The organism is Mycobacterium sp. pR1184 (assembly GCF_041287235.1).
Lineage (GTDB): Bacteria > Actinomycetota > Actinomycetes > Mycobacteriales > Mycobacteriaceae > Mycobacterium.
Map to the genome: position 1 here is coordinate 1 of NZ_JBGGKR010000016.1, position 114,550 is coordinate 114,550.

General features: G+C 67.2%; 97 protein-coding genes, 3 pseudogenes and 1 riboswitch (1 of these 101 cut by a window edge). Of the genes and pseudogenes, 44 read left to right on the forward strand and 56 right to left on the reverse strand.

Going from position 1 to position 114,550, the window contains the following annotated elements; translation table 11 throughout:
- On the forward strand, positions 1–112 hold a 112-nt coding region (locus ACAG21_RS23860), incomplete at its 5' end, for a hypothetical protein (protein WP_370498873.1).
- A 164-nt stretch (positions 113–276) separates the two neighbouring features.
- Complete coding sequence (locus ACAG21_RS23865) at positions 277–693, forward strand: pyridoxamine 5'-phosphate oxidase family protein (RefSeq protein ID WP_370498740.1); 417 nt, start codon at positions 277–279, stop codon at positions 691–693.
- Here ACAG21_RS23865 and ACAG21_RS23870 read toward each other — a convergent pair.
- The 3 genes from ACAG21_RS23870 to ACAG21_RS23880 all read right to left on the reverse strand — a co-directional run bounded on the left by ACAG21_RS23870 (position 665) and on the right by ACAG21_RS23880 (position 5,227).
- The gene (locus ACAG21_RS23870; RefSeq protein WP_370498741.1) at positions 665–2,020 is read right to left on the reverse strand and encodes an MFS transporter; all 1,356 of its coding nucleotides are present in this window, start codon (positions 2,018–2,020) and stop codon (positions 665–667) included. The two genes, ACAG21_RS23865 and ACAG21_RS23870, sit on opposite strands and share 29 nt — an antisense overlap.
- A 121-nt stretch (positions 2,021–2,141) precedes the next feature.
- Positions 2,142–3,452: a PPE domain-containing protein gene (locus ACAG21_RS23875; RefSeq protein WP_370498742.1), complete on the reverse strand. Its 1,311-nt coding sequence runs from the start codon at positions 3,450–3,452 to the stop codon at positions 2,142–2,144.
- The gene (locus ACAG21_RS23880; protein ID WP_370498743.1) at positions 3,452–5,227 is read right to left on the reverse strand and encodes an NAD-binding protein; all 1,776 of its coding nucleotides are present in this window, start codon (positions 5,225–5,227) and stop codon (positions 3,452–3,454) included. Before ACAG21_RS23880 ends, ACAG21_RS23875 begins: the two co-directional genes overlap by 1 nt.
- A gap of 475 nt (positions 5,228–5,702) precedes the next feature.
- Between ACAG21_RS23880 and ACAG21_RS23885 the strand changes: the two are divergent.
- A pseudogene (locus ACAG21_RS23885) lies at positions 5,703–7,619 on the forward strand (APC family permease); the annotation flags it as partial.
- Positions 7,620–7,630: 11 nt separating this feature from the next.
- Positions 7,631–9,544 (forward strand): annotated as a pseudogene (locus ACAG21_RS23890) (APC family permease); the annotation flags it as partial.
- A gap of 14 nt (positions 9,545–9,558) precedes the next feature.
- On the opposite strand, the gene ACAG21_RS23895 reads toward ACAG21_RS23890, so the two are convergent.
- Genes ACAG21_RS23895 through ACAG21_RS23905 form a run of 3 tightly spaced genes read right to left on the reverse strand, consistent with a single transcriptional unit; the run spans position 9,559 to position 12,770 of the window.
- Positions 9,559–10,293 carry a class I SAM-dependent methyltransferase gene (locus ACAG21_RS23895; RefSeq protein ID WP_370498744.1) on the reverse strand — a complete coding sequence of 245 codons (735 nt, stop codon included), beginning with the start codon at positions 10,291–10,293 and terminating at the stop codon, positions 9,559–9,561.
- Positions 10,290–11,429 carry a homoserine O-acetyltransferase gene (locus ACAG21_RS23900; protein WP_370498745.1) on the reverse strand — a complete coding sequence of 380 codons (1,140 nt, stop codon included), beginning with the start codon at positions 11,427–11,429 and terminating at the stop codon, positions 10,290–10,292. The genes ACAG21_RS23895 and ACAG21_RS23900 overlap by 4 nt, the downstream gene beginning before the upstream one ends.
- A 9-nt stretch (positions 11,430–11,438) precedes the next feature.
- Positions 11,439–12,770 carry a bifunctional o-acetylhomoserine/o-acetylserine sulfhydrylase gene (locus ACAG21_RS23905; RefSeq protein WP_370498746.1) on the reverse strand — a complete coding sequence of 444 codons (1,332 nt, stop codon included), beginning with the start codon at positions 12,768–12,770 and terminating at the stop codon, positions 11,439–11,441.
- Between the two features lie 174 nt (positions 12,771–12,944).
- Positions 12,945–13,066, reverse strand: a riboswitch (SAM riboswitch).
- 127 nt (positions 13,067–13,193) lie between these two features.
- Here ACAG21_RS23905 and ACAG21_RS23910 point away from each other — a divergent pair.
- Positions 13,194–15,431: an NADP-dependent isocitrate dehydrogenase gene (locus tag ACAG21_RS23910; protein WP_370498747.1), complete on the forward strand. Its 2,238-nt coding sequence runs from the start codon at positions 13,194–13,196 to the stop codon at positions 15,429–15,431.
- Positions 15,428–16,657: an NADP-dependent isocitrate dehydrogenase gene (locus ACAG21_RS23915; RefSeq protein ID WP_370498874.1), complete on the forward strand. Its 1,230-nt coding sequence runs from the start codon at positions 15,428–15,430 to the stop codon at positions 16,655–16,657. The genes ACAG21_RS23910 and ACAG21_RS23915 overlap by 4 nt, the downstream gene beginning before the upstream one ends.
- On the opposite strand, the gene ACAG21_RS23920 is transcribed toward ACAG21_RS23915, so the two are convergent.
- Complete coding sequence (locus ACAG21_RS23920; protein ID WP_370498748.1) at positions 16,658–17,500, reverse strand: alpha/beta fold hydrolase; 843 nt, start codon at positions 17,498–17,500, stop codon at positions 16,658–16,660. It lies immediately after the preceding gene.
- An 82-nt stretch (positions 17,501–17,582) separates the two neighbouring features.
- Here ACAG21_RS23920 and trpS point away from each other — a divergent pair, with 82 nt between their 5' ends.
- Both trpS and yhjD read left to right on the forward strand, forming a co-directional pair.
- Positions 17,583–18,614, forward strand: coding sequence for a tryptophan--tRNA ligase (gene trpS / locus ACAG21_RS23925; RefSeq protein ID WP_370498749.1), 1,032 nt, complete (start codon positions 17,583–17,585; stop codon positions 18,612–18,614).
- 10 nt (positions 18,615–18,624) lie between these two features.
- Positions 18,625–19,653, forward strand: a complete 1,029-nt coding sequence (gene yhjD / locus ACAG21_RS23930) for an inner membrane protein YhjD (protein ID WP_370498750.1) — start codon at positions 18,625–18,627, stop codon at positions 19,651–19,653.
- Here the strand turns inward: yhjD and nagA are convergent.
- The 3 genes from nagA to ACAG21_RS23945 are packed head-to-tail and all read right to left on the reverse strand — an operon-like array spanning position 19,650 to position 22,425.
- Complete coding sequence (gene nagA / locus ACAG21_RS23935; RefSeq protein WP_370498751.1) at positions 19,650–20,762, reverse strand: N-acetylglucosamine-6-phosphate deacetylase; 1,113 nt, start codon at positions 20,760–20,762, stop codon at positions 19,650–19,652. The two genes, yhjD and nagA, sit on opposite strands and share 4 nt — an antisense overlap.
- Positions 20,753–22,099: a sugar porter family MFS transporter gene (locus ACAG21_RS23940; protein ID WP_370498752.1), complete on the reverse strand. Its 1,347-nt coding sequence runs from the start codon at positions 22,097–22,099 to the stop codon at positions 20,753–20,755. The genes nagA and ACAG21_RS23940 overlap by 10 nt, the downstream gene beginning before the upstream one ends.
- On the reverse strand, positions 22,096–22,425 hold the full coding sequence (locus ACAG21_RS23945) for a hypothetical protein (protein WP_370498753.1): 330 nt from the start codon (positions 22,423–22,425) through the stop codon (positions 22,096–22,098). Before ACAG21_RS23945 ends, ACAG21_RS23940 begins: the two co-directional genes overlap by 4 nt.
- Positions 22,426–22,574: 149 nt before the next feature.
- Between ACAG21_RS23945 and ACAG21_RS23950 the strand changes: the two genes are divergently transcribed.
- Positions 22,575–23,870 carry an MFS transporter gene (locus ACAG21_RS23950; protein WP_370498754.1) on the forward strand — a complete coding sequence of 432 codons (1,296 nt, stop codon included), beginning with the start codon at positions 22,575–22,577 and terminating at the stop codon, positions 23,868–23,870.
- On the opposite strand, the gene ACAG21_RS23955 is transcribed toward ACAG21_RS23950, so the two are convergent.
- From ACAG21_RS23955 to ACAG21_RS23965, 3 genes are all read right to left on the reverse strand, one after another.
- A complete protein-coding gene (locus tag ACAG21_RS23955) occupies positions 23,867–26,737 on the reverse strand; it encodes an RND family transporter (RefSeq protein WP_370498755.1) in 2,871 nt (956 codons plus the stop codon). The two genes, ACAG21_RS23950 and ACAG21_RS23955, sit on opposite strands and share 4 nt — an antisense overlap.
- A complete protein-coding gene (locus ACAG21_RS23960; protein ID WP_342929678.1) occupies positions 26,734–27,171 on the reverse strand; it encodes an MmpS family transport accessory protein in 438 nt (145 codons plus the stop codon). Before ACAG21_RS23960 ends, ACAG21_RS23955 begins: the two co-directional genes overlap by 4 nt.
- A gap of 106 nt (positions 27,172–27,277) precedes the next feature.
- On the reverse strand, positions 27,278–28,522 hold the full coding sequence (locus ACAG21_RS23965) for a D-alanyl-D-alanine carboxypeptidase family protein (RefSeq protein ID WP_370498756.1): 1,245 nt from the start codon (positions 28,520–28,522) through the stop codon (positions 27,278–27,280).
- A gap of 168 nt (positions 28,523–28,690) precedes the next feature.
- Here ACAG21_RS23965 and ACAG21_RS23970 point away from each other — a divergent pair, with 168 nt between their 5' ends.
- A complete protein-coding gene (locus ACAG21_RS23970; RefSeq protein WP_370498757.1) occupies positions 28,691–28,984 on the forward strand; it encodes a hypothetical protein in 294 nt (97 codons plus the stop codon).
- A 24-nt stretch (positions 28,985–29,008) separates the two neighbouring features.
- On the opposite strand, the gene ACAG21_RS23975 is transcribed toward ACAG21_RS23970, so the two are convergent.
- A complete protein-coding gene (locus ACAG21_RS23975; protein WP_370498758.1) occupies positions 29,009–30,340 on the reverse strand; it encodes an aspartate aminotransferase family protein in 1,332 nt (443 codons plus the stop codon).
- A 32-nt stretch (positions 30,341–30,372) separates the two neighbouring features.
- Here ACAG21_RS23975 and ACAG21_RS23980 point away from each other — a divergent pair, with 32 nt between their 5' ends.
- Positions 30,373–31,305 carry a sigma-70 family RNA polymerase sigma factor gene (locus ACAG21_RS23980; RefSeq protein ID WP_370498759.1) on the forward strand — a complete coding sequence of 311 codons (933 nt, stop codon included), beginning with the start codon at positions 30,373–30,375 and terminating at the stop codon, positions 31,303–31,305.
- Here ACAG21_RS23980 and ACAG21_RS23985 read toward each other — a convergent pair.
- Positions 31,244–31,855: pseudogene (locus tag ACAG21_RS23985) on the reverse strand (carboxymuconolactone decarboxylase family protein); the annotation flags it as partial. The gene ACAG21_RS23980 and the pseudogene ACAG21_RS23985 overlap by 62 nt on opposite strands.
- 70 nt (positions 31,856–31,925) lie before the next feature.
- On the opposite strand from ACAG21_RS23985, the gene ACAG21_RS23990 reads away from it, so the two are divergent.
- Positions 31,926–32,372 carry a hypothetical protein gene (locus ACAG21_RS23990; RefSeq protein WP_370498875.1) on the forward strand — a complete coding sequence of 149 codons (447 nt, stop codon included), beginning with the start codon at positions 31,926–31,928 and terminating at the stop codon, positions 32,370–32,372.
- Here the strand turns inward: ACAG21_RS23990 and ACAG21_RS23995 are convergent.
- The 4 genes from ACAG21_RS23995 to sdhC are packed head-to-tail and all read right to left on the reverse strand — an operon-like array spanning position 32,344 to position 35,686.
- Positions 32,344–33,123: a succinate dehydrogenase iron-sulfur subunit gene (locus ACAG21_RS23995; protein WP_096285107.1), complete on the reverse strand. Its 780-nt coding sequence runs from the start codon at positions 33,121–33,123 to the stop codon at positions 32,344–32,346. The genes ACAG21_RS23990 and ACAG21_RS23995 overlap by 29 nt on opposite strands.
- Positions 33,123–34,877, reverse strand: a complete 1,755-nt coding sequence (sdhA, locus tag ACAG21_RS24000; RefSeq protein WP_370498760.1) for a succinate dehydrogenase flavoprotein subunit — start codon at positions 34,875–34,877, stop codon at positions 33,123–33,125. Before sdhA ends, ACAG21_RS23995 begins: the two co-directional genes overlap by 1 nt.
- 3 nt (positions 34,878–34,880) lie before the next feature.
- Complete coding sequence (locus ACAG21_RS24005; protein WP_096285111.1) at positions 34,881–35,351, reverse strand: succinate dehydrogenase hydrophobic membrane anchor subunit; 471 nt, start codon at positions 35,349–35,351, stop codon at positions 34,881–34,883.
- Positions 35,348–35,686 (reverse strand): succinate dehydrogenase, cytochrome b556 subunit, encoded by a 339-nt coding sequence (sdhC, locus tag ACAG21_RS24010; RefSeq protein ID WP_370498876.1) that lies wholly within the window; start codon positions 35,684–35,686, stop codon positions 35,348–35,350. The genes ACAG21_RS24005 and sdhC overlap by 4 nt, the downstream gene beginning before the upstream one ends.
- Positions 35,687–35,916: 230 nt before the next feature.
- Here sdhC and ACAG21_RS24015 point away from each other — a divergent pair, with 230 nt between their 5' ends.
- From ACAG21_RS24015 to ACAG21_RS24025, 3 genes are read left to right on the forward strand one after another with little or no spacing between them, the layout of a single operon-like run.
- Positions 35,917–36,318, forward strand: coding sequence for a cytidine deaminase (locus tag ACAG21_RS24015; RefSeq protein ID WP_370498761.1), 402 nt, complete (start codon positions 35,917–35,919; stop codon positions 36,316–36,318).
- Positions 36,315–37,613 carry a thymidine phosphorylase gene (locus ACAG21_RS24020; protein ID WP_370498762.1) on the forward strand — a complete coding sequence of 433 codons (1,299 nt, stop codon included), beginning with the start codon at positions 36,315–36,317 and terminating at the stop codon, positions 37,611–37,613. Before ACAG21_RS24015 ends, ACAG21_RS24020 begins: the two co-directional genes overlap by 4 nt.
- On the forward strand, positions 37,610–38,698 hold the full coding sequence (locus ACAG21_RS24025) for an adenosine deaminase (RefSeq protein WP_370498763.1): 1,089 nt from the start codon (positions 37,610–37,612) through the stop codon (positions 38,696–38,698). The genes ACAG21_RS24020 and ACAG21_RS24025 overlap by 4 nt, the downstream gene beginning before the upstream one ends.
- On the opposite strand, the gene ACAG21_RS24030 is transcribed toward ACAG21_RS24025, so the two are convergent.
- The 4 genes from ACAG21_RS24030 to ACAG21_RS24045 form a co-directional block, all read right to left on the reverse strand.
- The gene (locus ACAG21_RS24030) at positions 38,695–40,107 is read right to left on the reverse strand and encodes an HNH endonuclease signature motif containing protein (RefSeq protein ID WP_370498764.1); all 1,413 of its coding nucleotides are present in this window, start codon (positions 40,105–40,107) and stop codon (positions 38,695–38,697) included. The two genes, ACAG21_RS24025 and ACAG21_RS24030, sit on opposite strands and share 4 nt — an antisense overlap.
- Before the next feature lie 33 nt (positions 40,108–40,140).
- Entirely contained in the window at positions 40,141–40,404 is a 264-nt protein-coding gene (locus ACAG21_RS24035; protein ID WP_370498765.1) for a hypothetical protein, read from the reverse strand.
- A 15-nt stretch (positions 40,405–40,419) separates the two neighbouring features.
- Complete coding sequence (locus ACAG21_RS24040) at positions 40,420–41,676, reverse strand: PPE family protein (RefSeq protein WP_370498766.1); 1,257 nt, start codon at positions 41,674–41,676, stop codon at positions 40,420–40,422.
- Positions 41,677–41,831: 155 nt separating this feature from the next.
- Positions 41,832–42,488: a GntR family transcriptional regulator gene (locus ACAG21_RS24045; RefSeq protein WP_370498767.1), complete on the reverse strand. Its 657-nt coding sequence runs from the start codon at positions 42,486–42,488 to the stop codon at positions 41,832–41,834.
- A 127-nt stretch (positions 42,489–42,615) separates the two neighbouring features.
- Between ACAG21_RS24045 and ACAG21_RS24050 the strand changes: the two genes are divergently transcribed.
- Together ACAG21_RS24050 and ACAG21_RS24055 are read left to right on the forward strand one after the other, a co-directional pair.
- Positions 42,616–43,620 carry a cupin gene (locus tag ACAG21_RS24050; protein ID WP_370498768.1) on the forward strand — a complete coding sequence of 335 codons (1,005 nt, stop codon included), beginning with the start codon at positions 42,616–42,618 and terminating at the stop codon, positions 43,618–43,620.
- A 35-nt stretch (positions 43,621–43,655) separates the two neighbouring features.
- The gene (locus ACAG21_RS24055) at positions 43,656–44,663 is read left to right on the forward strand and encodes a VWA domain-containing protein (RefSeq protein WP_370498769.1); all 1,008 of its coding nucleotides are present in this window, start codon (positions 43,656–43,658) and stop codon (positions 44,661–44,663) included.
- Positions 44,664–44,667: 4 nt separating this feature from the next.
- On the opposite strand, the gene ACAG21_RS24060 is transcribed toward ACAG21_RS24055, so the two are convergent.
- Genes ACAG21_RS24060 through ACAG21_RS24070 form a run of 3 tightly spaced genes read right to left on the reverse strand, consistent with a single transcriptional unit; the run spans position 44,668 to position 47,844 of the window.
- On the reverse strand, positions 44,668–45,651 hold the full coding sequence (locus tag ACAG21_RS24060) for a VWA domain-containing protein (protein WP_370498877.1): 984 nt from the start codon (positions 45,649–45,651) through the stop codon (positions 44,668–44,670).
- A gap of 41 nt (positions 45,652–45,692) precedes the next feature.
- On the reverse strand, positions 45,693–47,000 hold the full coding sequence (locus ACAG21_RS24065) for a primosomal protein (RefSeq protein ID WP_370498770.1): 1,308 nt from the start codon (positions 46,998–47,000) through the stop codon (positions 45,693–45,695).
- A gap of 34 nt (positions 47,001–47,034) precedes the next feature.
- Positions 47,035–47,844 carry an alkaline phosphatase family protein gene (locus ACAG21_RS24070; protein ID WP_370498878.1) on the reverse strand — a complete coding sequence of 270 codons (810 nt, stop codon included), beginning with the start codon at positions 47,842–47,844 and terminating at the stop codon, positions 47,035–47,037.
- A 154-nt stretch (positions 47,845–47,998) separates the two neighbouring features.
- Here ACAG21_RS24070 and upp point away from each other — a divergent pair, with 154 nt between their 5' ends.
- Positions 47,999–48,733: a uracil phosphoribosyltransferase gene (upp, locus tag ACAG21_RS24075; RefSeq protein ID WP_370498771.1), complete on the forward strand. Its 735-nt coding sequence runs from the start codon at positions 47,999–48,001 to the stop codon at positions 48,731–48,733.
- On the opposite strand, the gene ACAG21_RS24080 is transcribed toward upp, so the two are convergent.
- The gene (locus tag ACAG21_RS24080) at positions 48,624–50,204 is read right to left on the reverse strand and encodes a phospho-sugar mutase (RefSeq protein WP_370498879.1); all 1,581 of its coding nucleotides are present in this window, start codon (positions 50,202–50,204) and stop codon (positions 48,624–48,626) included. The two genes, upp and ACAG21_RS24080, sit on opposite strands and share 110 nt — an antisense overlap.
- A gap of 13 nt (positions 50,205–50,217) precedes the next feature.
- Positions 50,218–51,024 carry a purine-nucleoside phosphorylase gene (locus tag ACAG21_RS24085; RefSeq protein WP_370498772.1) on the reverse strand — a complete coding sequence of 269 codons (807 nt, stop codon included), beginning with the start codon at positions 51,022–51,024 and terminating at the stop codon, positions 50,218–50,220.
- Between the two features lie 43 nt (positions 51,025–51,067).
- Here ACAG21_RS24085 and ACAG21_RS24090 point away from each other — a divergent pair, with 43 nt between their 5' ends.
- The 3 genes from ACAG21_RS24090 to ACAG21_RS24100 are packed head-to-tail and all read left to right on the forward strand — an operon-like array spanning position 51,068 to position 54,140.
- A complete protein-coding gene (locus ACAG21_RS24090) occupies positions 51,068–51,730 on the forward strand; it encodes a cutinase family protein (protein WP_370498773.1) in 663 nt (220 codons plus the stop codon).
- Between the two features lie 50 nt (positions 51,731–51,780).
- A complete protein-coding gene (locus ACAG21_RS24095; protein WP_370498774.1) occupies positions 51,781–52,965 on the forward strand; it encodes a M20 family metallopeptidase in 1,185 nt (394 codons plus the stop codon).
- On the forward strand, positions 52,962–54,140 hold the full coding sequence (locus ACAG21_RS24100; RefSeq protein WP_370498775.1) for an amidohydrolase: 1,179 nt from the start codon (positions 52,962–52,964) through the stop codon (positions 54,138–54,140). Before ACAG21_RS24095 ends, ACAG21_RS24100 begins: the two co-directional genes overlap by 4 nt.
- On the opposite strand, the gene ACAG21_RS24105 is transcribed toward ACAG21_RS24100, so the two are convergent.
- Both ACAG21_RS24105 and ACAG21_RS24110 read right to left on the reverse strand, forming a co-directional pair.
- Positions 54,137–54,703: a TetR/AcrR family transcriptional regulator gene (locus ACAG21_RS24105; protein WP_370498776.1), complete on the reverse strand. Its 567-nt coding sequence runs from the start codon at positions 54,701–54,703 to the stop codon at positions 54,137–54,139. The genes ACAG21_RS24100 and ACAG21_RS24105 overlap by 4 nt on opposite strands.
- The gene (locus tag ACAG21_RS24110; RefSeq protein WP_370498777.1) at positions 54,700–55,179 is read right to left on the reverse strand and encodes a gamma-glutamylcyclotransferase; all 480 of its coding nucleotides are present in this window, start codon (positions 55,177–55,179) and stop codon (positions 54,700–54,702) included. The genes ACAG21_RS24105 and ACAG21_RS24110 overlap by 4 nt, the downstream gene beginning before the upstream one ends.
- A 76-nt stretch (positions 55,180–55,255) precedes the next feature.
- Here ACAG21_RS24110 and ACAG21_RS24115 point away from each other — a divergent pair, with 76 nt between their 5' ends.
- From ACAG21_RS24115 to ACAG21_RS24125, 3 genes are read left to right on the forward strand one after another with little or no spacing between them, the layout of a single operon-like run.
- Entirely contained in the window at positions 55,256–56,671 is a 1,416-nt protein-coding gene (locus tag ACAG21_RS24115) for an NAD(P)H-quinone dehydrogenase (protein ID WP_370498778.1), read from the forward strand.
- Between the two features lie 26 nt (positions 56,672–56,697).
- Positions 56,698–58,422 carry a glycerol-3-phosphate dehydrogenase/oxidase gene (locus tag ACAG21_RS24120; RefSeq protein ID WP_370498779.1) on the forward strand — a complete coding sequence of 575 codons (1,725 nt, stop codon included), beginning with the start codon at positions 56,698–56,700 and terminating at the stop codon, positions 58,420–58,422.
- A gap of 7 nt (positions 58,423–58,429) precedes the next feature.
- Positions 58,430–59,290, forward strand: coding sequence for a pseudouridine synthase (locus tag ACAG21_RS24125; RefSeq protein ID WP_370498780.1), 861 nt, complete (start codon positions 58,430–58,432; stop codon positions 59,288–59,290).
- Here the strand turns inward: ACAG21_RS24125 and ACAG21_RS24130 are convergent.
- From ACAG21_RS24130 to ACAG21_RS24140, 3 genes are read right to left on the reverse strand one after another with little or no spacing between them, the layout of a single operon-like run.
- Positions 59,268–61,925 carry a cation-translocating P-type ATPase gene (locus ACAG21_RS24130; protein WP_370498781.1) on the reverse strand — a complete coding sequence of 886 codons (2,658 nt, stop codon included), beginning with the start codon at positions 61,923–61,925 and terminating at the stop codon, positions 59,268–59,270. The genes ACAG21_RS24125 and ACAG21_RS24130 overlap by 23 nt on opposite strands.
- A 3-nt stretch (positions 61,926–61,928) precedes the next feature.
- A complete protein-coding gene (locus ACAG21_RS24135) occupies positions 61,929–62,552 on the reverse strand; it encodes a DUF5994 family protein (protein WP_370498782.1) in 624 nt (207 codons plus the stop codon).
- Positions 62,539–66,936: an HAD-IC family P-type ATPase gene (locus tag ACAG21_RS24140; protein WP_370498880.1), complete on the reverse strand. Its 4,398-nt coding sequence runs from the start codon at positions 66,934–66,936 to the stop codon at positions 62,539–62,541. The genes ACAG21_RS24135 and ACAG21_RS24140 overlap by 14 nt, the downstream gene beginning before the upstream one ends.
- A gap of 212 nt (positions 66,937–67,148) precedes the next feature.
- Between ACAG21_RS24140 and phoU the strand changes: the two genes are divergently transcribed.
- Positions 67,149–67,814 carry a phosphate signaling complex protein PhoU gene (gene phoU / locus ACAG21_RS24145; protein ID WP_370498783.1) on the forward strand — a complete coding sequence of 222 codons (666 nt, stop codon included), beginning with the start codon at positions 67,149–67,151 and terminating at the stop codon, positions 67,812–67,814.
- Between the two features lie 26 nt (positions 67,815–67,840).
- The gene (locus ACAG21_RS24150) at positions 67,841–70,744 is read left to right on the forward strand and encodes an arylsulfatase (RefSeq protein WP_370498784.1); all 2,904 of its coding nucleotides are present in this window, start codon (positions 67,841–67,843) and stop codon (positions 70,742–70,744) included.
- Here ACAG21_RS24150 and ACAG21_RS24155 read toward each other — a convergent pair.
- Together ACAG21_RS24155 and ACAG21_RS24160 are read right to left on the reverse strand one after the other, a co-directional pair.
- Complete coding sequence (locus tag ACAG21_RS24155) at positions 70,741–70,947, reverse strand: hypothetical protein (RefSeq protein ID WP_370498785.1); 207 nt, start codon at positions 70,945–70,947, stop codon at positions 70,741–70,743. The two genes, ACAG21_RS24150 and ACAG21_RS24155, sit on opposite strands and share 4 nt — an antisense overlap.
- Positions 70,948–71,046: 99 nt before the next feature.
- Positions 71,047–71,430, reverse strand: a complete 384-nt coding sequence (locus ACAG21_RS24160; protein WP_370498786.1) for a DUF732 domain-containing protein — start codon at positions 71,428–71,430, stop codon at positions 71,047–71,049.
- Positions 71,431–71,573: 143 nt separating this feature from the next.
- Here ACAG21_RS24160 and ACAG21_RS24165 point away from each other — a divergent pair, with 143 nt between their 5' ends.
- A complete protein-coding gene (locus tag ACAG21_RS24165; protein ID WP_370498787.1) occupies positions 71,574–72,491 on the forward strand; it encodes a PHB depolymerase family esterase in 918 nt (305 codons plus the stop codon).
- A gap of 81 nt (positions 72,492–72,572) precedes the next feature.
- Here the strand turns inward: ACAG21_RS24165 and nei2 are convergent, their stop codons facing one another.
- The 5 genes from nei2 to ACAG21_RS24190 are packed head-to-tail and all read right to left on the reverse strand — an operon-like array spanning position 72,573 to position 81,430.
- Positions 72,573–73,328 carry an endonuclease VIII Nei2 gene (nei2, locus tag ACAG21_RS24170; protein ID WP_370498788.1) on the reverse strand — a complete coding sequence of 252 codons (756 nt, stop codon included), beginning with the start codon at positions 73,326–73,328 and terminating at the stop codon, positions 72,573–72,575.
- A gap of 6 nt (positions 73,329–73,334) precedes the next feature.
- A complete protein-coding gene (locus ACAG21_RS24175) occupies positions 73,335–77,912 on the reverse strand; it encodes an ATP-dependent helicase (protein WP_370498789.1) in 4,578 nt (1,525 codons plus the stop codon).
- A gap of 35 nt (positions 77,913–77,947) precedes the next feature.
- The gene (locus tag ACAG21_RS24180; protein WP_370498790.1) at positions 77,948–78,622 is read right to left on the reverse strand and encodes a TetR/AcrR family transcriptional regulator; all 675 of its coding nucleotides are present in this window, start codon (positions 78,620–78,622) and stop codon (positions 77,948–77,950) included.
- A 46-nt stretch (positions 78,623–78,668) separates the two neighbouring features.
- Positions 78,669–80,192 (reverse strand): aldehyde dehydrogenase family protein, encoded by a 1,524-nt coding sequence (locus ACAG21_RS24185; RefSeq protein ID WP_370498791.1) that lies wholly within the window; start codon positions 80,190–80,192, stop codon positions 78,669–78,671.
- A complete protein-coding gene (locus tag ACAG21_RS24190; RefSeq protein WP_370498792.1) occupies positions 80,189–81,430 on the reverse strand; it encodes a 2-oxoadipate dioxygenase/decarboxylase family protein in 1,242 nt (413 codons plus the stop codon). The genes ACAG21_RS24185 and ACAG21_RS24190 overlap by 4 nt, the downstream gene beginning before the upstream one ends.
- Before the next feature lie 15 nt (positions 81,431–81,445).
- Here ACAG21_RS24190 and ACAG21_RS24195 point away from each other — a divergent pair, with 15 nt between their 5' ends.
- The 6 genes from ACAG21_RS24195 (at position 81,446) to ACAG21_RS24220 (ending at position 85,467) form a co-directional block, all read left to right on the forward strand.
- On the forward strand, positions 81,446–81,898 hold the full coding sequence (locus ACAG21_RS24195; RefSeq protein ID WP_370498793.1) for an Lrp/AsnC family transcriptional regulator: 453 nt from the start codon (positions 81,446–81,448) through the stop codon (positions 81,896–81,898).
- A 44-nt stretch (positions 81,899–81,942) separates the two neighbouring features.
- Complete coding sequence (gene lat, locus ACAG21_RS24200) at positions 81,943–83,277, forward strand: L-lysine 6-transaminase (protein ID WP_370498794.1); 1,335 nt, start codon at positions 81,943–81,945, stop codon at positions 83,275–83,277.
- A gap of 57 nt (positions 83,278–83,334) precedes the next feature.
- A complete protein-coding gene (locus ACAG21_RS24205; RefSeq protein ID WP_370498795.1) occupies positions 83,335–83,721 on the forward strand; it encodes a hypothetical protein in 387 nt (128 codons plus the stop codon).
- A 26-nt stretch (positions 83,722–83,747) separates the two neighbouring features.
- A complete protein-coding gene (gene usfY / locus ACAG21_RS24210) occupies positions 83,748–84,059 on the forward strand; it encodes a protein UsfY (protein WP_096285189.1) in 312 nt (103 codons plus the stop codon).
- Positions 84,060–84,238: 179 nt separating this feature from the next.
- The gene (locus ACAG21_RS24215) at positions 84,239–84,676 is read left to right on the forward strand and encodes an ATP-binding protein (protein WP_370498796.1); all 438 of its coding nucleotides are present in this window, start codon (positions 84,239–84,241) and stop codon (positions 84,674–84,676) included.
- Positions 84,673–85,467, forward strand: a complete 795-nt coding sequence (locus tag ACAG21_RS24220) for an RNA polymerase sigma factor SigF (protein WP_342929720.1) — start codon at positions 84,673–84,675, stop codon at positions 85,465–85,467. Before ACAG21_RS24215 ends, ACAG21_RS24220 begins: the two co-directional genes overlap by 4 nt.
- On the opposite strand, the gene ACAG21_RS24225 is transcribed toward ACAG21_RS24220, so the two are convergent.
- From ACAG21_RS24225 to ACAG21_RS24255, 7 genes are all read right to left on the reverse strand, one after another.
- Complete coding sequence (locus ACAG21_RS24225; protein ID WP_370498797.1) at positions 85,438–85,860, reverse strand: STAS domain-containing protein; 423 nt, start codon at positions 85,858–85,860, stop codon at positions 85,438–85,440. The two genes, ACAG21_RS24220 and ACAG21_RS24225, sit on opposite strands and share 30 nt — an antisense overlap.
- A gap of 192 nt (positions 85,861–86,052) precedes the next feature.
- On the reverse strand, positions 86,053–87,855 hold the full coding sequence (locus tag ACAG21_RS24230) for a biotin carboxylase N-terminal domain-containing protein (RefSeq protein ID WP_370498798.1): 1,803 nt from the start codon (positions 87,853–87,855) through the stop codon (positions 86,053–86,055).
- Positions 87,856–87,986: 131 nt separating this feature from the next.
- The gene (locus tag ACAG21_RS24235) at positions 87,987–88,409 is read right to left on the reverse strand and encodes a SufE family protein (RefSeq protein WP_370498799.1); all 423 of its coding nucleotides are present in this window, start codon (positions 88,407–88,409) and stop codon (positions 87,987–87,989) included.
- Positions 88,409–89,311: a sulfurtransferase gene (locus ACAG21_RS24240; RefSeq protein ID WP_342929724.1), complete on the reverse strand. Its 903-nt coding sequence runs from the start codon at positions 89,309–89,311 to the stop codon at positions 88,409–88,411. Before ACAG21_RS24240 ends, ACAG21_RS24235 begins: the two co-directional genes overlap by 1 nt.
- A 14-nt stretch (positions 89,312–89,325) precedes the next feature.
- The gene (locus ACAG21_RS24245) at positions 89,326–89,973 is read right to left on the reverse strand and encodes a nucleoside triphosphate pyrophosphatase (RefSeq protein WP_370498800.1); all 648 of its coding nucleotides are present in this window, start codon (positions 89,971–89,973) and stop codon (positions 89,326–89,328) included.
- Complete coding sequence (locus ACAG21_RS24250; RefSeq protein WP_370498801.1) at positions 89,970–90,239, reverse strand: acyl-CoA carboxylase subunit epsilon; 270 nt, start codon at positions 90,237–90,239, stop codon at positions 89,970–89,972. Before ACAG21_RS24250 ends, ACAG21_RS24245 begins: the two co-directional genes overlap by 4 nt.
- Positions 90,236–91,876, reverse strand: coding sequence for an acyl-CoA carboxylase subunit beta (locus ACAG21_RS24255; RefSeq protein WP_370498802.1), 1,641 nt, complete (start codon positions 91,874–91,876; stop codon positions 90,236–90,238). Before ACAG21_RS24255 ends, ACAG21_RS24250 begins: the two co-directional genes overlap by 4 nt.
- Before the next feature lie 39 nt (positions 91,877–91,915).
- Here ACAG21_RS24255 and ACAG21_RS24260 point away from each other — a divergent pair, with 39 nt between their 5' ends.
- Genes ACAG21_RS24260 through ACAG21_RS24270 form a run of 3 tightly spaced genes read left to right on the forward strand, consistent with a single transcriptional unit; the run spans position 91,916 to position 94,830 of the window.
- Positions 91,916–93,484, forward strand: a complete 1,569-nt coding sequence (locus ACAG21_RS24260) for an FAD-binding protein (RefSeq protein ID WP_370498803.1) — start codon at positions 91,916–91,918, stop codon at positions 93,482–93,484.
- Between the two features lie 11 nt (positions 93,485–93,495).
- A complete protein-coding gene (locus tag ACAG21_RS24265) occupies positions 93,496–94,302 on the forward strand; it encodes a biotin--[acetyl-CoA-carboxylase] ligase (protein ID WP_370498804.1) in 807 nt (268 codons plus the stop codon).
- Between the two features lie 9 nt (positions 94,303–94,311).
- Positions 94,312–94,830 (forward strand): PH domain-containing protein, encoded by a 519-nt coding sequence (locus ACAG21_RS24270; RefSeq protein ID WP_096285211.1) that lies wholly within the window; start codon positions 94,312–94,314, stop codon positions 94,828–94,830.
- On the opposite strand, the gene ACAG21_RS24275 is transcribed toward ACAG21_RS24270, so the two are convergent.
- On the reverse strand, positions 94,785–95,444 hold the full coding sequence (locus ACAG21_RS24275) for a GtrA family protein (RefSeq protein WP_370498805.1): 660 nt from the start codon (positions 95,442–95,444) through the stop codon (positions 94,785–94,787). The two genes, ACAG21_RS24270 and ACAG21_RS24275, sit on opposite strands and share 46 nt — an antisense overlap.
- 98 nt (positions 95,445–95,542) lie before the next feature.
- Between ACAG21_RS24275 and ACAG21_RS24280 the strand changes: the two genes are divergently transcribed.
- From ACAG21_RS24280 to ACAG21_RS24305, 6 genes are all read left to right on the forward strand, one after another.
- On the forward strand, positions 95,543–96,757 hold the full coding sequence (locus ACAG21_RS24280) for a 5-(carboxyamino)imidazole ribonucleotide synthase (RefSeq protein ID WP_370498806.1): 1,215 nt from the start codon (positions 95,543–95,545) through the stop codon (positions 96,755–96,757).
- A complete protein-coding gene (gene purE / locus ACAG21_RS24285) occupies positions 96,750–97,265 on the forward strand; it encodes a 5-(carboxyamino)imidazole ribonucleotide mutase (RefSeq protein ID WP_370498807.1) in 516 nt (171 codons plus the stop codon). Before ACAG21_RS24280 ends, purE begins: the two co-directional genes overlap by 8 nt.
- Positions 97,266–97,280: 15 nt before the next feature.
- Positions 97,281–98,450 carry an acyl-CoA dehydrogenase gene (locus ACAG21_RS24290; RefSeq protein ID WP_370498808.1) on the forward strand — a complete coding sequence of 390 codons (1,170 nt, stop codon included), beginning with the start codon at positions 97,281–97,283 and terminating at the stop codon, positions 98,448–98,450.
- Between the two features lie 145 nt (positions 98,451–98,595).
- The gene (locus ACAG21_RS24295) at positions 98,596–99,780 is read left to right on the forward strand and encodes a PP2C family protein-serine/threonine phosphatase (protein ID WP_370498809.1); all 1,185 of its coding nucleotides are present in this window, start codon (positions 98,596–98,598) and stop codon (positions 99,778–99,780) included.
- The gene (locus tag ACAG21_RS24300) at positions 99,780–101,363 is read left to right on the forward strand and encodes a CHASE3 domain-containing protein (protein ID WP_370498810.1); all 1,584 of its coding nucleotides are present in this window, start codon (positions 99,780–99,782) and stop codon (positions 101,361–101,363) included. Before ACAG21_RS24295 ends, ACAG21_RS24300 begins: the two co-directional genes overlap by 1 nt.
- Positions 101,360–101,800 carry a response regulator gene (locus tag ACAG21_RS24305; RefSeq protein WP_370498811.1) on the forward strand — a complete coding sequence of 147 codons (441 nt, stop codon included), beginning with the start codon at positions 101,360–101,362 and terminating at the stop codon, positions 101,798–101,800. Before ACAG21_RS24300 ends, ACAG21_RS24305 begins: the two co-directional genes overlap by 4 nt.
- On the opposite strand, the gene ACAG21_RS24310 is transcribed toward ACAG21_RS24305, so the two are convergent.
- The 3 genes from ACAG21_RS24310 to ACAG21_RS24320 all read right to left on the reverse strand — a co-directional run bounded on the left by ACAG21_RS24310 (position 101,739) and on the right by ACAG21_RS24320 (position 106,452).
- Positions 101,739–104,027, reverse strand: a complete 2,289-nt coding sequence (locus ACAG21_RS24310; protein WP_370498812.1) for a SulP family inorganic anion transporter — start codon at positions 104,025–104,027, stop codon at positions 101,739–101,741. The two genes, ACAG21_RS24305 and ACAG21_RS24310, sit on opposite strands and share 62 nt — an antisense overlap.
- A gap of 313 nt (positions 104,028–104,340) precedes the next feature.
- Complete coding sequence (locus ACAG21_RS24315) at positions 104,341–105,522, reverse strand: CoA transferase (RefSeq protein WP_370498813.1); 1,182 nt, start codon at positions 105,520–105,522, stop codon at positions 104,341–104,343.
- A gap of 15 nt (positions 105,523–105,537) precedes the next feature.
- Positions 105,538–106,452, reverse strand: coding sequence for a class I SAM-dependent methyltransferase (locus ACAG21_RS24320; RefSeq protein ID WP_370498814.1), 915 nt, complete (start codon positions 106,450–106,452; stop codon positions 105,538–105,540).
- Between the two features lie 104 nt (positions 106,453–106,556).
- On the opposite strand from ACAG21_RS24320, the gene ACAG21_RS24325 reads away from it, so the two are divergent.
- Complete coding sequence (locus ACAG21_RS24325; protein WP_370498815.1) at positions 106,557–108,215, forward strand: AMP-binding protein; 1,659 nt, start codon at positions 106,557–106,559, stop codon at positions 108,213–108,215.
- Here ACAG21_RS24325 and ACAG21_RS24330 read toward each other — a convergent pair.
- The 5 genes from ACAG21_RS24330 to ACAG21_RS24350 form a co-directional block, all read right to left on the reverse strand.
- Positions 108,166–109,299 (reverse strand): PPE family protein, encoded by a 1,134-nt coding sequence (locus ACAG21_RS24330; protein WP_370498816.1) that lies wholly within the window; start codon positions 109,297–109,299, stop codon positions 108,166–108,168. The two genes, ACAG21_RS24325 and ACAG21_RS24330, sit on opposite strands and share 50 nt — an antisense overlap.
- Before the next feature lie 128 nt (positions 109,300–109,427).
- Positions 109,428–111,602 (reverse strand): manganese-exporting P-type ATPase CtpC, encoded by a 2,175-nt coding sequence (gene ctpC, locus ACAG21_RS24335; RefSeq protein WP_370498817.1) that lies wholly within the window; start codon positions 111,600–111,602, stop codon positions 109,428–109,430.
- Between the two features lie 11 nt (positions 111,603–111,613).
- Positions 111,614–111,895 (reverse strand): DUF1490 family protein, encoded by a 282-nt coding sequence (locus tag ACAG21_RS24340; protein WP_370498818.1) that lies wholly within the window; start codon positions 111,893–111,895, stop codon positions 111,614–111,616.
- Positions 111,896–112,045: 150 nt separating this feature from the next.
- A complete protein-coding gene (locus ACAG21_RS24345; RefSeq protein WP_370498819.1) occupies positions 112,046–112,762 on the reverse strand; it encodes a TIGR03089 family protein in 717 nt (238 codons plus the stop codon).
- A complete protein-coding gene (locus tag ACAG21_RS24350) occupies positions 112,750–114,216 on the reverse strand; it encodes an LCP family protein (protein WP_370498820.1) in 1,467 nt (488 codons plus the stop codon). Before ACAG21_RS24350 ends, ACAG21_RS24345 begins: the two co-directional genes overlap by 13 nt.
- Positions 114,217–114,300: 84 nt before the next feature.
- Here ACAG21_RS24350 and rfbD point away from each other — a divergent pair, with 84 nt between their 5' ends.
- Positions 114,301–114,550 carry the 5' portion of a dTDP-4-dehydrorhamnose reductase gene (gene rfbD / locus ACAG21_RS24355; RefSeq protein WP_370498821.1) on the forward strand. Its footprint extends 668 nt past the window's final position, so the window shows 250 of its 918 coding nt (coding positions 1–250); the start codon lies at positions 114,301–114,303; the stop codon falls past the right edge of the window.

Below are 114,550 nucleotides of genomic sequence, written 5' to 3' on the forward strand. Positions count from 1 at the left end.
CACCCAATGGATCCCCCCACCCCACCTCGACCGCGGCCAACCCCGCACCAACACCTACCACCACCCACAAAAACTCCTCCACGACGGAGGCGACGACGACGAGGCGGCGTAATCGCGACGAAAGCTTATGATTGCCAGGCATTTTGGGCGACGCGATTGTAGTCACCTTCGCGCCCGGTGTTGCAGGTATCGGGTCAACGGCGGCCGTGATGGAAAACCATTTTGGCAAACTTCAGTCAGCAACCGCGTCAAATCCCCATCGGGTTAGGCTGAGCCATGCCTGCAGACGATCCGGTAACCGTGCTCAGCGATGAAGAGAGCTGGGACTTGCTATCGAGCGCGGCATTAGGCCGTTTTGTCGTCGTCACAAACGGCCGAGCCGAAATCTTTCCGATCAACTACATCACCCAGCGCCGGACCTTGGTCTTTCGAACTGCTCCGGGTACCAAGCTCTACCACGCCGTGATGAGCGACCAGGTAGCTTTCGAGGCCGACGGATACACCGACGTCGAGGGGTGGAGCGTGATCATCCAGGGCAGGGCACACCTGCTGACGGCCGCTGACGAGATCCTCGACGCCGAAGAAGCGCCGTTGTTGGCGTGGCCGGCAACGGTGAAGCCCTACTTCGTTCGGCTGCTCCCACTGGAGATCTCCGGGCGCCGGTTCAGGTTCGGCACCGCGCCGGTTCGGTAGTAGCCGTCAGCACCTCGGAAGCCATCGCCGTCGCGACATCGCGCGGGTAGGTCCGCCGAGCCACCACGAGCAATAGCCCCGCGGCGACGATCGGCATGACCAGCATGATCAGAAAGGTGTCGCCCAACGCGCCGGGGGTGCCGCCCAGCGCCGTGGACACCGCACCGAACACCACCGGCGCCAGCCCCGTTGATACCGACACCAGGGTGCTTCGCACCGCCTCCGCCGTGCCCCACAGCCGGGAATGCACGATGTCTAGCCTCGCCGCATTCAGCGGCGGGTTCACCCCACCCATCGCGGTACCCGCTAAGAACGCGAATACCAGCGCCACCACCAGGCTGTCCGCGAGCAGTGTCGGAAGGATGAACACGGCCGCGGCGAGAAAAGCCGCCCCGCCCAACATGATTCGTGCGCTGATGTGCCCCCGATGGGTCAGCCAGTCCGCCATGCGTCCAGTGGTGAGCACGCCGGTCAGCGCACCGACCCCGAGGACGGCGATCAGCATGGTCGCCACCGACTGGCCGATCTCAAACCGGCCGCACAGCAGGGCGACACCGAACGTGCTCAACCCGGTCGAGAAGAAGTAGCCGAACGACGATGCCGCGATCAGAGCGACATTGGTGCGTACGGAGAGCACCCAGCGCAGTTCCCGCCAGACCGAGCCGCGCGGCGCATCCGTCACCCGGTCGCCGAGGCGGCTGCCACGCGCCGGTTCGCGCAGCAGCGTCCCCACCGCGACGCTGAGTATGAAGCCCACCGCGGCCAGCCAGCCGAAACCGAGCCGCCAGCTGAAGGCCCCGAGTTCGCCCGCGACCAGCAAGCCGATCGCCGTACACGTGCCCTCACCCGCGAGGACGAGCCCGTACACGCGACCGCGCTCGGCCGGCTTGAAGTAGTCACCGACCAGCGAGGCGACCACCGGCCCGGACACCGCGATCCCGGCCCCGAGGGCCACCCGGCAGGCCAGCAGCCAGCCGTAGTTGGGGCTGGCCGCGCTGAGCGCCATCGCCGCCGAGCACAGCAGCAGCGCCATCCACAGCAGGCGCACCCGCACGGTGCGGTCGGCGAGCGGCCCGGCCACCAGCGTCGCGACGGCACCGACGCCGGTCGACACGGTGACCAGCAGGCCAACCTGAATGTTGTTGATGTGCAATGACTGCGTGAGTGGGACAACCAGTGCCCCCACGGTCCCGGCATCGGCGCTTTGCAGCCCAACGACCATAGCGAGCAGCACGATTGGCTTCCATCGCGGGGCACGCTGGGAATCGGCAACTTTCGGGGCCGGATAATCCTGTACCGCGGAGGCGTACTCTGCGGCCCTCGGCACGAGCTCAAGATACCCTGCGCGACAACATGTTTAGCTCCAACTATGACGCGGTTCGAGGCCTGCGCTCAACTTTAAGGTGGAGTTCCACTGTTGGACGTCGTCGGTCAGTGGTGAATTCACGTCAGCGGCCCAGCAGTCTATTCCGCTGCTCGGTGTATTCCTGGTCGGAGATCAGCCCCTCGTCGCGCAGCCTGGCGAATTCGCGTATCTCGGCTGCGATTCCCGTCACCACGGTGCGCGGCTCGTCCCCGACGGCAGTTTCGTCATCGCCGATCCTCGGGGCCGCGGCACTGACTGCCTGGAGCCCGACCCGATCCTTGACGCGCGCACCGAAACCATCGCGGATGGCACGCCCGGCCGTGCCGGCCAGGGCCATCTCGCCGAGCGAGCTACCCAAACCGGGTGTCGCCGCCTGCGGTGCGAACGCGGCGGGCGTTGCCGGCAAAGCGAGCGCAGTGGGTTGCACGGCCGGCGTCGCGGCAGCCCAGGTGGGTGGCACCGAGAGCCCTCCGACCGTATCGGCCTCGCCCAGGCCTGCCGACGTCGTGGTGGAAACCACATTCGGCATCGATACGGAGGGCGTCACGCTCTTCACCACAGCCTCCGGTGCGGTTCCCGCGGCGTCCCACCCACTGACGATGTCGTCGGTGTGTATACCGGTCTGGGCACCGACCAGGTCGATCGGAAGCGATATCGCCCCGAGTGGCGCCAGTGGCGCGTCGACGCCGTAGGCAATGGCGTCGGCACCCAGGTCGATCGCGTCCCTCGGCGTCGACAAGCCGAGCGCAGACGTCGTGGCGGTCACCACGTCGGATCCCGTCGCACTGCTCACCACGCTCTGTGCCGAGCCGGCGGGTACCTCACCGGCCTGGGTCACCGCATCCACCTGGCTTGCCGTCCCGCTTGTGTTGGTGTTCTGGCGCGGCGCGGTGAACGGCGTCAGCTGTGTGGCCGCTGCCGTCGAACCGGCGTAGCCATACATCGCCGCCGCATCCTGGGCCCACATCTCGCCGTACTGGGCTTCGGTGGCCGCGATGGCGGGTGTGTTCTGCCCCAACAGGTTTGTCGCGATCAACGACATCAGCAGGCTGCGGTTGGCGGCCACCTCCGGCGGGGGAACCGTTGCGGCGAAAGCGGACTCATACGCGGCCACGGCCGCCATGGCCTGACCGGCCGTCTGGTCGGCTTGCGCGGCGGTTCGGCTCATCCATGCCACGTACGACGCGGCGGCCGCCGCCATCGTCACCGACGAAGGACCCAGCCACGGTCCCGCGGCAAGCTCCGAGACCACCGACTGATAAGCGTTCGCCGACGAGTATAGTTGTGCGGCAAGGTCTTCCCACGCCTGGGCAGCGGCCAGCATTGGGCCGGACCCGGGCCCGCTGTACATCAGACCGGAGGTGACTTCCGGCGGGAGTGTCGCGAAATCCATTACCCGCCGGTACCGTTCGAGCGCGCGATGGAGTAAACCTCGCCCGGGCACGGGTGAGCGGCAGCATCGGCAGATGGCTGCCCCTTGCGCAAGGTGGCCAGCAGTTCCCGGTAGGGGCCGACGAGGTAGACGGTGTCCCCGGCGCTGAGCCGGGCGTCGCGGCGCGGGTGCAACTGCACCGGGGCGTCGTCGCGGGTAATCGCGATCACCCGGGTTTGGGTGGACACCTCGAACATCTGCAGCCCGTCGAGTTCGCTGCCGGCCTGCACGTGCATGCCACCGACCAAGAAGGACCGGTTGCCGACGGAGAAGGTTCCCAGCACTTGCAGGCCCATCGCGGCGCCGATGAACCACGGTGCCGCCAATTCGACTGTGGAGCGCACATTTTCGAACCCGAATCGATGCGCGACCGCCGAGCCGAGGTCGTGGTCGTATACCCGCAGCACCACCGGGACCTCCGCCCACCGATTGCTGCCCGCGGGGGTCACCTGAGAGCCCAACATCTCCCGCAGCACGATGCCGGTCTCAATGTTGACCATGTCGTCACGTGTCAGCACGGCGACCGCACGGGCGGTTTCGACGCGGGCGGCCTCCAGCGTCTGTCGCAAGGTCGCGTCCCCGAAGATCACCGGCACGTCGAGTTCGGCCATCGTGGACAGAAACGGGTTGCCCTGGTCGCGTTCGATGACCGCGACGTCATAGCCTTCCGCGATCAGATCCGTAACGACCCGGATGCCTAGCGCGCTGAGACCGACCACGATGACGTGATTGCGCAGGTGCCGTGCCCGCGGGCGTCCGGAGGACCAGACGAATCGGCGGGAGAGCATCACGTCGGCGACGAAGGAGACCAGCAGCGCCGTGGTGGTCACGCCACCCAACATCAGCATCGCGGCGTAGAACCGCAGCCAGGTCGGCTGTCTGGCGAAGCTGAAGTCACCGTAGCCCGTGGTGGTGATCGTCTCGTTGGTGAAGTAGAAAGCGTCGACCCACGACATCCCCGGGTGGGTGTAGGAGAAATGCAGCAACGTCGTGGAGCCGATCACCAAAACGCCCAGCGCGGCGATCACCGGGTAGAAGGCGGGGTTGACGTCGTTGGACAGGGTCCGCGCAGCGTAAATCATGCGGCGCAGCCGCGGCTGCCGGGTACGCGTTCTGTTTTGACGCGGTGCCTTGATCCCGCAGGCGGCCACCTCCTCGGTGGTGCCGATCATGGCCGTCCAGTCGCCCGCGTTGACGCGCATGTCTCGCCCCGGGCAGACCACGACTTCACCCGGGCTGAAGGTCTTCTCGCCGTTGACAATTGCTACGGGAGCCAGGTCGCCGTAGATCTCACGCAAGGCCGCGTCGTAGGGCGCTTCGGCGCCGAAGACAACGAATTGCATTCCGGCGGCTTCGAAAGGGTGGGTAGTGCGTGCCAAGCACGCTTCGACGACTGCAGGCGCCGCGAGGTCCGCGACACCGAGGATCGCGCTGGGCCCGTCGTCGGCGGCGACGGCCTCGCGCAACACGTCGTTGGCCAGTCGTGCCACGACGCGAATGTCGGGATTGGCCTTGCGGGCCAGCAGGGCGATCTCGAGATTCGTGGCATCGTCGACGCCGGCGCAGATGACCGCCGACGCGTGCGCGACGCCGGCCTTGGCGAGTTCGGTCTTGACGCGGGCGCCGGCGAGGTCGGAATCGAGGAGCCTGGCGACGCTTGCGCCCGCACGTTCCAGCTCGTCGATGATCGTCGTCGCCAGCGCGTCATCACCGCTGACGATGACGCACTGGTGCATGAGATTCCTTTCCAGATGATTTCGGCGAGCCTAACAGCTGATGAATCACTGTGAGCCTCAGCATAATTCGCTGAGTATCCGCCGACCAACGGCGCATTGATCTCCAATTATGTTGCGTGGCAATTTAATTCAGGGCAAGGCTGGAGCCGGCGTGCCGCCCGTTGCCGTTGCCGCCGCCGTGTGCGCCATGAGTGTTTGCTGGGAGTTCCCTGATTTCAACCGTGATCTCGGTGAGAACCAGTTGTTGCCGAATGTGTACGGAAACCAGGTTTTTAGTGAGCCGCGAGACCCGTTGTGTTACAACCAGATGACCAACTTCGAATGTCCTGCCAATATCCCTGGCAACTGCTGTGTCTTTGCCGACTCTTCTGCTCTTCGTTGTCAGGCGGGCAAGCGACACCTCTGCGCACAGGCGCTACGCTTTCGGCGGATTCCATCGGATGGGGGATAAGGAAAATGGCCTGTGGCAACAACTTTGGATGACCAACACAAAGCGTGGTCGTCGTTCTCCGACGTGTGCAAGCGCGGCCTGCTCGGAAAACCGTTGATCACCGACGAGCTCCAGCATGAAAGATTGTCGAATCCCGTTGCGCTGGGCGTGTTGTCGCCGGATGCGATTTCGTCGACGGCCTATGGGTCTGAACAGATTATGATCGAGCTGCTGCCGGCAGCGGGAATGGCCGCCTTTGCATTGCTGCTTCCGATTACCGGCGTGATCCTGTTGATTCTGGTGCTGGTGTCCGCGTCGTATCGCCAGGTTGTCATGGTCTACACCCGGTCGGGCGGCTCATATGTGGTCGCGCGCGAGAACTTCGGCCCCCGGGTGGCCCAGGTGGCCGCGGCCGCGCTGTTGATCGACTACGTCGTCACCGTCGCGGTGCAGTGTGCCGCCGGCACGGTCGCGGTGGTGTCCGCGATACCGGCCTTGGGGCCGTTCAGCCTGGAGATCACGGTCGGGGTGGTGCTGGTGATGTGCTTTGCAAACCTGCGCGGGTTGCGGGAAGCAGGGGTTCGCTTCGCGGTGCCGACCTACGCGTTCGTGGCCATGGTGTCGCTGATGATCGTGGCCGGGATCGTCCGTGAATTCCTGGGCAGTCTGCCAACATACGATCCGCAACACATGGCGGGAGTCGTCCCGGTGCATCAGGGTGGTGGACTGATCATGGGCGCGACGGTGCTGATCGTGTTGCGCGCGTTCGCCAATGGCGGCTCGTCGCTGACCGGTGTGGAAGCGATCTCCAATACGGTCAACACTCTGCGCAAGCCCGAAGGTGTCAATGCCCGGCGGGTGATGACGGTCATGGCCTGCATACTCGGCTTTCTGCTGGCGGGGGTGGCGTGGTTGGTGCACGTGACGCACGCCGCGCCCTATGTCGACGGCTATCCGTCGATGTTGTCCGAAATCGCCCGGGCCGTCTTCGGCGACGGCGCGATCGGTCATGTCCTGTACTTTTTGTTGCAGGCATCGACCGCGGCGATCCTGTACACCGGTGGGAATACCAGCTTCAACGGATTCCCCGCGCTGGCCAGTTTTGTCGCCGAAGACCGCTTCATGCCCCGGCCGCTGATGAAGCGCGGACACCGATTGGTGTTCTCCAACGGTATTCTCACCCTCACCGCACTGGCGGTGGCGTTGCTGGTCATCACCGGCGGCTCCGTCGACGCGCTGGTTCCGTTCTATGCGATCGGTGTGTTCACCGGATTTTCGATGGCCGGCTACGGCATGACCAAGCACTACCTGACTCAACGCGGAGCCCGGTGGCGCTACAAGATCGCCGTGAATCTGTCGGCCGGGATCTTGTCGACGATCGTCGTGTGCATCTTCGCAGTGGCCAAGTTCACCGAGGGTGCATGGCTCATCGTCGTCGTCTTTCCGCTGTTGGTGTTCGCGCTGATGCGACTCAACCAGAAGTACCGCGCCGAGGCTTCGGTGCTGGAGATGTCCCATTCCGAAAGCCCTATGCTGCAACGCTACTCGAGACATCGAGTCCTGGTCTTGGTGGATGCCGTCGATCTCGCCGAGATCGAGGCGCTGCGCTACGGCAACGGATTGCATGCCGACGAGCTGACAGCGGTGCACTTCATGCTGGACGCGCTGAGTGCCGAGCGGTTACGGCAGCGCTGGGAGCGCTTCGAGCACCACACCCCGCTGCGGATGGTCGACTGCCCAGACCGTCACTTAGCAAGGGCCGCACATGAATTGGTTTTGCGAGTGCTCGACGACCATCCGGATACCATGGTGACGGTATTGCTACCGCGCCGAACGTATTCGCCGCTGGTAGGCCGGCTTCTGCACGACCGCACCGCGGACAAGATCGCCCGCGCGGTCAGCCGCATTTCCGGTGCGACGGCACAGATCGTGCCCTACGACATCGAATCCCGTATCGCGGAGGTGGCTCGGGCATGACGACTCCGAACCCCGGAATACCGCTGTCATTTTCCGACAGGTGCAAGCGGACCTTCCTCGGAAAGCCACTGACCACCGACCAGCTGGAATCGGAACGACTGTCGAATCCTGTTGCACTCGGCGCGCTTTCACCGGACGCTATCTCGTCGACCGCGTACGGTCCCGAGCAGATCATGCTCGAGCTGTTGCCGGCGGCCGGAATGGCGGCGTTCGCGTTGTTACTTCCGATCACCGGAGTCATCCTCGTCATTCTGGCGCTGGTCTCGGCGTCCTACCGGCAGGTCGTGATGACCTACGCGCGCTCCGGCGGCTCCTACACCGTTGCCCGGGAGAACTTCGGTCCGCGGGTGGCGCAGGTCGCGGCGGCGGCGTTGCTGATCGACTATGTGGTTACCGTGGCGGTGCAACCCGCGGCCGCGACAGTGGCGGTCGTTTCGGCGATTCCGGCCTTGCGTCCCTATCATCTGGAAATCACGCTGGCCGCGGTGGTGCTGATCTGCCTGGTCAACCTGCGTGGGGTGCGACGGTCGGGCCGGGCGTTCGCAATGACCACCTATGCCTTCGTCGCCATGATCACCGTGACCATCCTGACCGGCTTCGTTCGTGAAACAATTTGGGGTTTACCAAAATACGACCCGCAGCACATCGCCGGTGCGGTACCGGTGCATCAGGGTGGTGGACTGGTGATGGGTGCGACGGTGTTGATCGTGTTGCGCGCGTTCGCCAACGGCGGTGCCTCGTTGACCGGTATCGAGGCGGTTTCCAACAGTGTCGACGTTTTCCAGAAGCCCGAGGGCGTCAACGCCCGTCGCGTCATCACGGTGATGGCGTGCATCCTCGGCTTCCTGCTGGCCGGGGTGGCCTGGCTCGCACACGTCACCCATGCCGTGCCGTATCTCGACGAATACCCGTCGATGTTGTCCGAGATCGCCCACGCCGTCTTCGGTAACGGCGTGCTGGGCCATGTGTTGTACTTCCTGGTGCAGGCGTCGACCGCGGCGATCCTGTTCACCGGCTGCAACACCAGCTTCAACGGTTTTCCCGCGTTGGCCAGTTTCGTGGCCGAGGACCGCTTTCTGCCCCGCCCGCTGACCAAGCGCGGTCATCGGCTGGTGTTCTCCAACGGCATCCTGCTGCTCGCCGGTCTGGCGCTGACGCTGCTGGTGATCACCGAGGCGAAGGTGAGTGCGCTAGTGCCGTTCTTCGCGATCGGTGTGTTCACCGGATTTTCGATGGCCGGTTACGGCATGGCCAAACACCATCTGACGCAACGCGGGCTCCGGTGGCGGAGCAAGTTCGTCGTCAATGTGTCGGCGGGGATCTCCTCGACGATTGTGGTGGCAATCTTTGCGGTGGCCAAGTTCACCGAAGGCGCGTGGCTCGTCGTGGTCGTATTCCCGGTGCTGGTGTTCACCCTGATACGGCTGAACAAGAAGTACCGTGCCGAGGCTTCCGTCCTGGAGATGTCGCACGGAGCGGACATCGACCTGGACCGGCATCCGCAACTGCAGGTGCTGGTGTTCGTCGACTCGGTCGACCTCGCCGAGGTGGAGGCATTGCGGCTCGGGTACGGGCTGCACGCCGACGAGCTCACCGCGGTGCATTTCGTGATCGATGTCGATCATGCGATGCGGCTGCGGGAGCGCTGGGACCGCTTCGAACACGACACCCCGCTGTGGTTGATCAACTGCCCGGATCGGCATTTGAACCGGGCGGCACACGAATTGGTCTGGCGGGTGCTCAGTGATCATCCCGGCAGCAAGGTGACGGTGCTGTTGCCGCGCCGGACCTTTTCGCCGCTGCTGGGCCGGCTGCTGCACGATCGCACCGCGGACAAGATGGCTCGCGCCGTGAGCCGCATCCGTGGGGCGACCGCGATCATCGTGCCCTACGACATCGAGTCGAGGATCACCGCGCAGGACCGTCAGCCGGCCAGCGTCGCCCGGATGCAGACGGTGACGTAAGGCATCGCCAGCCCGGTGGAATTCGCCAGCGCCGGGTGGGTGGCCAGCAGCTGCCGCACCTGGTCGAGCGTCTGGGTGCGAACCTCGGCCGGCGAGGTGATGCAGTAGCTGCGCGAGGCAACCAAGTCGATCAACGCTTGCGGCGTCAGGTAATTCGTCCACTCGACCTGATGACGCTGACGCTCGGCAAACGGTGGGGGCAGCGTGACGTCGAAGCGGCGTCCGTCGCCGTCGCTTCCGATGATCTGACCGAGCTCGCGCACCCAGCCAAGCCGCTCGTCGCGGGTGTTCCACACCAGACCCAGCCGTCCGCCGGGACGCAGCACGCGGGCCACTTCGGGAATCGCTCGTTCCGGGTCCACCCAGTGCCATGCCTGGGCGACCAGCACGGCGTCAACGCTGTTGTCCTCCAACGGAATCTCTTCGGCGGTGCCCAGCACCGCACGAGTTTCCGGCAGCGAGGCGCTGAGCACTTCGAGCATGTCCGGAATCGGGTCCACCGCCACCACGTCGAGGCCGCGTTCCACCAGCCTGGTGGTCAGCTTGCCGGTGCCCGCGCCCAGGTCGAGCACCTGACGCGCACCCCGCGGCAACAGCCAGTCGATCGCCTCGGGTGGATAGGACGGGCGTCCGCGCTCGTAAGCCGCGGCCGCCGAACCGAACGACAGCGAAGGATGGTGCGTCGGCCGCGTCACCGCGCACACGCACCTTCGTTCGCGGCCAAATCCAGTGTTTCGCGGATCAATTCGCCCACCGCCTCGGTTTCCACGAGAAATCCGTCGTGTCCGCAGATCGAGTCGACGACCTGGAGCCCGCGACAGCCCGGCAGCAGGTCGGCCATCTCCTGCTGCAACCGCAACGGATACAGCCGGTCGGAGGTGATGCCGCCGACCACGGCCGGCACCGGGCACCCGCGCAACGCCTTGCTCACTCCGCCGCGGCCGCGACCGACGTCGTGGCTGTTCAGCGTCTCGGTCAGGATCACGTAGCTGCCGGCGTCGAAACGGGCCAGGATCTTGTCGCCCTGGTGTTCCAGGTAGCTCTGCACCGCGTAGCGCCCGCCGTCGGACGGGTCCTCGTCGCTCTGGCTGTCGTTGCCGAACCTGTTGTCGAGTTCGACCTCGCCGCGGTAGGTCAGATGAGCGAAGCGCCGGGCGATCGACAGTCCGGCATCCGGGGCACGGCCGGTGTCGTGGTAGTCGCCGCCTTGCCAGTTCGGGTCGGTCTTGATCGCCGCGATCTGGGTGGTCTGGGTCCCGATCTGGTCGGCGGTGGCACGCGCCCCGACGGCCAGCAGCAGTCCGGCCCGGACCCGCTCGGGGTGGCCGACCATCCATTCCAAAGCCCTTGCGCCGCCCATGGATCCGCCAACGACAGCGGCGACCTGGTTTATTCCCAGCGCGTCGAGCGCGGCGATGTCCGCCTCGACCTGGTCGCGCACCGTGATCAGTGGGAACCGCGAACCCCATGGTTTGCCGTCTCGGGCAAGCGAACTCGGCCCGGTGGAGCCACGGCACCCACCCAGCACATTGGTCGCGACCGCGCACCAGCGGTTGGTGTCGATCGGTGCGCCCGGCCCCGCGATTCCGTCCCACCAACCGGGTGTGGGATGCCCCGGCCCGGCCGGGCCGGTGATGTGCGAATCGCCGGTGAGAGCGTGCAAAACCACCACGACGTTGTCGCGGGTCGGGGACAGCTCGCCCCATCGCTGCACGGCGATACAGACGTTGTCGATGACCGCGCCGCTTTCGGTGGTCAGCGAGCCGATGTCGACCAGGCCGACCTCGCCTTCGGCGGGCAGCGTTTGGGTGGGGACGTCGGAGATCGTCATGTCAGGTCCCTAGAAAGCCGCCACGGACTGCGGGTCAGAACTGTTCGGGACGGCAGCGAATCCGAGCTCCAGGTCGGCCAGGATGTCGTCGATGTTCTCGATGCCGACGGCTAGGCGCACCAGTCCCGGCGTGACGCCGGTGCTCAGCTGCTCGGCGGGGCTCAACTGGGCGTGGGTGGTCGACGCCGGGTGGATCACCAGCGAGCGCACGTCGCCGATGTTGGCGACGTGGCTGTGCAGTTGCAGCGCGTTCACGAACGCCTTGCCGGCCTCGACACCGCCGGCCAGCTCGAACGCCAGCACCGCACCGGTTCCCTTGGGCGCCAGCTTCTTTGCCCGCTCATGCCACGGCGAGCTGGCCAGCCCGGCGTAGTTGACCGACACCACGCCGTCGTGACCCTCGAGGAATTCCGCGACCCGCTGGGCGTTCGCGACGTGGCGCTCGATGCGCAGGCTCAGCGTCTCCAGGCCCTGGGCCACCAGGAACGCGTTGAACGGCGACGCCGCGGACCCCAGGTCGCGCAGCAATTGCACGCGCGCCTTCAGGGCGAACGCCGGCGGTCCGAGCTCGGCGAACACCACGCCGTGGTAGCTCGGGTCGGGTGTGGTGAACCCGGGGAAGCGGCCCTGCGTCCAGTCGAAGGTGCCGCCGTCGACGATGACCCCGGCAATCGCGGAGCCGTGCCCGCCCAGGTACTTGGTCGCGGAGTGCACCACGATGTCGGCGCCGTGGGCGAACGGCTGGATCAGGTACGGCGTGGCGATCGTGTTGTCGACGATCAGCGGTACGCCGTTGGCGTGGGCCACCCCGGCGACACCGGGGATGTCCAGGATGTCGATCTGCGGGTTGGAAATCGTCTCGGCGAAGAAGGCCTTGGTGTTGGGCCGCACCGCCGCCTGCCATGAATCCAGGTCGTCGGGATCCGCGACGAAGGTGACCTCGATGCCAAGCTTGAGCAGCGAGTAGTGGAACAGGTTGTAGGTGCCGCCGTAGAGGCGCGGGCTGGACACGATGTGATCACCGGCACATGCGAGGTTCAATATGGCGAATGTCTCAGCGGCCTGTCCGGAGGACAGGAACAGCGCGGCGACGCCCCCCTCCAGCGCGGCGATCCGCTGCTCGACGACATCGGTGGTCGGGTTGCCGATTCGGGTGTAGATGTTGCCGGGAACCTCCAGCCCGAACAGGGCGGCGGCGTGGCTGGTGTCGTCGAAGACGTACGAGGTGGTCTGGTAGATCGGCAGGGCGCGTGCGTTGGTGGCCGGGTCCGGGCGCTGGCCGGCGTGCACCTGCTTGGTTTCGAACGACCAGTGCGCGGTCGGATCGGTGTCGGCGCTCATGAGCGGGGCTTTCTGCTGGAAGGGGACGTATCGAGGTGCTGGTAGCCGCCCGGAACGCCTGCATCGAAGACGTCTGCCGGGGGCCGGTGGTTCAGCACTGACACACGGTGAGACGCGGATGAGGTGGGTGACTGCACATCACGTTCCCTGTCTACTCAGGGGCCCGTCATGGCGGACCCGCGCTTGCCGGATAGCCGGTTCTGTGGCTACTCAACCTGGTCATCACCCGGGGCACCCCACCGCGGTTGGAGGGTTGCCGGCCAGCAAGCCGGGGCTTGATGCTGGCGCTCATGACCAATACGAAGACTATCTTACTGAGCCGACCGGATGCCAATGGCAGGTCGACACCTGCTCAAACGCCCTTGATAACGTGGCAAGGACAACGCTGAGCCCCCCAAAATCTGATCGGGAGAGGGACCGTCCGTGAGCGCCGATAAGCCGACCGTCATCTACACGCTGACCGACGAGGCGCCGTTGCTGGCGACCTACGCGTTCCTGCCGATCGTGCGGGCTTTCGCCGAGCCGGCCGGCATCCAGATCAAGACCAGCGACATCTCGGTGGCCGCCCGGATCCTCGCCGAGTTCCCCGAGCACCTGACCGAAGAGCAGCGGGTGCCGGACAACCTGGCCGAACTGGGCCGGCTGACCAAGCTGGCCGACACCAACATCATCAAGCTGCCGAACATCAGCGCGTCGGTGCCTCAGCTGGTTGCCGCGATCAAGGAGCTGCAAGCCAAGGGCTACAAGATCCCCGACTTCCCGCAGAGCCCGAAGACCGACGAAGACTCCGAAATTCGCGAGCGCTATTCCAAATGCCTTGGCAGCGCGGTCAACCCGGTGCTGCGTCAAGGGAACTCGGACCGTCGCGCGCCGAACGCGGTCAAGGAGTACGCGCGCAAGCACCCGCACAGCATGGGTGAGTGGTCCCAGGCATCGCGCACCCACGTCGCGACGATGAAGCACGGTGACTTCTATCACGGCGAGAAGTCGATGACGCTGGACCGCGGGCGCAGCGTGAAGATGGAGCTGGAGACCAAGGGCGGCAAGAAGATCGTGCTCAAGCCCACCGTGTCACTACGCGACGGCGACATCATCGACAGCATGTTCATGAGCAAGAAAGCGCTCTGCGAGTTCTACGAGGAGCAGATGGAGGACGCGCGCAAGACCGGCGTGATGTTCTCGCTGCACGTGAAGGCGACGATGATGAAGGTATCCCACCCCATCGTCTTCGGGCACGCCGTCAAGGTCTTCTACAAGGACGCATTCGCCAAACACCAGGCGCTGTTCGACGAACTCGGCGTCAACGTCAACAACGGATTGGTCGACCTGTACGACAAGATCGAGTCGCTGCCGGCGTCGCAGCACGACGAGATCATCCGTGACCTGCACGCCTGCCACGAGCACCGTCCCGAACTGGCCATGGTCGATTCGGCCAAGGGCATCAGCAACTTTCACTCGCCCAGCGACGTGATCGTGGATGCGTCGATGCCGGCGATGATCCGCGCCGGGGGCAAGATGTATGGCGCCGACGGGCGGCAGAAGGACACCAAGGCCGTCAACCCGGAGTCGACGTTCGCCCGCATCTACCAGGAGATCATCAACTTCTGTAAGACCCACGGCCAGTTCGACCCGACCACGATGGGCACCGTCCCCAACGTCGGACTGATGGCCCAGCAGGCCGAAGAGTACGGCTCGCATGACAAGACGTTCGAAATCCCCGAGGACGGTGTGGCCAACATCGTCGACCTCGACACCGGGGACGTGCTGCTGACGCAGAACGTGGAAGCCGGCGACATCTGGCGCATGCCGATCGTTCGCGACGAGCCGATCCGCGACTGGGTCAAGCTGGCCGTCAACCGGGCGCGCAATTCGGGTATGCCGGTGGTGTTCTGGCTGGACCAGGAGCGACCGCACGAGAACGAACTACGCAAGAAGGTCAACACGTACCTGGCCGAGCTGGACACCGAGGGCCTCGACATCCAGATCATGTCGCAGGAACGCGCCATGCGGCACACCATCGAACGCGCCATGCGCGGACAGGACACCATCGCCGCGACCGGAAACATCCTGCGCGACTACCTGACCGACCTGTTCCCGATCCTGGAGCTGGGCACCAGCGCCAAGATGCTGTCCATCGTGCCGTTGATGGCCGGGGGCGGGATGTACGAAACGGGAGCCGGCGGTTCGGCGCCCAAGCACGTGCACCAGCTTGTCGAGGAGAACCATCTGCGCTGGGATTCCCTCGGCGAATTCCTGGCTCTCGGAGCGTGTTTCGAAGACATCGGGATCAAGACCGACAACGCACGCGCCAAGATTCTGGCCAAGACGCTGGACGCCGCCATCGGCAAGTTGTTGGACAACAACAAGAGTCCGTCACGCAAGACCGGTGAACTCGACAACCGGGGCAGCCAGTTCTATCTGGCGATGTACTGGGCTTGCGAACTCGCCGCGCAAACCGACGACGAAGAACTGCGTGAGCACTTCGCCCCGCTGGCCGACTCGCTGAGCAAGAACGAGGAAGCCATCGTGTCCGAAATGGCAAAGGTCCAAGGCGAACCGGTCGACATCGGCGGTTACTACCAGCCCGACAGCGAGAAGACGACCGCCGTGATGCGGCCGAGCAAGACGTTCAATGAAGCGATAGCGGCTTCGCAGGGCTGACCGTGCCCAAGATCAAAGTCAAGGGCCCCGTCGTCGAGCTCGACGGTGACGAGATGACCCGCGTCATCTGGAAGATGATCAAGGACATGTTGATCCTTCCGCACCTTGACATCAACTTGGAGTACTACGACCTGGGCATCGAGCACCGAGACCGCACCGACGACCAGGTGACGATCGACGCGGCGTATGCCATCAAGAAGCACGGCGTGGGTGTCAAGTGCGCCACCATCACCCCCGACGAGGCGCGCGTCCGGGAGTTCAACCTCAAGAAGATGTGGCTTTCGCCGAATGGGACGATTCGAAACATTTTGGGCGGTACCATCTTCCGCGAACCGATCGTGATCTCGAATGTGCCTCGTCTGGTGCCGGGCTGGACCAAGCCGATCGTCATCGGCCGTCACGCATTCGGCGACCAGTACCGGTCGACAAATTTCAAGGTCGACAAACCCGGCACTGTCGCAATAACTTTCACACCCGCCGACGGTGGCGAGCCGGTCGTGCACGAAATGGTGGACATCCCCGAGCACGGTGGCGTCGTGATGGGGATGTACAACTTCCGCGACTCCATCCGCGACTTTGCCCGGGCGTCATTCGCGTACGGGCTCAACGCCAAATGGCCGGTGTACCTGTCGACGAAGAACACCATCCTCAAGGCCTACGACGGCATGTTCAAAGACGAGTTCCAGCGCATTTACGACGAGGAGTTCAAGGAGCAGTTCGAAGCCGAGGGCCTGACCTACGAGCACCGGCTGATCGACGACATGGTGGCCGCCTGCCTGAAGTGGGACGGGGGGTATGTCTGGGCCTGCAAGAACTATGACGGTGACGTCCAGTCCGACACCGTCGCACAGGGTTACGGCTCGCTGGGGCTGATGACCTCGGTGCTGATGACGGCCGACGGCAAGACCGTCGAGGCCGAGGCCGCGCACGGCACCGTCACCCGGCACTACCGGCAATATCAGGCCGGCAAACCGACGTCGACCAACCCGATCGCCTCGATCTTCGCCTGGACGCGGGGACTGCAGCACCGCGGCAAGCTGGACAACACTCCGGCGGTTATCGATTTCGCCCAGAAGCTGGAATCCGTCGTCATCGCCACCGTGGAGAGCGGCAAGATGACCAAGGACCTCGCCATCCTGATCGGACCCGATCAGAAGTGGCAGCAGAGCGAGGAGTTCCTCGCCTCGATCGCCGAGAACCTGGACAAGGCGCTGGCGCAGACCTGACTAGCCGGTGGTTTGCTGGGGGCGCCAGTCCGCCCGGATGCACTCGTCGAGGAACCCGGTGATCACCTGGGTGACGCGTTCGGGCGCCTCGAACATCGGGACATGCCCGACTCCGTCCAGCTTGGTGACCCGGTGGCCGTCCGGCAGGTGCCTCGTGAAATGCCGGCTGAACCTGGGTGCCGGGATGACCCGATCCTTTTCGCAGACCACCAGGTGGGCCGGTACGGCGTTGAGCGCGAGCTCCCGCAAGCCGTGCAGCAGCAACGCCTTGACCAGCAGCTGTAGGTAGGCCGGGCAGTGCGCGACATCGTCGATGATGCCGCTGAGCTTGTGCTCGCTGACCCCGTCCGGCGAGGCGCTGAGCGCATAGGTGGACAGCTGGCGGCTGAACGGCAACGCCAGCACCCGCGTCCCGAACAGCCAGGCCGCCACCAGCAGCGGGATACCCAGCACGAACTTCCCGATCACCTCGAATTTTGCCGGGCTCCAGCGCGTCCAGCCACCGGCCGGCGCAATGCCGGTGACGCTGCGGGCCCGACCGCGCCGCTCGAGCTCGAACGCGACCCAGCCGCCCAGCGAGTTGCCCACGATGTGCGCGGTTTCCCAGCCCAGCTCATCCATTTGCCGCTCAACGTGGTCGGCGAGCACCCCGGAGCTCAGAAACCAGGTCCCGGCCGACGGTCCACCGTTGTGACCTGCCATGGTCGGGGCGAATACCTGGTAGCGGCCGGTGTCCGCCAGCTGCTGCGCCACGTCCTCCCAGACCATCTGGGAGAGCAGGAACGGGTGCAGCAGCAGGACCGGCTCCCCAGAACCCAGGTGGATCGGCTCGCGCGTCGTCATATAGCCGACATTAAATGCGGTACCGCCGGTACCGCAAGCGAGGGCGCGGCGACCACAGCGCGCGTGAAAAGATCGGGACATCATGAGCACCACTACCGGACCCAGCCGGATCCTCTCCGGCGTGCAGCCCACGTCTGATTCGCTTCACCTCGGCAACGCGCTGGGCGCGATCACCCAGTGGGTTGCGTTGCAGGACGACCACCCCGACGAATATGAAGCCTTCTTCTGCGTGGTCGACCTGCACGCGATCACCGTCGCGCAAGACCCCGAGGCGCTGCGCCGCCGAACCCTGGTCACCGCCGCCCAGTACCTCGCGCTGGGGATCGACCCCGCCCGCAGCACCGTCTTCGTGCAAAGCCACGTCCCGGCCCACACCCAGCTGGCCTGGGTGCTGGGTTGCTTCACCGGCTTCGGACAGGCATCGCGGATGACGCAGTTCAAGGACAAGTCGCAGCGCCAAGGCGCCGATTCGACGACCGTGGGGCTGTTCACCTATCCGGTGCTGCAGGCCGCCGACGTGCTGGCCTACGACACCGATCTGGTCCCCGTGGGTGAGGACCAGCGCCAGCACCTCGAGTTGGCGCGAGACATCGCGGAGCGGTTCAACAGCCGCTTCCCGGACACATTCGTCGTTCCGGACATGCTCATTCCCAAGGCCACCGCCAAGATCTACGACCTGACCGACCCGACGTCGAAGATGAGCAAGTCGGCCGCCACCGATGCCGGCTTGATCAACCTGCTCGACGATCCGGCATTGTCCGCCAAGAAGATTCGCTCGGCCGTGACCGACAGCGAACGCGAGATCCGGTTCGACGTCGAGGTCAAGCCGGGCGTATCGAATCTGCTGACCATCCAATCGGCGGTCACCGGAGTCGATATCGACAAGCTCGTCGACGGCTACTCCGGGCGCGGCTACGGCGATTTGAAAAAGGAGACCGCCGACGCCGTCGTCGAATTCGTCACCCCGATCAAGGCCCGCGTCGACGAATTGACAGCGGACTTGGCCGAATTGGAGGCGGTGTTGGCGGCCGGTGCAGAGCGCGCCGACGAAGTGGCCGGAAAAACGGTGCAGCGGGTCTACGATCGGCTGGGGTTTCTTCCGCAACGGAGGTAGTGCGCTCACCATGACCGAGCCGGCCAAGCCCGGAATCCTTGACCGGTTGCGGGCCCGGTTCGGTTGGCTCGACCATGTGCTGCGCGCCTACAAACATTTCGACGAGCGCAACGGCGGTTTCTTGGCGGCCGGGCTCACCTACTACACGATCTTCGCGCTATTTCCTTTGCTGATGGTCAGTTTCGCGGTCGTCGGTTTCATGCTGGCCCGAGATCCGCAGCTGCTCGCCAGCATCGACAACCACATCCGCGACGCTGTCTCGGGCGCACTCGGACAGCAGTTGGTGGATTTGATGAATTCGGCGATCAACGCCCGCGCGTCGGTCGGTGTGATCGGTCTGGTCACCGCGGCGTGGGCCGGCCTGGGCTGGATGTCGCACACGCGTGAAGCGGTGACCGAGATGTGGTGGGACGAACCGATCCAGTCGCCGGGCTTCGTGCGCGGCAAGCTGTCCGATCTGGTCGCGATGGTGGGGACGTTCGTTGTCATCCTCGCGACCGTGGCGCTCACCGCGCTAGGGCACGCCGCACCGATGCGTGCGATATTGAAATGGCTTGGCATACCGGATTTCTCGATATTCGGCGTGATCTTCCGCGTCCTTTCGATACTGGTGTCGCTGCTGGTGTCGTGGATGCTGTTCACCTGGATGATCGGCCGACTGCCGCGGCACAAGGTCAGCCTGCCCGACTCGGCGCGCGCCGGCCTGCTCGCGGCGATCGGCTTCGAGCTGTTCAAACAGGTGGCCTCGATCTACTTGAGCGTCGTGCTGCGCAGTCCCGCGGGTGCGACGTTCGGGCCGGTGCTGGGTTTGATGGTGTTCTCCTACATCACCGGGTATCTCGTGCTGTTCGCCACGGCCTGGGCGGCCACGCTTTCCAACGACCCGCGCAGCAAGTACGCTCCACCGCCGGCGCCCGCGATCATCGCGCCACGCGTCATGCTCGACGAGGGAATCAGCACCCGGCAAACGCTGACCGCGATGGCGATGGGAGCCGTTGGTGCGCTGGCCTTTTCCCGGCTGACCCGCTGGCTGCGTTAACGCCAGTGGCCCCGTCTCATGACGGCGGTGACCCGCAGATCGCGATCCAGCACAACAAGATTGGCATCGTAGCCCGCCCGCAGCTCGCCCACATGCTGTAGGCCCAGGGCCCGCGCCGGTGTCGCCGAGGTCATCCGCACCGCGGGCTCGAGTCCCGCTTGGGCGGCCGCGGTGCGGACGAGCTGATCCATCGTCACGGTGCTCCCGGCGATGGTATTCGTCCCGTGCACCCGGGCCACCCCGGATTCGACCTCGATCGCTACCCCGCCGAGCTGATAGCTGCCGTCGGCGCATCCGGCCGCGGCGATCGCGTCGGTGATCAGCGCCACCCGGTCGGCCCCGGCGGCGCGCATGGCCGCAAGCGCCATCGCTGGATGCATATGCACGCCATCGGCGATCAACTCGACGGTGACGTCCGGGTGCTCCAGCAGTGCCAGCGCCGCTCCGGGCTCGCGGTGATTCAGCGGCGGCATCGCGTTGAACAGATGTGTGCCCACGGTGGCGCCCAGCGCGATCGCCTGCCGAGTGAGCTCATAGGTCGCATCGGTATGCCCGACGGCGACAACAACTCCCGCTTCTCGAAGGCGCCGGATCGCCTCGCCGCTGCCGGGTCGCTCCGGCGCCAGGGTGACCATCCGGATCGCGCCGTCTGCGGCGGCCAGCAGTTCGTCGATCTCGACGGGATCGGGGTCACGCATTTGGGCGGGGTCGTGTGCGCCGCAGCGTGCGGTGGACAGCCACGGTCCCTCCAGATGGATGCCCGCCAGCGTGCCGTCTCGGGTCGCCTCGGCCAGCGCTCGCACACTCGCGAGCAGCCTGTCGGGCGACGTGGTGACCAGACTGGCCATCGTTGTGGTGGTGCCGTGGCCCAGGTGAAAGTCCGCTGCCGCGGCGATGTTTTCGGCGTCCACGTACGACGCCCCGCCGCCGCCGTGCACATGCATGTCGATAAACCCAGGCACCACAATGCAATCCGGGAAATCCTGGTCGGGTGGCCTGGGCGGGTTGCCGGACCCGCAGGTGAAAATCTGCCACCCGGCGATCTGCACCCATCCCGGTCGGCAGAGCTTGCCATCGAGAACGACGGCGTCCGCACGGATCAGGTGCACGGGTCGTCCCAGCGGCCGCCGTTTTCCCAGAAGCGCCGGATTTCCTCGAGCTGCCGCCCCTTGGTCTCCGGCGCAAATTTGTAGACGAACCCGAACGCGATCACGGCCAACACCCCGAATGCCGCGAAAGTGCCAGCGCCGCCCAAGGAATGCAACATGGTCAGGAAAACGGCCGCGACGATCGCGTTGGCGATCAAGTTCGAGGTCAGCATCGTGCTCGACCCGATCGACCGCAGCCGGGTGGGGAAGCTCTCGCTGGCGTACACCCAGCCCAGCGAGCCGAAACCCAGCGTGTAGCCGATGATGAACAGCAGAATGCCGGCAAACCCGAGCGCCGCGCCGCCGAAGCCCCCGGCGAACACGACCGTCAGCAGGATGTCCGCGGCGATCATCATGGCGATGCCGCACAACAGGATTGGTCGCCTGCCCACCCGGTCCACGAGCGTCAACGCGGCGCCCACCGCGGCCAAACCGGCGACCTGGACCAGTGCCGGCAGGCCCAGCAGTGCGAAATTGCCGGTGAATCCCATGGTTTCGAATATTCGGGGGCTGTAGTAGATGATCGCGTTGATGCCGGTGATCTGGAGCAGGAAGCCGAGCGTGATCACGAACAGGGTGGCCCGCAGATACGGCGGTCGCAACATCTCGGCGACGCCGCTGAAACCGGGGGCGCCTTCGCTCAACGCGCGGCCGACCTCGGCAAGTTCCTCGTCGGCGTTGGCGGCGGGCTCGACCAGCAGCAGCGCGCGCCTGGCGTCGTCGACCCGCCCTTTGAGCAGGTACCACCGGGCGGTGTCGGGTAGCCGAATCACCAACGGCAGCAACAGGATCACCGGCACCGCGGCCAGCCCCAGCATCCAGCGCCAGCTGTGGCCGCCGGCCAACAAGTAACCGGCGAGGTAGCCGACGATCAGGCCGCTGACGATCGCCAGTTGATAGGTAGTCAGCAACGCGCCGCGTACCGCTGCCGGAGCCGACTCCGCGATGAACACCGGGACCACGACCACCATCACGCCGATCGTCGCGCCCAGCAGCAGCCGTGCCGCCAGCAGCATCGGCAACGATGTCGAGAACGCACCCAGCAGCGCGAAGGTCGCGTAGGCGACCAGGATCAGCACGATCGATTTTTTGCGGCCGATCGCATTGGCGAGTACACCGGCACCGAGCGCCCCGGCGATCTGCCCGATCACCACCATTGTCGTCAGCAGTTCTTGTTGGGATGTGGTGAGTGCGAAATCTTCGGTGATGAACAGCTGCGCGCCGGCGATGATGGACAGGTCGTATCCGTAGATGAGCCCGACACTGGCGCCGGTCAGCCCGATGCGCGGACCTCTCAAGTGATCGGCGCCCGCTCGCGCAGCAATTCGATGACACGGTCGGGGTCGTCGGGGGTGATGCAGGGCCGCACGTGCCGGCCGAGCTCGAGCACGATCAGGGTCCGCTTGCCGGCCCGGCGGATATCGAGGGGGAACCAGTAGCGCGGATCGCCCGCGCCCCAGACGCGGCCCTTGCCGGAATTCCAGGTCATCTCTTCGGTCTTGATGCCGCGGATCTCGCTGTAGGGGATCCGCTTGGCCCCGGCCAACGGAAAGTAGTAACGGCGGATGGTAATTCCGTCCTCGTCGAGCCGGAGGCCGGAATCCTCGTACCAGGCTTCACTCATCCGCACGACGGTGCCACAGCAAACATTGGCGGTCAACGGTGGCGCGTCTTGAGCTTGGGTTGTCCGCCGATCGGGGGATAGACAATTCCACTCACGGCATCCGATCGGAGGATGTTATTGATTCTTGACCAACCTTAGATTCTGTTGTTATGCCGGTCACCCTGGTTCCCGCCCCCGCGGCACAGCCGCGCGTGTTCGGGCGCCTGCTTTCCCAGGGCACCTTCTACACCGCGGGCATGCAACTCAGCAACGGCACCGTGATACTGCCGTTGATCTGCGCACACCAAGGTCTGACCTGGGTGGCAGCGCTGCTCTTTCCGGCCTTCAGCTTCGGCGACATCGTCGGAAACTCGGTGTCTCCACTGGTACTGGCGCGAGTCGGCCAGATGCGCCACCGGCTGTTGGCCGTGATCGCGGCCAGCGTGGCCGCGCTGACCCTGTGCGACGCGCTGATTCCCTGGCGCGGCGCCACCACCGCGGTGGTGTTTCTGCTGACCTGCGTGCTCGCGGGAGTGCTGCTCGGAATCGCCGGCGTCGCCTACCCCGACATGGTCTCCAGCAAGCTGTCCGGCGCGCGGCGCGGCGAGCTTTTCCTGTTCCAGAGCGCCATCGGGTCGGTGCTGGCCACCGTCGTCACGCTTTTCGTCGTCCCACTGCTGGCCCACGGCAACGAGATGGCGTATCGCCGCGATCTGTTGTGGCTGGGCGCAGTCGCGCTGGCCGGTTCGGCCATCGCGGCGCTGTTCGTCGGCCCGGCGCGGTCCACGTCTACCACCACCCGGATGTCGATGCGAGAGACCTACCGGGAGGGCTTCGCGGTCGCGCGGTCCCAGCCGTGGTTTGGCCGGTACATGGTCGCCTGCCTGTTGTTCGGCCCGGTCACCCTGGGCACCACCTTCTATGCCCTGCGTACCGCCCACCACAGCCGCAGCCTGCATGTGCTGGTGATCCTGTCCAGCGTCGGACTGGTTTTCGGGTCGCCGCTGTGGCGCAAGGTTTACCGCCGCTTCGGAGTGCGCGGGATGATGCTGGGCAGCGCGCTGCTCAGCATCGCCGCCGCCACGCTGACCCTGGCGGCCGAAGTCTGCGGCCAATGGACCCACATTTGGGCGTACGGCACGGTGTTCCTGATGGCGACGGTGGCCGCGCAGGCCGTCTTCGCCGCGGCGATCTCGTGGATCAGCGTGGTCGCCGAGGAGTCGCACCGCGGGACCCTGATCGCGTTCAGCTCGACACTGGTCGCCGTCGAAACCATGGCACTGGCGGCGGTGCTCGGGAACCTCGCGCAGAACCACGCCACCATGTGGCCCGACGTCGTGGTGCTGATCCTGGCCATCGGCGCCGCACTGGCTTCGCTGGGCGCGCCGCCGTCGGAAACCCGGCGGCCGGTCGCTGCCATCCGCGTCCCGGTCGCGGCACCCGCGCCGGTGCTGCAGGCGGCCTAGGGTCGCGCTATCTCCGATGACTTTTCCGCGGGCGGCAGCAACAGGGCACGTACCAAGCGGCGGGGTCCGGACGATCTGAGCAGGTGACTGGCCGGGCGGGGGCGTACTCGTTGTGGCCACCAGAACCAGCGTCCGAGCAGCGCGGCGATCGACGGCGTCATGAACGAGCGCACGATCAGGGTGTCGAACAGCAGGCCCAGGCCGATGGTGGTGCCGATCTGGCCGATGACGCGTAGATCGCTGAATACAAATAGCGACATGGTGACGGCGAACACCATGCCGGCGGCGGTGACGACGCCGCCGGTGCCCGCCATCGCGCGGATGATTCCGGTGTTCAGGCCGGCGCCGATTTCCTCTTTGAGTCGTGAGATCAGCAGCAGGTTGTAGTCGGATCCGACGGCCAGCAACAGGATCACCGACATCGCCAGCACCAGCCAGTACAAGTCGATGCCGAGAATGTCCTGCCAGAGCAGGACCGACAGGCCGAACGAGGAGCCCAGGGAAACCAGCACGGTGCCGACGATGACGGCAGCCGCGATCAGGCTGCGGGTCACGATCATCATGATGATCAAGATGAGACTGATCGCGGCGACTCCGGCGATCAGCAGGTCGTAGAAGGAGCCCTCTTGGATGTCCCGGTACGTCGAAGCCGTGCCGCCCATCGAGATCGCCGCTCCCTGTAGCGGGGTTCCCTTGATGGCTTCTTTGGCGGCCTGCTGGATCGGCTCGACGCGGGCGATGCCCTCGGGCGTCGAGGGATCTCCGTCCAGCGCAATGATGAAGCGCGCCGCCTTGCCGTCCGGCGACAAGAACATCTTGAGGCCCCGCTTGAAATCCGGATTCTCAAAGGCCGACTGCGGCAGATAAAACGAATCGTCGACCTGGGCGGCGTCGAAGACCCGGCCCATGGCACCCGGGTCTTTGGTGTTCATCTCCTGCTCCTTGTAGAAGGACATCAGGGTGCCGTGCCAGACGACCAGCATGTCGCGCATGATCGTCATCGTCGAAATCATTGGCAGCATCTGCGCGCGCATCTCCGGTAGGAGCCGGATCAGAACATCCATATCCTTGACGAGAGACTCCAATTTCTCGCTCAGCTGATCGATGTTGTCGAACGTTTCGAATATCGACCTGACCGCCCAGCAGGCCGGAATATCGAAACAGTGCTTCTCCCAGTAGAAATAGCTGCCAATCGGCCGCAGGAAGTCCGACAAGTCCGCAAGGTGATCTCTTATCGTGTCGGTGGTGTTCGACATATCGTGCGTGAGGTGATCCATATCGACCGTGTTGTCCACGATTTCGCCCATGAGCTGATACATGTGCTTCATCGTGTCGATGGATACCGTCATCGCCTGCGCCTGGACCACCATGTCGTCCAAGCGGTCCTTCATGAATTGCATGTTTTCGGCCTGTGAGACGCCCTGCATGCTCATGATGAAGGGAATCGACGTGTGTTTGAGAGACGTTCCCAGCGGCCGGGTTATCGACTTCACCTGTGAGATTCCGGGGCTGTGAAAAATGGTTTTCGCGACCTTGTCCAGAATGAGCATGTCCACCGGATCGCGCATATCATGATCGGACTCCATCAACAGCACATCGGGATTCAGCCAGGATTGGGAAAAGTGCCGGCCCGCGGCCGCATCCCCGACGACGGCCGGCATGCTGGCCGGCACGAATCTGCGCAGATCGTAGGTTGTCCGGTAATTCGGCAAGGCCAACAGCCCGACGAATGCCACCGCGCAGGTCGCCGCAAGCACCGGGCCGGGCCACCGAACGATCGCGGTTCCCACCCGACGCCACCTGCGCGTGGCCATCCTGCGCTTGGGTTCGAAGAACTTGAAGAAGCTGGCGACGGTCAGCACCGCCGGCCCGAGCGTGAGTGCGGCGAGGACCGCGACCAACATGCCGACCGCGCACGGTGGCCCGAGCGACTTGAAGTACGGCAACCGGGCAAAGCTGAGGCAACACATGGCGCCCGCGATGGTCAACCCGGAGCCCAGGATCACGTGGGCGGTTCCGTGAAACATGGCGAAGTATGCGGCTTCTCGGTCTTTACCCGCGTAGCGGGCCTCGTGGTAGCGGCCGAGTAGGAATATCGCGTAGTCCGTGCTGGCCGCAATGGCCAGCAGCGTGAGCAAGTTGACCGCGAAGGTCGAAAGGCCGAAAACGCCGTGATAAACCAGAAAACTGACCACGCCGCGAATGGCCCCGAGTTCGATCCCGACCATGGCCACGACGAGGATCATCGTGACGAAGGACCGGTAGATGAAGAGCAGCATCACCGCGATCACCACCCCGGTGATCAGGGTGACCCTGGCGATACTTTTGTCGCCGGCCTCGGATTGATCGGCGATCAGCCCCATCGAGCCGGTCACATACGCCTTGAGCCCGCGTGGCGCCGGCGTGGTGTCCACGATGTGACGTACGGCGTGAACCGAGTTGTATGCCGCCGTTTCGCTCTTGCCGGCCAGGTAGACCACCACATACGCGGCTTTATCGTCGGCACTTTGCGATCCGCCCGCCGTCAACGGGTCACTCCAGAAGTCCTGGATGTGCGCGACGTGCTGGGTATCCGCGGAAAGCCGCCGCAACAGCTCGCTATAAAAGCGATGCGCCTCGTCGCCCAGCGGCTTGTCGCTTTCCAGCACTATCGTGGCCGCGCTGTCGGTACCGGATTCTCCGAATACCTGTCCCACCCGCTTGAGCGCCTGAATCGAAGCGCCGCCCTTGGGGCTCATCGAAACGGAGTGCGCTTTGCCGACCGCTTCCAGCTGCGGCACGGCGAGGTTGAGCACGGCCGTCAGCCCGAGCCAGATCAGGACGATCGGCACCGCAAATCGGCGGATGATCTTTGGTGCCCGGCTCATCCGGCATTCACCTGGCAGAAGGTCAACGCTTTCGGCCCGGTTTCGGATCGCTCGTCCTTGGTCGTGCCATTCACCTTGATTCGGCAGCCGATGACGCCGCCGCTGCTTTGCGCCAAAAGGTTGACGGTGACCGACGTCAGCGTCGTCGACACCGTTTGCGACCACGGCAGCGGAATATTTTCCAGACGTTGCACGCGTGCGTCGGGGTCCAAATACGCGATCTTTGCCGTCGGGGCGGGGCCGAAGACTTCATAGGTGACTTGTTTCGGGTCGAACACCGGGTCGTCGAGATCAGCCTTGACCCTGACAACGGGATGTCCGTGAACGCCGAACATGCTATGGAGGCGATAGATTCCGAGCGCCGCGACGCTGGCAATCGCAATTATGGCCAGCAGCAACCACATTCGTTTCACGACTCGGGTAACCGAAACCATCTTTACCCCCGTGCTTTGTCACCGGGTCGCGAAACGATTTGCGTTAGCGACTTACGCTACCGTCAACGCGGTAAAGCATCGAGCCTTTTTGCTGATCGAGTGATCGTTATATGGCGCGGCGGTTCATCGAGCGCGCGACCATGATCAACGAGAACACGACGATCGCTCCGATAACGCCCACGCCCACCCGCACCGGCAACGCGTCGGCCGAGGGCAGCAGCCCCGCCGCCTGGGACCCGGCCCCGGGCCGGTCAGCCGCGGAGTCTTGCTTGGGCGCCAGCGACGGGTCGGGTGCGATCAGGGCGCCGACTTGGGTGCCCTGCGCGGTCGCGAAGCCGTAGTCGAGCAGATGCGCCGCCTGTTCCCAGGGCGCGATCGGCTGCCGGGTGCCGTGCATCAATATCGCCACCAGCCGCCGGCCGTCGTGGTTTGCCGCGCCGACAAACGTCTGGCCGGCATCGTCGGTGTAACCGGTCTTGCCGCCGAGCGCGCCCGGATATTTGTAGAGCAGCTGGTTGTCGTTTTCCAGCTCGTAGCCCGGGTGGTCGCCGTGACCGGGGAAGTCGAAGGTCTTCGTCGCGACGATGTCGGCGAAAGTCGGGTTCTGCCAGGCGTATCGGTAGAACAGGCCGATGTCGTAGGCCGAGGTGCTCATGCCCGGTCCGTCCAGTCCCGACGGTGTCGCCACCCGGGTGTCCTGACCGCCGAGCTTGGCGGCCAGCACGTTGATCTTCTCCACCGCCTGCTGCATTCCGCCCAGCTGCATGGCCAGCGCGTGTGCCGCGTCGTTGCCGGAGTGCATCAGCAGCCCGTGCAGCAGCTGGTTGACGGTGTAGACGCCGCCGTCGTCCACGCCGACCTTGGTGCCCTCGGCAGCGGCGTCGTCGGCCGTTCCGGTCACCGACTTGTTGAGCGGCAGCGCGTTCAGCGAGGCCATCGCGACCAGCACCTTGATGATGCTGGCCGGGCGGTGGCGGCCATGCGGGTCCTTGGCCGCGATCACCGCGCCGCTGTCCAGATCCGCGACCAGCCAGGCGTCGGCCGAGACGTCGGTTGGCAGCGCCGGGGTGTCGGGGGCGGTGACGATGCCGCAGCTGGACAGGGCCTCGCCGCCGACCGGCTTGGCGGGCACCGCCAGCGGAATCGGCGGATCGCCGGCCTGCGGCACCTCCGAGGAGTCCACCGCCGGTGGAGTGTTCACCTTAAACGGGCAGGTGGGTGCCCCGGCGTTGGCCCCTGGGCTCGGCTCCGCGAGCGCGGTGGGCATGCCCAAAGCGGCCGGGGCGGCGGTCATGAAAACCGCCGCAGCCAGGCAGGATGCAGAACGTAGGCGAGCTCTTGAGCGGGGCATTGGTGTGCAGACTAGGCGATGGGGCGCCCGATTGCCGGGAGCCGCGCTGTGACTGCTGAGGCTGATGTGACAACTTCATCCGTGCGGCGCAGGCTCCCGCAACCCACTACGCTGACAGGAGCCAACAGCCGTCGACGTCGAAAAGGGTGCGCCATTCCAAGCGAGCGATTGTGGTCGAAGTGGCGGCGCCGGGAGGGCACCAACGGATCCGGGCACCCGCCGCGATCGCTGGAGCAGTTGCTCAAGCAGGTGGAGAAGTCGACCCAGGTGCGGCGGACCGGACTTGACCAGGTGTTGGCCGAGTTGGAGATGCATCGCGACGCCACCGACGATCCCGAGGCGCGGTCGGCGCTGGCCTGGCTGTGCAATTCGCTGTCGCGGTTCGTGAACAACCCGAGTGCGGCGCACGCCCGCCAGCTGGTGATGGCCACCGGCACCGCTAGAGCCGCGCTGAATCGTTGAGGTCGCGGCCGCTGCGCCCGGGGTCTAGAACCGCTGCCACGCCTCGCTGAGCACGCCGCGCAGGATCGATTCGATCGTGTCGAATTCGGCCTGGCCGCTGATCAGCGGCGGCGCCAACTGGACGACCGAATCGCCGCGATCGTCGGTGCGGCAATACAATCCGGCCTCGAACAGCGCCGAGGACACCTGGCCCAGCAGGGCCCGGCGTTCGGTGTCGGTGAAGGTCTGTTTGGTCGCCTTGTCCTTGACCAGCTCGACGCCGTAGAAGAAACCCTCGCCACGTACGTCGCCGACGATCGGCAGGTCGTACAGCTTCTCCAGGGTGGCGCGGAATGCGGGGGCGTGGGACTTGACGTGGTCGAGGATGCCCTCGCGCTCGAAGATGTCCAGGTTGGCCAAGCCGACGGCGGCCGAAACCGGGTGGCCGCCAAAGGTATACCCGTGCGGGAACATCGTCTCGCCGTCGTTGAACGGCTCGAACAACCGCTCGCTGGCGATCATCGCGCCGATCGGCGAGTAGCCCGACGTCATGCCCTTGGCGCAGGTGATCATGTCGGGTACATAGCCGACGTCGTCACAGGCGAACATCGAGCCGATCCGGCCGAACGCGCAGATCACCTCGTCGGAGACCAGCAGCACGTCGTATTCGTCGCAGATCTCCCGGACCCGCTCGAAATAGCCTGGGGGAGCGGGGATGCTGCCGCCGGCGTTCTGCACCGGTTCGAGGAACACCGCGGCCACGGTGTCGGGCCCCTCGAACTCGATTGCCTCGGCGACCCGGTCGGCGGCCCACCGCCCGAACGCTTTTGCGTCGGCGCGAAAGGGCTCGGGCGCTCGGTAGAAGTTGGTGTTGGGCACCCGGAAGCCGCCCGGGGTGACCGGTTCGAACGGTGCCTTGAACCGCGGCAGCCCGGTGATCGCCAGCGCTCCCTGAGTGGTGCCGTGATAGGCGATCGCGCGCGAAATCACCTTGTGCTTCCCGGGTTTGCCGGTCAGCTTGAAATACTGCTTGGCGACTTTCCACGCGGTCTCGACGGCCTCGGTGCCACCGGTGGTGAAGAACACCCGGTTCAGATCGCCGGGGGCATGGTGGGCCAGGCGCTCGGACAGCTCGATCGCGGGCGGGGTGGCGTACCCCCACAACGGAAAGAACGCCAGCGTGCTCGCCTGCCGGGCCGCGACCTCGGCCAGTTCGGTGCGGCCGTGACCGACCTGCACGGTGAACAGCCCGGACAGCCCGTCCAGGTAGCTTTTGCCGCGGTCGTCGTAGATGGTGACGCCCTCGCCGCGGGTGATGATCGGCGCGGTGATGTCGGCTCCGTGCCGGGCGAAGTGCAGCCAAAGATTGTCAGTCATCGTGCCCGTGAGCGTAACGCTAGGCTCGGGACATGACCGCAACGCAGGTCACCGATTTCGAAGCGCTGCGCCCACACCTGATGGCGGTTGCCTACCGGGTGACGGGAACCGTGGCCGACGCGGAAGACATCGTCCAGGAAGCGTGGCTGCGCTGGGACAGCCAAGACGCGACGATCACCGACCTGCGCGCCTGGCTGACCACCGTGGTGAGTCGGCTCGGACTGGATCGGTTGCGGTCGGCCGCCCACCGGCGCGAGACCTACACCGGCAACTGGCTGCCCGAGCCGGTGGTGACCGGCTTTGACGGCACCGATCCGCTGTCCGCCGTGGTGGCGCGCGAGGACGCCCGGTTTGCGGCGATGGTGGTGCTGGAGCGGCTGTCCCCGGATCAGCGGGTCGCCTTTGTGTTGCACGACGGGTTCTCGATGCCGTTCGCCGAAGTTGCCGAGGTGCTGGGAACCAACGAGCCCGCCGCCCGCCAGCTCGCCTCGCGGGCTCGCAAGGCCGTCGCGAGCCAGCCGCCCCCGGAACCGGATCCGTCCCACAACGAGGTGGTCGGCAAGCTGATGGCCGCGATGGCCTCCGGCGACCTGGAAGCGGTGGTGGCGCTGCTGCATCCGGACGTGACATTGACCGGCGATGCGAATGGCAAGGCGCCCACCGCAATCAACGTCATTCACGGCGCGGACAAGGTGGCCCGATTCTTCTTCGGCCTGGCCGACCGCTACGGCCCTGCGATGTTCACGACGTATCAGCTCGGGTTGGTCAACGGCGAACTGGGCGGCTACACCGCGGGTGTGCCTGCCGCTGACGGGTATCGCGAGATGATGCCCAGGATTATGGCGATGACGGTGCGCGACGGAAAGGTCTGTGCCCTATGGGATGTCGCCAACCCCGACAAATTCAGCGGATCCCCGCTGCGTCGTCGGCCGCCCACGGAATGCGGCAACTATCACCGGAATTGAAGCCCTGCTCGGTGATGCCCAGCGCGGAGTTCATCCGGGCCCGCATGTTCTCCAAGCCGATCTGATAGGTCAGCTCGATCACCCCGGCGTCGCCGAACCGTGCCCGCAGGTCGGCCACCTGCTCGTCGGTGACGGTGTGCGGATCGGTGGTCATCGCGTCGGCGTAGGCGATCGCGGCGCGCTCGTCGTCGGTGAACGCCGCCGACGTGGCGTAGTCGTCGATCTCCTTGAGCCGCTTGATGTCCAGGCCGTCCAGGCGCTGCAGCATGGACCCGAAGTCGACACACCACGAGCAGCCGATCGCGCGCGCGGTCCAGTACACGGCAAGCTCACGCACACTGACCGGGAGTGAGCGGGAGGCCCGGTCGACCAGGGTCTCGTGCACGGCGCCGGCGACCATCAGCCGGCGATGATGCGCGGCCACCGCGAACGGTTCGGGTACCTGGCCGTAGCGCCGCTGGGCGATCCGGTACATGGCGCGGGTCATCAGGCCGGCGCTCTTGGGTGGTAGCGGCTGGATGCGTGTTTTCTGAGTCATACATTCAAGACGACGCAGCTTCGGGGAGTGTGACCAAGGTTCTTCCAAGAATCCGATAAGGATCCCCGGCAAGTGTGTGGCGATGACCTACTGCTATTTCGACGAGCCGCCCCGCCTGGAAGACATCGAGCCGGCCACCCACAGCGAGGTGCTGATCGCCGAACCACGGCTGGACCAGGCGCGCATCCGAGCCGCGGTCGACGTGGTTTTCGCTGCTCACCCCGACCTGGGCACCGTGTTCGAGTCGAAATTGAAGATCTGGATGACCCGACCGGGCGGCGGCTGGGCGTGGGGCGTGGAACCACCCGGCGGCTGTGTCACCGACATCGTCGCGCGGCATCTGGCCAGCTTCGATATGCACACCGGCCGGTTGTTCGCGGTCTCGCTGCTGCCGGGCGAACCCGACCGGCTGGTGCTGACCGCCAGCCGGCTCTGCATCGACGAAGCGGCCTGGCAAGCGGTCGTCGACGACCTGGTCGCCGAGTGCCGCGCCGCCGGCCTCAGCGTGAGAACATCAGCGCGCGCTTGACCTCTTGGATCGCCTTCGTGACCTGAATTCCACGCGGGCAGGACTCCGTGCAGTTGAACGTGGTGCGGCAGCGCCACACTCCGTCGACCTCGTTGAGGATGTCGAGGCGCTCAGCGGCGGCCTCGTCGCGGCTGTCGAAGATGAACCGGTGCGCGTTGACGATCGCGGCCGGGCCGAAGTACGTGCCCTCGCTCCAGAACACCGGGCAGCTGGTGGTGCAGCACGCACACAGGATGCACTTGGTGGTGTCGTCGTAGCGGGCGCGGTCGGTCGGGCTTTGGATACGCTCGCGGGTCGGCGGGTTGCCGCTGGTGATCAGGTACGGCTTCACCGCCCGGTAGGCGTCGAAGAACGGTTCCATGTCGACGACCAGGTCCTTCTCCACCGGAAGACCACGGATCGGCTCGACCGTGATCGTCAGGGACTTGCCCGGTCTCTTGGGCAACAGGTCGCGCATCAGCACCTTGCAGGCCAGCCGGTTCACGCCGTTGATCCGCATCGCGTCGGATCCGCAGACGCCGTGGGCGCAGGATCGCCGGAAGGTCAGTGTGCCGTCGAGGTAGCCCTTGATGTAGATCAGCAGATTGAGCAGCCGGTCGCTGGGCAGACATGGAACCCGAAAGCTTTGCCAGCCACCGGTTTTCGCGAACGCATCGGGATCGTCGGGATTGAACCGGGCGATCTTGAGGGTCACCATCACCGCGCCGTCCGGAACCGCGGGCAGGGGTGGTTCCCCAACCTCTTCAGACATCAGTACTTCCGCTCCTTGGGTTCGTAGCGCGTCTGCACGACGGGCTTGAAGTCGAGCGCGATGTCGCTCAACAGCTCGCTGCCCTGCTTGTAAGCCATCGTGTGGCGCATGTAGTTGACGTCGTCCCGATTCGGGTAGTCCTCGCGGGCGTGCCCGCCACGGGACTCCTTGCGATTCAGGGCGCCGACGACGGTGACTTCTGCCAGCTCCAGCAAGAAGCCCAGCTCGATGGCTTCCAGCAAGTCGCTGTTGAAACATTTTCCCTTGTCGTGCACGCTAATTCGCGAGTAGCGCTCCTTGAGCGCGTGGATGTCGGTGAGCGCCTGCTTGAGTGTCTCCTCGGTGCGGAACACCGCGGCGTTGTTGTCCATCGTCTGTTGCAGGGCGCCACGGATGTCGGCGACGCGTTCGTTGCCGTGCTCGCTGAGGATGTCGGACACCCAGCCGAGGACCATGGCCTCCGGATTCGGCGGCATGTCGACGAAGTCGTGGCCCCGGGCGTAGCTGGCCGCGGCGATGCCGGCACGGCGGCCGAAGACGTTGATGTCCAGCAGCGAGTTGGTGCCCAGCCGATTGGCGCCGTGCACGGAGACGCATGCGCACTCACCGGCCGCATACAGGCCCGGAACGGTGGATGTGTTGTCCCGCAACACTTGTCCGGACACCGTGGTCGGGATGCCGCCCATCACGTAGTGACAAGTGGGATAGACCGGCACCAGCTCGTGCACGGGATCGACGCCCAGGTAGGTGCGGGCGAATTCGGTGATGTCGGGCAGCTTGGATTCCAGCACGTCTTCGCCGAGGTGGCGGACGTCGATGTACACGTAATCCTTGTGCGGTCCGGCGCCGCGGCCCTCCAGGACCTCCAACACCATCGAGCGGGCCACGATGTCGCGGGGCGCCAGGTCGACGATCGTCGGGGCGTAGCGCTCCATGAATCGCTCGCCCTCGCCGTTGAGCAACCGGCCACCCTCGCCGCGCACGGCCTCCGAGATCAGGATGCCCAACCCGGCCAGGCCGGTCGGGTGGAACTGGTGAAATTCCATGTCCTCCAACGGAAGTCCCTTGCGGAACACGATGCCGATACCGTCGCCGGTCAGTGTGTGCGCGTTGGAGGTGGTCTTGTACATGCGCCCGGAGCCGCCGGTCGCGAGCACGACGGCCTTGGCGTGGAAGACGTGGATGCGACCGGTGGCCAGCTCATAGGCGACGACCCCGGTGGCCACCGGGCCGCTGGGCGTCTGGGTGAGCACCAGGTCGAGCGCGTAGAACTCGTTGAAGAACTGCACGTCGTGCTTGACGCAGTTTTGGTACAGCGTCTGCAGGATCATGTGGCCGGTGCGGTCCGCGGCGTAGCAGGCCCGTCGTACCGGGGCCTTGCCGTGATCGCGGGTGTGGCCGCCGAAGCGGCGCTGGTCGATGCGGCCCTCGGGGGTGCGGTTGAACGGCATCCCCATCTTCTCCAGGTCGAGCACCGCGTCGATGGCTTCCTTGCACATGATCTCGACGGCATCCTGGTCCGCGAGGTAGTCACCGCCCTTGACGGTGTCGAAGGTGTGCCACTCCCAGTTGTCGTCCTCGACGTTGGCCAGCGCCGCGCACATGCCGCCCTGGGCGGCGCCGGTGTGGCTACGGGTCGGGTAGAGCTTGGTCAACACCGCGGTGCGCACCTGGGGGCCCGCCTCGACGGCTGCCCGCATCCCGGCACCGCCCGCGCCGACGATCACCACGTCGTATCGGTGTTGCTGGATCACGGGTTAGCCTCCGACATCGGGGTTGAACGTCATCAACACGTAGGTACCCAGCACCAACGTGAATCCCATCGACAACAGCAGCAGGCTGTTCAGCCAAAACCGGGTGCTGTTCTTGCGGCTGTAGTCGTCGATGATGGTGCGCAGGCCGTTACCGCCGTGCAGCTGCGCCAGCCACAGCAGCGACAGGTCCCAGAATTGCCAGAACGGCGACGCCCAGCGCTGCGCCACGTAGTTGAAGTCGATGCGGTACACGCCGTTGTCCCACATCAGCATGATGAACAGGTGCCCGATCGCCAGGAACACCAGCGCGACGCCCGAAAACCGCATGAACAGCCAGGCGAATTTCTCGAAGTTGGGAATACCGGACCGCCGCCGCGGTGAGCGCGGGTTGTCCAGGCTGGGCGGGCGATCGTGGCTGCGCTGCAGGACCGGCGCTACCTCGCCGCGACCGAGCTGAAGGTCGGGGCTACTCATCGGAAGTGCTCCATCATGTGGACGCCGATCGCCACCGCCGCGGGCACCATGACCAACAGGTAGACGACGGCGACGATCCACAGCATCGTCTTCTGGTGGCGGGGACCCTCGGCCCAGAAGTCGATCAAGATGATGCGGATCCCGTTGAGTGCGTGGAATCCCACCGCGGCGACCAAGCCGAGCTCCATCAGGCCGACGATCGGCGTCTTGTAGGTCGCGACCACCTCGTTGTAGGTCTGCGGGCTGACCCGGACCAGGGCGGTATCCAGCACGTGCACGAACAGGAAGAAGAAGATCGTCGCGCCGGTGATGCGATGCAACACCCACGACCACATCCCCGGATCTCCCCGATACAGGGTCCGTGGTGGCCGTCGCTTGCGTGATGGCTCGGTGGTCTCAGTGCTCAAACCAATTCCCTTGTTCATCCGCGAAACTAAGCCGGGCAATCGAGCTTAGCCCGGCAACCAGGGGTCCGGAACCAGCCAACATCGTTCTTCAACGGGGGTTTCGTGCCAGGGTTAGGGTGGCTCTCTCGACTCGGCCGATCGGTGATTGGGGTTGCTGTATGCCTGATATTGATTGGAATATGCTGCGGGACAAAGCAATACAGGCAGCTGCGGGAGCCTATGCCCCGTATTCGCAGTTCCCGGTGGGTGCGGCCGCGTTGGTCGACGACGGTCGTGTGGTCACCGGCTGCAATGTGGAGAATGTCTCATATGGGCTTGGTCTGTGTGCCGAATGCGGCGTGGTGTCCGCCCTGCATACGAGCGGTGGCGGCCGGTTGGTTGCCCTGGTGTGCGTTGACTCACAGGCAGCGCTGTTGATGCCGTGCGGACGCTGCCGTCAAGTCCTGCTGGAGCACGGCGGACGCGACCTGCTGATCGCGCATCCGGCCGGCCCCCGCCGACTCGAAGAGCTACTGCCCGATCCGTTCGATGCCGACGATCTGACCCGGGAACGTCCTTGACTGACTTCGCATTCGACGCGCCGACGGTCATCAGGACCAAACGTGACGGGGGTCGGTTGTCCGATGCCGCGATCGACTGGGTCGTCGCCGCCTATACCGATGGCCGCGTCGCCGAGGAGCAGATGGCGGCGCTGCTGATGGCGATCTTCTGGCGTGGCATGGACCACGGTGAGATCGTCAGGTGGACAGCGGCGATGCTGGCGTCGGGTGACCGGCTGGATTTCAGCGATCTGCGGTCCGGCGGCAAACCGCTGGCCACCGTGGACAAGCATTCGACCGGCGGGGTCGGCGACAAGACCACGCTGGTGTTGGTGCCCGTCGTCGCCGCCTGCGGTGGTGCGGTGCCCAAAGTCTCCGGCCGCGGCCTCGGCCATACGGGCGGCACCCTGGACAAGCTGGAGTCCATCACCGGGTTCAGCGCGTCAATATCCAAAGATCAAGTGCATCAACAACTCTGCGATATCGGGGCGGCGATCTTCGGTGCCGGCGAGCTGGCGCCCGCCGACAAAAAGATCTACGCGCTGCGCGACATCACCGCCACGGTCGACTCCTTGCCGTTGATTGCCAGCTCGATCATGAGCAAGAAACTGGCCGAGGGCATCGGCGCGCTGGTGCTCGACGTGAAGGTCGGTGGCGGCGCGTTCTTGTCCTCGGAGGCGCAATGTCGCGAACTGGCCGAAACGATGGTCGGGCTGGGTGTGGCCCACGGTGTGCCCACGCGGGCGGTGCTGACCGATATGGACGGCCCGCTGGGTGCCACGGTCGGCAATGCGCTCGAGGTTGCCGAGGCGCTCGAGGTGCTGGCCGGTGGCGGACCACCCGATGTCGTGGAGCTGACGATCCGGCTGGCCGTCGAGATGCTGGAGCTGGCCGGCATCGACGGCCATGATCCCGCCCAGACCCTGCGTGACGGCACCGCGATGGACCGGTTCCGCCGGTTGGTCGCGGCCCAGGGCGGCGACTTGTCCGTGCCGTTGCCAATCGGTTCGCATTCGGAGACCGTGATCGCGACACGGAGCGGCACAATGGGGGACATCGACGCTATGGCAGTGGGACTGGCAGCTTGGCGACTCGGCGCGGGTCGATCCCGCCCGGGTGGGCAGGTGCAGCCCGGCGCGGGCGTCCGGATCCATCGGCGCCCGGGGCAGCCGGTTGCCGCCGGTGAGCCGTTGTTCACGCTCTACACCGACACCCCCGAGCGCTTCGGCGCCGCGCTGGCCGAGCTGGACGGCGGCTGGAGCGTGGGTGACACGGCACCGCCGTCGCGACCGCTGATCATCGGGATCGCCTCGTGAGCGCCCCACTGGAATTGCGGCAGATCCAGCAGGCGCCGAAGGCGCTGCTGCACGATCACCTCGACGGGGGTTTGCGCCCGTCGACCGTGCTGGACATCGCCGGCCAGATCGGCTACGACGAGCTGCCCGCCACCGACGCCGACGAGCTGGCGACCTGGTTTCGCACGCGGTCGCACAGCGGTTCACTGGAGCGCTACCTGGAGCCGTTCTCGCACACCGTGGCCGTGATGCAGACGCCCGAGGCGCTGTTCCGGGTCGGCTACGAGTGTGTGGAGGACCTGGCCGCCGACTCCGTGGTGTACGCCGAGATCCGTTTCGCGCCGGAGCTGCACATCAATCGTGGGCTGTCCTTCGACGAGATCGTCGATGCCGTGCTGGAGGGATTCGCGGCCGGCGAGAAGGCCGCCGCCGCGGCGGGCCGTCCGATCGTGATGCGTCTTCTGGTCACCGCGATGCGCCACGCCGCGATGTCGCGAGAGATTGCCGAGCTGGCAATTCGCTTCCGGGACAAGGGAGTTGTCGGCTTCGACATTGCCGGTGCCGAGGCCGGCTATCCGCCGACGCGACACCTGGACGCGTTCGAATATATGCGAGATCACAACGCGCGCTTCACCATTCATGCCGGTGAGGCGTTCGGCCTGCCGTCCATTCACGAGGCGATAGCCTTCTGCGGAGCCGACCGGCTGGGCCACGGCGTGCGCATCGTCGACGATATCGAAATCGTCGAAGGCGGCGGTGTTCAGTTGGGCCGGCTGGCATCGATCCTGCGCGACAAGCGCATTCCCCTGGAGCTGTGCCCGAGCTCGAACGTGCAGACCGGCGCGGTCAAGAGCATCGCCGACCACCCGTTCGATCTGCTGGCCAGGGCCCGGTTCCGGGTGACCGTCAACACCGACAACAGGTTGATGAGCGACACCACGATGAGCCTCGAAATGCACCGGCTGGTCGAGGCTTTCGGTTACGGGTGGAGCGACCTCGAGCGGTTCACCATCAATGCGATGAAGTCGGCGTTCATTGCGTTCGATGAGCGGCTCGCGCTCATCGACGACGTGATCAAGCCGCGGTACGCGGTACTGATCGGCTAGAACGGCGGCGGTTCACCGTCGTCTTGGGGCCGAACGGCTAGTGCTGCGGCGCGGCGCTTTTCGCTGCGGGCTCGGTTGTGCCGGCGCTCGGTGGCGATGCGGGCGGCGCGGTTCTGCGCGCGAGTGTGGGTCCGCAGCGGCATCATCGCTTCGCGGTTGTCGCATCCGATGGCGGGCATCGCCGCGATCGGCGGCGGATCCAGGCCGGCGCACAGCACGGGGAACAGCAGGGCGCTGCCGGGTGTGGTGACGCGGGTGTGTCCACCGGGCAGGGTCCAGATGACGGTGCCGTCGGGTAGTTGTTGGTCGCGCCAGCCCCAGAAAGTCTTGAGCAGGTGATGTTTTCGGCACAGGCATTTGAGGTTGGAGGGGTGGGTGGCGCCGCCGTCACCGTGGGGCACGGTGTGGTCGATATCGCACTCGGTGGCGGGCCGGTCGCAGCCAGGTGCCCGACAGGTCAGGTCGCGGGCCCGCACGAAGTCGGCCAGCGCCCGAGACGGCAGGTATCCGGACTCCGCAGCCGCCGCAGCCGTAATCGGTTGCAGCTTAGCAGTTTTCGCCAACTCACGGACAATTTCGGCCGGGATGATGCCGTCACCGTACAGAAAGCCCGGAGCCGCGCCGGACCCGTCCACGGTCGCGCTGTCGGCGACCACGTGAATGACGACGGAGTTGGGGACCCGCGGCGGCGCACCGGCCGGGCAGTCAGCGCGAGCGCATCCGCACGTCAGCCGGTCGGCGCCGGCTGCCAACGCGCCCAACGCGTCGGCGCGCAGCTGACCGATCGTGCGGGGATCGTCGTCGCACACCGTCTTGGCGAGTTCGTCGAGCCGGCGATGCAGGGCTTGGCCCGTCGTCGCAAACACCGTGCCATTGATCAACGCCATGCCCGGATCCATCGGCGTGACCTTGAAATAGCGGTCCGCTGCGTACTCGCGGGACCGGCGCACCGCGTCGCGGTCCATCGTGACGACGACGCGATCGATCTCCGTCGCGAGCTTCCAGCTGGTCATCGACGGCCAGCGCGGTGCCTTGATCGCCAGCTGCGCATCCACCGCGGCCAGCGCCTCGGCTTCGACGATCAGGTCGGTGCGAAACACGATGGTGCGGAACAGCCGAAAGTCGATGTCCCCGGCCCGAAAAACGGTAGCGACGGCCGGCAGTCGTTCCTGCATGGCACGGGCGTACCGCAGGTTGCTGTGGCCCATCGCCACGCTGGTGCGCAGCGCCGCCGCGACTTCGGCGGCCACCGCATCGCTGGTGTCGGCTGCCCACTGCGCGCGTTCGCCGTGCTGGGCCACCCGCAACCTGAACAAGTCGCCGATTGCCTCGAGGCGAGCGGCGGCGGCTTGGGCTTCGGCCCGCGCCGCGTCGCTGATGCGGGTAAGCAAGGACGATTCATCGAACATGTGTTCGAGTCTAAGCGAAGGGGCCGACAAGCCTCAGCCGTCGATGTGCGGGTCCAGACCGCCGGGGCCCATCACGTTGCAGGTCCGCTCGGGCACAAAGAAGGAACTGGCGCCGTTGGGCACCAGGTTGTGAGTCACCACGCAACGCTCCCAGGTGCCGTCGGGCGCAATGGGTCCGTCGCACTTGCTGATCACGGGCCCGCCGTATTGGCAGCCCGCGGCGGCCGGCGGCGCCGTGGTGAGCAGCCCTCCGGTGATCAGCACGACGGTCAACCCGCCGACGATGCAGCGCTTCATGGCTCGACGCTACCGCTAGCCCAACGCCGCCGCGGCTTCGCCTTCGGGGATAAGCGCGGAGGCCACGCGGCGGCCCCAATCCGCGAGCCCGTCGGCATTGAATTGGGGCTGAATTCCGGCGGTTCCGGCCAGACCGGGTGCCGAAGCCAATGCCGGTGCCGGCACAGCGCTGTAGGACACGGAGCCCGCGGCATTGGTGAGGGTCGCGCCGGACAGGCCGGCAAATCCGACGGCGGTGTCGTTCACGGTAATGATGCCGGTTCCCGGACCGAGGGTGGCCGAGCCCGCGTTGAGGAAGCCGAAGGCCCCGATGCCAAATTTGGGGGCAAGGGTGACGGTTTCGCCGATCCCGACGTTCACGACGCCACTCACGTTGGCGCCGGTTGCCGCGTTTACCCACTGCAAGGCTCCGGCGGTGAAGGTGCTGCCGGAGTTGAGGGTGATGGTCGAGCCGCCCTGGGCAGTGACTTCGAAGAAGCCGGCGACGCCGGTGGGAGCCATCGTGACCGAGCCGGCATCGACGATCATGTGCGAGTTGGTGCCGACGGAGATGATGCTCAGCGGCGGCACGTTGGCCGACGTTCCGGGCGGGATCGGCGGATCGGCGTCGCCGACCGGGGTGTAGTCGATGCCACCGGGCCCGGTGGTGTTGGTCGAAACCTGCTGCACCAGGGACTGGGTGCGGGCACTGGTGAGATTGCCCGCGCTCTGGGCCATCGCGCGGCCCTGATCGGCCTGCCCGGCCTGGTTGGTGGTCTGTGGCGGCTCGTCGTACGACGTCAGGGTGCTCGCTGCCGTCGCGTCGGCGGCATAGGTGTACATCGCGGTGGCGTCTTGGACCCACATCTGCATGTACTGGGCTTCGGTGGCCGCGATCGCCGGGGTGTTCTGCCCGAAGAAGTTCGTCGCGACCAGCGCCATCAGCTGGGCCCGGTTGGCCGCGATCACCGGCGGGGGCACCGTCATCGCGAACGCCGCCTCGTAGGCCGCAGCCGCCGCGTACGCCTGAGCCGACGTTTGGGCGGCCTGCGCGGCGGCCGCCTGCAGCCAGGCCACATAGGGTGCGGCGGCGGCGGCCATCCGCATCGACGACGGGCCGAACCACGTCTGCCCGGTCAAACCCGAGACTTCCGAAAGATAGCCGCTGGCAGCCGATTCCAGCTGAGCGGCGAGTTCGCCCCAGGCCGCAGCGGCGGCCAGCAACGGGCCCGACCCGGGTCCGGCGTACATGCGAGCGGAGTTGATTTCCGGCATCAGCAACCCAAAGTCCATGGCGTCGTTGCCTTTCGGACGGACCAGTAAAACGGCGAAGCGTTTTGGTTGAAACCCCCGCCCGAAGAGGTCGACCCCTTGTAGGGATTTCTAGCACGCGAAATTCGGTTGCGGGCGGTTTTTGGGCGTGTGTATAAGACCGTGTCGGCCCCGCGTCAAATCGACGAGTCGACGGCGAGACCAATGGCGCGCACGGTGCTGACCAGGTGGGTCTGCACGGCCTGCTGCGCTCGCGGCAGATCGCCGTCGCGCAGTGCCTCGGCGATCGCGAGGTGCTCGCGCATGATCGTCGCGACCCGATCTTGTTCGCGCAGTGCCGATTCGCCGATCATCCGCATCTGCCGGTCACGCAGCGAGGAGTAGAAACCGGACAGAATCGCGTTGCCCGACTCTTCGAGGGTGATGGCGTGGAAGGCGCGGTCGGAGTCCAGGAATGCCCGCCAGTCGCCCGCCGCCGCGGTATCGCGCTGCCGTTGCAGTTCGGCCGTCAACCGCTCGAACACGGCGGCACACCCGCCGGGCCCGCGTCCGACCACTTTGCGCGCGGCGTACTGCTCGAGCAGCAGCCGGGCCTCGATCACCGAGCGAACCTCGTCGGGGGAGACGGGTACGACGAGCGCCCCGCGTTGCGGATACAGCCGCAGCAGGCCCTCGGCCTCCATGCGCAGAAAGGCCTCGCGCACCGGGGTCCGCGACATGCCCAGCGCGGTCGCGACGTCACCCTCGCTGATCAGTTCGCCGCCGGGAAACGCTCCAGTGAGCACCTGGGTTTTGACGTACTCCAGCGCGCGGTCCTTGGCGGTCGCTGCCACGGCGCCCCCTTGTAGCTCAGTCGTATCTCAGGGTGTCCATACCGTACACGACGCCGCAGTTGACACTGAGATACAAGATAGATACGATTCAAACACAAGATGTACTTGAGCATGAAGGAGATGCGCGATGTCCGTGAACTTGGACCCGACGATTCCCGCTCCGATGACCAACGTGGCCGAGTACGGGTTCGAGGGCCGTTTCGCCGACTGGGCCGACGACGCCCGCTACTTCGAGTACTCCAAGGCCGCCAACCCGATCGGCTCTGGATTTGCGCCGCAGGTGCCGATTACCCAGTTCGGACCCGAGGTCTACATGGATGAGCCGACCGGCATTGTGCCGCTGGATCTGTCCGCGGACCTGGGCATCAGCGGCGCGGCAACCAGTCCCGCACTGCTGGCCAACTTCCTGCGCATCCGCGCCGGTGAGCAGATCGACACCAGCCCCAACGCCACTTCGCAGCTGTACTACGTGTTGTTCGGGCACGGCTTCGCCGCCGTCAACGGCCAGTTGGTGAAGTGGGAGAAGGGCGATTTCCTCACCCTGCCCGCGGGTGCCCGCTCGGTGTTCTACGCCGACTCGGAGGCGGCCATGTATTGGGTGCACGACGAGCCGCTGCTGCGCTACCTGGGCGCCGAGGCCCGCGAGCCGCGGTTCGCCGCGACCAAGTTCTGCCGCACGGACGCGGTGACCAAGCTGGACGAGATCGCGTCGCGTCCCGGTGCCAACGACAAGAGCCGGGTGAGCGTGCTGCTGGCCAACGAGAACCAGGAGCAGACGCTGACCATCACTCACGTGCTGTGGGCAATGTTCGGCGTGCTGCCGCCCAACCAGGAGCAGCGCCCGCACCGGCACCAGTCTGTCGCATTGGATCTCATTCTCGATGCTCCGCCCAGCGGCTGCTACTCGTTGCTGGGCACTCGCCTCGACGAGCGCGGCGACATCGTCGACCCGATCCGGGTGGACTGGCAGGCCGGTGGCGCCTTCACCACTCCGCCGGGCATGTGGCACGCCCACTTCAACGAGACCGATCAGCCCGCCCACCTGATTCCCGTGCAGGACGCCGGGCTGCAGACCCACCTGCGCAGTCTCGACATCAAATTCACTGCACGCCGGGACCTGGTCGCTGGCTGAACCGTGTCGCCGCGGCGCCACGTAATGTGCGTGGCATGAAGTTGCCACTGCTGGGTCCGGTGTCGCTCACCGGCTTTCAGCACGGATGGTTCTTCCTGGCGTTGCTGGCCGTGCTCCTGGTGATCGGGCTCTACGTCGTCCAGCAATTCGCGCGGCGCCGACGCGTGCTGCGGTTCGCCAACATGGAGGTGCTGGAGCGCGTCGCGCCCACGCGGCTGTCCCGGTGGCGCCACATCCCGACGATCCTGCTCGCGGTGTCGCTGGTGCTGCTGACGACGGCAATGGCCGGGCCGACCACCGATGTCCGCATACCCCTCAACCGCGCGGTGGTGATGTTGGTCATCGACGTCTCGGAGTCGATGGCCGCCACCGACGTGGCTCCCAACCGGCTGGCCGCCGCGCAAGAGGCCGGTAAACAATTCGCCGACGAGCTGACGCCGGCGATCAACCTCGGGCTGGTGGCATTCGCGGCCAACGCCACCCTGCTGGTGTCGCCGACGACCAACCGCGGTGCCGTCAAGGCGGCGATCGACGGCCTGCAACCGGCTCCGAAAACCGCCACCGGAGAAGGCATTTTCACCGCGTTACAGGCGATCGCGACGGTCGGTGCGGTGATGGGCGGCGGCGACGGTCCGCCCCCGGCACGCATCGTGCTGGAGTCCGATGGCGCCGAGAACGTGCCGCTGGATCCCAACGCCCCGCAGGGAGCGTTCACCGCTGCCCGCGCGGCCAAGGCCGAGGGCGTACAGATCTCGACAATCTCGTTCGGCACGCCCGACGGCACCGTCGTCTACCAGGGCGCGACGATTCCGGTTCCGGTCGACGACCAGACCCTGCAGGAGATCTGCAAGATCACCGACGGCCAGGCGTTCCACGCCGACAGCCTGCAGTCCCTCAAGGAGGTCTACGCGACGCTGCAGCGCCAGATCGGCTACGAGACGGTCAAGGGCGATGCGAGCCTGGCGTGGTTGCTGCTCGGTTCGGTGGTGCTGGCCGGCGCGGTGCTGGCCGGCCTGTTCCTCAACCGCAGGCTGCCCGCCTGACGAGCTAGGTAGGCAGTCGCCGATTGATCAGCAGCGCCAACACCGTGGCGATCAATGCGGTCAGCACCCCGAGGCGCAACCACCCGGATCCGCCCGGCCCGGGCACGATGCGATACCCGATCTCCTTCTGGATGGCTTGGTAGTCCTTGGTGAGCTCGTCGAGGTTGGCCGCGGTGTAGGCCTGCCCGCCGGCCAGCTGCGCGACCTTTTTCATCTGGTCCGTCGACACCGGAACGTTCACCTGCACGCCGTCCAGGCTGATGCTGCCGCTCTTGGTGCCGAACGAGATCGTCGAGATCGGCACGCCCTGATCCTTGGCCAGCCGCGACGCCGTGTAGACACCGTCGTGCGGATCGCTGGGATCGGTCGGCCTGTTCTCCCCGCCGTCGGACAGCAGCACGATCCGGGCCGGCGGCGGAGTATCCCCGCCGGTCGTGTTCGTCGCCTCGATCGCGTGCAAGGCGGTGTAGATGGCTTCGCCGGTCGCCGTGCCGTCGCCGAACTGCAGCTTCGGCAGGGCGTCGATGGTTGCCTGATGCTGGGGGGTCGGCGGCACCAGCAGATACGGGGTTCCCGCGAAGCCGACGAGCCCGAGATTGATGCCCGGGGTCAGCGCGGCGGCGAACTTGCTGGCGGCTTCCTCGGCAGCCCGCAGCCGGCTGGGTTCGACGTCGGTGGCCCGCATGGACTGCGACATGTCGATCACGAGCATCACGACGGCCCGGTTGCGCGGGATCTTCATGTCGTGCGTCGGGGTGCCCAGCGCGATCGTCAACAGCGCCAGGCTCAGCAGCGACACGGCTATCGGCAGGTGCCGCCATGGCGATTGCGGCACCTGCGCCTCGGTGTAGCGGCGCAGGCGCCGCCGCTGCCGGGCCGCAACGACGACATAGACGGCCAGCAAGGCCAGCGGGATCAACCCGAACAACAGCAGAGCCGGACGCTGAAATCCGTAGAGCGGCAGCGGTCCAATCACGGGAAGCGACACCCGCAAGTAAAGAGGACGCTGGGACACCCGTCAAACGAACGCTATTCCCGCCGGAGCCGGGAATCGACGAACTTCTCCAGTTCTTCCCATTCGCGCACCACCGCCGAATACGGCGGCGCGGGCTTGCTCACCGAGCCGGGCTCGAGCACGTAGGCCACCAGCTTGCCCAGCGGCTTGCCGGTTTCCAGGGCCTTGTCGACGGTGCTCTCCTCGGAGTAGTCGCCGATATCGCGGAGCAGTTCGACGGCCAGGTCGAGCTGTTCACGATCGACGGCGTCGGGGCCGTCGGCGAAGTCGTCGGCCAGTCCGCTGAGCACATAGATGTTCTCGTCGCTGACCTCCACCGCCAGTGAACCGTCGGTCGCGGCGGTCCGGATGTCGTCGTAGGTGCTCAGGTCGGACAGGTCGTGGTCGTGCTCGTCGGCGAGGTAGCGAGCCAGGCTCCGCTCGGAGGTGAACACGCTGATGCGTCCGTTGCGGCCCAGGAAGATCGGGCGGTCGTCGAGGTAGCAGCGCAGCGTGTAGAACGTGCCCGAACTCGTCATGATGCGGACCGGGTCGATGCCGACCTGCATCCAGAAGTCCTCATCGCTGCCGAGGACGACGGTGTCGCCAGGCGCGCGATCCTCCTCCTCGTCGTCTTCCTCGTCTTCTTCTTCGTCGTCCACGGCTTCGTCGTCGGAGTCCTCGGCCTCGTCGTCGGAGTCCTCGGCCTCGTCGGGCTCCTGGTCAGACTCTTCGGGTTCTTCGCGCTCTTCGTCCAACTCTTCGGCGGCCTTCTTGACGGCCGCCTCGTCGACCTCGGGGGTGCTGGTGATGCCCTCGATGGCCTTGAGCACGTCGTCCCAGCTGCGCCCGATGATCTCACCGATCGCATCCCAGCGTTTGGCGCCCGCCCGGCCGGTGAAGTGCTCGATGCCGCCGGACACCGTGCCCAGGCTGGGGTTGCCGTTGAAGAACTTCGACACCGCCGCCAGCTCGCACACCGAGCCGATCGACGACACGATCGCCAGTGCGCCGGCCAGCGCGGTCACCGACTGCTCGGTCGGCTTCTCGGCCACCAGCTCCTCGACCGCGATCAGGTCGAACTGCTTGGCTTCGGCTGGCTCGAAATCGTGCGCGTGGGCGGTGGTCAGGTCTTTCCACGCCGGGTGATCGGTGAGGTCGTTCTCGGCGCCGGAACGCACGAACGCGACGAGATCGGCAACGGCCTCGAAGACGTACAGGTCGTCTTCGTTGCCCAGGAACGCCTCCCACTCGTCGCCTGCGTCGCGCCAGCGCGGTGCCCACACGGTGTAGCGGTCACCGTCGGACAGGCTCAGACGGATGGGTACGAGGTCAGCTGCCATGCGGCACAGAATAGCGACGGCCGGGGAAGCCGGCCTATCCCGCCCAGATGCTGGCGATCGCGGGAGCGTTGGCCGCGTTGCCCGTCTTGGGCAACCCGTACATCTGCTCGATGGTGGACAGCAGGTTGTAATGGCTCATCTGCTCGGGGTAGCTGCCCGGCTGGACGTGCGCGCCGTAGATGATGGTCGGGATCTGGTTGTGGGTGCCGCCGTCGTCCTCGTCCCAAGTCACGATCAGCAGGCTGTTGTTGGCCACGGCCCAGTTGGCGTATCCGGACATCTGCCGGTTCAGCCAGGCGTCGCCCTGCGCGATCGAGCCGTCGTGCATGTTGTTGTCGTTGTTGGGAATGACGAACGACACCGTCGGCAGGCTCGCGTAGTTGCCCTGCGGGAACGCGGAGAACGGCATGGAGCTCGTCGGCGGCACGTTGGTGAAATTGGCCCACGGCACGTGCTTGCGCGCGTACTTGCCCGCGCTGCACACCGGCGAGCCGACCGCGGGCAGGTCCTCCGCATAACCGACGAATGTGTAACCGGCGCCGAGTAATTCGGAGCCCAGGTTGGGGGCGTTGCCGGCGTTGATCGGGCACGAGTCCTTGGTCAGACCGAAGGTGTTGCCGGCGAACATCGCCAAATAGTTCGGTTCGCTGGGGTGGGCTTCGGCGAACGACGCCGTCATGTTGGCGCCGTGGGAGGCCAGCGCGTTGATGAACGGGTTCTGCGGGCTGCCGATGATGTGACCTTCAGAACGGTTCTCTTCCACCACAATTACGATGTGCGCGGGCCTGGGCAGCGCGGCCGCGGCGGCCCCGCGGGGAGCCAGCGGGGTGGCGGCCAACCACATCAGCCCCACCGCTGCGGCCAACCTGCCAAGACTTCGGATCTCGCGAAACACTCGGGGAGCATATGGGCCGACATGCGCGCCGCACGGCAGGCGCGCATGCGGGTGAGCTGCGCTTTAGCCAACCGAGGTCGGATCGTTATATACCCTCATGCCCATGGAAGTGCGCGTGATCGACCATCCGTTGGCCGCCACCCGGTTGACGGTGCTGCGCGACGAACGCACCGACGCCGCGGGCTTTCGGGCCGCGCTGCGTGAGCTGACGCTGATGCTGGTCTACGAGGCCACCCGGGACGCGGCCACCGCGCCGATCAGGATACGGACGCCCCTGGCCGAGACACTCGGAAAGCGATTGGCCAAGCCGCCGCTGCTGGTGCCGGTGCTGCGCGCCGGGCTCGGGATGGTCAGCGAGGCGCACGCCCTGATCCCGGACGCCCAGGTCGGCTTCGTCGGTGTGGCCCGCGACGAACAAACCCATCTGCCCTTCCCGTACATGGAGTCGCTGCCCGAAAAGCTCAAACACCGGCCGGTCATCGTGCTCGACCCGATGCTGGCCACCGGCGGGTCGATGACGTATGCCATCGAGCTGCTACAGCGCCGTGGCGCCACGGATATCAGCGTGTTGTGTGTGGTGGCCGCGCCGGAAGGGCTTGCGGCGGTGGAGGAAATCGCGCCGGACGCGCGAGTGTTCACCGCGGCGGTCGACAAAGGACTCAACAAGTCGGCGTACATCGTGCCCGGGCTCGGCGATGCCGGCGACCGTCAGTTCGGGCCCCGCATCTTCACCAGCGTTCCACCGAGGCAACCAACTCAGCGCGCAGCGCGGCGGCGTAAGTCCGAGAAGAAGTTAATTCGTCGGAAGCGGCGCAGCCAATCTCCAAGTAGCACTTAAGCTTTGGCTCGGTGCCGGAAGGCCGCACCACCACCCGGATCGAGGTGTCGTCGTCGCCGGCGGCGAAGATCAGCGCGTCGGTGATGTCGGTGACGGTGGCGGCGAAGCCGGCCAGTTGCCGCGGCGGGGCGGCACGCAGCCGGGCCATCAGGGCGGCAGCCTCGGTGCTGTCGGCGACCCGGCGCGAGACCGCCGCAACGTCGTGAACGCCGTATCGCCGAGCGAGTTCGTCGAGTACGTCCGGGATCGAACGGCCCTGCTGTTTGTGAGAAGCCACCATGTCGCACACCAGCACCGCGGCGCTGATGCCGTCCTTGTCGCGCACCGCGGCCGGGTCCACGCAGTGGCCGATCGCTTCTTCGTAGGCGTAGACCAGGCGGCCGCCGGGCACCTGCGCATCGGCGCGCGCCAGCCATTTGAAGCCGGTGCGGGTTTCGACGTGGGTCGCGCCGTAATGGCCGGCGATCTGAGCGAGCATCCGGGAGGACACAATGGTGCTGGCAACCACCGCGTTGTCCGGTTTCTCGTGGGAAAGAATGTAATCGCCTAGCAGCCAACCGGTTTCGTCACCCGAGAGCATCCGCCATCCGGTCGCGGTGGGGATGCCCACCGCGCAACGGTCGGCGTCGGGGTCCAGCGCAATCGCGACGTCGGCGCCGATCTCGGCGGCCACGGCGAGCAGCGCGTCGGCGGCGCCGGGCTCCTCGGGGTTGGGGAACGCGACGGTGGGGAAGTCGGGGTCCGGCGCGTACTGGGCGCCGACGGTGTGCACCTCGTGAAAGCCGGCGCGGTGCAGCGTCTCGACGGCCACCGCGCCGCCGACGCCGTGCAGCGGGGTCAGGGCCACCCGCACCGAGCCGGTGGCGCGCCGCACCCCGGCCGCGCGTTCGATGTAGCGCGCAACCAGGTCGGTGCCCGCGGGCGCCACCGGATTTCGGGCGATCTGATCGGCGGGAGGCGCTGTGGCCATTGCGATTTCGATCTCGGTGTCGCTGGGGGAGATGATCTGGATGCCGCCGTCGAGGTACACCTTGTAGCCATTGTCGCCCGGCGGATTGTGCGAGGCGGTGATCTGGATCCCGGCGGCGGCGCCGGTCCGGCGCACCGCGTAGGCGACCACCGGGGTGGGCACCGCACCGGGCAGCAGCAGCACCGAAAATCCCTCGGCAGCAAGGATTTCCGCGGTCACCGTGGCGAAGATCGCCGAGCCGTGCCGGGCGTCACGCCCGACGATCACCTGCGAGCCGGCCAGGCCGCGATCGGTAAGCACCTGCGCCACTGCCCACGTCGCGCGGGAGACGACCGCGACGTTCATGGCGTCCGGGCCGCCGCGTACCGGGCCGCGCAATCCCGCGGTGCCGAACGTCAGGGGACGGGCGAAACGTGCGCGGAGCTCCTCGGGTGAGCACGCCGCGAGCTCGGCAGCAGTCGTCGGGTCAGGGTCGTGTGCGATCCACTCCTGCGGCATCACCCGACCCATTCTGCTAAATCCGGGCGATAATTTCGGCCAGCAATGTGCCGATCCTGGCCGCCGACGCGGCCCCGGCCGCCATCACCTCGGCATGGCTCAGCGGAGCACCGGTGATCCCGGCCGCCAGGTTGGTCACCAGCGAGATGCCCAGCACCTCGGCACCGGCCGCGCGCACCGCGATCGTTTCGTGCACCGTCGACATGCCGACCAGGTCGGCGCCCAGCGTCCGCAGCATCCGGATCTCGGCCGGCGTCTCGTAGTGCGGCCCGGGCAGGCCGGCGTACACGCCTTCGGTCAGCTCGGGGTCGGCGTCGCGGGCGAGTTCGCGCAGCCGCGGGGCGTAGGCATCGGTGAGGTCGACGAACTGGGCGCCGATCAGCGGCGAACGCGCGGTCAGGTTCAGGTGATCGCTGATCAGCACCGGCTGGCCGACCCGCATGCCGGTGCGCAACCCGCCGGCCGCATTGGTCAGCACCACGATGCCGGCCCCGGCCGCACAGGCCGCCCGCACCGGGTGCACGACGTGGCTCAGGTCATGGCCCTCGTAGGCGTGCACGCGCCCGGCCAGCACCAGCACCCGGTGCGCGCCGATGCGCATCGACAACAGCTCGCCGGGATGGCCGGCCGCGCGCGGCGGCGCGAAGCCGGGAATTTCGGCCTGGGGCAGCACGACGTCGGCGCAGCCCAGCTTCGCGATCGCCGGCGACCATCCCGAACCCAGGACGATCGCGACATCGTGCTCGTCAACCCCGGTTTTCTCGCGGATGGAATTTGCCGCGCGCTGCGCGAGTTGTGCACTCTCGGATGCAACGTCGGTCACACTGCGCGAGCTTAGCTTCGCTATATATGTCAGGATCTCCCGCATGAGTTTTGGTAGGTGGCCGGTTGTCGGCGCGCTCGTTGCTGTTGCGGTCTCGGTGGCCGCGCTCCTCAGTGGTCCGGCACCGAAGGCCAGGGCGGATTGCCCGGACGTCCAGCTGATCTTCGCTCGGGGTACCAATGAGCCACCCGGCCTGGGCGCCGTGGGTGATGCGCTCTTCGGTGCGCTGCAGGGCTCGCTGGGCGGTCGCAGCTTCGACAACTACGCGGTGAACTATCCGGCCAGCTACAACTTCCTGCAGACCGGTGACGGCGCCAACGACGCCCGCGATCACATCGCGGCGATGGTCGACCAGTGCCCGGCCACCCACCTGATCCTGGGCGGCTTCTCGCAGGGCGCCGCCGCGGTCTCGATGCTGGCCGGGGTGCCGCCGCTGGGCAACACCATCGGTGAGTTCGGGTCGGCCCCGGCGCTGGACCCCGGCCTGGCCAACAAGATCAGGGCGGTCGCCGTGTTCGGCAATCCCGGCAACCGGTTCAACACCCCGCTGTCGACGGCGGGCGCGTTCGCCGGCCGCGCCATCGACCTGTGTGCCGCCGGTGACCCGGTCTGCGTCGTCGGCGGTCGCGACCGCGATGCCCACCACGACTATTCGGCACCGCCGTTCCCCGGCCAGGCGGCGGGATTCGTGGCCGGACGGGTGTAGCCGCGCTCGGGGCGGTCCGCCGCGGCTTGGTTCGATGAGATACTGCGAGGATGCCCACAAACACCGCATTGGACAGCGTCGAGGACGCAGTGCGGCGTCGTGGCGGCGATCTTGTCGAGTTGTCGCACGCAATCCACGCCGAGCCCGAGCTGGCCTTTGCCGAACACCGCAGCTGCGCTAAAACGCAGGCACTGGTCGCGGAGCGGGGCTTCGAGGTCACCGGAGCCCCCGGCGGGTTGGACACCGCCTTCCGCGCCGACTTCGGCAGCGGACCGCTGGTGATCGGGGTCTGCGCCGAGTACGACGCCCTGCCCGAGATCGGACACGCCTGCGGTCACAACATCATCGCGGCCTCGGCGGTCGGAACCGCGCTGGCGCTGGCCGAGGTGGCCGACGAGCTCGGTCTGACCGTGGCCCTGGTCGGTACCCCGGCTGAGGAGGCGGGCGGCGGCAAGGCGCTGTTGCTGGAGGCCGGCACGTTCGACGACGTCGCGGCGGCCGTGATGCTGCATCCCGGGCCGACCGACATCGCCGCCGCCCGTTCGCTGGCCTTGTCCGAAGTGACCGTCGACTACCGCGGCAAGGAATCGCACGCCGCCGTCGCCCCGCATCTGGGCGTCAACGCCGCCGACGCCATCACCGTCGCGCAGGTCGCGATCGGCGTGCTGCGCCAGCAGCTGGCGCCCGGGCAGCTGGTACACGGGATCGTCACCAACGGCGGGCAGGCGGTCAACGTCATCCCCGGCCACGCGGCAGTGCAGTACGCGATGCGGGCGGTCGAGCTGGATTCGCTGCGAGAGCTGGAGGGCCGCATGTTTGCCTGCTTTGCCGCAGGCGCCCTGGCCGCCGGGTGCGAATACGAGATCAGCACGCCGTCGCCGGCTTACGCCGAGCTCAAGCCCGACCGATGGCTGGCCGAGATCTGCCGGGAAGAGATGCGCCGGCTGGGGCGGGATCCGGTGGCGCCCGAGATCGAGACGGCGCTGCCGATGGGCAGTACCGACATGGGCAACGTCACGCAGGTGCTGCCGGGCATCCACCCGGTGATCGGTGTCGACGCCGGTGGCGCGACGGTGCATCAGCGCGCATTCGCCGCGGCCGCCGCCGGCCCGAGTGCGGACCGCGCGGTGATCGACGGCGCGGTGATGCTGGCGCGCACGGTCGTCCACCTCGCCCAGGACAGCGCCGAACGTGACCGGGTGCTGGCCGGAGTCCAACGTCGGGCCGCCACATGAGCCTGCTCGACGCCGCCGAATCCTGGCTGGCCGCGCACTACGACGACATGGTCGAGTGGCGCCGGCACATCCACCGCTATCCGGAGCTGGGCCGGCAGGAGTACGCCACCACGCAGTTCGTCGCCGAGCGGTTGGCCGACGCGGGTCTCAACCCGAAGGTGCTCCCCGGCGGTACCGGGCTGACGTGCGATTTCGGGCCCGAACAGGAGCCCCGGATCGCGCTGCGGGCCGACATGGACGCGCTGCCGATGGCCGAGCGGACCGGGGCGCCGTATGCGTCGACGATGCCGAACGTCGCACACGCCTGCGGCCACGATGCGCACACCGCGGTCCTGCTGGGCACCGCACAGGCGCTGGCGTCGGTGCCCGAACTGCCGGTCGGGGTGCGGTTGATCTTTCAGGCCGCCGAGGAGCTGATGCCCGGCGGCGCCATCGATGCGATCGCCGCCGGGGCGCTGACCGGGGTGTCGCGGATTTTCGCGTTGCATTGCGATCCCCGCCTCGAGGTCGGCAAGGTCGCGGTCCGGCAGGGCCCGATCACCTCGGCCGCCGACCACATCCACATCACGCTGTATTCGCCGGGCGGCCACACCTCACGGCCGCACCTGACCGCCGACCTGGTTTACGGTCTCGGCACCCTGATCACCGGGGTACCCGGCGTCTTGTCGCGGCGTCTCGACCCCCGCAACGGCACCGTCCTGGTGTGGGGCGCGGTCAACGCCGGGGTGGCCGCCAACGCCATCCCGCAGAGCGGCCAGCTGTCCGGCACGGTGCGCACCGCCAGCCGGCACACCTGGCTGGAGCTCGAGGCGATCATCGGCCAGGCCGTGGATTCGCTGCTGGCGCCGCTGGACATCGAACACACGATGCAATACCGGCGGGGCGTGCCCCCGGTGGTCAACGAGGAGGTCTCGACGCGCATCCTCACCCACGCGATCGAGGGAGTGGGCCCCGACGTGCTGGCCGACACTCGCCAGTCCGGCGGCGGCGAGGACTTCTCCTGGTATCTGGAGGAGATTCCCGGCGCGATGGCGCGACTGGGTGTGTGGCCGGGCGAGGGCCCGCAGCTGGACCTGCACCAGCCGAATTTCGATCTCGACGAGCGCGCCCTGGGGGTCGGACTGCGCGTGATGGTCAACATCATCGAGCAGGCGGCCCATTTCCCCGAGGGTTAATGCGGGACGGTCAGCCGTCCCATCTCGACGAAGATCGAGTCGCGCAACGCGTCCGCCGACAAATCCCGCAGGCCGAACGCCGAGCGGATGAAGGATTCGAACAACTGCCAGCCCAGCAGCAAGGCGACGGCGTGCGCGGTGGCCAGTCGGGCCGCGTCGTCGCTGTCGTGTAGGGGCCGTACCTCGGCGAGTAGCCGATCGGCGGCCGGAAAGCTGGTTTGCAGCTGGGCCACCGGATAGCCGTCCAGTAGCGCCTGGCTGAGGATGCGCAGCTGGCGGGTGCCGGCGGTAGCGATCTCGGGTAACTCCGCGCCGGCGTCGATCAGCTTGCTCAGCGCTGCTGCCTCGTGGTTGAGCACCGCTCCCACCAGCTGTTCTTTGTTGCCGAAGTGGCGGAAGACGAGGCCGTGGTTGACCCGGGCCCGGGCCGCGATATCGCGGATGGACGCGGCCGCCGGTCCGCGCTCGGCGAACAGGTCCGCGGCGCTCTCGAGGATCGCGGCGACGACTTCGTCACGTCCCGTCGGTACCTCGCCGGCCGGGCTTGCACTCGGTGTCGTCACGCGGGCGTGCCGGGGCCGATGTTGCGGGCCGGTCGGGTCCGCAAATCGTGCACGTATTCCATTGGCGCGCCGGCGATTTCGGCAGCATCGGCCATCACGCCCAGGTACCGTGCCGACGGCAGCCCGCCCTCCCAGGCGTCGAGCACGTAGAGCCACGCCAGCACGGGATCGGTGTCGGTGTCCGACGACGTGCGTTCGACCCGGCATCTGATCTTTTTGTGGATGCCGAACTCGGAGCCCTCCCACCGGTCCAGGCTCATCTCGTCGGCCGGCGTCATGTCGTACAGCACGACGAACACCTTGGAATCGGGGTCCTCGACGACGGTGGCCAGCGCGCCTTCCCAGCCGATGTCCTCGCCGCCGAAGGTCAGCCGCCACCCGTGCAACCAGCCCGTTCCGGCCATCGGGGAGTGGGGTGCACGCTGCTGCATCTGCTCGGGATGCATGTTTGATCCGTAAGCGGCGTAGAGCGGCACGGGTGAAAGCTTAAACGGCGGGTGCCCGCCCGGTATTCATCCGGCCGTCCGGCGGGTTCTTGGATAGGTTAGGGCTGTGGTGACCCGCATCGTGATCCTCGGTGGAGGCCCGGCCGGTTACGAAGCCGCGCTGGTGGCCGCCACCTCCCACCCCGACACCACCGACGTCACCGTCATCGACTCCGAAGGGATCGGCGGGGCGGCGGTGCTGGACGACTGCGTGCCGTCCAAGACGTTCATCGCGTCGACCTGGCTGCGCACCGAACTGCGCCGCGCGCCCCGACTGGGCTTCGACATCGACATCGACGACGCCAAGATCTCGCTGCCGCGGATCCACAAACGGGTCAGGACGCTGGCCGCCGAGCAGTCCGCCGACATCACCGCCGACCTGCTCAGCAAGGGCGTGCGAGTGGTCTCCGGGCGTGGCGAGCTCTGCGATTCGACCCCCGGCCTGGCCCGGCATCGCGTCAAGGCAACGGCGGCCGACGGCACGGTCACCGAGCACGACGCCGACGTCGTCCTGATCGCCACCGGCGCCAGCCCGCGGGTGCTGCCGTCGGCCCAACCCGACGGCGAACGGATCCTGACCTGGCGCCAGCTCTACGACCTGGAGGCGCTGCCCGAGCACCTGATCGTGGTGGGCTCCGGCGTCACCGGCGCCGAGTTCGTGCACGCCTACACCGAGTTCGGCGTGCCGGTGACGGTGGCGGCCAGCCGCGACCGGGTGCTGCCCTACGAGGACGCCGACGCCGCGCTGGTCCTCGAGGAGGCGTTCGCCGAACGCGGCGTCGACCTGATCAAGAACGCCCGCGCGGAATCCGTCGTCCGCACCGAGACCGGGGTCCTGGTCACCATGACCGATGGCCGGACCGTCGAGGGCAGCCATGCGCTGATGACGATCGGGTCGGTGCCCAACACCAGCGGCCTCGGCCTGGAGCGTGTCGGCATCGAGCTGGGCCGCGGCGACTATTTGAAGGTGGACCGGGTGTCGCGGACGACGGTGCCCGGCATCTACGCCGCCGGCGACTGCACCGGCCTGCTGCTGCTGGCCTCGGTGGCCGCCATGCAGGGCCGGATCGCGATGTATCACGCGCTGGGCGAGGGTGTCAGCCCGATCCGGTTGCGCACGGTGGCTTCGACGGTGTTCACCCGCCCCGAGATCGCGGCCGTGGGCGTGCCGCAAACCATGATCGACGACGGCTCGGTGCCGGCCCGCACGATCATGCTGCCGCTGCGGACCAACGCGCGGGCCAAGATGTCCGGCCTGCAGCAGGGCTTCGTGAAGCTGTTCTGCCGGCAGGCCACCGGCGTGGTCATCGGCGGCGTGGTGGTGGCGCCGATCGCCTCCGAGCTGATCCTGCCGATCGCGGTGGCCGTGCAGAACCGCATCACGGTCAACGAGCTGGCGCAGACGCTGGCCGTGTATCCGTCGTTGTCCGGGTCGATCACCGAGGCCGCTCGTCGGCTGATGGCGCACGACGATCTCGATTAGCCTTGCCAAGTGAGGAGTCCGTTCCCGTGAGTGACCCGTTGTCCACGCTGGGCCCGCAGCAACGCGCGGCGGCCTGGCAGCGCCTCGGCACCGAGCAATTCGACGTCGTCGTGATCGGCGGCGGGGTAGTGGGCTCCGGGTGCGCGCTGGATGCCGCCACCCGCGGGCTCAAGGTGGCGCTGGTCGAGGCCCGAGATTTCGCCTCGGGGACCTCGAGCCGCTCGTCGAAGATGTTCCACGGCGGGCTGCGCTACCTCGAACAGCTGGAGTTCGGGCTGGTGCGCGAGGCGCTGCACGAGCGTGAGCTGTCGCTGACCACGCTGGCACCGCACCTGGTCAAGCCGCTGCCGTTTCTGTTCCCGCTGACCCGTCGGTGGTGGGAGCGGCCCTACACCGCGGCGGGCATCTTCCTCTACGACAGCCTGGGTGGAGCGAAATCCGTTCCCGCGCAGAAGCATTTGACCCGCGCCGGCGCGCTGCGACTGAGCCCGGGCCTGAAGCGCAGCTCGCTGATCGGCGGGATCCGCTACTACGACACCGTCGTCGACGACGCCCGGCACACCATGACGGTCGCGCGCACCGCCGCGCATTACGGCGCGGTCGTGCGGTGCTCGACACAGGTGGTCGCGCTGCTGCGTGAGGGCGACCGGGTGATCGGGGTGCGGGTGCGCGACTCCGAGGACGGCTCGGTGACCGAGGTGCGCGGTCACGTCGTGGTCAACGCGACCGGGGTGTGGACCGACGAGATCCAGGCGCTTTCCAAGCAGCGCGGCCGCTTTCAGGTGCGCGCCTCCAAGGGTGTGCACGTGGTGGTGCCGCGAGACCGGATCGTCAGCGATGTCGCGATCATCCTGCGCACCGAGAAGTCGGTGATGTTCATCATTCCGTGGGGTAGCCACTGGATCATCGGGACCACCGACACCGACTGGAATCTCGACCTGGCTCACCCGGCGGCGACCAAGGCCGACATCGACTACATCCTGGGCACCGTCAACACCGTGCTGGCCACGCCGCTGTCGCATGCCGACATCGACGGGGTATATGCGGGACTGCGGCCGCTGCTGGCCGGGGAGAGCGAGGAAACCTCCAAGCTGTCCCGTGAGCACGCCGTCGCGGTGCCCGCGCCCGGCCTGGTCGCCATCGCCGGCGGGAAGTACACCACCTACCGGGTGATGGCCGCCGACGCGATCGATGCCGCGTCGCAGTTCGTTCCGGCCCGGGTGGCGCCCTCGATCACCGAGAAGGTGAGCCTGTTGGGCGCCGACGGTTATTTCGCCCTGATCAACCAGGTCGAGCACGTCGGCGAACTCGTCGGCCTGCATCCGTACCGGGTGCGTCATCTGCTGGACCGCTACGGCTCGCTGATGGACGACGTGCTGGCGCTGGCCGCCGATCGTCCCGAACTGCTGACCCCGATCAAGGACGCGCCGGGCTACCTGTTGGTGGAGGCGCTGTATGCCGTCGCCGCCGAGGGGGCCCTGCATCTCGAGGACATCCTGGCCCGGCGGATGCGGATCTCGATCGAATACCCGCACCGCGGCGTGGACTGCGCCCGCGAGGTCGCCGAACTGGTGGCTCCCGTGCTGGGCTGGAGCGCCGGAGACGTCAACCGCGAGGTCGCGAACTACACCGCGCGGGTGGAGGCCGAGATCCTGTCGCAGGCCCAGCCCGACGACGTGTCGGCCGACGAGCTGCGGGCCAGCGCGCCCGAAGCGCGTGCCGAGATCCTCGAGCCGGTTCCTTTAACGTGAACCGGCCGTGAGGCCCGCCCCGCTGCCGGTGCGCGACGGATTGGGGCCCGCGCGGGTACGGCTGCACGGCGGGGCGGTGCTGGCCGAGCTGACCGCGCGGTTCGGTGAGCAGGCCCGGGCCAAGGTCCTCGCCGGTGAGGTCGTCGACGCCGACGGGACGGTGATCGACGAGGCCACCGTGTTGCCCACCGGCGCCAGCGTCTACCTGTACCGCGACCTGCCCGACGAGGTGCCGGTTCCGTTCGACATCCCGGTGCTCCATCGCGACGACGACATCGTGGTCGTCGACAAGCCGCATTTTCTGGCCACCATGCCCCGGGGCAGCCACGTCGCGCAGACCGCGCTGGTGCGGCTGCGCAACGAGCTGGGACTGCCCGAGCTCAGCCCCGCGCACCGGCTGGACCGGCTGACCGCCGGGGTGCTGGTGTTCACCGTCCGCCGCGAGGTGCGCGGCGCCTACCAAATGCTGTTCGCCCGCGGCGAGGTGCACAAGACCTACCTGGCCCGCGCGGCGGTCGATCCCGCTGTGGCGTTGCCACGTGTGGTAAGAAGTCGAATTATCAAGCGCCGCAGCCACTTACAAGCCATAATCGAGCCGGGCGAGCCCAACGCGGAGACGCTGGTGGAACTGCTCTCGCCGGACGGACTGTACCGGCTGACGCCGCGCACCGGGCGCACTCATCAGTTGCGGGTGCAGATGGCGTCGCTGGGGTTGCCGATCATCGGAGATCCGTTGTATCCCAAGGTGATCGACGTGCCCGCCGACGATTTCAGCACTCCGCTGCGATTGCTGGCGCAGCGCATCGAGTTCGACGATCCGTTCACCGGGGCGCGCCGTATGTTCCTCAGCCGCCGCGACGCAGGATGACCTTGCGGATCTCGCTGACCCACAGCACCGTGCTGGACATGGCGATGCACACCAGCCACTGACCCACCGACAGCGGCTCGGTGGTGAAGGCCGTATTCAGCAGCGGCAGCTGCACCACGGCCACCTGTAGTAACGCCGAGAAGGCGATCGCCGCCCACAGCCAGCCGTTGGCGAACAGGCCACGAAACACGGTCTGCGTCTCCGAGCGGGCATTGAGGGTGTTGAACAGCTGGCTGAGCACCAGCACGGTGAAGCCGGCGGTGCGGGCCGTGTCGAGCGACGACGGCATCGGGCCGCCCGGGACGTAGAGGTGGATCGTCAGCAGTGTCGCGGCCGCGACGGCCGCGCCGATCACGACGATGTTGTTCCACATCCGCCCGTCGATGACCCGATCCGACGCCGCCCGGGGCGGCAGGCCCATCAAGTCCTCGGTTTGCGGGTCCGCGCCCAACGCCAGGGCCGGCGCGCCGTCGGTGAGCAGGTTGATCCACAGAATCTGGGTGGCCAGCAGCGGTAACGCCACGGTGTGCGCTTGCGAGAGGCCGATCGCGCCGGCCAGGACCACTCCGAAGAACACGGTCAGGACTTCGCCCATGTTCGAGGACAACAGGTATCGCAGGGACTTCTTGATGTTGGAGAAGATGCCGCGGCCCTCCCGGATGGCCCGCACGATCGTCGCGAAGTTGTCGTCGGCGAGAATCATCTTCGCCGCTTCTCTGGCGACGTCAGTCCCGGTGCGGCCCATGGCGATTCCGATGTCCGCCGATTTCAGGGCGGGTGCATCGTTGGTCCCCTCGCCGGTGACGGCCACGATCTCGTGGTCGGCCTGCAGGGCGCCGATGATGCGCAACTTGTCGGCCGGACCCAGCTGCGTGTACTGCGAGTGCCGGCGCACCGTTTGCCGGAGCTGATCATCGTCCTGCGCGGCGATCTCCGCCCCGGATACCGCCGTCTCGTTGTCTTCGATGCCGAGTTCGCGCGCGATGCGTGCCGCCGCCCGGGGATGGTCGCCCGTGATCATCACGACCCGGACCCCGGCGCGGTGGGCGTCGGCGATGGCCGTGGCAGCTCCTGGGCGAGGGGGATCGGTGAGGCCGACCATGCCCAGGTACGCCATCGGCTGGTCGGGCCGGTCGGCACGGGCCACCGCGACCGCGCGCAGCCCGTCGTGCGTGAGCCGCTCGGCGCCGCACCGGATGGTCGCCTTCGTCGCGTCGTCCAGTGGTAGGAGTCGATCATCGATCCGCACATATGTGCAGCGCGCCAGCACCGCATCCGGCTCGCCCTTGGTCACGCTCGTCGACGTGGGTGGTGACGCCGGTCTAGCACGGAGCTTCGTCCGCGCAACCAGGAAGGCCGCCTCGATGGGATCCCCCTCGGCAATCCAGCGACCACCCTGTTCCCTAAGCGAGGCAGCCGCACCGGCGGCGCCGGCGCCGAGCACCAATACGGTTTGGCGCCAAAGGCTCTCGCCTTCCCGAAGCGGGACCCCGTCGTGCTCGAAGCTGCCTTCGGGCCGGTATCCCGCACCCGTGACGTTGACATCCCCGAGCGGGGTGAGGATTCGTACGACCGTCATCTCCCCGGTCGTGAGGGTGCCGGTCTTGCCGGAGCACACCACCGAGGCCGATCCCAGGGTTTCGGCCGACGAGAGTTGTTTGACGACGGCGTTTTCGTCGGCCATCCGCCGTGTTCCCAGCGCGAGCACGACCGACATGATCGCGGGCAGCCCCTCCGGCACGGCGGCCACCGCCAGCGAAACGCCGAGCAGCACCGCGGTGACCACATCGTGGGCGCTGTGCACGCCGAAGACGATGAAGATGCTCGCGATCACCACGGCGCCCAGAACCAGCACGGCGATCCCGAGGACGCGGCTGGCACGGTTGATCTCACGCTGCAAGGGCGTCTCGTTGTCGTCGACCGCGCGCACCAGGCCGGCGATCTGACCTGTCTGCGTTGCCATCCCCGTGGCGGTCACCACCGCGCGCCCGGTGCCCTTGGCGACCGCCGTGCCTTTGAACACCATGCCGGCCTTCTCGTCCAGCGCCGTCGCCTCGGCCAGGGTCCGCGGATCTTTGCGGGCCGGCTCACTCTCCCCGGTCAACGCGCTCTCCAGCACCTCCAGCCCGTCCGTTGACAGCAGCCTGGCATCGGCGGCCACGGCGTCGCCCTCCGTCAGCAGCAGCACGTCACCGGGCACCACTTCGCTTGCGGCAACCCTGCATTCGATCCCGTCGCGAACGACGGTCGCCGTGGTCGTCGTCATCCGCGCCAAGGCATCGACCGCGCGCTCGGCGTGGGCCTCCTGCCCGTAACCCAGTGCGGCGTTGAGGACCAGAATGACCCCGATCACCAACGCATCGACCGGCCATTCGGTGGCCCCCTCGATGGCCCACACCGCAAGGGAGGCGAGGAGGGCGGCCAGCAGCAGGTAAATCAGCGGACTGCGGAACTGGCTGACGATCTTCTTCCACTTTGGCAGCGGCGGGACACGTTCGATGTCATTGGGTCCCACCGCGACGAGTCGGCGAGCGGCCTCGTGCGCGGTCAAGCCGGCTTCGGGATCGGTCCGGAGACGTTGGACGACGACCGGCGGATCGAGAAGCGCGGGATCAGGCTCGACCAGGGCACACACGTGTCATCGGCCGCTCGCCGAGGCGGCTGAGGAGGCCTTGCGCCGGGACTCGATCATGCGGTTGAGCACGATGTGTTCGACGAGGATCGGCACAAAGGTCTGCACCGGCGCGTTGACGAATTGTTGGGCGGCCTCTTGGCACCAGTCCTTGATCTGGGCGGTGCGCCGATCGTCATCGAGCCCCTCGTGCCGGGCCAGCTTGTCGGCGACCTCCACCACGGACCGCGCGACCGTTGCACGACCGGCCGGGGCGGCGTCGGTGGGTACCTGCACCTTCGCCAATGCGTCTCGGGCAACCTCTTCATCGGTGTCCGGACGGATTACGTGCAGGGTGAGGTGACGGCCGTCTTCGCCGATCAGGATGACACTGGCCGGCTCGTCACTGATGAAGCCCAGCAATTCGATTGTGTGCCCGGCGATCTCGGCCAGGGGCGGTGTTTCGTCCCAGCCGTTACGGCGGTAACCCACCATCACGACCTGTCCCAGTCGATCGGACACCGACGCCACCAGGTCGGGCAACTCCTCGACCAGGTTCTGCGACCGCGGCCACCAAGCTCCGTCGAGATGCTCCGAGGCGGCTCGGTACGGCGTGAGCTGCAATCGTGAATTGCCGTTACTGCCAACCACTTTCGACTCCTTGGGTTAGTCGGGCCAACTCGTCGCCCGAGATTTGTCGTTGGATAAGCTCAGCTGCCCGCCGCAGCAGGCGGGGAGCAATCGCGGGCAGCGCACTGGCCACCGCGGCCCCGAGCAGGGCCTGACTCCAGGCCAACGGGTCTACCGGGGTGCAGCCGAACAGCTGGCTGAGTCCCGGAGTGCTGACCACCACCACCAGCACTCCCAGCGAACCGACCGACGTCAACACCACCATCGGCGCCTGGGAGTCGATCAGAGTCTGGGCAAGTTGCGTGCTCACCAGCGCGATCAGCCCGACGGTCGCGGCGCGCTGCGGCATGCCGGTTGCGCTGGCCATCGTCCAGGCCAGCGTGGCGCCGATCGTGGTGGCGGCTCCGCGAATCCCGATCGCGCGCCACATCGCCGCCTCGTCGCGGTCCTCATCGGTTTTGCCCGTCTGCGGGCTGACGGCCAACGCGGCGGCCGGTAGCGCGTCCGTCAGCATGTTGACCAGCAGCATCTGCCGGGCGTTGAGCACCGACCGCCCGGTCAACAGGGCGGTCATCGTCGCGAAGCACGCTTCGCCGAGGTTGCCGCCCAACAGCATCGAGACCGCCGAGTGCACCCGCTGCCACAACTGCCGGCCTTCGTCGAGAGCATCGAGCAGCGCCTCGATCCGTTCGTCGAGCAGCACCACGTCGGCCGCACTGCGTGCCGCATCGCTGCCGCGGGCCGCCACCCCGATGCCCACGCTCGCCGCCCGGATCGCGGCGGCGTCGTTGACGCCGTCCCCGACCATCGCCGTCACCAGGCCCGCGCGCTCGAGGGTCTGAACCACGTCGATCTTGTCTTCGGGCGTCATCCGCGCGAAGACCACACAGGATTTGACGGTCTGCGCCCGCTGGTCGGCGGACAGCGCTTCCCAGTCGCTGCCGGTGATCACCTGATCGGCGCTCACGTCGATGCCCAGCTCCTGGGCGATCACCCGCGCGGTGCAGGGATGATCACCGGTGATCAACCGGACCGCGATGCCGCGCTCGGAAAGGCTCTGCAGCAGGGCGCGGGCCGTCGGCCGCGGCGTGTCAGCCAGGCCGATCAGGCCGACCGGGGTGAGGCCGGACGTGCACACGCTTTCCAGATAGCCGGGGTTGGCCGCGGCGGCCGCTGCCTGGTGCGGGGTGAGTTCGCGCTCGGCAACCGCCAGCACCCGAAGACCATTGGCCGCCATCTCGTCGACCTGCTGTGCCAGCGGCTGGTCGTCATGCCGCAGCGCCGACGAAAGCGCCTCGGGTGAGCCCTTGATGGTCAGTCGAGTGCCCACCAGCGCCGCGGCGAAGGGCCGGCCGGATGACTGGAACGGCAGGAACGCGTCGCGGCTGGGCCGCGGTGGTGGCGGCAACCCGTCACCTCGCAGCTGCGGGTCGTCGGCGGCTTGGGTGATGGCGTCGTCGGTGGCGTGGTCGACACGGTGGGTGTGCCTGGCATAGCTCGTGCTCACCGCCGCGTCGAGCACCTGCGCCGGGGTGTAGCCGGCCATCGGGTGCACCGATTTGACCCTCAGCCGGTTCTCGCTGAGCGTCCCGGTCTTGTCGAAGCAGACCACGTTCAACCGGGCCAGCGCTTCGATCGAGTGCGGATTGCGGATCAGGACCGATCGGCCGGTGAGCCGCCGGGCCGCGGACAGCTGGGCCAGGGTGGCGACCAACGGCAACCCCTCCGGAATCGCCGCGATGACCAGGGTGACCGCACTGGACATCGCGTCGCGCAACGGTGTGCCGCGCAACAGGCTGATCAGCCCGACCAGGCCGCCGCTGGCCACGCTGAACGGCAACGCCCGGCCGGTGATGTGGCGCAACTGCCGCTGCAGGCCGACCTCTTGCAACTTCCGCGGGGCCATCGCCAGCGCTCGGCGCATCTCCGAGCGCGAGCTCGCCGCGGTGACCACGGCCACCGCGGTGCCGGCGACGATTGTGGTGCCGGCATAGATCATGCAGGTGCGCTCGGCGAGCGGGGCGCCCGGTGTGGGCTCGGTCTGCTTGGCCACCGGTAGCGATTCGCCGGTCAGCGTGGATTCGTCGACTTCGACATTGATCGCGCGCAGCAGTCGGGCGTCCGCCGGGACCACCTCGTCGGCCCGGACTTCGATGACGTCGCCGAGCCGCAGCCGTCTGGTGGCAACGTTCTCGTAGCGCTGGGCCTGCACTCGGCCCACGTAGCGGCGCGCGGGCGGATCCTGCACGGCCAGCAGGCGATCCAACGTGCGTTCGGCGTACAGCTGCTGCTCGGCCGACAACGCCGCGTTGGACAACAGGACACTGCCCACCAGGACCGCATCCAACGGGGAGCCGAGCAGCGCGCTGGCCAGCGCCCCGGTGGCCAGCAGCGGGGTGATCGGGTCCGCCAGGTCGCCGCGCATCTCGCCGACGAAGTCGCGGAGCAGCCCCCATGACGCGGCGGTGGCATCGTGCACCGCACGAACCGCCGGCCGCTGGGACCACCACGTTGGTACTTCCACCACGCGTTGGTCGGTGGGGCGGGGCAACAGTCGCTGCACTTCCGTCACGGGCAGTGCGTGCCATTCGTGGCTGGTCTCCGGCTCGGGCAGTGGATCGCGAAACGCCTTGGCGGCGGCCCGGTATCCGAGCCACAGGCTGGTGACCATGCCGATGTTGACCGACGTCGAACTGCGGCCTGGCACACCGGGAATCAACATCAAGGCACCGAGCGCCGACGCCGAGGCGGACAGCCGGACGGCACCCTCGGTGGCGGACCGGGCGGCGGGCAGTGCGTGCAGCACCCGCCAGACGCCGGTCAGGTCGTCCACGATCACGTCGGCATTCCATGGCGGCGGCTGCCCGTCGCGCAGCACGCCGATCGTGACGTCGGACCGGTGTGCGGCCCGCATCTCCGCCGTCGTCAGCAGCGCCACGGTGGCGCCGCCAGCCTTCAGTTCGGCCACCGCTGCCGCCACCGCGTGGTCGATCGAGCTGTCCGTGGGATAGAGCTGATCGAATCCCCTTGCCAGAGAACGTAACCCGTCGTCATCCAGCGAGAAGATCCGCGGCTGCGACCGGCGCGCTTCGGTCAGCACCGCCGCGGCGAACGGATCGCGGACCGGGCTGATCAGCGCCTCGCCCACACTGCCGGCGCCGGGGATGTCGGCCAGCTGGTGCCAGCCCGGCTTCAGCCCGTCACTTTCGAGTTCGGCCCGCACCGCTTCCCACGCGTGGGAACGTACCGAATTCTCCACGCCCAGAACGCGACTGACCATCAGCTCGTCGGTGTAAAGCGCTCGCGGGTCGATCATGATCGCGTCGATCCGATCGAGCGAGCGCAGCACGCGAGGGTGCAGCACCAGCGCGTCATGGTGGACGTTGAGGCCGCTGCTCATCGCACAGGCGAACGCCTCACGCACGGTGCGCAACGGCTTCGGAACGGTAGTGAGCGCGGCGGCACCGGCGGTGTCGAGATTGCGCGACAGCAGACCCACCAGCGCGCCGGCACCGAGGCCCGCCAGGCCGATGCGGTTCGCGTAGCGTTCCGCGGGGCCGTCGGGCGGGCGGGGCCGGTCCCGCGTCGTCAACGCCGCATCGTCCGGAATCGGTTGGCAGCCCAGTGTGGGTTCGTGCCGGGACCACGCCAACCGGCAACTCCACGCCTCCGCCGCCAGCAGGGTGTTGGTAGCCGCCTCGGCGGCCGCTGCCGTCGGCGAGACCGTCAGCGCGGCAGTAGCGGCGTTGACCAAACCGAACAACACGTCGGTTCCCTCCGGGCCGAGGCGTTGTTCCAGCTCTCGACGCACTCGCGGCAGGTGATCGGCCAGCGTCGGTACCACGGCCACCAAGTCGGGCATTCTGGGCAGGCGCAGCAGGCTGCCGGTCAGTGAAAGACCAAGGCCCACAGTGGCCGCCGTAGCCGCGACCATCCGTGCCACCAGCAGCGCATCGTCGCCCGGCAGCGAGGCCGGGTGTTGTCGCGCGGCGCCTACCCGGCCGCGCGATTCGGCGTTCTCGACGATCCGGCACAGGTCGGTCAGCGAGGGCGCATCGCGGGTATCCAGGGTGACCACGACCCGCGCCAGGGCGCGGTTGAGGAAGGCCGTGTGAACGCCGGGTGTCGCGCGGACGGCGGCCAGCACGTCGGTGGCGATGGTGCCGGCATGTTCCCCGCCGAGACCTCGCACCTCGATCCAGCACCGCGGCCCGCTGCGGCTGGTGCGCCGTGCTGCGGGACCGCCCAGCGCCTCGATCACCACCGCCGCCGTCGCGCGTGCCAGCGACGAAACATCCGGTGCGGCATGGGTTAACGTTCTGCTCATTCTCGCCGCCACGCCCGCACCGGCCAGCGCCGTGTGTGCGGCTCCGGTCGCGGCGACAACGCTTGCGCTAACGGCCATTTGAGTGCCGCCGACGGTCGCCCGCAACGGGCCGGCCACCAAGGCCAGGCCCGGCAAACCACGCGGCGTGATCACTTCGTCAGACTATGCGGCGCCGGCCCGAATCAGAGGAGGCCTAAGGCCCCCCTTCGGGGGCTTTCGTCCCTTGCGAGAGGTTCGCGAACAAAGCGAACATCGTTGACGGGCCACTCGCGTTCAGGGAGGTTTCACCGATGCGTACCGCTTATCACCGACAGCTGGCCGACCTGACCACGCAACTGGGCGAAATGTGCGGCCTGGCAGGTGTCGCGATGAAGCGCGCGACGCGGGCTCTGCTCGAGGCCGACCTCGTCGCCGCCGAGCAGGTGATCGGCGACCACGCGCGAATCGTGGCATTGCGGGCCCAGGTTGAAAAACAAGCCTTCGCGCTGCTGGTGTTGCAGCAACCGGTGGCCAGCGAATTGCGGGCGGTCTTCAGCTCGATACAAATTATCGCCGACGTGGAACGCATGAGCGCGTTGGCGGTGCATATCGCGAAGATCGCCCGGCGCGATCACCCCAAGCACGTCCTGCCCGCTGAAGTCGGCGAGTACTTCGCGGCGATGGCCAAGGTGGCAATTACGTTGGGCGACAGTGCGAAAAGCGCATTGATATCGTGTGATCCGCGACAGGCCGGTCTGCTTCACGAGCAAGACGACGCGATGGATGACCTTTATCGGGAGCTGTTCAGTGTGCTGATAGATCGGGAATGGCCGCACAGTGTCACCGTCGGTGTCGAAACGGCATTGCTGGGCCGCTTCTACGAGCGCTTCGCCGACCACGCCGTGGAGATCGGCCGTCGCGTCATCTTCATCAACAGCGGTGTGTTGCCGAGTGAGGATGAGATATCGGCGTACTGACGGCGGCGGGGGTCTATAAGTTGGTTATGAGCGAAGAACACGCGCTGGTCATTGTTGCCGGCTATCAGGGCCTCGATGCCGCCCGCCACGACTTTCAAACCCTGACCGACCGCGCCAAGGCCAAGAGCCTGCGGATGCGCGACGCGGTGCTGGTCGGCAAGGACGCCGAGGGAAATCGCGTGTTCGTCGACAGCGGCAATCGCCTGGGCCGTCGCGGCGCCAAGTGGGGTGCCGGCGCGGGCCTTGCCGCGGGCCTGCTGTCGCCGGCATCGGTGGTCACCGCGGCAGTCGGCGCCGCGGCCGGCGCCCTGGCGGGCACCTTCTTCAATCAGAAGGTCAAGGGCGGGCTATCCGACAAGATCGGCGAGCAGATGGCCGCCGACAGCGCCGTGATCGTTGTCCTGGCTCCGGGCGAATCGCGGCTTGCGGTCCAGCAGGCGCTGACCGGATCTCCGATGAAATCGGTTGCCGAGCTTGCTCATTCGACATTGCGCGGCTTCGGCGCGGCGCTAGGTGAGGCGATGGGCAAGTTCAGCCCGGACCGCACCCGGTTGCCGATACCCCAGCGCGGCTTCGGCGGCACCGTGGGCCGCACCGTGGCGGAGTCGGTGGGGGACTGGACGATCGTGCCCGGCGCCGCCGCGCCCGAGGGCGCGCCGAACGTGCTGATCGTGCTGATCGACGACGCCGGCTTCGGCGGGCCGGACACCTTCGGTGGCGCTATCCGCACCCCGACGCTGTCCCGGCTGGCACGTAACGGTCTGGCTTACAACCGATTTCACGTTACCGCGGTGTGCTCGCCGACCCGCGCGGCGCTGCTGACCGGACGCAACCACCACCGGGTCGGCTTCGGATCGGTGTGCGAGTTTCCGGGCCCTTACCCGGGCTACTCGACGGCCAAGCCGCGCAGCTGCGCCGCGCTGCCGCGGATTCTGCGCGACAACGGTTATGTCACTGGCGCTTTCGGTAAGTGGCATCTGACTCCGGACAACGTGCAGGGTGCCGCGGGTCCCTTCGACAACTGGCCGCTCGGCTGGGGATTCGACCACTTCTGGGGTTTCCCGTCGGGAGCCGCGGGCCAGTACGACCCGATTATCAGCCAGGACAATTCCGTGCTCGGCATACCGCAGGGCCAAGAAGGCAAGCCGTACTACTTCCCCGACGATCTCACCGACAAGGCCGTCCAGTGGTTGCACACCGTGCGGGCGGCCAACGCCACCAAGCCGTGGATGATGTACTACGCGACCGGCGCCACCCACGCGCCGCACCACGTGTTCGCCGAGTGGGCCGACAAGTATCGCGGTCAATTCGACGAGGGTTGGGATGTCTACCGGCAGAATACCTTTGAGCGACAAAAGCAGCTCGGGATCATTCCGCCCGACGCCGAACTCACCGAGCGGCCCGATCTGTTTCCGGCGTGGGACAGCTTGTCGCAGACCCAGCGCAAGCTCTATGCCCGGCAGATGGAGGTGTTCGCCGGTTTCTCGGAGAACGCCGACTGGAATGTCGGTCGCCTGCTGGACGCGATCGACGGTCTCGGCGAGTCCGACAACACGCTGGTTTTCTACATCTGGGGCGACAACGGCGCCAGCATGGAGGGCACCAACACCGGTTCGTTCAATGAGATGACGTTCATCAACGGCCTGGATCTCACCGCCGAGCAGCAGTTGGCACTCATCGAGCAATACGGCGGGATCGAAGCGCTGGGCGACGAGGACACCGCACCGCATTTCGCGAGTGCCTGGGCGCACGCCAACAACACCCCGTATCAGTGGGGCAAACAGATGGGCAGCCACCTCGGGGGCACCCGCGATCCGATGGTGGTGGCCTGGCCGAGCCGGATCCGGCCCGACGCTCAAGTGCGCGACCAGTTCACCCACTGCATCGACATTGCGCCAACGGTGTTGGAAGCCATCGGTTTACCGGAACCGAGCAGTGTCGACGGCTTCGACCAGGAGCCGATGGACGGCACCAGCTTTATCCACACCTTCGACGACTCGGCGGCACCAGAGCGGCACACCGTGCAGTACTTCGAGAACTTCGGCAGCCGCGCGCTGTACAAGGACGGCTGGTGGGCCTGCGCCCGGCTGGACAAGGCGCCATGGGATTTGTCGCCGCAGACGATGCAGCGCTTCGCGCCGGGCAACTACGACCCCGACGACGACGTCTGGGAGCTGTACTACCTGCCTGACGACTTCTCTCAGGCCAACGACCTGGCAGCCGAGCATCCCGACAAGCTCGCGGAGCTGATCGAGCTGTGGTGGCACGAAGCCGAAAAGAACCGGGTACTACCGCTTCTCGGCGGGCTGGCGGTGATGTTCGGCGACCTGCCGCCGCTGCCCACCACCGCGCGGTTCAGCTTCTCCGGCGGCGTGCAGAACATTCAGCGCGGGATGGTGCCGCGCATCTTCGGCCGTTCCTATGCGATCGAGGCGCGGCTGCACATCCCCGAGGCCGGGGCGCAGGGGGTGCTCGTCGCCAACGCCGACTTCATGGGCGGGTTCGCGTTGTGGGTCGACGCGCAGGGCAAGCTGCACCACACGTATTCGTTCCTCGGCGTCGAAACCTATCGGCAGGTGTCGACGGAGGCACTGCCCGTCGGGGATGTCACCGTGCGGATGCTGTTCGAGTCCGCCGAGCCCGTTGTCGGTTCGGGTGGACGCGTGACGCTATGGGCCGACGATCGGTTGATCGGAGAGGGTGAGCTGCCCCAAACGGTGAGTCTGGCTTTCACCTCGTATGCCGGGATGGACATCGGCCGCGACAACGGATTGGTCGTCGATCGTGAATACGAGGACAAGGCGCCCTACGCGTTCACCGGAACCGTCAAAGAGGTCGTGTTCGACCTGATGCCGGTTCCGGTGAACGCTGAGCAGGCGTTGCACGAGCACGCCGCTGTCCAAGCTGTCGGACAGGGGGCGGCCGGCTAGCCGTTGTCGCCAGGCAGCGCGCGGGTCAAGGCGTCGTGAATGCCCTGGTTAATGCGATCCGCGGCCAGTGGGCTGGCGAATGGGGGCGGTGCCCCGCAGGTACAGGAAAATTGGTTGAACACCACGTCCGCGCTGGCGGGTGCGGCGAGTCCAACCGTGGCACCCAGAACGACCGCGCCACCGATTATTATCTTCGTGATCATTTTTAGTCCTCCGTCTGTTCACCTGTTGTTAAAGTGTACGCACGGACGGAGGCGCAACGGCGTCGGCTCGCCGTTTTGTGGTGGTTTGTGGCCGTTTCGTTAGGTCGTCGGCGGTGCCGGCGGAGGTGCAGGCTCCGGCGGCGGTTTGTACTGCGGGCAGTAGGCGCGGATGGCCGCGCCGACGAAGTAGCCGGCGTCGTAGTCGGGCAGGCTGCTGCTGTTCATCACGTCGATGACGACTTCGTTGGGCGTCATCCCCTGGGCGAGGTACTCGCAGACCTTCCGCGCTGCCGCGATCGCAGCGGGGACGGACTCGTGGGTGATGCCGTCGGAAATCAGCAGCTGGATGAATTTGTCATCGTTCGCGTCCGCGTGGGCGACAGGAGCCAGCCCTGCGCCCAGCACGCCAAGCGATACGGCCATCGCAGCGACAAGTCGGGTGCCCGACGGAATCTTCAGGGAGCCGGGCTTGGCAATTTTCACGTTCCTCATCATCGCTCAAATCGCGATCGTTGCCAATGTGAGCAACTCTGGCCGAGAGTTGAACATGGTCGTTTTCAGCGCCGGCATATCCATCACCCGCCCGAGGTGATCGAACCGTCACTGCGGTAGGTAATTTGACCCCCATGCCGTATGGACGATTGCTGCCGCTGGCGCTGCTGGCGGTCTGTCTTGTCGGCTGCGGCGTGCAGCACGTATCGGCGGCCACGCCGCGCGATCTGGCCGGCAAGTTTCGATCCGGCGGCCTGGACCGCACCTATCTAATGCACGTGCCACCTGGCGATCCCGTCGGTTTGGTACTCAGCCTGCACGGCGGCGGCGGCAGCGGAAAGGGCCAGAAGGGTCTGACGGACTTCGACGCCGTCGCCGACGCCAACAACCTGCTGGTGGTTTACCCCGACGGCTACGACAAGAGCTGGGCCGACGGGCGGGGAGCGTCGCCCGCCGATCGCCGCCATGTCGACGACGTGGGCTTCCTGGTGGGGCTGGCCGACAAGCTGCGCAACGACTACAACATCGCGCCCGGGCACGTATTCGTCACCGGGATGTCCAACGGCGGCTTCATGTCCAACCGGCTGGCTTGCGATCGTGCTGATGTTTTTTCGGCGATCGCGCCGGTGGCGGGCACGCTGGGCGTCGGTGTGGCGTGCAATCCGTCGCAGCCGGTTTCGGTGTGGGAGGCACACGGGACCGCCGATCCGCTGGTGCATTTCAACGGCGGGGACGTACGTGGTCGCGGTGGGCTGAGCCACTCCATTTCGGTCAAAAGCATGGTGGACAAGTGGCGTTCGGCCGACGGCTGCCAGGGCGCCCCGGTGGCCCAGGTATTGCCCAACGTCGGCGACGGCACCGTCGTGCACCGCATCGAATCGACGGCGTGTGCGGCGGCCACCGAGGTGGTCTTCTATCAGATCGACAACGGCGGGCACACCTGGCCGGGCGGCAAGCAGTATTTGCCGAAGGCGGTCATCGGGCCGACCACGCGAGTGTTGGACGGATCCGAATCGATCGCGCAATTCTTCCTGGCGCATGCCCGCGACTAGTGGTCGCCGATTCGCATTGTTCCGCAGGATTTCCCGATCGGGTTGAGCAACGTGTTTCAGAAGTTCGCCCAGAATTTGGGATCAGCGCTGACAGGACGGACACCAGTAGGCCACCCGGGCGGCGGTGTCGTCGACGTTGATGCGCGTGCCGCAGCGCCGGCAGCTCTGCCCGGCGCGGCCGTAGACCCACAGCTGCCGGCCCGCCCGGGTGTCGCCGGTGGTGCAGCGGTTCCAGCGGAAGCGGTTGGCCCACAGCATGTCCCGGGCTCGCGACACTAAACGGCGCGGGTCTGCGATCGCGCTGACCGGTGCGGTGGGCAAGTGTCCACTGACGAAACACAATTCGTTGCAGTAGACGTTGCCGACCCCGGCCATCACCCGCTGGTCGAGCAACGCCTCGGCCAGCGGCCGGTCGGGGCTTGCGACCACGTTCGCCGCGGCGCGGTCGGGATCCCAGTCCGGGCCCAGTAGATCGGGTCCCAAATGGGCGACCGCTTCGCCGTCGCGATCGCGATCGAGAATCTCGAGCACGCCAAGATCGATGCCGACAGCGCGAATAGCGTTGGCCTCCAAGATAATACGCGCCCGATGGTCTATTCGCACCGGACGATTCCCGACTCGCCAACTGCCGTCCATCTTCAGATGTGAGTGGATGCTGGCCCGCCCGGCCCGGATGAACAGGTGCTTGCCGCGGCTGAGCACCTCGTCGACCACGGTGCCGGTCAGGTCGACGGTGGCGAATTGTGGCACCCGGACGTCGCAGCGGGTCAGCGTTTGCCCGGCCAGGTGCTCGCGCAGCAGGGCCGCGGTGTGCCAGACGGTGTCACCCTCGGGCATCGGTCATCACCGCAGCCGCATTCCGCGCGGGGTGCGCGCAAAGCCCGCTTCCGACAGTGCCTCGGTGACCGGACTCGGCCCGCCGGGCAGCGGCTGCAGTGCCGCCACCCCGTTGATGCGTTCGACCAGGATCGACTCCACGCGCCGGGCGGAGACCAGGTCGGCCAGCCCCTGGGCCGCCGCGTGGTGGGCGCCGGGATCGTCGGTGAACGTCAACAGCGACCGCCCGCCGCGCTCGAGGAACCAGGCCAGCTCGCCGTCGACCAGCACGACGAGCGCGCCGGCCTTGCGGCCCGGGCGCGGCCCGTCGGTCGCGGGCCAGGGCAATGCGGCCCCGTACGGGTTGGCGGGGTCGGCGGCGGCCAGCACGACCGCCCGGTACTCGGGTCGCTCCGGGTCGATCCCGTCGAGATAACTGCGCAGCCGGTCGACGGTCGAGGCCACGGCGAATTGGGCGCCGCCCAGCGACTCGACGAAGTATCCCCGCTGACACCGGCCGGCTTCTTCGAAGGTGCTCAGAACCTTGTACAAAGTGGCGAATCCCCCCGGCACATTCTCCGACATCACCGCGCCCCTGGTCAGCACGCCATGCCGGTTGAGCAGCAGTTCGGCTTGGTAATGGGCGCGCAGGGTGGAATCGGGCTCCGGCGCCGGCAGCGCCGACCAGCGCCCGGCCACGGTGGGGTCGGTGGTCCGGGAATGCGGATGCGCGACGCTGTACCGGCTCAGCCGCGGCGGCCGGCGGGTGCGGTGCGCGGGGGCCGAGCGCTTGCGAGTCCCGGCACCCGTCAGCACCGCGCGCACCGGGGCGAACGTGTCGCCGGTGATCCAGCCGGCCCAGATCAGTTCCCACAGCGCATCTTTGAGTGCGGCCTCGGAATGGCCGGTGTCGAGCTGGCGGAAAAAGTACGCACCGCCGCCGGCGAGGGTTTCCAGGATCGCGCGATGGGTGTCGGCGAGGTCGATCTCGTCGGGTGCCGTCAGGGTCAACGGCGCCGAATCGCCGGCGTGCAGCGCGATCCAGCCGTCACTGCCCGAGATCGACCCGGCGCCCGACCAGGTGACCTCCCCGGCCGCCAGCAGCTCGTCGAGCATCGCCGGTGAATAACCGGCCACCCGCGGCGCCAGCACCAGCGGCTCGAGCGCCGACGCCGGTATCCGCACTCCGGCCAGCTGATCTATCACGGCCATCAGCCCGTCCAGGCCGCTGGCCGCCGCTGCAAGGTGATGCCAGGCCGGCAGGAAGCGTCCGTAGGCGGCGGTGCTGACCGGCTCGACCTGAGCGCGCAGCGCCGCCAGCGAACGCCGTCGCAGTATCCGCAAAACGTCTGCGTCACACCATTGTTCGCCGCCCACACCGCCGCCGGAAGCGACGAAGTCGCCGCGCACCAGCCGGCCGTCACCGGCTAGCCGGTTCAGCACGTCGGCCGTCACCCGCAGCCCCAGCCCGAAGCGGGCGGCGGCCTCGGCCGTGGTGAACGGGGTGCGGGTGCGCGCGTAGCGGCCCAGCAGCTCGCCGAGTGGGTCGGCCACCTGCTCGGTGAAGGTGGCCGGGACGCCCAGCGGGACAGCCACCCCGACCGCGTCGCGCAGCCGGCCGATGTCCTCGATGGCCACCCACCAGCTGCGGCCGGCGAAGGACACCGTCAGCGCGCGCCGGGCGGCGCGCAGGCCTTCCAGCCAGCCGCCCACGTCGGCGACCTCGGACCGCGCGGCGACCTCGTCTTCGGTCAGCGGGCCCAGCAGCCGCAGCAGGTCGGCAACCGCCTCGGCGTCGCGCGCGGCCCGCTCGGCGGTCAGATGCTGCAACTGGCGGCCCGTCGCGGCGATGACGTCCGGGTCGAGCAGCTCGCGCAGCTCGACCCGTCCGAGCAGCTCGGCCAGCAGCGTGCTGTCCAGTGACAGGGCCGCGGCGCGGCGCTCGGCGAGTGGGGAATCGCCTTCGTACATGAACGCGCCGACGTAGCCGAACAGCAGCGACGCGGCGAACGGCGACGGCTTGGGTGTTTCGGCCTCGAGCACCCGCACCCGGCGGTTGGCGATGCCCGTCATCAAATCGACCAGCGCCGGGACGTCGTACACGTCCTGCAGGCATTCTCGGACGGTCTCCAGCACGATCGGAAAGTCGGGGTATTTGCGGGCCACGTCCAGCAATTGCGCGGCGCGCTGACGCTGGTGCCACAGCGGCGAGCGGCGGCCGGGGTGGCGCCGCGGCAGCAGCAGCGCACGCGCCGCGCATTCCCGGAAGCGGGACGCGAACAGTGCCGAGCCGCCCACTTCGGCGGTGACGATCGGGTCGATTTCGTCGGCGTCGAAGACGAAAAGCTCGGCGCCCAGCGGGGCGCCCTCCTGGCTGGAGAGCCCGGTGTCGGGCAGATGCACGACGATGCCGTCGTCGGAGGCGGTCGGCTTCTCGTCGATGCCGTAGCGCTCGGCCAGCCGCCGGCCCACCGCCAGCGCGAGCGGGCCATGGACGCGCAGCCCGTACGGCGAGTGCAAGATCACCCGCCAGTCGCCGAGCTCGTCGCGGAATCGTTCGACCACCAGGGTGGTGTCGGTGGGAATCGCCGAAGTGGCGGTCCGCTGGTCGTCGAGCAACACCCACAGGTTGTCGGTCGCGTAGTCGTTGAAACCCAATGCGGCGCAACGTGTTCCGAATTCTTCGCGGCTCAGCCCGGCAAGTTCGCCGGTGAACGCGCCCAGCGCCGCGCCGAGCTCGGCGGGGCGGCCTACGCCGTCGCCGCGCCAGAACGGCAGCCGGGCGGGCAGGCCCGGCGCCGGAATCACCAGCACCCGATCGTGGGTGATCTCGGTGATCCGCCAGCTGGTCGCCCCCAGCGAGATCACATCACCGGGCCGCGACTCGTAGACCATCTCCTCGTCGAGTTCACCTACTCGCGAAGGCTTTTCGGCTTCACTGGCCAGGTAGACGGTGAACATCCCGCGATCGGGGATCGCGCCGCCAGATGTGACGGCCAGCCGCTGCGCACCGGGCCGGGCGGTCAGCGTGCCGGTGTCGCGGTCGTAGACCAGGCGCGGCCGCAGTTCGGCGAAGTCGGTGGACGGGTATTTGCCGCTCAACAGGTCCAGGGTGGCCTCGAACACGCTGCGCGGCAGGGTCGAAAACGGGGCACTGCGCCGTACCGTGTCGAACCACCGGTCGGCGTTCAGCGGCTCGAGCGCGGCGGCGGCGACCGTCTGCTGGGCCAGGATGTCGAGCGGGTTGGACGGCACCCGCATGCTCTCGATCTGCCCGGCCAGCATCCGCTGCACGCTGACCGCGCAACTGATCAGGTCGGTGCGGTGCTTGGGAAACAGCACACCTCGGGACACCTCACCGACCTGATGGCCGGCCCGCCCGATGCGCTGCAGGCCGCTGGCGACCGACGGCGGCGCCTCCACCTGGATCACCAAATCGACGGCTCCCATGTCGATGCCCAGCTCCAGGCTCGACGTGGCGACCACGGCCTTGAGCAGCCCGCGTTTGAGGTCGTCTTCGACCAGGGCGCGCTGTTCCTTGCTGACCGAACCGTGGTGCGCGCGAGCCAGCACGGTGTCGGCGCCGTAGGTCTGGCCGCTGCCCATGATGTGCGCCGGAGCCCCGCCCGGCACCTTGCGGTTGGCCGTTTGATTGTCCGGGGCCGACAGTTCGACACCGCTGCGCTCGGCGTGAATCTCGTTGAGCCGCGCGGTAAGTCGTTCGGCCAGCCGGCGCGAATTCGCGAACACGATGGTCGAGCTGTGTGCTTCGATCAGGTCGACCAGGCGGGCCTCGACGTCGGGCCAGATGGAGGGGGTACCGCCCGCTTGCGGGGGAGTTTCGGCCAGGTTGGCCATGTCGGGCACCGGTACCTGCACGGTGAGCTGAAAAGACTTGGCCGACGGGGGAGCCACCACCCTTGTTGGGGTGGTCGGGGCGGTACCGGACAGGAACCGCGCGAGCTCCTCGGGCGGGCGCACCGTCGCCGACAGTCCGATGCGCTGGGCGGGCCGCCCGTCGCGTGACAAGTCCTCCAGCCGCTCCAGCGACACCGCCAGGTGTGCGCCGCGCTTGGTTGCGGCGATCGCGTGCACCTCGTCGACGATCACCGTCTGCACGCCGGCCAGCGTGTCGCGCGCGGCCGAGGTCAGCATCAAAAACAGCGACTCGGGGGTGGTGATCAGCACGTCGGGCGGGGAGTTGATCAGCTGACGGCGCTGCGCCGGCGGGGTGTCACCCGAGCGGACCCCGACACTGATGTCGGGGGCGGGCAGGCCGTGGCGCTCGGCGATTCGCCTCAGCCCGGCCAGCGGCGTGCGCAGGTTGCGCTCCACGTCGACGGCCAGCGCCTTGAGCGGGGAGACATACAGCACGCGGGTACCGCGCGGACGATCGTCGGCGACCGCGGAGCGGGCCAACGAATCCAGGGCCCACAGGAACGCCGCCAGCGTCTTACCGGATCCGGTCGGCGCTATGACCAGCGTGTTGTTGCCGTCGGCAATGGCATCCCAGGCCGCCGACTGCGCGGTGGTCGGGGCGGGGAAGGTGCTGGTGAACCACTCGCGGGTGATTTCGCCGAACCGCTGGAGTGCTTCGGTGCTCATCTAGTCATGGTGCCAACGGGCACCGACAGACGTCGCTACCCCTGTGGTTGGTGCCGAGCGGTGGCCATCGCGTGCGCGAGCTCGTCGGGAATCTCGGGCACCCGGGTGATCGCGTCCAGCAGGGTGTGCGCGCAGGCGTCGGCCAGGCGCTCGGCACTGGTGGTCGGGTCCATGATGCGCTGACGGCACAGCTCGAACGTGAACGCGATCCAGCCGTTGAGGATCACCCGCAGGTCCCGTTCGACGTCCGGCGCCAGCTTGGCTCCCGGAACCGCGGCCACGACCTCATGGATGCGGGTCATGATGTGTTCGAGCTGGCGGTTCTTGGCGTCGTCCTCGACGCCGAGTAGAACCGGGTCGGACCGGCCCAGGCCGACGTAGGCAGCCCAGGCGGCTTCCGGGTTCTGTTCGTGGTAAGCCATGTAGGCCAGCACGCCCATCCGCGCCTCTTCGAACATCGTCAGCCCGGTCATCGGCTCTTTGTTCGTCGCCTCGTAGAGCCGGTCGGCCTCGTCCTTGACCACCGCGGCAAAGAACGCTCGCTTGTCGGGGAAGTAGTGGTACATCAGCGCCCGAGAGACGCCCGCCCGCTCGGCGATCTCGTCGATGCGGACCTCGTCATAGGGCCGCTTCCCGAAGACTTCCGCCCCTAACGCAAGCAGTTCGGCGCGTCGGTCCTCAGGGGACAACCGCCTCCTAGCCGTTGGCATGTGTCAGATAGTACTCACGAAGACCGGCAGACAATTCAGCTTGCGTTTATCCGAACTCCACACCTTGAGCCAACGGCAGCTCGCTGGAGTAGTTCACGGTGTTGGTGGCCCGTCGCATATAGGACTTCCACGCGTCCGAGCCGGATTCCCGTCCGCCGCCGGTTTGCTTCTCGCCGCCGAACGCGCCGCCGATTTCGGCCCCCGACGTGCCGATATTGACGTTCGCGATACCGCAGTCGGAGCCGTCCAGGAATCGCTCGGCCTCGCGCAGATCGGTGGTGAAGATGGCCGACGAGAGCCCTTGCGGCACGCCGTTGTTGAGCGCGATCGCCTCGTCCAGCTCGTCGTAAGTGAGCACGTAGAGGATCGGCGCGAACGTCTCGGCGGCCACGATGTCGCTCTGTGCCGGCATGCGCACCACCGCCGGTGCGACGTAGTAGGCGCTGGGATACGCCTCGCCCCAGGCGTCCTGGTAGTCGCCGCCGGTCACCTCGCCGCCCTCGGCGCGTGCCTGCTCCAGCGCGCCGACCATGTCGCGGTAGGCGGTCTCGTGGATCAGCGGGCCGATGAGCGTGTCCGGCGCCGACGGGTCGCCGATCGGCAACTGCCGGTACGCGGCGGCCACCCGTTCCACGACCACGTCGGCCAGCGAGCGATGCACGATCAGCCGGCGCAGGCTGGTGCAGCGCTGACCGGCGGTGCCGGCGGCGGCGAACACGATGGCGCGCACCGCCAGGTCCAGGTCGGCCGACGGCGTCACGATCGCCGCGTTGTTGCCGCCCAGCTCCAGCAGCGCCCGCCCGAAGCGCGCGGCCACCCGCGGACCGACTTGTTGGCCCATCCGCACCGAGCCCGTCGCGGACAATAGCGCGACCCGCGGGTCGTCGACCAGCCGCTCACCCAGGTCGCGCTCGCCCAGCACCAGCCCGCTGACCGCGGGAGGGGCGCCCACGTCGGCGGCGGCCCGCCGGATCAGCGCCTGGCAGGCCAGCGCGGACAACGGCGTCAGCTCGGAAGGCTTCCACACCACCGTGTCCCCGCACACCAGGGCCACCGCGGTGTTCCACGCCCACACCGCGACCGGGAAGTTGAACGCGGTGATGACCCCGACCACGCCCAGCGGATGCCAGGTCTCGGCCAGCCGGTGCCCCGGGCGCTCCGAAGCGATGGTCCGGCCGTACAGCTGGCGCGACAGGCCGACCGCGAACTGGCAGATGTCGATCATCTCCTGCACTTCGCCCAGGGCCTCGGAGGTGATCTTGCCGACCTCGAGCGTCACCAGCGTCGCCAGGTCGTTCTGGTGTTCGGTGAGCAACTCGCCGAGGCGGGCCACCAGGGCACCGCGCACCGGAGCCGGGGTGGCGCGCCAGGTGGAAAACGCCTCGGCGGCCGCGGCGATGGCGTGGTCGGCCTGCTCGGGCGCGGTCGGTTCGACGGTGAAAAGCACCTCGCCGGTGATCGGCGTGCTGGCCGCCAGGCCATGTCCGTCCGGCTCGCCGAGGCTGACGTCGGCGCCGGTCGCCCGCAGGGCCTGACGTGCGCGGGCCCGCAACTGCTCAGAGGTCGTCATGCCGATGCCTCCTCGTAGAGACGATAGGGGTCATGGATATGGTGGCCGATCGCCCCGGCCAGCCACTCGGCGCTGTACTCGAAACCGTCGATGCCGGTTCTGAAGGCCGCCCGGGCGTCGCGGTCCAGGTTGGACCGGAAGATCCCCGCCGCCGAGGCCGGCAGGAAGTCTTCGTAGACGATCGGGACCGCCGGGTCACCGCCGCGGTAGTAGGCCAGCCCCTGGGCGGCCATCTCCGTGTCGGTCGACGGGAAGTAGTCGCTCCAGACTCCGGCGGGATCCTCGGCGGCCATTGCGGCGTCGTAGCGTTCGCGCCCGCGCGGGGTCAGCGCCACACCGCGCGCCTCGACCTCGCCGAACCGCACCCGGAGACTCCCCGCCGTCACGGTCCCGTCACGGCCGCGAAACAGGCATGGTTCGGCCAGCGCGCGAAATGACGTCTGGCGCAACAACACCGCGGGGCCGTCGGTGCGCGGCGGGCCCTGGATGGCATCGATCATCGTGATGCCGTGTCCGGTCATCCGCTGGTACAGCTCGTCGATGTCCAGCACGCGCGGGGTCAGGTGGTTGATGTGGGTGGAACCGACCCCCGCGATGTCGGCGGCCACCGCGCAGACCCGGGACAGCTCGTCGTACCAGGCCTTGTTGATCGGTTCGCGCGACAGGGCGAAGGCGCCCACCGCCGCGGCGACGAACGCGTCAGCTTCTTCGGCGTCGCAGGCACCCTCGGCGGCGATGCGCCGGGCCCGACCCAGCAGCGCGGGGTCGAACAGTTCACGGCGCGCGATGAACGTCTCGACGCGGGTACGCAGGTCGGTATCGAAGTACCGCGCGTCGCGGGTGGCCAGCATCGACGTGAACACCCGAAAAGGATTGCGCGACAGCTCGTGTGCATCGATAGGCCGAAAAGCCGTCGATACCACCGGAATCGGCGAGTGGGCGCGGCGTAGGTCGTAGTATCCGACGGGTCTCATGCCGAACGCCGCGAACAGGTCGGCGATCGCGGCCAGTTCGGCTGGGCTGCCCACCCGGATGGCGCCGTGCCGCTCGGCGGTGACCCGCGCCAAGGAGCCCAGACGTTCGGCGCTGCGATGACGCGCCACATACTCGGCGTTGACCTGCCCACTGACCTCCACCAGGGTGCCGTAGGCGGGCACCTCGCCGGCGTACATCGCCGACAGCCCCGCCGCGAAGCGCTCGCGGAGCTGCCAGGTCACCAGCCTTTTGACGCGGCTCACGGTTAATCTCTGGCCATGAGTGAGACGCTCGACGACATCGACCGGATCCTGGTGCGCCGTCTGGTCGCGGACGGACGCGCCACCCTCGCGGAACTGGCCGCGAGTGCCGGCCTGTCGATCTCGGCGGTGCAGTCCCGGGTGCGTCGGCTGGAGGCCCGCGGCGTGATTTCGGGATACTGCGCGCGGATCGACCCCGAGGCGGTCGGGCACGTGCTATCGGCGTTCGTGGCCATCACTCCTCTTGATCCTTCCCAACCCGATGATGCGCCCGCCCGCCTGGCGCACATCGAGGAGATCGAGGCGTGCCACTCGGTGGCGGGCGAGGAAAGTTACGTCCTGCTGGTGCGCGTTGAGTCCCCGCGGGCGCTCGAGGATCTGCTGCAGCGAATCCGGACTGCGGCCAACGTCCAAACCCGCAGCACGATCATCCTCAACACTTTTTACAGTGATCGCCAACACGTACCATAAAATCTACGACAATATCGTCATAAATCCGTAAATACTCAGATAGCATGGGCGCTATGACCGCCGTCCTGTCGCAAGCCCACGGCGTCCACGACGCGCTGTCGCGCAGCATGCTGGTCGATGGTTTTGACTTCGTGCTCGACCTGACCCGGTCGTCCGGCTCGTATCTGGTCGACGCCCGCGACGGCCGGCGCTATCTCGACATGTTCACCTTCTTCGCCTCGTCGGCACTGGGGATGAACCATCCGGCACTGGCCGACGACGAGGAGTTCCGCGCCGAACTCACCGTGGCGGCGCTGAACAAGCCGAGCAACGCCGATGTGTACACCACCGCCATGGCCGGCTTCGTCGAGACCTTCGCCCGGGTGCTGGGTGACCCGGCGCTGCCGCACCTGTTCTTCATCGACGGCGGCGCACTCGCGGTGGAGAACGCGCTCAAGGTGGCCTTCGATTGGAAGAGCCGGTACAACGAAAAGCGCGGGATCGATCCCGAGCTCGGCACCCGGGTGCTGCACCTGCGCGGTGCCTTCCACGGCCGCAGCGGCTACACACTGTCGCTGACCAACACCAAGCCGGCCACAGTGGCCCGCTTCCCGAAGTTCGACTGGCCGCGCATCGACGCGCCGTACATCCGGCCGGGCCTGAACAAGGCGGGCATGGACGCGGCCGAAGCCGAGTCGCTGCGCCAGGCCCGGGCGGCGTTCGAGGCACACCCGCACGACATCGCCTGCTTCATCGCCGAACCCATCCAGGCCGAGGGCGGTGACCGCCACTTCCGGCCCCAGTTCTTCGCGGCGATGCGCGCGCTGTGTGACGAATACGAGGCGTTGCTGATCTTCGACGAGGTGCAGACCGGCTGCGGGTTGACCGGAACCCCGTGGGCCTACCAGCAATTGGGCGTGCAGCCCGACGTCGTGGCATTCGGCAAGAAGACCCAGGTGTGCGGGGTGATGGCCGGGCGGCGGGTCGACGAGGTCGCCGACAACGTCTTCGCGGTCTCCTCCCGGATCAACTCGACGTGGGGCGGCAACCTGACCGACATGGTGCGGGCGCGGCGCATCCTCGAAATCATCGAGGCCGACGGACTGTTCGATCGGGCCGCCGAGCGGGGCCGTTATCTGCTGGGCCGGCTGGTCGAGCTCGCCGGCGAGTTCGACCAGCTGGTGTCCAACCCCCGCGGTCGCGGGCTGATGTGCGCGTTCAGCTTGCCGACCAGCGCCGATCGTGACGAGTTGATCCGCCGGCTGTGGCACCGGGGCGTGATCGTGTTACCCGCCGGAGACGACGGCGTGCGATTCCGTCCCGCGCTGACGGTGTCGCGGGCCGAAATCGACATGGCTGTCGCGGCGGTGCGTAACTGTCTGAGAGAAATGGGTAACTAATCCTTCGGTGCGGACGAAACACCAAACGGAGTCAGCACGCGGGATATGAGGTTCTCAATGCCGAAAGCAGACGAGCGATCACGGGGTGATCGTCTGGGTTCCGAAGACAGCGAGGTGCGCGCGGCCATCCGCTTTACTGTCTTGGCGGCGGCCGCGGGAGTCGGTTTCATCGTGATGGCCGCCTTGTGGGTCAGCACCTGCCCGGGAACGGGCGTGGACACCGCCGCCTGCGGCGCGCCGCAGCGAACCGTGCTCGCCGTCGGGGGCCCGCTGATCCTGTTGGCCGGCGGCCTGTGGGCGTTCGTGCGGACCTACCGGGTATGGCGGGCCGAGGGCACCTGGTGGGGCTGGCACGGCGCGGGCTGGTTCTTGTTGACGCTGATGATCGTCGCGGTCTCGATGGGTGTTCCGGCAATTGCCGGTCCGGCGCTGGGGGGCTCATAATCAGAGGTGCGACCCTAGGAGCAGCCATGGGAGACACCTATCACGACCCCGTCGACCATTTGCGGACGACGCGGCCGCTCGCCGGCGAATCACTGATCGATGTATTGCACTGGCCCGGATACCTGATGGTGGTGGCCGGGGTGGTCGCGGTGTGCGGAAGCCTCGCGGCCTTCGGCACCGGACACCAGCACGAGGGCATGACCGCGGGTGTTACGGCACTTGTCGTCACGGTGGTGGGCCTGGTGTGGCTGGCCGCCGAACACCGTCGGGTGCGCCGGATCTTCGATCGGTGGTACCTCGACCACCCCGATGCGGTCAGGCAATCGCCAGATTCGTAGGTTATCCGCCACGTCGAGTGGGTATCAGGTCTAAACCATGATGAGTGCCCATGATGATTTTGCGCGCCATATCGAGCGACATCCCCGGCCGCGATGAGAGCTAACCAGGTGGGCTGTCCCGACCAATGGAGCGCCCCTAAGCGAGGGGTAGTGTGAGCCAAACGTTGCCGGGAGACCAAATGACCGATGCTGGATTGCGCGCTGACAAGCGTCAACGCGGGCACAGAGCCGTCGAATTGCATGTTGCTGCGCGCCTGGAGAACCTGGCCATGCTACGCACGCTGGTGGGTGCGATCGGCACCTACGAAGACCTGGATTTCGACGCCGTGGCGGATCTGCGGCTCGCGGTCGACGAGGTGTGCACGCGGTTGATCCGGTCGGCCACCCCGGACGCGACGCTGATCGTGGTGGTCGACCCGCACGAAGACGAATTGGTGGTCGAGGCATCCGCCGCATGCGACACCCACGACGTGGTGTCGCCGGGCAGCTTCAGCTGGCATGTGCTGACGTCGCTGGCCGATGACGTCCAAACTTTCCACGACGGTCGTGAACCCACCGAAACCGGTAGCGTCTTCGGTATCAAGTTGACGGCGCGACGGGCGGCCGCTAGCCGGTGACAGCGCAAGCTGACGGCGGTTCGGGCTCGTCACGCCCAAACGAATACGCCGATGTTCCGGATATGTTCCGTGAGCTGGCCACGGTGTCGGCCGACTCGGCAGAATTCCAGCGCCAACGGGACAAGATCGTCGAGCGGTGCCTGCCGCTGGCCGATCACATCGCCCGCCGGTTCGAGGGTCGCGGCGAACCGCGCGACGACCTGGTTCAGGTTGCGCGGGTCGGATTGGTCAATGCCGTGGTGCGCTTCGACGTCGACGCCGGATCGGACTTCGTGTCGTTCGCGGTACCCACGATCATGGGTGAGGTCCGTCGGCACTTCCGGGACAACAGCTGGTCGGTCAAGGTGCCGCGGCGCCTCAAGGAGCTGCATCTGCGCCTCGGCAGCGCGACCGCCGATCTGTCGCAACGCCTCGGGCGGGCGCCGACGGCAACCGAACTCGCGGCCGAGCTGGAAATGGATCGCGCCGAGGTCGTCGAGGGTCTGGTCGCGGGCAGCTCGTACAACACCCTGTCCATCGACAGCGGTGGGGGCGGCGGCGATGAAGAGGACGCGCGGGCCATCGCCGACACGTTGGGTGACGTCGACGCCAGCATCGATCGCATCGAGGACCGCGAGTCGCTACGTCCGTTGCTGGAGAGCCTGCCCGAGCGAGAGCGAACGGTGTTGGTGCTCAGGTTCTTTGAGTCGATGACGCAGACTCAGATCGCCGAACGAGTCGGCATTTCGCAGATGCACGTCTCGCGGCTGCTGGCTAAATCGCTAGCTCGGCTCCGCGACCAGCTGGAGTAGCGGCCGCGCGTTGGGGCTCACGCTCCACGCGACCCGCTCCAGCAGCGGCTCCTCCATCGGTGTCGTCACCGGCAGGGTGCCGTCCGGGTCGCACACCCGCAACAGTCGCATGACCGCCGGGCTGGGCACCATCGCCCAGCTGAGTTGGGCGCCCGAGCACACCACGTTGATCCGGTGCAGCGCCGAAAAGCCGGACGTGCCAATGAAATCGAGATTGCGTAGATCCAGGATCACTCGCTTGGCGCGGCGCGCGTTGCGCTGCACGTAGATCGCGAGCTGATCGGAGTTCGCGGCGTCGAGTTCACCGTCGACCGTGATGAGCGTGCCCGACGCGCTCCAGGTGGCGCTGAATTGAGCCGTTCGGCATTGCTGCCAGGATTGAGCCACAGACATTGCTTCACTCCCTCATACCGAGGATTGGTGTGAGGACTACGCCATCGGTGGAACGCCGAAAGTAGGGGATTCGCCGTCAGCGCCGCTCACGTAGTCCAGGCGGCTGTGAACTCAACCTGACTCGAACCCTACCCTCGGTGCCGGACACCGACAACGTTTACCTAGCTCATTCCCAGGAAGCCTGGTCAGCAGCTATTTGATTTCGGCGAGGACCGTGCCCTGGGTGATGGCGATGCCGGCTTCCACCGCAAGACCGGTGATGGTGCCGTCCTTGTGGGCGGTGACCGGGTTCTCCATCTTCATCGCCTCCAGGACCACCACCAGCTCCCCGACCACGACCTGCTGGCCCTCCTCGACCGCGACCTTGACCACGGTGCCCTGCATCGGGGCGGTGACCGCGTCGCCCGAGGCCGCCGCGCCGCCGTGCGCGCCGCGCTTGCGGGGCTTCGGCTTCTTGCGGACGACGCCGGCGCCGGTCACGCCGGTACTGCCACCGTTGGACAGCGCCAGATCGCCGGGCAGCGACACCTCGAGCCGGCGGCCGTCGACCTCGACGACCACCTTTTGCCGGGGCTGAGTCTCCTCCTCGTCGAGCGGCTCACCGCCGGTGAACGGCTCGACGGTGTTGTTCCACTCCGTCTCGATCCAGCGGGTGTGCACCGCGAAACTCTTACCGTCGCCGACGAACGCCGGGTCGGACACCACGGCGCGGTGGAACGGGATGACCGTGGCCAGGCCCTCGACGTGGAATTCGTCCAGCGCGCGGCGCGAGCGCGCCAGCGCCTCCTCACGGGTGGCGCCGTACACGATCAGCTTGGACAGCATCGAGTCGAACTGGCCGCCGATCACCGATCCGGCCTCGACGCCGGAGTCCAGCCGCACGCCGGGGCCGGTCGGGATGTCGTAGCGGGTGACGGGGCCGGGGGCGGGCAGGAAGCCGCGGCCGGCGTCTTCGCCGTTGATCCGGAATTCGATCGCGTGCCCGCGCGGTGTCGGGTCCTCGGTGATGTCCAGCTTTTCGCCGTTGGCGATCTTGAACTGCTGCAGCACCAGGTCGATGCCGGCGGTCTCCTCGGTGACCGGGTGCTCAACCTGCAGACGGGTGTTGACCTCGAGGAACGAGATCAGGCCGTCCTGGCCCACCAGGTACTCGACGGTTCCCGCGCCGTAGTAGTGCGCCTCTTTGCAGATCCGCTTGGCCGACTCGTGGATCTCCTTGCGCTGCGCGTCGGTCAGGAACGGCGCCGGGGCCTCCTCGACCAGCTTCTGGAAGCGGCGCTGCAGCGAGCAGTCGCGGGTGCCGGCGACGATAACGTTGCCGTGCTGGTCGGCGATCACCTGGGCCTCGACGTGGCGCGGCTTGTCCAGGTAGCGCTCGACGAAGCATTCACCGCGACCGAAGGCCGCGACGGCCTCACGGGTGGCCGACTCGAACAGCTCGGGGATCTCTTCGATGCTGCGGGCCACCTTCATGCCGCGGCCACCACCGCCGAAGGCCGCCTTGATCGCGACCGGCACGCCGTACTCCTTGGCGAAGGCCACCACCTCGTCGGCATCCTTGACCGGGTCGGGGGTGCCGGGCACCAGCGGCGCCTGGGCGCGGGCGGCGATGTGGCGGGCGGTGACCTTGTCGCCGAGATCGCGGATCGACTGCGGGCTGGGCCCGATCCAGATCAGGTTGGCGTCCAGGACCGCTTGGGCGAAATCGGCGTTCTCCGAAAGGAAGCCGTAGCCCGGGTGGATGGCGTTGGCGCCGGACTTAGCCGCCGCGTCGAGAATTTTGCCGAAGTCCAGGTAGGACTCGGCGGAAGTCTGACCGCCCAGGGCGAATGCCTCGTCGGCCAGACGCACGTGCGGCGCGTCGGCGTCGGGCTCGGCGTACACCGCCACGCTGGACAGACCCGCGTCGCGGGCCGCCCGGATCACCCGGACAGCGATTTCGCCGCGGTTGGCGACGAGCACCTTGGAGATCCTTGAGCTGGCGTGACTGGCCACTGCGCCTCCTGTTTTGGCCTATCGGCAGAGATTGTTCTGCGTGCGTCTCTAAGAGAATTTCTTACAACGATTTCGGGGGAAGTCTAAGCGCCGCGCCGTCGGGACGATGAGGCGGTGTCGGTATTCGGGGGTTACTCGGCGGTAGCTTGCAGGCGTCTTTTGATGCGGGCCAGCATCGCCGACATGCCCCGCAGCCGCAGCGGACTGATCAGAGCGGCCAACCCCAGCTCGCTGTAGAAATCTTCGGGCACCGCCAGGATGGCCGCGGCCGGTTGCTCGTCGAGGCCGGCGGCCAGGATCGACGCGAATCCACGGGTGGTGGGCGCTTCGGCGGGAGCGCTGAAATACAGCCGCACCCGGTTGGGGTCGTGCGCGTCGACATGCAAGAACAGCGGCGACTGGCACTCGGGAACAGGTTCCATCGCCGCTTCGGCCAGATCGTCGGGCAACGCCGGCAGGTCGTCGGCGAACTCCAGCAGCAGCTTCAGCTTGTCCTGACCCTGCACTTCGGCGAAGTCGGACACCACCTCGGCCAGGGGAGCGGGCAGAGTCATCAGGCCGGTACGGCTCCCGGTGCCTGGCCCGGTTCGGAGCCCGCGACGATCGGCACCCGCACGGTGTTGCCCCACTCGGTCCAGGACCCGTCGTAGTTGCGCACACCGGGCTTGCCCAGCAAGTGGGTGAGCACGAACCAGGTGTGGCTGGACCGCTCGCCGATGCGGCAGTAGACGACCGTCTTGTCGTCGGGTTGCAGGAAACCGTAGAGCTCGTCGAGTTCCTCGCGGCTGCGGAACCGGCCGCTCTCGTCGACCGCCTTGCCCCACGGGATCGATCGGGCGGTGGGGATGTGGCCGGCGCGCAGCGCGCCCTCTTCGGGGTAGTCGGGCATGTGCGTGCGCTTGCCGGTGTATTCGTCCGGGGAGCGCACGTCGATCAGCGGCTGGCTACCCAGGATGTCGAGCACGTCGTCCTTGTAGGCGCGGATCGGCGCGTCGTTGCGGGCGACGACGGGGTAGCCGGTCGAGGTCTTGGTCGGCACCTCGAGGCTGGTGTCCCGTCGCTCGGACAGCCACAGGTCACGCCCGCCGTTGAGCAACCGCACATCGGGGTGGCCGAACAACGTGAAGACCCACAGCGCGTACGCCGCCCACCAGTTGCTCTTGTCGCCGTAGATCACCACGGTGTCGTCGCGCGAGATGCCCTTGCGGTCCATCAGTTCCGCGAATTGCTCACCGGAGATGTAGTCGCGGACCCGCGGGTCGTTGAGGTCGGTGTGCCAGTCGATCTTGACGGCGCCGGGGATGTGCCCGATGTCGTAGAGCAACACGTCCTCGTCGGATTCGACGATCGCCAGACCGGGCGAGCCGAGGTGGCCGGACAGCCAGTCGGCGGTGACTAAGCGTTCGGGGTGGGCGTAGGCCGACAGCGTGGGGCTTGAATCGGGGGGTAGCGGCACATGGCAAAGCCTACTCAGCGCCGAGGTTGGGCGTTGTCCGCCCACAGCGCCGCGATGGACAGGCCGGCGCGGCGCAGCAGCGCCCGTGTCAACGGCAACCCGAGTCCCACCACGGCCGATGGATCTCCGTCGACGCCGTCGATGAACCAGCCGCCCAGGCCGTCCAGGGTGAAGCCGCCGGCGACCCGCAGCGATTCGCCGTCGGCCAGGTAGGCCTCCAGGTCGTCGGGCTCCGGAGTTCCGAAATGCACTGTGGTGATTGATGTTTGCGCTTCGCAATGGACAATGTTGCTGTCCTGCAGCCGAATAACGCAGTGGCCGGTATAAAGCTGGCCGCAGCGCCCGGCCATCGCCTGCCAGAGTTGGCGCGCGGCCTCGACCGATTCCGGCTTGCCGCACAGCCCGCCATCGAGGTAGAGCATCGAATCACAGCCGATCACAACACAATCCGTTGCGACGGCGGCATCCAATTCGCCGGCCACCTGCTCGGCCTTGGCCTGGGCCAGCGCACGGACCACGTCGCCGGGTGCTGCGTGGGGTCCCAGACTGTCGATCAGGCGATCCTCGTCGACGCCGGAGACCACAACCACGGGATCGATGCCCGCCTGGCGCAGCACCTTGAGGCGGCCAGCGGAGGCCGACCCGAGTACGACCCGAGTCATCGCTGCATATGGATGCGTTCCTGCAGGGTGACTCGCTGGTAGTTACTGATCGCGTAGCGCAGCCTGTCGACCGGAAGCCCCCAGCGGGTCTTTTCCGGTTGCTCGGGCGCCGCGCCACCCCCGGCACTGCCCAGCACGGTGATCAGCGCGGCCACCTCCGCGGCGGTGGGTTGGCCCCGCAAAATCTGGATGTGCGGCACGTGCGGGGTGTCAACAGCCTCGGTGGCCTCGTCGCTGCCTGGGGCTGAACCGTTCGTCTCGCTCATAGCGGTATGTTCCCGTGCTTCTTCGGTGGCAGGTGGGAGATCTTGCGTTCCAGCAGCCGCAGCGCCGTGGCGATGTAACCGCGGGTGTGCGACGGCGGGATCACCGAGTCGACGTAACCGCGCTCGGCGGCGACGTACGGGTTGACCAAGGTGTCCTCGTACTCCTGCTGCAACTGCAGCCGCAGCTCGTCGACGTCGCGGCCCTCGGCGGCGGCCTGCTTGAGCTGCTGGCGGTAGACGAAGCCGACCGCACCGGAGGCGCCCATCACGGCGATCTGCGCGGTGGGCCAGGCCAGGTTGACGTCGCAGCCCATGTCCTTGGACCCCATGACGCAGTACGCGCCGCCGTAGGCCTTGCGGGTGATGACGGTGATCTTGGGGACGGTGGCCTCGCCGTAGGCGTACAGCAGCTTGGCGCCGCGCCGGATGATGCCGTTGTATTCCTGGCCGGTGCCCGGCAGGAAGCCGGGCACATCGACCAGCATGATGATCGGGATGTTGAAGCAGTCGCAGGTCCGCACGAACCGGGCGGCCTTCTCCGAGGCGTTGATGTCCAGGCAGCCCGCGAACTGGGTGGGCTGGTTGGCCACGATGCCGACCGGCCGGCCGTCGACCCGGCCGAAGCCGACGACGATGTTCTGGGCGTAACCGCCCTGAATTTCCAGGAATTCGTCGTCGTCGAGGATGCGGGTGATGACCTCGTGCATGTCGTACGGCTGGTTGGGCGAGTCCGGGATCAGCGTGTCCAGCTCGAGGTCCTCTTCGGTGAGGTTTTCCTCGATCGGACCCTCCGGGGCCGGCACCGCGTAACGCGGCACGTCGGTGAAGTTGTTGGGTGGCAGGTAGCTCAGCAGGTCGCGGACCCAGTCGAAGGCGTCCTGCTCACCGGAGGCGACGTAGTGCAGCGTGCCCGACTTGGCCATGTGGGTGTGGGCGCCACCGAGTTCCTCCATCGTGACGTCCTCGCCGGTGACGGTCTTGATGACGTCGGGCCCGGTGATGAACATCTGGCTGGTCTGATCGACCATCACGACGAAGTCGGTCAGGGCGGGGGAGTACACGTGCCCGCCGGCAGCGGCACCCATGATCAGCGAGATCTGCGGGATGACGCCGGAGGCCAGGATGTTGTTGCGGAAGATGCGGCTGTACAGGCCCAGCGAGACGACGCCTTCCTGAATCCGCGCGCCGGCGCCGTCGTTGATACCGATCAGCGGGCGGCCGGTCTTGATGGCCAGCTCCTGGACCTTGACGATCTTCTCGCCGTAGACCTCGCCGAGGCTGCCGCCGAACACCGTGGCGTCCTGGCTGAAGATGCACACGTCGCGGCCGTCGATGGTGCCGTACCCGGTGATCACACCGTCGCCGAGCGGCCGGTTGGCTTCCAGGCCGAAGTTCGTGCTGCGGTGCTTGGCCAGCGCGTCGAGTTCGACGAACGAGTCCTCGTCCAGCAGGGCGAGGATGCGTTCGCGGGCGGTCAGCTTGCCCTTGGCATGCACCTTCTCGACGGCCTCTTCACCGACGGGGTGCAACGACTCTTCGCGGCGCTTGTGCAGCTCGGCCAGCTTGCCCGCGGTGGTGTGGATGTCGATGGTGTGCTCGGCAGCGGGTTCCGCAGTGTGGTCGGTAACGCTCGTCATGGGAGTCGAGCTTAGCGGCGCGGATAGGCTGCGCTGACTATGGGCACGGTGCAGTGGAGCGAAGAGTACGACGTGCTGGTCGCGGGGTCGGGTGGCGGCGGCGTCACCGGCGCCTACACCGCGGCGCGCGAGGGCCTCGAGGTGCTGCTGGTCGAGGCGACCGACAAATTCGGTGGCACGACGGCTTATTCCGGCGGCGGCGGCGTCTGGTTCCCGTGCAATCCGGTGCTGGTCCGGGCCGGCTGTGACGACACCGTCGAGGACGCGCTCACCTATTACCGCGCCGTGGTCGGCGATCGCACGCCCCGCGACCTGCAAGAGACGTTCGTGCGCGGCGGCGCGCCGCTGATCGAGTACCTCGAGGAAGACCAGAACATCAAGTTCGTGCCGCTGCCCTGGCCGGACTATTACGGCAAGGCGCCGAAGGCGCGCCTGGACGGGCAGCGCCACATCGCCGCGAAGCCGTTGAAGGTGGCCGCTGCCCCCGAATTGCGCGACGCGATTCGCGGGCCGCTGGACACCGACCGGCTCGGCGCCGAACCGCCGCCCGACTACTACCTCGGCGGCCGCGCGTTGATCGCGCGTTTCCTCAAGGCCATCGAGCAGTACCCGAACGCGTCGCTGCGACGCGACACCGCGCTGGTCGAGCTGGTGATGTCCGACGGGCGGGTGGCCGGAGCGATCGTCGAGACCGCCGGCGAGCGCCGCGCGATCCGCACCCGGCTGGGCGTGCTGCTGGCCGCCGGGGGTTTCGAAGCCAACGAGGAGTTGCGCCGCGAATACGGCGTGCCGGGCGTGGCGCGAGACACCATGGGCGGCCCGGGAAGTCGCGGTCTGGCGCTACAGGCCGGCATCGCCGTGGGCGCGGCCACCGACCTGCTGGACCAGGCGTGGTGGTCACCGGGGATGGCTCATCCCGACGGCCGCTGTGCGTTCGCGCTGTGGTTCACCGGCGGCATCTTCGTCAACCAGCACGGCGACCGATTCGTCAACGAGTCACGGGCCTACGACCGCGCCGGGCGCGAGATCATCGCGCAGCTGCACGACGGCTCAATGTCGTTGCCGTACTGGATGATCTACGACGACAAGGAAGGCGAGGTGCCGCCGGTCAAGGCCGCCAACGTCTCCATCGTCGAGACCGAGCGCTACGTCGCCGCCGGGCTGTGGCACACCGCCGACACCCTCGAGGAGCTGGCCGCCAAGATCGGAGTCCCGGGGGATCGGTTGGCCGCAACTGTGGCCCGGTTCAACGGTTTTGCCGCATCCGGCGTCGACGAAGACTTCGGCCGCGGCGACGAGGCGTTCGACCGCGCCTTCTCGGCGGGCGCATCGCCGCTGGTGCCCATCGACTCGCCGCCGTATCACGCGGCGCAGTTCGGTCTGTCCGACCTGGGCACCAAGGGCGGCCTGTGCACCGACACCAAGGCGCGGGTGCTCGATACCGCGGGCAACCCCATCCCCGGTCTGTACGCGGCGGGCAACACGATGGCCGCGCCCAGCGGGCTGGCGTATCCCGGTGGCGGCAACCCGATCGGGACCAGCATGCTGTTCAGTCACCTGGCGGCGCTGGACATGCGAGACCGCCGGCACGCAGTTCCAGCCCTCTAGGCTGGACGTCGATGGATCGCGATTCTCTAAGACCGCCACTGGATGCGGCCGCGCTGCGCACCGAACTCGTCGGGACCGGATTGGGTTGGCGGCGACTCGATGTCGTCGAGCAGACCGGTTCCACGAACGCCGATCTGCTGGCTCGCGCCGCCGACGGCACCGACATCGCCGGAGCGGTGCTGATCGCCGAACACCAGACCGCCGGTCGCGGACGGCACGGCCGCGCCTGGTCGGCGTCGCCGCGCGCACAGATCACGATGTCGGTCGCGGTCAGCGTCGTCGACGTCCCGGTCACCGGGTGGGGCTGGCTGCCGCTGGCCACCGGGGTGGCGGTGGTCGACGCCGTGGCCCCGCTGCTGCAGGGGACCGAACTCGGCCTCAAATGGCCCAACGACGTGCTGGCCGGGGGTGGCAAGCTGGCCGGAATCCTGGCCGAGGTGTCGCGGCCTGTCGTAGTAATCGGCTTGGGGCTCAACGTGACTCAGGCGCCTGAGGAGGTCGACGGGCCGGGGGCGACCTCGTTGTTCGACCTGGGCGTGGCCGCCCCCGACCGCGATCAGCTCGTCCGCGCGGTGCTGCGCGAACTCGGCGGGCGGATCGTCGCGTGGCAGGCCGCTCGCGGAGCCGACTGGCAGTTAGCCGCCGACTACCGGGCACGCAGCCTGACCATCGGCACCCGGGTGCGCGCACAGCTGCCCGGCGGTAAGGAAATCGTCGGGACTGCCAGCGGAATCGACGATCACGGCCGGCTGTGTTTGGAGACCGGCAACGAGACCGTCGTCGTTTCTGCCGGTGACGTCGTGCATTTGCGGGGTTAGTGTCACCACATGAGCTATCCCGACAACGCCCTGGCCGCCGGCGAACAGGTCGTCATCCATCGCCATCCGCACTGGAAGCGATTGATCTGGCCGGTGGTGATTTTCATCCTGGTGACCGGGCTGGCGGCGTTCGGGTCGGGCTACGTCAACTCCACGCACTGGGAGCAGCTGGCCAAGAACATCATCCACGGCGTCATCTGGGGGATCTGGTTGGTGATCGTCGGCTGGCTGACCCTGTTTCCGTTCTTGACTTGGCTCACCACACATTTCGTCGTCACCAATCGCCGGGTGATGTATCGCCACGGATTGCTGACCCGCAGCGGTATCGATATCCCGCTGGCGCGGATTAACAGCGTGGAATTCCGGGACAAGATTTGGGAGCGCCCGTTTCGTACCGGCACACTGATTATCGAGTCGGCGTCACAAGATCCGTTGGAGTTCTACAACATTCCGCGGCTGCGCGAGGTGCACGCGCTGCTGTATCACGAAGTCTTCGACACCCTGGGTTCCGAGGAGTCGCCGAGCTGATTGATCCGGCTGCGCCGGTTGCGCCAGGCGCGCAGCAGGGTGACGTTGCCGGACTCGACCTCGTCCTCGAACACCTCGGCGATCCCGCCCGCGGTAAGCGCGGATTCGATTGCCTTCTCGGGGTTGCGGGCGAACTGGTCGGGGAACACCCAGCGCCGGAACGCCCAGAACCGGAAGGCCATCTGCAGCAGGTTGCCGATGATGTAGGCGGAGATGAAGTCCGCGATGTTCTCCACGGTCAGCGACACGTTCGGCTCGCGCAGCTGCAGGACGTAGCTGGAAATCCACAGCGGCGCCATGCTCAGCAGCACCCCCACGCCGCTGAACGCGAAGAACAGCAGCGCCTCGTGGTGGCGCTCGCGGCCGCCCCGGTCGCGGAAGCTCCACTCGCGGTTCAGCACGTAGGACGCGATGACCGCGACAATGCCCGCGATCACCTTCGCCGTCACCGGCTTGGTGTCGAGAATCGTCAGCTTGAGCGTGTAGAAAATTGCCGAGTCGATGATGAAGGTGGTGCCCCCGACGATGGCAAATTTGATGAATTCATGATGGCGCTGTGCATAGGGCTGAAAAGCCCGGGGCAAGCGCGCGATTGTGGCATCGGCAAAGGACACAACACGTGAGTGTACGGACGGACTCGAAAACGGCGCAAAATGGTACATAACGATTTCGCGTCGCGGCCGGTCAACACGCCGTTGGGTGCCGTGACACCATGATGGCCGTGCCGAGTACACGCAGCCCGTTGGTCGCCATGGTCGGCGGCGGTCAACTAGCCCGGATGACGCACCAGGCCGCGATCGCGCTGGGGCAGAGCCTGCGGGTGCTGGCGCTGTCCGCCGACGAGCCCGCCGCCCAGGTCACCCCCGATGTGATGGTCGGCTCGCACACCGATCTGGAGGACCTGCGCCGGGTCGCCGCCGGTGCCGACGTGCTGACTTTCGATCACGAGCACGTCCCGACGGAGCTGCTGGAGAAGCTGGTGGCCGACGGTGTCAACGTGGCACCGCCGCCGCAGGCTTTGGTGCACGCTCAGGACAAGCTGGTGATGCGCCGCCGGCTGGCGGCCCTGGGTGCCGCGGTGCCCCGTTATCTCGGCGTGGATTCCCTCGATCGCCTCGACGAGGTGGACGCCTTCGCCTCCAGTGTCGACGTCCCGCTGGTGGTCAAGGCGGCCCGCGGGGGATACGACGGCCGGGGGGTGCAGCTGGCGCGCGACCTGGCGCAGGCGCGCGAGATCACCCGCGACTACCTGGCCGACGGCGTGCCGGTGGTGCTCGAGGAAAGGGTCGAACTGCGTCGTGAACTGTCGGCGCTGGTGGCCCGCTCGCCGTTCGGTCAGGGTGCGGCGTGGCCGGTGGTGGAGACGGTGCAGGCCGATGGCATCTGCGTGCAGGTGATCGCGCCCGCGCCCGAGCTGCCCGAGGGTGTGGCCGCGACCGCGCAGCAGCTGGCGCTGCGGCTGGCGGCCGAACTCGGCGTGGTCGGCGTGCTCGCCGTCGAGCTGTTCGAGACGACGAGCGGCGCGCTGCTGGTCAACGAGCTCGCGATGCGGCCGCACAACTCCGGGCACTGGACGATGGACGGTTCGCGCACCAGCCAGTTCGAACAGCATCTGCGGGCGGTGCTGGACTATCCGCTCGGCGACACCGATGCCATCGCGCCGGTGACCGTGATGGCCAACGTGCTGGGGGCTGCGCGGACACCGGAGATGACCGTCGACGAGCGGTTGCACCACCTGTACGCGCGGATGCCCGACGCGAGAGTGCACCTCTACGGCAAACAGGAGCGGCCCGGCCGCAAGGTCGGGCACATCAATTTCCTCGGCGACCAGGTCGCGGAGGTGCCAAGGCTTCGTGAACGCGCCGAGCTGGCGGCACACTGGTTGTCACATGGGCAGTGGTCGGACGGATGGGATCCACATGACTGAAGACCCCCGCGTCGGGGTGATCATGGGCAGCGACAGCGACTGGTCGGTGATGGCCGACGCCGCCGCGGCGCTGGCCGAGTTCGACATCCCGGCCGAGGTCCGGGTGGTCTCGGCGCATCGCACCCCGGGCGTGATGTTCGACTACGCCCGCGGCGCGGCTGACCGCGGCATCGAGGTGATCATCGCGGGCGCCGGGGGCGCTGCCCACCTGCCCGGCATGGTCGCATCCGCGACGCCGCTGCCGGTGATCGGGGTGCCGGTGCCGCTGGCCCGGCTGGACGGCATGGACTCACTGCTGTCGATCGTGCAGATGCCCGCCGGTGTGCCGGTGGCGACGGTCTCGATCGGCGGCGCCCGCAATGCGGGGCTGCTGGCGGTGCGGATTCTCGGCTCGTCCGACCCCGCCCTGCGGGCCCGGATCGTGGCGTTTCAGGAGCAGCTGGCCGACAGCGTGCGGGCCAAGGATGAGGCCCTGCAAGAGCTCCAGGGTAAAGTTACCGGCGAGTAGCAAGGAGATCTCACGATGGCTGGATGGGCCGGACACCCCGACTTCGATCTGTTCCAACTGCCCGAGGAGCACCAGGAGTTGCGGGCGGCGATTCGGGCGCTGGCGGAGAAGGAAATCGCGCCGCACGCCGCGGATGTGGACGAGAATGCCCGCTTCCCGCAGGAGGCGCTGGACGCGCTGAACGCTTCGGGCTTCAACGCGGTGCATGTCCCCGAGGAGTACGGCGGTCAGGGCGCGGACTCGGTGGCGGCGTGCATCGTCATCGAGGAGGTGGCCCGGGTCGATGCGTCGGCGTCGTTGATCCCGGCGGTGAACAAGCTCGGCACGATGGGCCTGATCCTGCGTGGTTCGGACGACCTGAAGAAGCAGGTGTTGCCGTCCATCGCCGATGGCAGCGCGATGGCGTCGTATGCGCTGTCCGAGCGTGAAGCCGGCAGTGATGCGGCCTCGATGCGCACCCGCGCCAAGGCCGACGGGGACGACTGGATTCTCAACGGCGCCAAGTGCTGGATCACCAACGGCGGCAAGTCGAGTTGGTACACCGTGATGGCGGTGACCGATCCGGACAAGGGCGCCAACGGTATCTCGTCGTTCATGGTGCATAAGGACGACGAGGGGTTCACCGTCGGGCCCAAGGAGCGCAAGCTGGGCATCAAGGGTTCACCGACCACGGAGTTGTACTTCGAGAACTGCCGCATCCCGGGCGACCGGATCATCGGTGAGCCCGGTACCGGGTTCAAGACGGCGCTGGCCACGTTGGATCACACCCGCCCGACCATCGGTGCCCAAGCCGTGGGGATCGCGCAGGGCGCGGTGGACGCGGCGATCGCCTACACCAAGGACCGCAAGCAGTTCGGCGAGTCGATCAGCAGCTTTCAGGGTGTGCAGTTCATGTTGGCCGACATGGCGATGAAAGTGGAGGCCGCTCGGCTGATGGTCTACAGCGCGGCGGCGCGAGCCGAGCGTGGCGAGTCGAACCTGGGCTTCATCTCGGCGGCGTCGAAATGCTTTGCCTCCGACGTCGCGATGGAGGTCACCACCGACGCCGTGCAGCTGTTCGGCGGCGCCGGCTACACCGTCGACTTCCCTGTCGAGCGGATGATGCGCGACGCCAAAATCACCCAGATCTACGAGGGCACCAACCAGATTCAGCGCGTGGTCATGTCGCGGGCGTTGCTGCGCTGAACTTGTGCCGGGACCCGTTAGCCTCACATTCAGCTCGACTAATAAGATCGAGCGCTACAACCAAGCTCAGCGTGTGCCGTTCGGAGGGTAGCGGCGACGCGTAGCGCCAAAATGAGCAGGTTACGACTGCGGCAAGGGGTGCGGAATGCTTAGCCCTGTCACCCCGGCGGCGAATTTCCAGACCCTGTCGTTGCTCCTGGTCGAAGACGACCGGGCCGACGCCGTGCTGGTCGAGGATCTGATAGCCGACGCGGTTGACGACATCCGGGTGACGTGGGCGCAATCGATGGCGCACGCCGAGCGTGAACTGGCCTCGGCCCGGCCGGACTGCGTACTGCTGGATCTCAACTTGCCCGACGCCAGCGGTATCGATGCGCTGGACCGCATCGCCAAACGCGACGCGACAGTCCCGATCGTGGTGTTGACCGGATTGAACGACGAGAACTTCGGGGCGTCCGCTGTCGCGGCCGGGGCGCAGGATTATCTGGTCAAGGGCCGCGTCGAACCCGAAATGCTGCGCCGTGCGCTGCTTTACGCGATCGAACGCAAGCGGGTTGAGATCATCGCCGCGGACCTGCATGCGACTCAGCTTCGAGCCCGCGAGAACGCTCTGCTCGAACGCGGTCTGTTGCCCTCGCCGTTGCTGCTGGACAACCCGGGCGTCGAGATCGTCGCCCGGTACCGGCCGAGCCGGGTGGATGCGCTGCTGTGCGGCGACTTTTACGACGTCGTGCAAACACCGGACCGGGTTGTGCACGTCCTGATCGGGGATGTCGCCGGGCACGGGCCTGACGAGGCCGCCTTGGGCGCGGCGTTGCGAATCGCTTGGCGCGCACTCACATTCGCGGGCGTGCGCGCCGCCGAGTCGATGCGCCAGCTGGAGCGGGTGCTGCAGGCCGAACGGGCCGGCAGCGGGGTCTTCGCCACCGTCCTGTCCCTGGAGATTCCGCCCGACACCTCGCGCATCACCTGTATCCGGGCCGGCCACCCGGGCATGTTGCGCCATTCCGCCGGCACGGTGGACTGGGTCGAGCCGCCGGGCGGTCCTGCGCTGGGACTGCGTGCCGACGACTGGCCGCAGTCCGAGCTGGAACTGCCGGTGGGCCGGGGGTTGTTGCTACTCACCGACGGCCTCTTCGAGGGGTATAGCGGAACCGGCAACCAGCGACTGGGGGAGGATGGCTTGCTTGCACTCGCGCGTAATCATGCGGGTTTGCCCGGGTCGGCATTTGTCGACGCGCTGATCGACGGCGCCGAGGAGCTCGCCCAGCCGCGCGGTGGTCTCACCGATGACATCGCTGTGGTGCGGGTAGAGCGGACGGCGATGTGATGACCGACGCGCACCCGCGGGCTCAGCTGACTGTGCGCGGTTGGTTGTTCCTGATCTTGTTGAGCATGGGCTTATTGGTGCTGGCCGGCGCCGCAGCGGGCGCGGCGTTGCTGAATCGCACCGACGAAGTGTCGCGCGGCCTGACCGAACAGATTCAGCCCGCGCGGCGGGCCGCCCTGCAGCTGCAGGCAGCGTTGCGCGACCAGGAAACCGGTGTGCGTGGCTATGCAATCGCCGCCGACCGGCAGTTCCTGACGCCCTACTACGACGGGCAACATGCCGAACAGGCGGCGGCCGAGGAAGCCAGGCGGCTGCTCGGTCAGCGTGTGGACCTGGTCAACGATTTGGACGCCGTCGAGCGGGCCGCCGCCAATTGGCGGGCCAGCTCCGCCGAGCCGCTGATCGCGAGCGTGATCCCCACCGCCCCCGACGTGGTGAACACCAGGATGGCGGATCGCGGAAAAGTCGAATTCGATCATTTGCGTGGACTTTTCGAAACCCAGAATACCGATCTCGCCGCGGCGGCGGCGCAGGCTAATGACGAATTGAACGACATCAGGGCCTGGCGGGACCGCGTGCTGGCCGCGGTGGTGCTGGTGTTCTTCGGCCTCGCCATCACGTTGGGGCTGCTGACCCGCAGTGCGATTACCCGACCGCTGGCGGCGCTGGCCGCGTCATGCCGGCGGATCACCGAGGGCAACTTCACCGAGAGCATCTCGGTCCCGAAGCGGCCCAAGGATATTCATGACATGGCGATCGATGTCGAGAACATGCGGCAGCGAATCGTTTCGGCACTGGACACTTCGCGGGCGGCCGAGGCGCGATTGGACGAGCAGGCAGTCGAGTTGAAGCGATCCAATGCCGAACTCGAGCAGTTCGCCTATGTCGCCTCACACGATCTGCAGGAACCGCTGCGCAAGGTCGCCTCGTTCTGCCAGTTGCTCGAAAAGCGCTATGGCGACCAGCTTGACGAGCGCGGCATCGAATACATCAATTACGCGGTTGACGGTGCCAAACGGATGCAGGTGCTGATCAACGATCTGCTGAGCTTCTCCAGAGTCGGCCGGGTGGGCGGCAAGCAAACCGTGGTCGATCTGGACGTGACGCTGGATGCGGCCATGGCCAACCTCGCCACCGCCATTGAGGAGTCGAACACCGAGATCGTGCGCCCGGCTCAGCCGCTGCCACAGGTGTTCGGCGATTCGACACTGCTGACAATGTTGTGGCAGAACCTGATTGGCAATGCGATCAAGTTCCGTCACGTGGATCGGTCGCCCCGGATCGTCATCGACTGCCAGCTGCGCCCCGATACTCACCAATGGCTGCTGACCGTGTCGGACAACGGCATCGGCATCGCCGAGGAGTTCACCGAAAAGGTGTTCGTGATCTTTCAGCGGCTGCACGGCCGCGAGGTATACCCGGGGACGGGTGTCGGCCTGGCGCTGGTGAAGAAGATCGTCGAGTATCACGACGGCGCAGTCCGGATCGACACGACCTACACCGACGGAACCCGATTCGAGTTCACCCTCCCCGCTGCCGTGGATGCAGCACACCCAGCCGCCCTGGAAGGAGCGCGCCAATGACACCCGCCAACAGAGCGATCGAGATCCTGCTCGTCGAAGACGACCCGGGAGACGAACTCATAACGCGGGAAGCGTTGGAGCACAACAAATTCCAGAATCGACTACATGTCGCGCACGACGGTGAAGAAGGGCTCGACTTTCTTTACAAGCGCGGTCAGTTCGAGGGCGCACCGCGGCCGGATCTCATCCTGCTGGATCTGAACCTGCCCAAGTACGACGGGCGCCAGCTGCTGGAAAAGGTGAAGTCCGACGCGGACCTCGCGCGTATCCCGGTCGTCGTGCTCACCACTTCCTCGGCCGAGGAAGACATCCTGCGCAGCTACAAGCTGCACGCCAACGCCTATGTGGCCAAGCCGGTCGATCTCGACCAATTCATCAGTGCGGTACGACAGATCGATGAGTTCTTCCTGCAGGTGGTTCGTCTGCCGGGCGTGTAGCCAAGGGTTCTTCGGGGCACACGATGCCGCGCGGCGTCACCTCGTACACCCGGGTGGTCGCGATGTCGAAGAAGATGCCCACCACCTGAACATCGCCGGCGGTGACCGCGGTCGCCAAGATCGGATGGCGGGTCAGTCTTTCCAGCTGAATCGCGACGTTGACGATGCTCAGCTGGTCGATCTCCGAGTACCCGTTGGCCTGCGCGCTGGCGCGCGCCGGATGGTGATCGCGGTAGGCGGCCAGACTCTCGCCGGCGTATTCCAGCCACTGGCCCATCGGCGTCCCGGATTGACCGGCGTCGTCGTCTAGCAGCACCTTCATCGCCGCGCACGACGAATGCCCGCAGATGACAACCGAACGCACACCCAACTGACTGGCCGCGAATTCGAGTGCGGCATCGACCGATCGGTCGTCGGGGTCGGTCGGCACCAGGTTGCCGAAGTTGCGCACGGTGTACAGGTCGCCGGGGCCGCTGGCGGTGATGACGTTCGGCAGGATCCGGGAATCCGCGCAGGTGAGGAACAGCGCATACGGGTCCTGGGCACCGCCGAGTCCCGCGATGTGCTGGTGCAAAACTGCTGAGCCATTGCGGTGGTACTCATTGACACGGTCGAGAATCGAAGCGTCGCCGTTGTTTTCGTGATTGGCGCGCGTCGACCGCCACGGCACCAGCCCGATCGGAGCGGACGCGAAGTGACGCCTCGGCGGACTCGCATGCGCGTTCTGCAGCTTGGCTCCGGTCGTCTCCACAATCACCACCACTCCGCCGCGCGCTTCGTGCGTGCGTTGCCAATCCTCGATCGTTTCGGATACAGAGTCGTCGATGTAGTCCGCGTTCAGGTTCAGCGTCACCTCAGTCCCCTGCGGCACCGACGCGAGCGCCTTGGTCAGGCGGGGCAGCAACAGGAAGCTCAGCGTGCCGTCGATATCGATGCGCCACTGCTTGGACTGCTCGCCGCCGATCGGTTGCACCGCGACCGGCGCGCGGGTCACCCGGACCAAGAGGAAGCCGATGGCGACGGCGAGCCCGATGAGCACACCTTCCAACAAGTTCAGGAACACCACTGACAATATGGTGACGGCGTATACGGCGAAGTTGCCTGTGCGCCAAGCTAATTTGATGTGAGCCAGCTTGATCAGCTGGGCGCCGACCACGATCAGCAGTCCGGCCAGCGCGGCCTTGGGGATGAGCTCGACCAGTTCGGTGAACAGCGACGCGAACAGCAGGATCCACACGCCGTGCAGCACCGCCGACATCCGGGTGCGGGCGCCCGCCGCCACGTTCGCCGAACTACGTACGATGACACCGGTAATCGGCAGTCCGCCAAGCAATCCCGATACTACGTTCGCGGTGCCCTGCCCGATGATCTCTTTGTCGAAATTCGTGCGTGGGCCGTTGTGCAGTTTGTCGACACCGACGGCGCACAGCAGCGATTCGACACTGGCGATCAGGGCGATCGTCAACACACCGATGACGATGTCCTCGGTCTCGTCCAGCCATGGCTTGCCTTTCGGGGTTGCTTCCGAGAGGTGAGGCAGGTTGAGCGCGTCGAAGAAGTTGCCCGACAGTGAGATTCGATCAGTGTCCAGCCCCGCCGCGATAGCCAGCGCGGTCGCCGCGACGATGGCGACCAGCGGGGCGGGGATCATCCGAATCTTGGCGGGCAGTCTCGACCAGACCAACAAGATCGCGATGACCGTTGCGCCGGTGATCACCTCGTGCAGTTCGTGATGCAGAATCCCGCTGGGCAACGCCACGAGATTCTGCCAGGCAGAGCTGTGTGACGATCCCCCCATCAGAACGTGAATCTGCTGCAAAATGATCGTGATACCGATACCCGCCAGCATCGCGTGCACGACCACCGGCGCAATAGCGAGCGCGGCCCGCGCCAGCCGGCTAAGCCCGAACGCGATCTGCAGTGCGCCCGCCCCGATCGTCATCAGGCACAGCATCGGGAAGCCGAAGTCATCGATCAGTCCGGCGACCACGACGGTCAGACCCGCGGCCGGGCCACTGACCTGGACCGACGACCCGCCGAACGTGCCCGCGACGATGCCGCCCACGACCGCGGCGATCAAGCCGGCGGCCAGCGGAGCCCCGGAGGCGATCGCGATACCCAGCGAAAGCGGCAGGGCCACAAGGAAGACGACGAGCGATGCGGGGACGTCGTGGCGCAGATTTTTCAGCAGCGGCCTGGATTTGGCCGTTTCTACAAGCGCATTCATAAGTCGACTCCTCCAACGGTTAGGAAGTCGGCAAGCGGCGGTCCGCTACCCCAAAGCTGACGACTCTTTATGACCGGTAGACCGTCTTGTGTCAATCACGCGCCCACCGGCCCTGGCGACCAAGACAAATCAGATAAGCGGACGACAAGACGTCGCGCCGCCTGCGGCTAGTTCGTATGAGGAAGCTTTCCCTGACTGCCCGATCACCGTGATAAACGCCTACGGATTCATCGACAACTCAAAGAAACCCAGGTGTCCCTGCTTTGACAACAAGTAGTTTCATCGGCGATTCAAAGAAAGCCGGTGCGCGAAATCAGGACTCGGCCAGAAACACGTCGTTGTGCTGGCCGGCAGCGGGCGGCGGATCGGCGGCGGCCGCCTCGAAGCTGGAGTAACGGGCCGGAGTGCGGATCACCGTGATTTCATCGTCGCCACTGCCGACGGTCAGGGCCAGTTCGTTTTCGGCGAACAGCGGGGTGCTGACGACCTGCTTCCAGGTGTAGGCCAGGCAGGCCATCAGGCCGCCTTCTTGCAGTAGCTCAACCCATTCGGCGGCGGTCTTGGCGGCCAGCGCCGACTCGAGTTCCTCGGTCAACTCGGGGTAGTTCATCGCGCGGGACCGCTGGTCGATGAACCGCTCGTCTTCCAGCATGTCAGGCCGGCCGATGATCTCGCAGAGCTTCGCCCAGTGCTTGGGCACATACGCGCTGATCACCAGGTACCCGTCCGCGGCCTTGAAGGCATCCGACGGCTGGGTGGCGAAGCCAACGCCCTTGCGTTTCTTGGCAGTTGGCGCCGGGTCCGGCTTGGGCTGTTCGGCGGACTTGTTCAGGTGAATCGTGAGCTGGCTGGCCTGCAGACCCACCGCGACGTCGTACATCGCGACCCGCACCACGTCGGCCACGCCGTGCCGCTCGCGATTGAGCAGCGCGGCCAGCACCGCCTGCGCGAGCACGTGGCCGCTGGCGGCGTCGACGAGCTGAAACGGAATGATCTGTGGTTTGCCGCTGGGCGTGGGCATGCCGGTGGTCATGCCCGACTCGGCGGCCACCATCAGATCGACGCCCGGCCGGCTGCCCTGTGGGCCGTTGCCGCCGTAGGCGGACAAGCGGGCGTAGATGAGCTTCGGGTTGCGCGCTTGTAATTCACTGGGGCCCAAGCCCATACGCTCCATCACACCGGGCCGGAACCCCTCCAGCACGACATCGGCGGTGTCGACCAGTCGCAAGATCTGTTGCTTGGCTTCGTCGTTGGTCAAGTCCACCGCCACCGACTTCTTGCCCCGGTTGTGGGGCCAGAACAGGGTGGGCAGCGGCGGCCGGCCGGGCAGCACCGCGACGATCTGCCGGGCCGCTTCGCCGTGCGGGGCCTCGATCTTGATGACCTCGGCACCGAGGTCGGCCATGACCTGTCCGGCCAGCGGCCCGGCGATGTTCTGCGTGAAATCGAGAACCCGGTATCCGTCAAGGGGCTTGGGCGGCTGGCTGTTCGGCATACTGGGGCCTTCCTCTTACCCTGCCTGGTGCAAGACTGCGGTGCAGTAGTAATTCTTGGCGAACGGGGCGTCGTCACCGTCGGGCTGCTGCGGTAATCCGTTGTCGGCCAACAACTGATTCAACGGGGTGCTGACCGGCCGCCAGCCGCGATCGGCCAGATACGTGGCCGCATCGCTGCGCTCACCGGGGAAACCCAGATCGTCGAGCACGACGTCGAGCCCGTGGTCCCGCCACCGCTGGCTGGCACCGTTCAACGCGTTCTGATTGCCGCCGGTGTTCAAGAACACCTCGGCCACCAGCCGGCTGCCCTCGGCGGACAGCGCGGTGATGTTGTCCAGCAGGCGATCCTGGGCTTCGGGTGGCAGGAAACCGAGCAGGCCCTCGGCAGCCCACGCGGCGGGCTGGCCGGTATCGAACCCGGCCTGCTTCAGCGCCGACGGCCAATCGTGGCGCAGGTCGACCCCGACGGCCCGGATCTCGGCGGTGGGCTTGGCGCCGAGCGCTTCGATCGTGGTGGTCTTGAACTCGATGACTTCCGGCTGATCGATCTCGAACACCGTCGTTCGCGGCGCCCAGGCCAGTCGGTATCCGCGCGCGTCCAGGCCGGAGGCGAGGATGACGACCTGGCGGATGCCCGCGGCGGCCGCGTCGGCGAAGAACGCATCGATGTAGCGGGTGCGCGCCGCCAGCAGGTCGGTCATGCGCTGCATTCCCCACGGCGCACCGGGCTCGTCGACGTCGGCCGCGTCGATCTCGGCGTTGGCCCACCGGGTGAAGAAGTCGATTCCCACGGCGCGTACCAGCGGCTCGGCGAACCGGTCGTCGATCAGCTCGTCCTTGGTGGCCCGGGCCCGTCCGGCGGCCACCATGGTGGCGGTGGCGCCCACGCTCGTCGCCAGGTCCCAGGTGTCGTTGTCGCTGCGTGCCATGGTTAGACACAATAACTACGAGCGCTGCGGCGGTGACCAAAGACCTCGGGCGCAGTGGCATTACGCCCTTATCGACGACCGCCCGCCCGGGCAGCATCCATGTCATGATCAAACGCCTCGGGCTGGAAGCCCGGTCGCTGTTGTGGTACGCGCGATCTGGCGGACTGAGGTTGATTCCACCGAGTGCGATGGTGCCGATGCTGCGTGCGGTGCAACGCTACGGCCTGCTGGGTGCGGCGACGGCGATCACCGCCGGGCGAGACCCCAAGGGGTTGGCGCTGATCGACGAGCACGGTCCGCTCAGTTTCGGCGACCTGGACAGGCGGACCAACGCATTGGCCAACGAGTGGCGTCGCCTAGGCCTCGGCCCGGGCACCAGCGTGGCCATCCTGGTGGGCAACCACCGTGGCTTTTTGGAAGCGGTCTTTTCCGCCGGCAAATGCGGCGCGAGCATCCTGCTGCTCAACACCGGCTTCGGCAGCGTGCAACTCGCCGAGATGGTGGCCCGCGAGAGCGCCGACCTGCTGGTGTACGACGAGGAGTACGCCACCGTCGTCGCGGGCGTGCACCCCAGGCTGGGCCGGCTGCGCGCGTGGGCGGAAACGCCCGCGGCCGACACGCTCGAGGGGCTGATCGAACGCGGCGACCCCGCTGCGCCGCCGCGTTCCGGCGGCCGTCCCAAAATCGTCATCTCGACCAGCGGGACGACGGGCGTCCCCAAGGGGGCGGTACGTTCGGAACCCTACTCGCTGATCCCGGTCGGCGGACTTCTCGGCAAAGTGCCCTTCCGGGGCCGCGAGGTCACCGAATGCTGTGTGCCGCTGTTTCATTCGAATGGATTCAGCCAGGCGATGTACGCGACGGTGCTGGGCTCGACATTGGTACTGCGCCGCCACTTCGATCCCGAGCAGGCCGTGGCGAGCGTGGCCGCACATCGTGCCAGTGCCATGATCGTCGTTCCCACCATGCTGCGGCGCATCCTCGATCTGGGCCCGGCGGCGCTGGCCGAACACGATCTGTCGTCGCTGCGCATCGTGTTCATCGGCGGCTCCCAGCTGGGCGCCGCGCTGGCCACCCGTGCGCTCGAGGCATTCGGCCCCGTGGTCTACAACATGTACGGCTCGACCGAGGTCGCCTACGCGACCATCGCCACGCCCGCCGATCTGGCCGCCGAGCCGGGCTGCGTCGGTTCGGTGGCGCCTGGGTCGGTCGTCAAGGTCTACACCGACGACGGGCAGGAAGCACCCGCGGGAACAACGGGGCGGATTTTCGTCGGCAACATCCTGGCCTTCGAGGGATACAGCACCGGCGGCCAAAAGGAGTCGATCCAGGGCCTGATATCCACCGGCGACGTCGGTCATTTCGACCGGGCCGGCAGGCTGTTCGTCGACGGGCGCGACGACGAGATGATCGTCTCCGGCGGGGAGAACGTGTACCCGGGTGAGGTCGAGGATGCGCTCGAGCACCACCCCGACATCGCGGACGTCGCGGTGATCGGGGTTGCCGACGAGGAGTTCGGCCAGCGCCTGCGCGCCTACATCGTGCTGCGGCCCGGCGCGTCGCTGACCGAGCACGACGTCCAGGAATATATCCGAAACCGGTTGGCGCGCTTCAAGATTCCGCGTGATGTGCTGTTCGTCGACGAGTTGCCCCGCAACGCGGGCGGCAAGGTGCTCAAGCGCATGCTGAACACGCAGCAAGGGCCCGCTTCATCTAACCGGCCGCGAGACCCTCGGCCCATTGAATCAGTCCCTCGACGTTGAGCTGCGGTTGAATTCCCGCGGTTCCGGCCAGGCCAGGTGAGGCCAACGGCGCCGCCGCCACCGCGCCGGACGTGCCCGAGGCGGCGGGGGTGACGACGGGGGTAAGGACGGCGGGACCGGTGACGATGGTGCCGGTGTTGACGGCGGTAACCAGGCCGCTGGCGTCGAGCGTGACGTTGACGCCGCCCCCGGCGATGATGCCGGCGCCGGGGACGGTGAAAGCACCGCTAAGGGGGAGTGGCGGGCCGACGGGATCTATCACGAGGAAGGTGCCGCTGGTAATGGTGCCGTCAAAGGCAAGTCCACCGGTCGTGCCGGGACCAAGGGTGAAGGCATTCCCGTTGGCGAAGGTGCCCGTCAGGGAGGTGATGGCCTCGAACGAGGCACCTTTGGTGAAGGCGATGGGGTAGCCGGCGCTGGCGGTGACCGTGACGCCGGGGTCGATGACCGCACCGCCGGGGGCCACGTTGACGGTGTCGCCCGCGATGACGTGGGCCGTTGAGCTCAGCTGTTGTATCGCGGCCCGGGCCACCGCGTCGGCCTGGTCTTGTTGCCCGTTCGGATTGGTGCTCTGCTGGGGTTCGTCGAACGGTTCGAGGCTGCTCGCGGTTTCGGCCGCAACGGCGTACCCGTACATGGCGGTGGCGTCTTGCACCCACATCTGCATGTACTGGGCTTCGGTGGCCGCGATGGCCGGAGTGTTCTGCCCGAGAAAGTTGGTCGCGACCAGGGCGGTGAGCCGCAGGCGGTTTTCCGCCACCACCGGCGGCGGCACGGTCATCCCGTACGCCGTCTCGTAGGCGGCGGCCGCCGAATAGGCTTGGGCGGCAGCCTTTGCGGCCCGGGCGGCGCTGAGTTGTAGCCACGCGACGTGGCGGGTGGCCGCGGCGGCCATGCGCGCCGACGACGGGCCCAACCACTGGCCGGCCAGGGCCGCGCTCTGCGACGAGCAGCCGCTGGCGGCGGACTCCAGCTGGGCGGCTATCGCGTCCCAGCTCGCTGCGGCGGCCAGCATCGGCCCTGCCCCCGGCCCGGTGTACATCAGCCCGGAGTTGACCTCCGGCGGCAGCAATCCGAAGTCCATGTCGTATCCCGTTTAGTTAAGCGCGACGATTTGCTGGGAATATTAACGGGGTAGTAACCAGGTTGCGTGCGGACTGGAGAAAATTCTTCGACTGTTTGCCCCGGCAATGCTCGGCCGGCGGCCGGCCTTCAGGCGAGGCGGTAGCGGATCAGGCGAGAACTGTTGGCCACCACGGCAACCGACGACGCGTTGTGCAGGATCGCGGCCAGCACCGGGGACAGCGCGCCGCCCGCGCCGATGATCAGCCCGGCGGCGTTGACGGCGATGGACATTCCGTAGTTCTCGCGGATGACGTCGACGGCGCGGGCGCCCAGGTCCCGGACGTCGAGCAGGCGATGCAGGTCGTCGTTGGCCAGCGCCACGTCGGCGGTCTCGACGGCCACGTCAGTGCCGGCCAGGCCCATCGCGATCCCGATGTCGGCGGCGGCCAGGGCGGGCGCGTCGTTGATGCCGTCGCCGACCATGCCCACGATGTAGCCCTCGCCCTGCAGCTCGCGCACCGTGGTGAGCTTGTCCTCCGGCATCACCTCGGCGCGCCACTCGTCGATTCCCAGCTCGTCGGCGACCACGCGCGCGATGTCCGGATGATCGCCGGTGAGCATGACGATGCGGCGAATCCCGTTGGCGCGCAATTGCGTCAGCACAGCGGCGGCCTCGGGCCGGACTTCGTCGCGCAGGCTGATCAAACCGACCAGGGTGCCGTCCACCGCGAGCAACAGCGGGGTCTCGGCCTCGCGGCGCAGCTTGTCGACCCACTCCTTGGCCTTCTTGGACACCTTGACCTTCTCGGCCTGCAGCAGCGACGGGCTGCCCAGCAGCAGGGTGCGGCCGTCGGCCCAGGTCCGCATGCCCAGCCCGACCAGCACCTCGCACTCCTCGTGTGGCGGGATGCTGATGTGGCGCTCCTCGGTGGAGCGGATGACGGCCTCGGCCAGCGGATGTCGCGAGTGGATCTCCGAGCTGGCCGCATAAGCCAGAACTTGCTCGGGCTCCCAATCCTTGTGCATGGCAACGATATTCGTGACCACTGGACGTCCGACGGTGAGGGTACCGGTCTTGTCGAATACAATCGCGTCGATCCGGCCCGCCTGCTCGAGGTGCGATCCGCCCTTGATCAGGATGCCGCGGCGCGCGCCGTTGCCGATCGCCGCGCTGATCGCGGTCGGGGTGGCCAAGCCCACCGCGCACGGGCAGGCGATCAACAGCATGGTCATCGCACGCCGCACGTCCCCGGTGATCGCCAGCGTGATCGCCGAGACGATGAACGAGGTGGGAACGAAACGGCGAGAGAAGTTTTCGCCGACCGTCTGGATGGGGGCCCGGTCGTGCTGTGCCTCCTCGACGCGGGTGATGATGCGCCCGATCGTGGTCTGCTTGCCGACCGCCTCGGCGCGCACCACGACACGTCCGCGCACCACGACCGACCCGGCGTGCACGTGGGTGCCCACACCGACGTTCACGGGCAGGTTCTCCCCGGTGATCGCGGATTGGTTGACGACGGCCTCGCCGTCGACGACCTGGCCGTCCACCGGAATCGCGACGTGGTCGTGCACCAGCACCTCGTCGCCGATCTCGACGCTGTCGATCGGAACCTGGACTTCGTTGCCGTCCGGCAGCCGGATCCACGCCGTGTCCTGGCTGCCGCGCAGCAGCTCCGAAATCGCCCGCCGGGTGCGTCGCAACGTCAGATCTTGCAGGTACTCACCGATGTTGAGCAGCCACAGCACGGTCAGCGCGACCACGTTCTCGCGCAGGATCAGGCTGGCGACCGTCGCAGCCGAGACCAGCGCATCGGTACCGGCCCGGCCGGATCGAAGCGAACGCAACGCGCCGCGCAGGAACGGGTAGCCGGTGAAGATCGTGACCCCGGTGGCGACCGCCCGCCCGCTCGCGCCGAGCAGCGGTGGCCGGGCGAACACGTACCGGCGCACCCCGAGCAGGCTCAGTGCCAGGCCGCCGATCACCATGCGCAGCACCTCGGAATTGCGGATCTCCGAAGAATGCGGCGCACGCGCTGGAATCAGTTCGGCGCCAACATGTTTCGCGCTGCCGATCGCGGACAGGACCTCGGCGCGATCGCAGCGGCGCGGTGAATACCAGACGACGACCGATCCGGTGCGCGGGTACGCGTGCACGGCGCGCACGCCGGTCTGCCTGGCCACGGCCTCTTCGACCGCGACGGCCCGCCGAGAGCTCGTACGCACCCACGGGACCGAAACCCGCATGCGGCCAGCCGCATCCGAAAGTACATCGAGGGAAGGGTCTTTGGCGGTTGCGATGTCTTCAACGATCGCGAGGCTCATGGCGAGCGCGATCAGTGGTCGTGATCGTGGGCGTCGCCGACGGTCGGGGTGGGCGCCTCCTCGCCGATGCGCTCGCGGGCTTCGGCCATCACATCGGCGAGCCGCAGACGCGCCGACTCCGCGGCCGTTTCGGCTTTGCGGGTGCCGCGCAATCCGAGCTCCGCGGTCGCCACGGCGGTCTGGTGCAGCGGCGCCTTGGCCACGGCCTTACGGACGACCTCGTAGGCGGTCACTCCGACCAGACCGGTGAACACCGTTCCCGCCGCCTTTGCCAGTAGCCCGTATACCGCCATCGGCTGATCCCTTCTCCCGCCCGCAGTCGTTAATGACAACCATTATCAGATAGTCGTGCCGTCGGCGACGAAAACAGCCGAGTTCCCGCGCCGTCCACCTGATGCTTCCACGAAATTAACATCGATGTATAGCGATATCAATATGTATAGTCAGAGGACGCGGGTGACCTTCTCGGTCTCGACGCGGCGCTGCAGCGCCGCCGGATCGGGGTTGGCCACCTGCACCAACGAAGCCCCGACCGACATGATCGCCAGCAGGCCGTCGACCAACTCGGCGGGGCCCAGCCACGCGGCGGTGGAAAGCACCCGATCCTTGGCCGTCAAACCCCTTGCCGCCGCCGAGCTCTCACAGTCAGCCAGGACCGCTGCGACGGAGCGGCCGGCCAGCGCGGGACCGGGTTGGCGTTCGGCGACGATCTGGTCGCCATGCACCCGCACCGCGGTGGCGTAGTCGGTGACGCCGATCGGCAGGTCGGGTGCGGGCCGACCGAATGGATCCAGCGACAACACCGCGACCTCGCCACCGGCTGCCAGAGTGTCGGCCTCGTCGAGCCGTTCGATGGTGCACAGCGCCAGGTCGCCCGGCCCTTCGAGCACTGCCTCGGCGCCGATCCACCACACCCCGAACAGGACCGCCGCGGTCTGCCAATGCGCCGGCAACAGGATGGCCACCCGGCTGTCCGGGCCCGCGCCCAACTCGTCGCGTAATAGGTTGCCGGTCTTGGCCGCCCAGTTGGCCAGGGTCACCGCGGACAACTCGATGCGCTCGCCGGTGGCGTCGTCGTAATAGGTGATGCGCGGGCCGACCGGGTCGGCGGCCAGCATCGGATCGAGGATCGCCCCGGATAGCGTGGTCAGTTGATGCACTCCGGCTTGTCGCTGCCGGCCGTCAGGATCGGTGAGGGCGCGGGAACATTTGGATCGGTGGCCGATTGGTTCGTCACCCGTGCCGGTGCGGTGGTGCTGCCGGACAGGCCCGAGCCCGGTCCCGTGTAGTCGTTGGCCAGCACCACCCGGACCGATCCCGGTGCCAGCGACGCATCTCCGACGACGGGCAACCCGCCCAGCTCCTTGGAGACTTCCTGGGCTCCCATGTCGTCGGGCTTGTTGGCGCGCACCTGGCTGGATTTGACGTGGCCGCCGTCGTTGTTTCCCGCCGCGCCGGTGGTGAATCCCTTGGAGCTCAAGACATCTGACACTGCAGCCGCCAGTCCGTTGATGTCGGTGTCGTTGACGACGGTGGCGGTGGTCTTGGCGGGTGTATAGGCCAGTTGTTCGGTTTTGCCCTGATCCTGGTCGTGCAACAGGCTGGCCACCCAGTCCTGAACCTGGTGCGGGTCCACCCGGACCACGCTCTGCATGCCGTCGTCGCTCCAGCCGGCTCCGTCGAGCACCGGGATGGTGGCGAAGGCGACGTTGCCGCCGGCCAGCTTCTGCAGCTGCTGGACGAAATCCATGACATCCCAGCCCTGGGAGATCACCACCGAGCGCTGCACCGCGGCCTCCAGCTTTTTCAGCGTGCCGGGGCTGGACAACGTCTGGCCCGAGATCACCCGGTGCGCCAGCGAAGCCATCACGACCTGCTGGCGCACTACCCGGTCGAGGTCACCGCGCGGCAGGTCGTGGCGCTGACGCACGAAGCTGAGCGCCTCGGCGCCGTCCAGCTTTTGCGGACCGGCCGGGAAGTCTGCACCCGAAAGCGGTTCGTATACAGCGTCTTTGAGGCACACATTGACGCCACCGAGCGCGTCGGTGATCAAAGCGAAGCCCAGCAGCCCGATCTCGGCGTAGTGGTCGACGGTGACGCCGGTGAGGTCGGCGACGGTCTTGATCAGGGCCTCGCGGCCGGCCTCGGTGCCCTGAGTGGCGGCGTCCTCGGCCGAATCGCCGGCCTTGACCAGGTTGGCCCGCTTGGCTTCCCGGGTTTGGCCGTAGACCCCGTTGATCTTCGTCTTGCCCAGACCGGGCGCCACCACATAGGAGTCGCGCGGAATGGAGATCGCGGTGGCCGACTTCCCGTTGTTCGGTATCCGGACCAGGATGATGGTGTCGGTGTTGGTGGCTTCCTCGTCACCGGCCTTCAGCGTCGCCAGCTCCTCGGCGGTCAACGGGTTGCCGTGCGCGTCGGTGCGGCTGTCCAGGCCGACCAGCAGGATGTCGATCGCGCCGTCGTCGCCACCCTTGCCCAGCGACGGGGCGGACATGTGGAAGATGCCGTCTTCGAATGCTCGGACGTTGTTCCACGCCACACCGGTGCCGAGAACGACGACGACGGCTAGCACAGTGGCAACAACACGAACCACACGATGCACAGGCATCACACTAGGTTACTTGCGACACAGGCGCTTCCCGGGTAGCCAGCAGCGGCGTGGCCCGAGCTTTCCCGGACATGCCAGACTCGAACCATGTCGGGCAGGATCGTTGTCACCGGAGCCGGTGGCCAGCTGGGCGGGTGTTTGGCGGCCCATGGCGTCGAGCAGGAGCGTGACGTCCTCGCGCTGACGTCCGCGCAGTGGGACATCACCGACCCGGCCGCCGCCGAGGCGATCGTGAGAAGCGGCGATGTCGTGATCAATTGCGCCGCTTACACCGATGTCGACGGCGCCGAGAGCGACGAAGCGCGTGCGTACGCGGTCAATGAGGCCGCGCCGGCGC

What these genes read in the sequence shown, in the direction of transcription:
- ACAG21_RS23865 (WP_370498740.1), top strand. Translation starts at nt 277, where the DNA reads ATGCCTGCAGACGATCCGGTAACCGTGCTCAGCGATGAAGAGAGCTGG.
- ACAG21_RS23875 (WP_370498742.1), bottom strand. Translation starts at nt 3,452, where the DNA reads ATGGATTTCGCGACACTCCCGCCGGAAGTCACCTCCGGTCTGATGTAC.
- ACAG21_RS23880 (WP_370498743.1), bottom strand. Translation starts at nt 5,227, where the DNA reads ATGCACCAGTGCGTCATCGTCAGCGGTGATGACGCGCTGGCGACGACG.
- ACAG21_RS23900 (WP_370498745.1), bottom strand. Translation starts at nt 11,429, where the DNA reads ATGACGATCTCCGACGTCCCCACCCAAACGCTGCCCGCCGAAGGCGAG.
- ACAG21_RS23905 (WP_370498746.1), bottom strand. Translation starts at nt 12,770, where the DNA reads ATGAGCGCCGACACCGATCCGACCGCGCACTGGTCGTTCGAAACCAAG.
- ACAG21_RS23920 (WP_370498748.1), bottom strand. Translation starts at nt 17,500, where the DNA reads ATGACGACGCGCGAGCCGATCCACCTGGGTTCTGGGGAGCCGGTCCTG.
- trpS (WP_370498749.1), top strand. Translation starts at nt 17,583, where the DNA reads ATGAGCACCACTACCGGACCCAGCCGGATCCTCTCCGGCGTGCAGCCC.
- yhjD (WP_370498750.1), top strand. Translation starts at nt 18,625, where the DNA reads ATGACCGAGCCGGCCAAGCCCGGAATCCTTGACCGGTTGCGGGCCCGG.
- ACAG21_RS23945 (WP_370498753.1), bottom strand. Translation starts at nt 22,425, where the DNA reads ATGAGTGAAGCCTGGTACGAGGATTCCGGCCTCCGGCTCGACGAGGAC.
- ACAG21_RS23950 (WP_370498754.1), top strand. Translation starts at nt 22,575, where the DNA reads ATGCCGGTCACCCTGGTTCCCGCCCCCGCGGCACAGCCGCGCGTGTTC.
- ACAG21_RS23955 (WP_370498755.1), bottom strand. Translation starts at nt 26,737, where the DNA reads ATGAGCCGGGCACCAAAGATCATCCGCCGATTTGCGGTGCCGATCGTC.
- ACAG21_RS23960 (WP_342929678.1), bottom strand. Translation starts at nt 27,171, where the DNA reads ATGGTTTCGGTTACCCGAGTCGTGAAACGAATGTGGTTGCTGCTGGCC.
- ACAG21_RS23965 (WP_370498756.1), bottom strand. Translation starts at nt 28,522, where the DNA reads ATGCCCCGCTCAAGAGCTCGCCTACGTTCTGCATCCTGCCTGGCTGCG.
- ACAG21_RS23975 (WP_370498758.1), bottom strand. Translation starts at nt 30,340, where the DNA reads ATGACTGACAATCTTTGGCTGCACTTCGCCCGGCACGGAGCCGACATC.
- ACAG21_RS23980 (WP_370498759.1), top strand. Translation starts at nt 30,373, where the DNA reads ATGACCGCAACGCAGGTCACCGATTTCGAAGCGCTGCGCCCACACCTG.
- ACAG21_RS23990 (WP_370498875.1), top strand. Translation starts at nt 31,926, where the DNA reads ATGACCTACTGCTATTTCGACGAGCCGCCCCGCCTGGAAGACATCGAG.
- ACAG21_RS23995 (WP_096285107.1), bottom strand. Translation starts at nt 33,123, where the DNA reads ATGTCTGAAGAGGTTGGGGAACCACCCCTGCCCGCGGTTCCGGACGGC.
- ACAG21_RS24005 (WP_096285111.1), bottom strand. Translation starts at nt 35,351, where the DNA reads ATGAGTAGCCCCGACCTTCAGCTCGGTCGCGGCGAGGTAGCGCCGGTC.
- sdhC (WP_370498876.1), bottom strand. Translation starts at nt 35,686, where the DNA reads ATGTGGTCGTGGGTGTTGCATCGCATCACCGGCGCGACGATCTTCTTC.
- ACAG21_RS24015 (WP_370498761.1), top strand. Translation starts at nt 35,917, where the DNA reads ATGCCTGATATTGATTGGAATATGCTGCGGGACAAAGCAATACAGGCA.
- ACAG21_RS24030 (WP_370498764.1), bottom strand. Translation starts at nt 40,107, where the DNA reads ATGTTCGATGAATCGTCCTTGCTTACCCGCATCAGCGACGCGGCGCGG.
- ACAG21_RS24035 (WP_370498765.1), bottom strand. Translation starts at nt 40,404, where the DNA reads ATGAAGCGCTGCATCGTCGGCGGGTTGACCGTCGTGCTGATCACCGGA.
- ACAG21_RS24040 (WP_370498766.1), bottom strand. Translation starts at nt 41,676, where the DNA reads ATGGACTTTGGGTTGCTGATGCCGGAAATCAACTCCGCTCGCATGTAC.
- ACAG21_RS24050 (WP_370498768.1), top strand. Translation starts at nt 42,616, where the DNA reads ATGTCCGTGAACTTGGACCCGACGATTCCCGCTCCGATGACCAACGTG.
- ACAG21_RS24055 (WP_370498769.1), top strand. Translation starts at nt 43,656, where the DNA reads ATGAAGTTGCCACTGCTGGGTCCGGTGTCGCTCACCGGCTTTCAGCAC.
- ACAG21_RS24065 (WP_370498770.1), bottom strand. Translation starts at nt 47,000, where the DNA reads ATGGCAGCTGACCTCGTACCCATCCGTCTGAGCCTGTCCGACGGTGAC.
- ACAG21_RS24070 (WP_370498878.1), bottom strand. Translation starts at nt 47,844, where the DNA reads ATGTGGTTGGCCGCCACCCCGCTGGCTCCCCGCGGGGCCGCCGCGGCC.
- upp (WP_370498771.1), top strand. Translation starts at nt 47,999, where the DNA reads ATGGAAGTGCGCGTGATCGACCATCCGTTGGCCGCCACCCGGTTGACG.
- ACAG21_RS24090 (WP_370498773.1), top strand. Translation starts at nt 51,068, where the DNA reads ATGAGTTTTGGTAGGTGGCCGGTTGTCGGCGCGCTCGTTGCTGTTGCG.
- ACAG21_RS24095 (WP_370498774.1), top strand. Translation starts at nt 51,781, where the DNA reads ATGCCCACAAACACCGCATTGGACAGCGTCGAGGACGCAGTGCGGCGT.
- ACAG21_RS24100 (WP_370498775.1), top strand. Translation starts at nt 52,962, where the DNA reads ATGAGCCTGCTCGACGCCGCCGAATCCTGGCTGGCCGCGCACTACGAC.
- ACAG21_RS24140 (WP_370498880.1), bottom strand. Translation starts at nt 66,936, where the DNA reads ATGGCCGTTAGCGCAAGCGTTGTCGCCGCGACCGGAGCCGCACACACG.
- phoU (WP_370498783.1), top strand. Translation starts at nt 67,149, where the DNA reads ATGCGTACCGCTTATCACCGACAGCTGGCCGACCTGACCACGCAACTG.
- ACAG21_RS24150 (WP_370498784.1), top strand. Translation starts at nt 67,841, where the DNA reads ATGAGCGAAGAACACGCGCTGGTCATTGTTGCCGGCTATCAGGGCCTC.
- ACAG21_RS24155 (WP_370498785.1), bottom strand. Translation starts at nt 70,947, where the DNA reads ATGATCACGAAGATAATAATCGGTGGCGCGGTCGTTCTGGGTGCCACG.
- ACAG21_RS24165 (WP_370498787.1), top strand. Translation starts at nt 71,574, where the DNA reads ATGCCGTATGGACGATTGCTGCCGCTGGCGCTGCTGGCGGTCTGTCTT.
- nei2 (WP_370498788.1), bottom strand. Translation starts at nt 73,328, where the DNA reads ATGCCCGAGGGTGACACCGTCTGGCACACCGCGGCCCTGCTGCGCGAG.
- ACAG21_RS24175 (WP_370498789.1), bottom strand. Translation starts at nt 77,912, where the DNA reads ATGAGCACCGAAGCACTCCAGCGGTTCGGCGAAATCACCCGCGAGTGG.
- ACAG21_RS24180 (WP_370498790.1), bottom strand. Translation starts at nt 78,622, where the DNA reads ATGCCAACGGCTAGGAGGCGGTTGTCCCCTGAGGACCGACGCGCCGAA.
- ACAG21_RS24185 (WP_370498791.1), bottom strand. Translation starts at nt 80,192, where the DNA reads ATGACGACCTCTGAGCAGTTGCGGGCCCGCGCACGTCAGGCCCTGCGG.
- ACAG21_RS24195 (WP_370498793.1), top strand. Translation starts at nt 81,446, where the DNA reads ATGAGTGAGACGCTCGACGACATCGACCGGATCCTGGTGCGCCGTCTG.
- lat (WP_370498794.1), top strand. Translation starts at nt 81,943, where the DNA reads ATGGGCGCTATGACCGCCGTCCTGTCGCAAGCCCACGGCGTCCACGAC.
- ACAG21_RS24205 (WP_370498795.1), top strand. Translation starts at nt 83,335, where the DNA reads ATGCCGAAAGCAGACGAGCGATCACGGGGTGATCGTCTGGGTTCCGAA.
- usfY (WP_096285189.1), top strand. Translation starts at nt 83,748, where the DNA reads ATGGGAGACACCTATCACGACCCCGTCGACCATTTGCGGACGACGCGG.
- ACAG21_RS24215 (WP_370498796.1), top strand. Translation starts at nt 84,239, where the DNA reads ATGACCGATGCTGGATTGCGCGCTGACAAGCGTCAACGCGGGCACAGA.
- ACAG21_RS24225 (WP_370498797.1), bottom strand. Translation starts at nt 85,860, where the DNA reads ATGTCTGTGGCTCAATCCTGGCAGCAATGCCGAACGGCTCAATTCAGC.
- ACAG21_RS24235 (WP_370498799.1), bottom strand. Translation starts at nt 88,409, where the DNA reads ATGACTCTGCCCGCTCCCCTGGCCGAGGTGGTGTCCGACTTCGCCGAA.
- ACAG21_RS24245 (WP_370498800.1), bottom strand. Translation starts at nt 89,973, where the DNA reads ATGACTCGGGTCGTACTCGGGTCGGCCTCCGCTGGCCGCCTCAAGGTG.
- ACAG21_RS24250 (WP_370498801.1), bottom strand. Translation starts at nt 90,239, where the DNA reads ATGAGCGAGACGAACGGTTCAGCCCCAGGCAGCGACGAGGCCACCGAG.
- ACAG21_RS24255 (WP_370498802.1), bottom strand. Translation starts at nt 91,876, where the DNA reads ATGACGAGCGTTACCGACCACACTGCGGAACCCGCTGCCGAGCACACC.
- ACAG21_RS24260 (WP_370498803.1), top strand. Translation starts at nt 91,916, where the DNA reads ATGGGCACGGTGCAGTGGAGCGAAGAGTACGACGTGCTGGTCGCGGGG.
- ACAG21_RS24265 (WP_370498804.1), top strand. Translation starts at nt 93,496, where the DNA reads ATGGATCGCGATTCTCTAAGACCGCCACTGGATGCGGCCGCGCTGCGC.
- ACAG21_RS24270 (WP_096285211.1), top strand. Translation starts at nt 94,312, where the DNA reads ATGAGCTATCCCGACAACGCCCTGGCCGCCGGCGAACAGGTCGTCATC.
- ACAG21_RS24280 (WP_370498806.1), top strand. Translation starts at nt 95,543, where the DNA reads ATGATGGCCGTGCCGAGTACACGCAGCCCGTTGGTCGCCATGGTCGGC.
- purE (WP_370498807.1), top strand. Translation starts at nt 96,750, where the DNA reads ATGACTGAAGACCCCCGCGTCGGGGTGATCATGGGCAGCGACAGCGAC.
- ACAG21_RS24290 (WP_370498808.1), top strand. Translation starts at nt 97,281, where the DNA reads ATGGCTGGATGGGCCGGACACCCCGACTTCGATCTGTTCCAACTGCCC.
- ACAG21_RS24295 (WP_370498809.1), top strand. Translation starts at nt 98,596, where the DNA reads ATGCTTAGCCCTGTCACCCCGGCGGCGAATTTCCAGACCCTGTCGTTG.
- ACAG21_RS24300 (WP_370498810.1), top strand. Translation starts at nt 99,780, where the DNA reads ATGACCGACGCGCACCCGCGGGCTCAGCTGACTGTGCGCGGTTGGTTG.
- ACAG21_RS24305 (WP_370498811.1), top strand. Translation starts at nt 101,360, where the DNA reads ATGACACCCGCCAACAGAGCGATCGAGATCCTGCTCGTCGAAGACGAC.
- ACAG21_RS24310 (WP_370498812.1), bottom strand. Translation starts at nt 104,027, where the DNA reads ATGAATGCGCTTGTAGAAACGGCCAAATCCAGGCCGCTGCTGAAAAAT.
- ACAG21_RS24315 (WP_370498813.1), bottom strand. Translation starts at nt 105,522, where the DNA reads ATGCCGAACAGCCAGCCGCCCAAGCCCCTTGACGGATACCGGGTTCTC.
- ACAG21_RS24320 (WP_370498814.1), bottom strand. Translation starts at nt 106,452, where the DNA reads ATGGCACGCAGCGACAACGACACCTGGGACCTGGCGACGAGCGTGGGC.
- ACAG21_RS24325 (WP_370498815.1), top strand. Translation starts at nt 106,557, where the DNA reads ATGATCAAACGCCTCGGGCTGGAAGCCCGGTCGCTGTTGTGGTACGCG.
- ACAG21_RS24330 (WP_370498816.1), bottom strand. Translation starts at nt 109,299, where the DNA reads ATGGACTTCGGATTGCTGCCGCCGGAGGTCAACTCCGGGCTGATGTAC.
- ctpC (WP_370498817.1), bottom strand. Translation starts at nt 111,602, where the DNA reads ATGAGCCTCGCGATCGTTGAAGACATCGCAACCGCCAAAGACCCTTCC.
- ACAG21_RS24340 (WP_370498818.1), bottom strand. Translation starts at nt 111,895, where the DNA reads ATGGCGGTATACGGGCTACTGGCAAAGGCGGCGGGAACGGTGTTCACC.